The organism is Pseudomonas sp. USTB-Z (assembly GCF_019691255.1).
Classification (GTDB): Bacteria; Pseudomonadota; Gammaproteobacteria; order Pseudomonadales; family Pseudomonadaceae; genus Aquipseudomonas; species Aquipseudomonas alloputida.
The window spans coordinates 227,348-338,523 of record NZ_JAECZP010000003.1; the positions used below are offsets into that span (position 1 = coordinate 227,348).

Annotated in this window: 119 protein-coding genes and 1 tRNA gene (1 of these 120 cut by a window edge); 42 read left to right on the plus strand and 78 right to left on the minus strand. The window is 61.8% G+C overall.

Features of this window, described 5'->3' with window-relative positions; genetic code table 11:
• On the plus strand, positions 1-98 hold the final stretch of the coding sequence (locus tag I8746_RS05035; RefSeq protein WP_003250422.1) for a hypothetical protein. The gene continues 130 nt to the left of window position 1, outside the view; only the last 98 of its 228 coding nucleotides appear in the window; its start codon lies beyond the left edge, outside the window; the stop codon is at positions 96-98.
• 47 nt (positions 99-145) lie between these two features.
• Here the strand turns inward: I8746_RS05035 and I8746_RS05040 are convergent, their stop codons facing one another.
• The 5 genes from I8746_RS05040 to I8746_RS05060 all read right to left on the minus strand — a co-directional run bounded on the left by I8746_RS05040 (position 146) and on the right by I8746_RS05060 (position 5,604).
• Complete coding sequence (locus I8746_RS05040; RefSeq protein ID WP_004573777.1) at positions 146-628, minus strand: copper chaperone PCu(A)C; 483 nt, start codon at positions 626-628, stop codon at positions 146-148.
• Complete coding sequence (locus I8746_RS05045; RefSeq protein WP_003250418.1) at positions 629-1,237, minus strand: SCO family protein; 609 nt, start codon at positions 1,235-1,237, stop codon at positions 629-631.
• Positions 1,238-1,433: 196 nt separating this feature from the next.
• Positions 1,434-2,018, minus strand: coding sequence for a Fe-S biogenesis protein NfuA (gene nfuA / locus I8746_RS05050; protein ID WP_003250416.1), 585 nt, complete (start codon positions 2,016-2,018; stop codon positions 1,434-1,436).
• 58 nt (positions 2,019-2,076) lie between these two features.
• Positions 2,077-3,111, minus strand: a complete 1,035-nt coding sequence (locus I8746_RS05055) for an acyltransferase (protein WP_003250411.1) — start codon at positions 3,109-3,111, stop codon at positions 2,077-2,079.
• A gap of 192 nt (positions 3,112-3,303) precedes the next feature.
• Entirely contained in the window at positions 3,304-5,604 is a 2,301-nt protein-coding gene (locus I8746_RS05060; protein WP_004573786.1) for a fatty acid cis/trans isomerase, read from the minus strand.
• A gap of 183 nt (positions 5,605-5,787) precedes the next feature.
• Here I8746_RS05060 and metH point away from each other — a divergent pair, with 183 nt between their 5' ends.
• Positions 5,788-9,495, plus strand: coding sequence for a methionine synthase (gene metH, locus I8746_RS05065; RefSeq protein WP_004573789.1), 3,708 nt, complete (start codon positions 5,788-5,790; stop codon positions 9,493-9,495).
• Between the two features lie 169 nt (positions 9,496-9,664).
• Positions 9,665-9,880: a DUF2970 domain-containing protein gene (locus I8746_RS05070; RefSeq protein WP_004573790.1), complete on the plus strand. Its 216-nt coding sequence runs from the start codon at positions 9,665-9,667 to the stop codon at positions 9,878-9,880.
• Positions 9,881-10,239: 359 nt separating this feature from the next.
• Here the strand turns inward: I8746_RS05070 and I8746_RS05075 are convergent, their stop codons facing one another.
• A complete protein-coding gene (locus tag I8746_RS05075) occupies positions 10,240-11,316 on the minus strand; it encodes an ABC transporter substrate-binding protein (RefSeq protein ID WP_012052948.1) in 1,077 nt (358 codons plus the stop codon).
• Positions 11,317-11,529: 213 nt separating this feature from the next.
• Between I8746_RS05075 and I8746_RS05080 the strand changes: the two genes are divergently transcribed.
• Entirely contained in the window at positions 11,530-13,182 is a 1,653-nt protein-coding gene (locus I8746_RS05080; RefSeq protein ID WP_012052949.1) for a nitrite/sulfite reductase, read from the plus strand.
• Entirely contained in the window at positions 13,166-13,660 is a 495-nt protein-coding gene (locus tag I8746_RS05085) for a DUF934 domain-containing protein (protein ID WP_003250391.1), read from the plus strand. Before I8746_RS05080 ends, I8746_RS05085 begins: the two co-directional genes overlap by 17 nt.
• 46 nt (positions 13,661-13,706) lie before the next feature.
• On the opposite strand, the gene I8746_RS05090 is transcribed toward I8746_RS05085, so the two are convergent.
• Positions 13,707-17,894: an NEL-type E3 ubiquitin ligase domain-containing protein gene (locus I8746_RS05090; RefSeq protein WP_221100232.1), complete on the minus strand. Its 4,188-nt coding sequence runs from the start codon at positions 17,892-17,894 to the stop codon at positions 13,707-13,709.
• 204 nt (positions 17,895-18,098) lie between these two features.
• Between I8746_RS05090 and dkgB the strand changes: the two genes are divergently transcribed.
• From dkgB to I8746_RS05115, 5 genes are all read left to right on the plus strand, one after another.
• Positions 18,099-18,902 (plus strand): 2,5-didehydrogluconate reductase DkgB, encoded by an 804-nt coding sequence (dkgB, locus tag I8746_RS05095; RefSeq protein WP_221100233.1) that lies wholly within the window; start codon positions 18,099-18,101, stop codon positions 18,900-18,902.
• A 20-nt stretch (positions 18,903-18,922) separates the two neighbouring features.
• Positions 18,923-20,095: an MFS transporter gene (locus tag I8746_RS05100; protein WP_409077994.1), complete on the plus strand. Its 1,173-nt coding sequence runs from the start codon at positions 18,923-18,925 to the stop codon at positions 20,093-20,095.
• Positions 20,096-20,257: 162 nt separating this feature from the next.
• Complete coding sequence (locus I8746_RS05105; RefSeq protein ID WP_012052953.1) at positions 20,258-21,490, plus strand: MFS transporter; 1,233 nt, start codon at positions 20,258-20,260, stop codon at positions 21,488-21,490.
• Between the two features lie 36 nt (positions 21,491-21,526).
• Entirely contained in the window at positions 21,527-22,300 is a 774-nt protein-coding gene (locus tag I8746_RS05110) for a helix-turn-helix domain-containing protein (RefSeq protein ID WP_012052954.1), read from the plus strand.
• A 141-nt stretch (positions 22,301-22,441) separates the two neighbouring features.
• A complete protein-coding gene (locus I8746_RS05115; RefSeq protein WP_221100235.1) occupies positions 22,442-23,590 on the plus strand; it encodes a M14-type cytosolic carboxypeptidase in 1,149 nt (382 codons plus the stop codon).
• Between the two features lie 76 nt (positions 23,591-23,666).
• On the opposite strand, the gene I8746_RS05120 is transcribed toward I8746_RS05115, so the two are convergent.
• The 7 genes from I8746_RS05120 to I8746_RS05150 form a co-directional block, all read right to left on the minus strand.
• Complete coding sequence (locus tag I8746_RS05120; protein ID WP_221100236.1) at positions 23,667-24,638, minus strand: spore coat U domain-containing protein; 972 nt, start codon at positions 24,636-24,638, stop codon at positions 23,667-23,669.
• Complete coding sequence (locus tag I8746_RS05125) at positions 24,635-26,932, minus strand: fimbria/pilus outer membrane usher protein (protein ID WP_014753811.1); 2,298 nt, start codon at positions 26,930-26,932, stop codon at positions 24,635-24,637. Before I8746_RS05125 ends, I8746_RS05120 begins: the two co-directional genes overlap by 4 nt.
• 108 nt (positions 26,933-27,040) lie before the next feature.
• Positions 27,041-27,817 (minus strand): molecular chaperone, encoded by a 777-nt coding sequence (locus I8746_RS05130; protein ID WP_017147731.1) that lies wholly within the window; start codon positions 27,815-27,817, stop codon positions 27,041-27,043.
• A gap of 40 nt (positions 27,818-27,857) precedes the next feature.
• Positions 27,858-28,361 (minus strand): spore coat U domain-containing protein, encoded by a 504-nt coding sequence (locus I8746_RS05135; RefSeq protein WP_012052959.1) that lies wholly within the window; start codon positions 28,359-28,361, stop codon positions 27,858-27,860.
• A 3-nt stretch (positions 28,362-28,364) separates the two neighbouring features.
• Positions 28,365-28,898, minus strand: a complete 534-nt coding sequence (locus I8746_RS05140; protein WP_003250368.1) for a spore coat U domain-containing protein — start codon at positions 28,896-28,898, stop codon at positions 28,365-28,367.
• Between the two features lie 18 nt (positions 28,899-28,916).
• Positions 28,917-29,453, minus strand: a complete 537-nt coding sequence (locus tag I8746_RS05145; protein ID WP_003250366.1) for a spore coat U domain-containing protein — start codon at positions 29,451-29,453, stop codon at positions 28,917-28,919.
• Between the two features lie 30 nt (positions 29,454-29,483).
• The gene (locus tag I8746_RS05150) at positions 29,484-30,011 is read right to left on the minus strand and encodes a spore coat U domain-containing protein (RefSeq protein ID WP_221100237.1); all 528 of its coding nucleotides are present in this window, start codon (positions 30,009-30,011) and stop codon (positions 29,484-29,486) included.
• Between the two features lie 268 nt (positions 30,012-30,279).
• Between I8746_RS05150 and I8746_RS05155 the strand changes: the two genes are divergently transcribed.
• The 3 genes from I8746_RS05155 to I8746_RS05165 are packed head-to-tail and all read left to right on the plus strand — an operon-like array spanning position 30,280 to position 35,404.
• Positions 30,280-32,526, plus strand: a complete 2,247-nt coding sequence (locus I8746_RS05155) for an ATP-binding protein (protein ID WP_221100238.1) — start codon at positions 30,280-30,282, stop codon at positions 32,524-32,526.
• Between the two features lie 15 nt (positions 32,527-32,541).
• Entirely contained in the window at positions 32,542-33,003 is a 462-nt protein-coding gene (locus I8746_RS05160) for a response regulator (protein WP_003250360.1), read from the plus strand.
• 13 nt (positions 33,004-33,016) lie between these two features.
• On the plus strand, positions 33,017-35,404 hold the full coding sequence (locus I8746_RS05165; protein WP_014753816.1) for a response regulator: 2,388 nt from the start codon (positions 33,017-33,019) through the stop codon (positions 35,402-35,404).
• A 116-nt stretch (positions 35,405-35,520) separates the two neighbouring features.
• Here I8746_RS05165 and I8746_RS05170 read toward each other — a convergent pair.
• Positions 35,521-35,595, minus strand: a tRNA-Gln gene (locus tag I8746_RS05170).
• 259 nt (positions 35,596-35,854) lie between these two features.
• Here I8746_RS05170 and I8746_RS05175 point away from each other — a divergent pair.
• Complete coding sequence (locus I8746_RS05175) at positions 35,855-36,097, plus strand: hypothetical protein (protein ID WP_012052965.1); 243 nt, start codon at positions 35,855-35,857, stop codon at positions 36,095-36,097.
• Between the two features lie 132 nt (positions 36,098-36,229).
• The gene (gene zapE, locus I8746_RS05180; RefSeq protein WP_014753817.1) at positions 36,230-37,300 is read left to right on the plus strand and encodes a cell division protein ZapE; all 1,071 of its coding nucleotides are present in this window, start codon (positions 36,230-36,232) and stop codon (positions 37,298-37,300) included.
• Between the two features lie 71 nt (positions 37,301-37,371).
• Here zapE and I8746_RS05185 read toward each other — a convergent pair whose 3' ends face one another.
• Positions 37,372-39,261, minus strand: a complete 1,890-nt coding sequence (locus I8746_RS05185) for a propionyl-CoA synthetase (protein ID WP_221100239.1) — start codon at positions 39,259-39,261, stop codon at positions 37,372-37,374.
• A gap of 180 nt (positions 39,262-39,441) precedes the next feature.
• Here I8746_RS05185 and I8746_RS05190 point away from each other — a divergent pair, with 180 nt between their 5' ends.
• Entirely contained in the window at positions 39,442-40,308 is an 867-nt protein-coding gene (locus I8746_RS05190) for a LysR family transcriptional regulator (RefSeq protein ID WP_004573884.1), read from the plus strand.
• Here the strand turns inward: I8746_RS05190 and I8746_RS05195 are convergent.
• From I8746_RS05195 to I8746_RS05215, 5 genes are all read right to left on the minus strand, one after another.
• Entirely contained in the window at positions 40,282-41,436 is a 1,155-nt protein-coding gene (locus I8746_RS05195) for an HPP family protein (protein ID WP_221100240.1), read from the minus strand. The two genes, I8746_RS05190 and I8746_RS05195, sit on opposite strands and share 27 nt — an antisense overlap.
• Positions 41,437-41,755: 319 nt before the next feature.
• Positions 41,756-43,075: a sensor histidine kinase gene (locus I8746_RS05200; protein WP_221100241.1), complete on the minus strand. Its 1,320-nt coding sequence runs from the start codon at positions 43,073-43,075 to the stop codon at positions 41,756-41,758.
• On the minus strand, positions 43,072-43,740 hold the full coding sequence (locus tag I8746_RS05205) for a response regulator transcription factor (RefSeq protein ID WP_019752039.1): 669 nt from the start codon (positions 43,738-43,740) through the stop codon (positions 43,072-43,074). The genes I8746_RS05200 and I8746_RS05205 overlap by 4 nt, the downstream gene beginning before the upstream one ends.
• Complete coding sequence (locus tag I8746_RS05210) at positions 43,741-44,055, minus strand: PepSY domain-containing protein (RefSeq protein ID WP_014753821.1); 315 nt, start codon at positions 44,053-44,055, stop codon at positions 43,741-43,743. It lies immediately after the preceding gene.
• Positions 44,055-44,363: a PepSY domain-containing protein gene (locus I8746_RS05215; protein WP_014753822.1), complete on the minus strand. Its 309-nt coding sequence runs from the start codon at positions 44,361-44,363 to the stop codon at positions 44,055-44,057. Before I8746_RS05215 ends, I8746_RS05210 begins: the two co-directional genes overlap by 1 nt.
• 219 nt (positions 44,364-44,582) lie before the next feature.
• On the opposite strand from I8746_RS05215, the gene I8746_RS05220 reads away from it, so the two are divergent.
• The 3 genes from I8746_RS05220 (at position 44,583) to I8746_RS05230 (ending at position 47,656) form a co-directional block, all read left to right on the plus strand.
• Entirely contained in the window at positions 44,583-45,662 is a 1,080-nt protein-coding gene (locus I8746_RS05220; protein ID WP_221100242.1) for a patatin-like phospholipase family protein, read from the plus strand.
• 235 nt (positions 45,663-45,897) lie between these two features.
• Entirely contained in the window at positions 45,898-47,088 is a 1,191-nt protein-coding gene (locus I8746_RS05225; protein WP_221100243.1) for a tyrosine-type recombinase/integrase, read from the plus strand.
• Between the two features lie 40 nt (positions 47,089-47,128).
• Positions 47,129-47,656: a hypothetical protein gene (locus I8746_RS05230; protein ID WP_221100244.1), complete on the plus strand. Its 528-nt coding sequence runs from the start codon at positions 47,129-47,131 to the stop codon at positions 47,654-47,656.
• Between the two features lie 11 nt (positions 47,657-47,667).
• On the opposite strand, the gene I8746_RS05235 is transcribed toward I8746_RS05230, so the two are convergent.
• From I8746_RS05235 to I8746_RS05415, 38 genes are all read right to left on the minus strand, one after another.
• The gene (locus I8746_RS05235; RefSeq protein WP_221100245.1) at positions 47,668-47,874 is read right to left on the minus strand and encodes a hypothetical protein; all 207 of its coding nucleotides are present in this window, start codon (positions 47,872-47,874) and stop codon (positions 47,668-47,670) included.
• A complete protein-coding gene (locus I8746_RS05240; RefSeq protein ID WP_221100246.1) occupies positions 47,871-48,164 on the minus strand; it encodes a hypothetical protein in 294 nt (97 codons plus the stop codon). Before I8746_RS05240 ends, I8746_RS05235 begins: the two co-directional genes overlap by 4 nt.
• Positions 48,165-48,237: 73 nt before the next feature.
• Positions 48,238-48,462, minus strand: a complete 225-nt coding sequence (locus I8746_RS05245) for a hypothetical protein (protein WP_221100247.1) — start codon at positions 48,460-48,462, stop codon at positions 48,238-48,240.
• Between the two features lie 13 nt (positions 48,463-48,475).
• Entirely contained in the window at positions 48,476-48,970 is a 495-nt protein-coding gene (locus tag I8746_RS05250; RefSeq protein WP_221100248.1) for a DUF2514 domain-containing protein, read from the minus strand.
• Complete coding sequence (locus tag I8746_RS05255; RefSeq protein ID WP_221100249.1) at positions 48,967-49,398, minus strand: lysozyme; 432 nt, start codon at positions 49,396-49,398, stop codon at positions 48,967-48,969. The genes I8746_RS05250 and I8746_RS05255 overlap by 4 nt, the downstream gene beginning before the upstream one ends.
• Before the next feature lie 98 nt (positions 49,399-49,496).
• On the minus strand, positions 49,497-50,306 hold the full coding sequence (locus I8746_RS05260) for a hypothetical protein (protein ID WP_221100250.1): 810 nt from the start codon (positions 50,304-50,306) through the stop codon (positions 49,497-49,499).
• A 26-nt stretch (positions 50,307-50,332) separates the two neighbouring features.
• A complete protein-coding gene (locus I8746_RS05265; RefSeq protein WP_221100251.1) occupies positions 50,333-52,270 on the minus strand; it encodes a hypothetical protein in 1,938 nt (645 codons plus the stop codon).
• Positions 52,271-52,313: 43 nt separating this feature from the next.
• Positions 52,314-52,796, minus strand: a complete 483-nt coding sequence (locus I8746_RS05270) for a hypothetical protein (protein ID WP_012053480.1) — start codon at positions 52,794-52,796, stop codon at positions 52,314-52,316.
• A gap of 11 nt (positions 52,797-52,807) precedes the next feature.
• A complete protein-coding gene (locus tag I8746_RS05275) occupies positions 52,808-55,906 on the minus strand; it encodes a host specificity factor TipJ family phage tail protein (RefSeq protein WP_221100252.1) in 3,099 nt (1,032 codons plus the stop codon).
• Positions 55,878-56,297, minus strand: coding sequence for a hypothetical protein (locus I8746_RS05280; RefSeq protein WP_012053482.1), 420 nt, complete (start codon positions 56,295-56,297; stop codon positions 55,878-55,880). Before I8746_RS05280 ends, I8746_RS05275 begins: the two co-directional genes overlap by 29 nt.
• 2 nt (positions 56,298-56,299) lie before the next feature.
• Complete coding sequence (locus I8746_RS05285) at positions 56,300-56,782, minus strand: DUF1833 family protein (RefSeq protein WP_221100253.1); 483 nt, start codon at positions 56,780-56,782, stop codon at positions 56,300-56,302.
• Positions 56,779-59,187, minus strand: coding sequence for a phage tail tape measure protein (locus I8746_RS05290; protein WP_221100254.1), 2,409 nt, complete (start codon positions 59,185-59,187; stop codon positions 56,779-56,781). Before I8746_RS05290 ends, I8746_RS05285 begins: the two co-directional genes overlap by 4 nt.
• A 43-nt stretch (positions 59,188-59,230) precedes the next feature.
• Positions 59,231-60,034: a DUF6694 family lipoprotein gene (locus tag I8746_RS05295; protein ID WP_221100255.1), complete on the minus strand. Its 804-nt coding sequence runs from the start codon at positions 60,032-60,034 to the stop codon at positions 59,231-59,233.
• A 281-nt stretch (positions 60,035-60,315) separates the two neighbouring features.
• On the minus strand, positions 60,316-60,792 hold the full coding sequence (locus I8746_RS05300) for a phage tail assembly chaperone family protein, TAC (protein WP_221100256.1): 477 nt from the start codon (positions 60,790-60,792) through the stop codon (positions 60,316-60,318).
• Between the two features lie 8 nt (positions 60,793-60,800).
• On the minus strand, positions 60,801-61,316 hold the full coding sequence (locus I8746_RS05305) for a phage tail tube protein (RefSeq protein WP_144180214.1): 516 nt from the start codon (positions 61,314-61,316) through the stop codon (positions 60,801-60,803).
• Between the two features lie 52 nt (positions 61,317-61,368).
• Positions 61,369-61,737: a DUF3168 domain-containing protein gene (locus I8746_RS05310; protein ID WP_144180211.1), complete on the minus strand. Its 369-nt coding sequence runs from the start codon at positions 61,735-61,737 to the stop codon at positions 61,369-61,371.
• Positions 61,734-62,219 (minus strand): HK97-gp10 family putative phage morphogenesis protein, encoded by a 486-nt coding sequence (locus I8746_RS05315; RefSeq protein ID WP_221100257.1) that lies wholly within the window; start codon positions 62,217-62,219, stop codon positions 61,734-61,736. Before I8746_RS05315 ends, I8746_RS05310 begins: the two co-directional genes overlap by 4 nt.
• Complete coding sequence (locus I8746_RS05320) at positions 62,212-62,553, minus strand: phage head closure protein (protein WP_221100293.1); 342 nt, start codon at positions 62,551-62,553, stop codon at positions 62,212-62,214. Before I8746_RS05320 ends, I8746_RS05315 begins: the two co-directional genes overlap by 8 nt.
• Complete coding sequence (locus I8746_RS05325) at positions 62,553-63,029, minus strand: head-tail connector protein (RefSeq protein ID WP_221100258.1); 477 nt, start codon at positions 63,027-63,029, stop codon at positions 62,553-62,555. The genes I8746_RS05320 and I8746_RS05325 overlap by 1 nt, the downstream gene beginning before the upstream one ends.
• A gap of 3 nt (positions 63,030-63,032) precedes the next feature.
• A complete protein-coding gene (locus I8746_RS05330; protein ID WP_221100259.1) occupies positions 63,033-63,257 on the minus strand; it encodes a hypothetical protein in 225 nt (74 codons plus the stop codon).
• A gap of 41 nt (positions 63,258-63,298) precedes the next feature.
• Positions 63,299-64,555 (minus strand): phage major capsid protein, encoded by a 1,257-nt coding sequence (locus I8746_RS05335; RefSeq protein ID WP_221100260.1) that lies wholly within the window; start codon positions 64,553-64,555, stop codon positions 63,299-63,301.
• A gap of 9 nt (positions 64,556-64,564) precedes the next feature.
• Positions 64,565-65,266: an HK97 family phage prohead protease gene (locus I8746_RS05340; RefSeq protein ID WP_221100261.1), complete on the minus strand. Its 702-nt coding sequence runs from the start codon at positions 65,264-65,266 to the stop codon at positions 64,565-64,567.
• Positions 65,263-66,597 (minus strand): phage portal protein, encoded by a 1,335-nt coding sequence (locus I8746_RS05345; protein WP_221100262.1) that lies wholly within the window; start codon positions 66,595-66,597, stop codon positions 65,263-65,265. Before I8746_RS05345 ends, I8746_RS05340 begins: the two co-directional genes overlap by 4 nt.
• A complete protein-coding gene (locus I8746_RS05350) occupies positions 66,590-66,754 on the minus strand; it encodes a hypothetical protein (protein WP_010952648.1) in 165 nt (54 codons plus the stop codon). The genes I8746_RS05345 and I8746_RS05350 overlap by 8 nt, the downstream gene beginning before the upstream one ends.
• Before the next feature lie 11 nt (positions 66,755-66,765).
• A complete protein-coding gene (locus I8746_RS05355; RefSeq protein ID WP_129932381.1) occupies positions 66,766-68,493 on the minus strand; it encodes a terminase large subunit in 1,728 nt (575 codons plus the stop codon).
• Positions 68,493-68,972 carry a phage terminase small subunit P27 family gene (locus tag I8746_RS05360; RefSeq protein WP_108078152.1) on the minus strand — a complete coding sequence of 160 codons (480 nt, stop codon included), beginning with the start codon at positions 68,970-68,972 and terminating at the stop codon, positions 68,493-68,495. Before I8746_RS05360 ends, I8746_RS05355 begins: the two co-directional genes overlap by 1 nt.
• A gap of 135 nt (positions 68,973-69,107) precedes the next feature.
• Positions 69,108-69,476, minus strand: a complete 369-nt coding sequence (locus I8746_RS05365; RefSeq protein ID WP_221100263.1) for an HNH endonuclease — start codon at positions 69,474-69,476, stop codon at positions 69,108-69,110.
• Complete coding sequence (locus tag I8746_RS05370) at positions 69,467-69,646, minus strand: hypothetical protein (protein WP_221100264.1); 180 nt, start codon at positions 69,644-69,646, stop codon at positions 69,467-69,469. The genes I8746_RS05365 and I8746_RS05370 overlap by 10 nt, the downstream gene beginning before the upstream one ends.
• Positions 69,647-69,706: 60 nt before the next feature.
• A complete protein-coding gene (locus tag I8746_RS05375) occupies positions 69,707-70,030 on the minus strand; it encodes a phage holin, lambda family (protein ID WP_221100265.1) in 324 nt (107 codons plus the stop codon).
• 102 nt (positions 70,031-70,132) lie between these two features.
• Positions 70,133-70,396, minus strand: coding sequence for a hypothetical protein (locus I8746_RS05380; protein WP_221100266.1), 264 nt, complete (start codon positions 70,394-70,396; stop codon positions 70,133-70,135).
• A 159-nt stretch (positions 70,397-70,555) separates the two neighbouring features.
• On the minus strand, positions 70,556-71,242 hold the full coding sequence (locus tag I8746_RS05385; protein WP_221100267.1) for a hypothetical protein: 687 nt from the start codon (positions 71,240-71,242) through the stop codon (positions 70,556-70,558).
• 11 nt (positions 71,243-71,253) lie between these two features.
• A complete protein-coding gene (locus I8746_RS27075) occupies positions 71,254-71,574 on the minus strand; it encodes a hypothetical protein (RefSeq protein ID WP_311044809.1) in 321 nt (106 codons plus the stop codon).
• The gene (locus I8746_RS05390; RefSeq protein ID WP_221100268.1) at positions 71,571-72,869 is read right to left on the minus strand and encodes a site-specific integrase; all 1,299 of its coding nucleotides are present in this window, start codon (positions 72,867-72,869) and stop codon (positions 71,571-71,573) included. Before I8746_RS05390 ends, I8746_RS27075 begins: the two co-directional genes overlap by 4 nt.
• Entirely contained in the window at positions 72,866-73,294 is a 429-nt protein-coding gene (locus I8746_RS05395) for a VRR-NUC domain-containing protein (protein WP_221100269.1), read from the minus strand. Before I8746_RS05395 ends, I8746_RS05390 begins: the two co-directional genes overlap by 4 nt.
• Complete coding sequence (locus I8746_RS05400) at positions 73,291-73,587, minus strand: DUF1364 domain-containing protein (RefSeq protein WP_070096471.1); 297 nt, start codon at positions 73,585-73,587, stop codon at positions 73,291-73,293. Before I8746_RS05400 ends, I8746_RS05395 begins: the two co-directional genes overlap by 4 nt.
• Positions 73,587-74,381, minus strand: a complete 795-nt coding sequence (locus I8746_RS05405; RefSeq protein ID WP_088512202.1) for an ATP-binding protein — start codon at positions 74,379-74,381, stop codon at positions 73,587-73,589. Before I8746_RS05405 ends, I8746_RS05400 begins: the two co-directional genes overlap by 1 nt.
• Positions 74,371-75,228 carry a replication protein gene (locus tag I8746_RS05410; protein ID WP_221100270.1) on the minus strand — a complete coding sequence of 286 codons (858 nt, stop codon included), beginning with the start codon at positions 75,226-75,228 and terminating at the stop codon, positions 74,371-74,373. Before I8746_RS05410 ends, I8746_RS05405 begins: the two co-directional genes overlap by 11 nt.
• Before the next feature lie 139 nt (positions 75,229-75,367).
• Positions 75,368-75,577, minus strand: a complete 210-nt coding sequence (locus tag I8746_RS05415) for a hypothetical protein (RefSeq protein ID WP_108191422.1) — start codon at positions 75,575-75,577, stop codon at positions 75,368-75,370.
• Between the two features lie 89 nt (positions 75,578-75,666).
• Between I8746_RS05415 and I8746_RS05420 the strand changes: the two genes are divergently transcribed.
• Positions 75,667-76,488, plus strand: a complete 822-nt coding sequence (locus I8746_RS05420) for a S24 family peptidase (RefSeq protein ID WP_108191421.1) — start codon at positions 75,667-75,669, stop codon at positions 76,486-76,488.
• A gap of 45 nt (positions 76,489-76,533) precedes the next feature.
• On the opposite strand, the gene I8746_RS05425 is transcribed toward I8746_RS05420, so the two are convergent.
• Together I8746_RS05425 and I8746_RS05430 are read right to left on the minus strand one after the other, a co-directional pair.
• Positions 76,534-76,848, minus strand: a complete 315-nt coding sequence (locus I8746_RS05425) for a DUF1654 domain-containing protein (RefSeq protein ID WP_108191469.1) — start codon at positions 76,846-76,848, stop codon at positions 76,534-76,536.
• Positions 76,849-77,430: 582 nt separating this feature from the next.
• Positions 77,431-77,661: a hypothetical protein gene (locus tag I8746_RS05430; RefSeq protein ID WP_221100271.1), complete on the minus strand. Its 231-nt coding sequence runs from the start codon at positions 77,659-77,661 to the stop codon at positions 77,431-77,433.
• A 339-nt stretch (positions 77,662-78,000) separates the two neighbouring features.
• Here I8746_RS05430 and I8746_RS05435 point away from each other — a divergent pair, with 339 nt between their 5' ends.
• The 6 genes from I8746_RS05435 (at position 78,001) to I8746_RS05460 (ending at position 81,064) form a co-directional block, all read left to right on the plus strand.
• Entirely contained in the window at positions 78,001-78,384 is a 384-nt protein-coding gene (locus I8746_RS05435; RefSeq protein ID WP_088512209.1) for a helix-turn-helix transcriptional regulator, read from the plus strand.
• Positions 78,385-78,403: 19 nt separating this feature from the next.
• Positions 78,404-78,673, plus strand: coding sequence for a hypothetical protein (locus tag I8746_RS05440; RefSeq protein WP_221100272.1), 270 nt, complete (start codon positions 78,404-78,406; stop codon positions 78,671-78,673).
• A 230-nt stretch (positions 78,674-78,903) separates the two neighbouring features.
• Positions 78,904-79,215 (plus strand): hypothetical protein, encoded by a 312-nt coding sequence (locus I8746_RS05445; protein ID WP_221100273.1) that lies wholly within the window; start codon positions 78,904-78,906, stop codon positions 79,213-79,215.
• An 81-nt stretch (positions 79,216-79,296) separates the two neighbouring features.
• Complete coding sequence (locus I8746_RS05450; protein ID WP_008099698.1) at positions 79,297-79,545, plus strand: hypothetical protein; 249 nt, start codon at positions 79,297-79,299, stop codon at positions 79,543-79,545.
• 77 nt (positions 79,546-79,622) lie between these two features.
• Positions 79,623-80,633, plus strand: a complete 1,011-nt coding sequence (gene yejK / locus I8746_RS05455; RefSeq protein ID WP_221100274.1) for a nucleoid-associated protein YejK — start codon at positions 79,623-79,625, stop codon at positions 80,631-80,633.
• A 14-nt stretch (positions 80,634-80,647) separates the two neighbouring features.
• Positions 80,648-81,064 (plus strand): hypothetical protein, encoded by a 417-nt coding sequence (locus I8746_RS05460; RefSeq protein WP_221100275.1) that lies wholly within the window; start codon positions 80,648-80,650, stop codon positions 81,062-81,064.
• Positions 81,065-81,087: 23 nt separating this feature from the next.
• Here the strand turns inward: I8746_RS05460 and I8746_RS05465 are convergent, their stop codons facing one another.
• Positions 81,088-81,423 (minus strand): hypothetical protein, encoded by a 336-nt coding sequence (locus tag I8746_RS05465; RefSeq protein WP_259674067.1) that lies wholly within the window; start codon positions 81,421-81,423, stop codon positions 81,088-81,090.
• Between I8746_RS05465 and I8746_RS05470 the strand changes: the two genes are divergently transcribed.
• Together I8746_RS05470 and I8746_RS27080 are read left to right on the plus strand one after the other, a co-directional pair.
• Positions 81,422-83,206 carry a DNA cytosine methyltransferase gene (locus tag I8746_RS05470; protein WP_221100276.1) on the plus strand — a complete coding sequence of 595 codons (1,785 nt, stop codon included), beginning with the start codon at positions 81,422-81,424 and terminating at the stop codon, positions 83,204-83,206. The genes I8746_RS05465 and I8746_RS05470 overlap by 2 nt on opposite strands.
• A 256-nt stretch (positions 83,207-83,462) precedes the next feature.
• Positions 83,463-84,038, plus strand: a complete 576-nt coding sequence (locus tag I8746_RS27080) for a hypothetical protein (protein WP_259674068.1) — start codon at positions 83,463-83,465, stop codon at positions 84,036-84,038.
• Here I8746_RS27080 and I8746_RS05480 read toward each other — a convergent pair.
• From I8746_RS05480 to I8746_RS05485, 3 genes are all read right to left on the minus strand, one after another.
• Entirely contained in the window at positions 84,035-84,259 is a 225-nt protein-coding gene (locus tag I8746_RS05480) for a hypothetical protein (protein WP_053867818.1), read from the minus strand. The genes I8746_RS27080 and I8746_RS05480 overlap by 4 nt on opposite strands.
• A gap of 106 nt (positions 84,260-84,365) precedes the next feature.
• On the minus strand, positions 84,366-84,668 hold the full coding sequence (locus I8746_RS27085) for a hypothetical protein (protein WP_129932758.1): 303 nt from the start codon (positions 84,666-84,668) through the stop codon (positions 84,366-84,368).
• A gap of 158 nt (positions 84,669-84,826) precedes the next feature.
• Positions 84,827-85,018: a hypothetical protein gene (locus I8746_RS05485; RefSeq protein ID WP_114942608.1), complete on the minus strand. Its 192-nt coding sequence runs from the start codon at positions 85,016-85,018 to the stop codon at positions 84,827-84,829.
• A gap of 202 nt (positions 85,019-85,220) precedes the next feature.
• Between I8746_RS05485 and I8746_RS05490 the strand changes: the two genes are divergently transcribed.
• From I8746_RS05490 to I8746_RS05505, 4 genes are all read left to right on the plus strand, one after another.
• Complete coding sequence (locus I8746_RS05490; protein WP_221100277.1) at positions 85,221-85,487, plus strand: hypothetical protein; 267 nt, start codon at positions 85,221-85,223, stop codon at positions 85,485-85,487.
• Entirely contained in the window at positions 85,484-85,732 is a 249-nt protein-coding gene (locus I8746_RS05495) for a hypothetical protein (protein WP_221100278.1), read from the plus strand. Before I8746_RS05490 ends, I8746_RS05495 begins: the two co-directional genes overlap by 4 nt.
• A complete protein-coding gene (locus tag I8746_RS05500) occupies positions 85,729-86,121 on the plus strand; it encodes a phage protein NinX family protein (RefSeq protein WP_221100279.1) in 393 nt (130 codons plus the stop codon). Before I8746_RS05495 ends, I8746_RS05500 begins: the two co-directional genes overlap by 4 nt.
• Before the next feature lie 162 nt (positions 86,122-86,283).
• A complete protein-coding gene (locus tag I8746_RS05505) occupies positions 86,284-86,517 on the plus strand; it encodes a hypothetical protein (RefSeq protein ID WP_108191408.1) in 234 nt (77 codons plus the stop codon).
• A 16-nt stretch (positions 86,518-86,533) separates the two neighbouring features.
• Here the strand turns inward: I8746_RS05505 and I8746_RS05510 are convergent, their stop codons facing one another.
• On the minus strand, positions 86,534-86,704 hold the full coding sequence (locus I8746_RS05510) for a hypothetical protein (protein WP_178095682.1): 171 nt from the start codon (positions 86,702-86,704) through the stop codon (positions 86,534-86,536).
• A gap of 69 nt (positions 86,705-86,773) precedes the next feature.
• On the opposite strand from I8746_RS05510, the gene I8746_RS05515 reads away from it, so the two are divergent.
• The 3 genes from I8746_RS05515 to queD all read left to right on the plus strand — a co-directional run bounded on the left by I8746_RS05515 (position 86,774) and on the right by queD (position 88,008).
• Positions 86,774-87,271, plus strand: coding sequence for a hypothetical protein (locus I8746_RS05515; RefSeq protein ID WP_054830921.1), 498 nt, complete (start codon positions 86,774-86,776; stop codon positions 87,269-87,271).
• Between the two features lie 104 nt (positions 87,272-87,375).
• The gene (locus I8746_RS05520; protein ID WP_012053046.1) at positions 87,376-87,588 is read left to right on the plus strand and encodes an AlpA family transcriptional regulator; all 213 of its coding nucleotides are present in this window, start codon (positions 87,376-87,378) and stop codon (positions 87,586-87,588) included.
• A gap of 63 nt (positions 87,589-87,651) precedes the next feature.
• Positions 87,652-88,008 carry a 6-carboxytetrahydropterin synthase QueD gene (gene queD, locus I8746_RS05525; protein WP_012053047.1) on the plus strand — a complete coding sequence of 119 codons (357 nt, stop codon included), beginning with the start codon at positions 87,652-87,654 and terminating at the stop codon, positions 88,006-88,008.
• A 26-nt stretch (positions 88,009-88,034) separates the two neighbouring features.
• On the opposite strand, the gene I8746_RS05530 is transcribed toward queD, so the two are convergent.
• Positions 88,035-88,796: a hypothetical protein gene (locus I8746_RS05530; RefSeq protein WP_014753823.1), complete on the minus strand. Its 762-nt coding sequence runs from the start codon at positions 88,794-88,796 to the stop codon at positions 88,035-88,037.
• 67 nt (positions 88,797-88,863) lie between these two features.
• Positions 88,864-89,331, minus strand: coding sequence for a DUF1289 domain-containing protein (locus I8746_RS05535; protein ID WP_161773445.1), 468 nt, complete (start codon positions 89,329-89,331; stop codon positions 88,864-88,866).
• Positions 89,332-89,736: 405 nt separating this feature from the next.
• Here I8746_RS05535 and acnB point away from each other — a divergent pair, with 405 nt between their 5' ends.
• The gene (gene acnB, locus I8746_RS05540; protein WP_221100294.1) at positions 89,737-92,346 is read left to right on the plus strand and encodes a bifunctional aconitate hydratase 2/2-methylisocitrate dehydratase; all 2,610 of its coding nucleotides are present in this window, start codon (positions 89,737-89,739) and stop codon (positions 92,344-92,346) included.
• A 74-nt stretch (positions 92,347-92,420) separates the two neighbouring features.
• Here acnB and prpD read toward each other — a convergent pair whose 3' ends face one another.
• The 6 genes from prpD to I8746_RS05570 form a co-directional block, all read right to left on the minus strand.
• On the minus strand, positions 92,421-93,905 hold the full coding sequence (prpD, locus tag I8746_RS05545; RefSeq protein ID WP_014753825.1) for a 2-methylcitrate dehydratase: 1,485 nt from the start codon (positions 93,903-93,905) through the stop codon (positions 92,421-92,423).
• A gap of 171 nt (positions 93,906-94,076) precedes the next feature.
• Positions 94,077-95,267, minus strand: coding sequence for a 2-methylaconitate cis-trans isomerase PrpF (gene prpF / locus I8746_RS05550; RefSeq protein ID WP_017147771.1), 1,191 nt, complete (start codon positions 95,265-95,267; stop codon positions 94,077-94,079).
• Positions 95,268-95,418: 151 nt separating this feature from the next.
• The gene (acnD, locus tag I8746_RS05555) at positions 95,419-98,007 is read right to left on the minus strand and encodes a Fe/S-dependent 2-methylisocitrate dehydratase AcnD (RefSeq protein WP_017147772.1); all 2,589 of its coding nucleotides are present in this window, start codon (positions 98,005-98,007) and stop codon (positions 95,419-95,421) included.
• A gap of 161 nt (positions 98,008-98,168) precedes the next feature.
• Positions 98,169-99,296 (minus strand): 2-methylcitrate synthase, encoded by a 1,128-nt coding sequence (gene prpC, locus I8746_RS05560; protein ID WP_003250313.1) that lies wholly within the window; start codon positions 99,294-99,296, stop codon positions 98,169-98,171.
• Between the two features lie 60 nt (positions 99,297-99,356).
• On the minus strand, positions 99,357-100,247 hold the full coding sequence (gene prpB / locus I8746_RS05565) for a methylisocitrate lyase (protein ID WP_012053054.1): 891 nt from the start codon (positions 100,245-100,247) through the stop codon (positions 99,357-99,359).
• Complete coding sequence (locus I8746_RS05570) at positions 100,244-100,960, minus strand: GntR family transcriptional regulator (RefSeq protein WP_003250308.1); 717 nt, start codon at positions 100,958-100,960, stop codon at positions 100,244-100,246. The genes prpB and I8746_RS05570 overlap by 4 nt, the downstream gene beginning before the upstream one ends.
• 306 nt (positions 100,961-101,266) lie before the next feature.
• Here I8746_RS05570 and I8746_RS05575 point away from each other — a divergent pair, with 306 nt between their 5' ends.
• From I8746_RS05575 to I8746_RS05595, 5 genes are all read left to right on the plus strand, one after another.
• The gene (locus I8746_RS05575) at positions 101,267-101,803 is read left to right on the plus strand and encodes an ATP-dependent zinc protease (protein ID WP_010953297.1); all 537 of its coding nucleotides are present in this window, start codon (positions 101,267-101,269) and stop codon (positions 101,801-101,803) included.
• A 5-nt stretch (positions 101,804-101,808) separates the two neighbouring features.
• Positions 101,809-103,344: an inactive transglutaminase family protein gene (locus I8746_RS05580; RefSeq protein ID WP_012053057.1), complete on the plus strand. Its 1,536-nt coding sequence runs from the start codon at positions 101,809-101,811 to the stop codon at positions 103,342-103,344.
• Positions 103,344-104,324, plus strand: coding sequence for an alpha-L-glutamate ligase-like protein (locus tag I8746_RS05585; protein ID WP_003250303.1), 981 nt, complete (start codon positions 103,344-103,346; stop codon positions 104,322-104,324). Before I8746_RS05580 ends, I8746_RS05585 begins: the two co-directional genes overlap by 1 nt.
• Before the next feature lie 208 nt (positions 104,325-104,532).
• Entirely contained in the window at positions 104,533-105,873 is a 1,341-nt protein-coding gene (gene pabB, locus I8746_RS05590) for an aminodeoxychorismate synthase component I (RefSeq protein WP_012053058.1), read from the plus strand.
• An 80-nt stretch (positions 105,874-105,953) separates the two neighbouring features.
• Entirely contained in the window at positions 105,954-106,688 is a 735-nt protein-coding gene (locus I8746_RS05595) for a phosphoadenylyl-sulfate reductase (RefSeq protein ID WP_221100280.1), read from the plus strand.
• 125 nt (positions 106,689-106,813) lie between these two features.
• Here the strand turns inward: I8746_RS05595 and cysB are convergent, their stop codons facing one another.
• The 3 genes from cysB to I8746_RS05610 form a co-directional block, all read right to left on the minus strand.
• The gene (cysB, locus tag I8746_RS05600; protein WP_003250297.1) at positions 106,814-107,788 is read right to left on the minus strand and encodes an HTH-type transcriptional regulator CysB; all 975 of its coding nucleotides are present in this window, start codon (positions 107,786-107,788) and stop codon (positions 106,814-106,816) included.
• A gap of 128 nt (positions 107,789-107,916) precedes the next feature.
• Positions 107,917-108,414 (minus strand): universal stress protein, encoded by a 498-nt coding sequence (locus I8746_RS05605; protein ID WP_003250295.1) that lies wholly within the window; start codon positions 108,412-108,414, stop codon positions 107,917-107,919.
• A 124-nt stretch (positions 108,415-108,538) separates the two neighbouring features.
• On the minus strand, positions 108,539-109,486 hold the full coding sequence (locus tag I8746_RS05610) for a putative 2-dehydropantoate 2-reductase (protein WP_221100281.1): 948 nt from the start codon (positions 109,484-109,486) through the stop codon (positions 108,539-108,541).
• Between the two features lie 232 nt (positions 109,487-109,718).
• Here I8746_RS05610 and I8746_RS05615 point away from each other — a divergent pair, with 232 nt between their 5' ends.
• Positions 109,719-110,795 (plus strand): 3-deoxy-7-phosphoheptulonate synthase, encoded by a 1,077-nt coding sequence (locus tag I8746_RS05615; protein WP_003250292.1) that lies wholly within the window; start codon positions 109,719-109,721, stop codon positions 110,793-110,795.
• A 70-nt stretch (positions 110,796-110,865) separates the two neighbouring features.
• On the opposite strand, the gene I8746_RS05620 is transcribed toward I8746_RS05615, so the two are convergent.
• Complete coding sequence (locus I8746_RS05620; protein WP_003250290.1) at positions 110,866-111,147, minus strand: GNAT family N-acetyltransferase; 282 nt, start codon at positions 111,145-111,147, stop codon at positions 110,866-110,868.
• Between the last annotated feature and the right edge of the window lie 29 nt (positions 111,148-111,176).

The window sequence follows — 111,176 nt, forward strand, 5'->3', positions numbered from 1 at the left end:
GCGCTAGCCTGAAGGCACTGGAGGCCGATGAGGCCCAGGTTCGAAAGACCCTGACGTCGCTGACCCTCGACAGACCGCTGCCGCGCTTTCGTAGCTGAAAGGCGCAGTTGAAAAAAAGGGCCGCTGAACGCGGCCCTTTGATCTGTCAGTGGTTCATGTGCATGTGATCATGCCCACCACCCGCGTCGGCGTTGAGTGCACGCACTTGTGCCTGAACGTCCAGGGTTTCCTTGGCGCCCTTGGCATCCTCGATGGTCAGGGTCAGTGGCACTTTGTCACCCTCCTTCACCTGATTGTTCAGGCCCATCAGCATGACATGAAGGCCATTCGGGTCCAGGGTCACTGCCTTGCCGGCTGGCAATTCGACAGCCTTGACCTCACGCATGCCCATCACGTCACCGTTCATGGTCATCTCGTGCACCTGCACGGTCTTGGCCACGGGCGAAGCCACACCCACCAGCTTGCTGTCGCTGCTGGCAGTCAGGACCATGAACGCACCGGTGGACTGCTGATGCGGCACACTGGCACGCACCCAGGCATCACTCACGGTGGTCTGGGCCAGGGCCGGCAGGGCCAGCCCCATCAGTACCAGGGCAGCCAAACCGCGTTTGATCGGTTGCATCGACATTCAGCAGATCTCCATCAGGGTGACCAGATCTTCGGCGCATTCCTTGGCGTTCAGGGAATGGCCCAGGCTCAGGCGCAGGGTGCCACGTGTATCGTAGACGTAGCTGGTGGACGAGTGAGAAATGGTGTAGGTGTCTCCGGCCGGAACCTTCTCGTAGAACACCTTGAATTCCTTGGCCACAGCGGCAATTTCCTCGGGGGTGCCGGTCAGCGCGGTGAACGTCGGGTCGAAGGCCTTGACGTAGGCATCGAGCACCTCGGGCGTGTCGCGCTCCGGGTCCAGGGTGATGAACACCACCTGGAACAGGTCGCGGTCGCGGCCCCTCAGCAGCTTGCGAATCTGCGCCGCGCGCGCCAGCGTGGTCGGGCAGACGGCCGGGCACTGGGTGAAGCCGAAGAAGACCATCGGCATGCTGCCGTAGAAGCTCGACAGGGTGCGCACGTTACCTTGCGGGTCTTTGAGGCTGAACTTGCGCCCGAGGATTTCGTTGCTCATGTTCTTGCCGTACTTGAACTCGAGCCCCCGGGCCGGGCTGCAGCCTGCCAGCAGGCCAAGCCCGAGAACGCCCATGCCGGCGACAACCGCACGCCGGGTCAAAAGATCATTCATGAAACCATCCTTTACAGGGAAGGTGCCGGCCCTCGGGACGGGCCGGTCGAAAAACCGGGGCATTCTGGCATGACACCCAGAGGGGTTCTACCCGACCATGGCGGGGATGGCCTGCAGCCCTTTGAATACGGGCTGCGGCCTGTTGTCGCAGGAGTTGAAACCGTAACACTTTGTTGCTAAGGGAGCCGCCTTCAACTCAGTAGTAGGCGTTTTCTTTCTGGCTGTGGTCAGTCACGTCGCGCACGCCCTTCAGCTCCGGAATACGCTCGAGCAGGGTGCGCTCGATGCCTTCCTTCAGGGTGACATCGGCCTGGCCGCAACCCTGGCAGCCACCACCGAACTGCAGCACGGCAATGCCGTCATCGACCACGTCCACCAGGCTCACCTGGCCGCCATGGCTGGCCAGGCCGGGGTTGATCTCGGTCTGCAGGTAGTAGTTGATACGCTCGTTGATCGGGCTGTCTTCGTTGACCATCGGCACCTTGGCGTTTGGCGCCTTGATGGTCAGCTGGCCGCCCATGCGGTCGGTGGCGTAGTCGACCAGTGCGTCTTCCAGGAACGGTACGCTGACGGCGTCCAGGTAAGCAGTGAAGCTTTTCAGACCCACGGCGGTGTCGTCAGGCTTCTCTTCGCCCGGCTTGCAGTAGGCGATGCACGTCTCGGCGTACTGGGTGCCTGGCTGGGTGATGAAAATGCGAATGCCGATGCCGGGCGTATTCTGCTTGGAGAGCAGATCGGCCAGGTAGTCATGGGCGGCGTCGGTAATGGTTATAGCGCTCATGTAGGTTCCTCACAGACTTGCGGCCAAGTGTACGCCAACCCAGCCTTCGAACAAAGTCCTAGCAATTGACTCGGGAAAGCGCATATTCAGGGGCCGGCCCCCGTTGCGCCGCCAGCCAGGCCTGCATTCGCCGGTATAGGCCGCGCTCCAGCCACTGGTAGCTGAACCACGACATTAGTCCAATGGACGGCACGCACAGGGCAAATGTCAGGAACGGGTTCAGATGCAGGCGCTGACTGGCGAACCAACCGGCATACAGCACCAGCACATGTATCAGGTAAACCGAGTACGAACAGTCGCCAAGGGCCTTGAGCAGCCGATTGCCCTGGAACAGCGGCTCCATGGCCACAAAGGCCAGGACGACCATCGCACTCGGTAACCCCCAGTGCAGCAAGCGCTGGGAAGCGTCCAGATAGTAGATCGCCATGCCCGCCACACCCAGCAACGCCAGCGGCAACCACCGCCCCTGACGGATCAGCCCGCGGCGGTACAGTACGCCGACACCAATGCCCAGCAGAAACTCGTAGATGATGCCGTTGTTGTAGAAGCGGCTGACCACGCCCATGCGCCCCAGTACCTCACTGACCAGCAACAGAGCGGCAGTCACCAGCAGCAGGTGATGCCGTTGGCGTACCAGGAAGGCCAGGCCGAACAGCAGGTAGAAGAACATCTCGAAGTTCAGCGTCCAGCCCACGTTCAGGGTCGGGTACAGGCCATAGCCACCTGGGTTTTCCGCCGGGATGAACAGCAGCGACAGGAACAGGTGCCGCCAGTCAAACGCCTGATGGGGCATCCATTGGCTGAATGCCAGCAGCAACATGGCCATCAGGGCTGTGTAGAACCAGTAGGCAGGGACGATGCGCAGCGCCCGATTGAGCAGGAACTGGCGCGGTTCGATGGTTTTGTCGCGGGTCGACAGGTAGATGACCAGCCCACTGATGACGAAGAAGATGTCGACGCCTACGGCGCCACGGTCGGTGAGCAGTTGGCCGATGGGGCCGGTGGCGTGGAAGTCGAAGAAGATCTGCATGAAATGGTGGCAGACCACCACCCAGGCGGCGAACGCCCGCAGTGCCTGAAGCGAATACAGCATGGAATACCCTGCGCTTGGCGGTGCATTGAGGCCCGTATCGAGTGCAGAGGCCAGCGCCAGCCTTGAGAGCCGCGCCGTACCTGTCGTAGGAGCGGGTTCACCCGCGAAGGGCTGCAAAGCAGCCCCCAGCAATCGATCCAGACCACCTACCGTGTCCGACCGCAGGCAAATCGGAAAGGTCAGCCAACCCGATCAGAGGTTCTCGTACCGGTTCATGTCCAGCACGCCCGCCTCGACCGGTTCGGTTTCCTTGATATAGCTGTTCAGGTCATGGAAATAGCGCCAGAACGCCGGGTGACTGCGGCGCACACCCCAGCGCATGACAATGCGCTCGAACTTCGCCGCGTCATCTTTGGCGTACTCCATGTCCTCGACGAACTCCGGCACATCCTTGGTCGGGATGTTGAAGATGAAGTTCGGGTAGCTGGAGAGCACACCCGGGTACAGGGTCAGGGTATCCAGCCCCGGCTGGTAGCGGTACGCCTCACCCAGCAGGAACGCCACGTTGCTGTGCGCGCGGTTGCGCAGCAGGCTGTACACCTGACGTTGGCCGTCCTGCCCTTCGATACGCAGCATGGTCGCCTCGGGCAACTGGTTGATCACCTTCAGCCCGGCCGCCGGGCGCGACACCAGACGGCTGAGCGACTGCTCGGCATTGCGGAATTCTTCGCTCATCTGCGGCCGTGAGCAGAACGCGCCCTGGCAGCGGTTGATCGGGTCCGGTGCGGCATTCAGGCTGCCGGTGCGCTGCAGCAGCTTCAGGCCAAAGTCGCGTTTGGGGTTGCGCGGGTCGAGCTTGATGCCACTCGGGGTGTCGGTGTCGATGTCTTCATAATCCATCCACATCTTCACCTTGCCACTGTTCTGGTACCAGTCGCCAAGGATCGCCTTGCGCTGGTCGGCCGGCATCAGGCGCAGGAAGTTGACCTCGGCGCCGTTGCGGATCAGGTCGAAGTACAGGCGCGTCTGCAACTGGTGCGAAACGTTGCCATACACATCGAAGTTGACCGCCAGCTGGTAATACGTGCGCTCGAACAACGGGTAGTCGAACAGCCACACGGTCAGCGGCACATCCCCCACCAGGCCCTTGGTCACCGATGCGCTGTCGAAGTGGCGGAAGATGCTCAGCAGCGCATTGTCGTTACCGGCCCACAGCGTCGACCATCTCGGTGCCGGCATTTCGGCATAGGCTTCACGGCGCAGTTTCTCGTAGTCGTTGCGCTTGTCACGATAGGCGTGCCACAGGCTCAGCACACTGCCCACGTCATCGATCTGACCAGGCATGGCCAGCAGCGGGGTAGCCTCGCCGCGGTACTTGGCATCGGTGATGTAGCGATCGAAGGCCGGCTCCTGGAACAGCGCCCAGAAGTTGTCGCGGATCACGTCAGTGGCAATCTGCCCGCGGCACACCGGGCCACGGATGAAGGTGCGCACGAAGTACTCGGCGTTATCCAGCATGAACTGGTAGCGCGCCACCGCCGGGATCGCCTCGAAGGTTTCAAACGGATTGGCCCGGTGGCGCGGGCCGTAGCCCGGAAGCGCGGCAGCATGCCAGTCACCGGCATAGAACAGCTGCTTCACGCGCTTGAGCTTCTGCGGCCCCATCGGGTAGGTGATGTGCGTCTTGTGCACGATCACGCCCTGCACCGGGATCAACCGGTAGTAGAAGTCCGTGCCCGGTGGGTCGTTGGGGCGGCGGGTGGCAATGATATCGACCGGCTTGCCACTTGGCGTGCGCGAGCGCACCCACTGGAAGAAGTGGCCCTGCTCGCCGCCCGCGAAATAGATGTGCGCCAAAAACAGGTGCTCGTACAGCCAGCGGCCCACCAGCGCCTCGGTGGAACCCGGGCGGTTGAGCAGTTCTTCCCACTCTGCGATCTGCCTGGCTTCGGCCGCGCTAGGCTGGATCGGCTGGTACTCCACCGGCGCACCGGCCGCCAGCCAGCGGCGCAGGGTGGCGTATTCGTCGTCGGTCAGCCCGGTCACCGCCAGCGGCATGCCCTCCTTGGGGTGTGCGCCGGCATAGGCGTCGAATTCATGGGGCAACGGGCACATGTTGTTGCGGCTCAGGCCCAGGACGATCTCTTCGGGCAGCTTGGCGTTGGGCGTAAGCGGGGTCTTGTGGCCCAATTCCAGCATGCGCGCCATCAGCGCGGCCTGACCGCCCTGGTTGTCGAGCACCGAGTAGAAGCCCTTCTTGCGCCATTGCTCTTCGCTGTGGGCGTCGTAGAACAGCCGCGTGGTGGGCACCGCCTTGCTCCGCTCGCCCTGGTACACCGGGACCTTGCTGGCCCCGCGTACCGCGCCTTCAGGGCTTTCCAGCTTGAGCTGGCAGGCGGCGTCGTTGCAGGCGTGGCAGGCCACGCACTTCTCGGTGAAGATCGGTTGAATGTCCCGGGTGTAGGAAATAGCCGGGCTCGACTGGGGGGCCTGCCCGAATACCGCGCCGCTGATGAGCAAGGCGAAGGCGCCGGCAAGGATACGATGCACCATGTGCGGAAAGTCCTGGTTCTTGAAAGCCATCACGATTTGTTGCCTGGTCGTCCTGGGTGCCTTGCGCTGCCTCCACCCGCCCAACATGAGCAGTTTTCATGCAAATGGGCGACATGCCTAAAAACCGCGCAGCTTTGTTATGATTCGGCACCTTCTGATATTCCGCCCGACCAGGTAGTTCCTATGTCCGACCGCAGCGCTCGTCTCCAAGCACTCCAGAACGCACTCAAAGAGCGCATCCTGATCCTCGACGGCGGCATGGGTACTATGATCCAAAGCTACCGTCTGGAGGAACACGACTATCGTGGCACGCGTTTTGCCGATTGGCCAAGCGATGTGAAGGGTAACAACGACTTGTTGCTGCTCAGCCGCCCGGACGTGATCGCCGCCATCGAGAAGGCCTATCTGGATGCCGGTGCCGATATTCTCGAAACCAACACCTTCAACGCCACGCAGATTTCCCAGGCCGACTACGGCATGGAGTCGCTGGTTTACGAGCTGAACGTCGAAGGCGCGCGCATCGCTCGCCAGGTTGCCGATGCCAAGACCCTGGAAACGCCGGACAAGCCGCGCTTCGTTGCCGGCGTGCTCGGCCCTACCAGCCGAACCTGTTCGATTTCCCCGGACGTCAACGACCCTGGGTTCCGCAACGTCACCTTCGACGAGTTGGTAGAAAACTACATCGAGGCCACCCGCGGCCTGATCGAAGGCGGCGCCGACCTGATCCTGATCGAAACCATCTTCGACACCCTCAACGCCAAGGCGGCGATCTTCGCCGTGCAGCAAGTGTTCGAGGACGACAACGTCGAACTGCCGATCATGATCTCCGGCACCATCACCGACGCCTCCGGCCGTACCCTGTCGGGGCAGACCACCGAAGCGTTCTGGAACTCGGTGCGCCACGCCAAGCCGATTTCCGTGGGCCTGAACTGCGCCCTCGGCGCCAAGGACCTGCGCCCGTATCTGGAAGAGCTGGCCACCAAGGCCGACACCCACGTGTCCGCCCACCCCAACGCAGGCCTGCCGAACGCCTTCGGTGAGTACGACGAAACCCCGGCCGAGATGGCCGCGGTGGTCGAAGAATTCGCCGCCAGCGGTTTCCTCAACATCATCGGCGGTTGCTGCGGCACCACCCCAGGCCATATCCAGGCCATTGCCGAAGCCGTGGCCAAGTACAAGCCGCGCGAGATCCCGGAAATCGCCAAGGCCTGCCGCCTGTCGGGCCTGGAGCCGTTCACCATCGACCGCCAGTCGCTGTTCGTCAACGTCGGTGAGCGCACCAATATCACCGGTTCCGCCAAATTCGCCCGGCTGATCCGCGAAGAGAACTATACCGAAGCCTTGGAAGTCGCCCTGCAGCAAGTCGAGGCCGGCGCTCAGGTAATCGACATCAACATGGACGAAGGGATGCTCGACTCCCAGGCGGCCATGGTCCGGTTCCTCAACCTGATCGCGGGTGAGCCGGACATCTCGCGTGTACCGATCATGATCGACTCGTCCAAGTGGGAAGTGATCGAAGCCGGCCTCAAGTGCATCCAGGGCAAGGGCATCGTCAACTCCATTTCCATGAAGGAAGGCGTCGAGCAGTTCAAGCACCACGCCCGCCTGTGCAAGCGCTATGGCGCTGCCGTGGTGGTCATGGCTTTCGACGAAGTCGGCCAGGCCGACACTGCCGCGCGCAAGAAGGAAATCTGCCAGCGCAGCTATGACATCCTGGTCAACGAAGTGGGCTTCCCGCCAGAAGACATCATCTTCGACCCGAACATCTTCGCCGTCGCCACCGGTATCGAAGAGCACAACAACTACGCCGTCGACTTCATCGAGGCCTGTGCCTATATCCGCGACCACCTGCCCCACGCCCTGAGCTCGGGTGGCGTGTCCAACGTGTCGTTCTCGTTCCGAGGCAACAACCCGGTGCGTGAGGCGATCCACTCGGTGTTCCTGTATCACGCCATCCAGAACGGCCTGACCATGGGTATCGTCAACGCCGGCCAGCTGGAGATCTACGACGAGATCCCGGCCCAGCTGCGTGAGAAGGTCGAGGACGTGGTGCTCAACCGCACCCCGCATGGCACCGATGCACTGCTGGCCATCGCCGACGACTACAAGGGTGGCGGCGCAACCAAGGAAGTGGAAAACGAAGAGTGGCGCTCGCTGCCGGTGGAAAAACGCCTGGAGCACGCGCTGGTCAAGGGCATCACCGCGTTCATCGTCGAAGACACCGAAGAATGCCGCCAGCAGTGCGCGCGCCCCATCGAAGTGATCGAAGGCCCGCTGATGAACGGCATGAACGTGGTCGGCGACCTGTTCGGCGCGGGCAAGATGTTCCTGCCGCAGGTGGTCAAGTCGGCCCGCGTCATGAAACAGGCCGTTGCTCACCTGATCCCCTTCATCGAAGCCGAAAAAGGCGACAAGCCGGAAGCCAAGGGCAAGATCCTGATGGCCACGGTGAAAGGCGACGTGCACGACATCGGCAAGAACATTGTCGGCGTGGTGCTGGGCTGTAACGGATACGACATCGTCGACCTTGGCGTAATGGTGCCGGCGGAGAAGATCCTGCAGACAGCCCGCGAGCAGAAGTGCGACATCATCGGCCTGTCCGGCCTGATTACCCCGTCGCTGGACGAAATGGTCCACGTTGCCCGCGAAATGCAGCGCCAGGGCTTCGAACTGCCGCTGATGATCGGTGGCGCCACCACCTCCAAGGCGCACACGGCGGTCAAGATCGAGCCCAAGTACAGCAACGACGCAGTCATCTACGTCACCGACGCCTCGCGCGCGGTCGGCGTGGCCACCCAGTTGCTGTCCAAGGAACTCAAGCCGGGCTTCGTCGAGAAGACCCGCCTGGAATACGTGGACGTGCGCGAGCGCACCGCCAACCGCAGCGCCCGCACCGAGCGCCTCAGCTACGCCCAGGCGATCGCTGCCAAGCCGCAGTACGACTGGGCCAGCTACCAGCCAGCGGTGCCCTCCTTCACCGGCGTCAAGGTGCTGGAAGACATCGATTTGCGGACCCTGGCCGAGTACATCGACTGGACTCCGTTCTTCATCTCCTGGGACCTGGCCGGCAAGTTCCCGCGCATCCTCACCGACGAGGTGGTTGGCGAGGCTGCTACGGCGCTGTACAAGGATGCCCGCGAGATGCTCGACAAGCTGATCGACGAGAAGCTGATCAGCGCCCGCGCGGTATTCGGCTTCTGGCCGGCCAACCAGGTGGCCGATGACGACATCGAAGTCTACGGCGAAGACGGCCAGGCACTGGCCACCCTGCACCACCTGCGCCAGCAGACCATCAAGCCGGACGGCAAGCCCAACTGGTCGCTGGCCGACTTCGTCGCACCGAAAGACAGCGGCGTGACCGACTACGTAGGTGGTTTTATCACCACCGCCGGCATCGGTGCCGAGGAAGTGGCCAAGGCTTACCAGGACAAGGGCGACGACTACAGCTCGATCATGGTCAAGGCCCTGGCCGACCGCCTGGCCGAAGCCTGTGCCGAATGGCTGCACGAGCAGGTGCGTAAAGAGCACTGGGGCTATGCCCGCGACGAACACCTGGACAACGAGGCGCTGATCAAGGAGCAGTACAGCGGCATCCGCCCTGCGCCGGGCTACCCGGCCTGCCCCGACCACACCGAAAAGGAAACCCTGTTCCGCCTGCTCGATGGCACCGCCATCGGTGAGACCGGGCCAAGCGGGGTGTACCTCACCGAGCACTTCGCGATGTTCCCGGCGGCGGCGGTCAGCGGCTGGTACTTCGCCCACCCGCAGGCGAAGTATTTTGCCGTAGGCAAGGTCGACAAGGACCAGATCGAACGTTACAGCGCACGCAAAGGCCAGGATATCAGCGTAAGCGAGCGCTGGCTGGCGCCTAACCTGGGGTATGACAGCTAAACGACTGCGCTGGCTTCTTCGCGGGCTCGCCCACACAGGTATGAAACAGGCCTCAAGGGCCGTGATTTACCTGTAGGAGCGGGTTTACCCGCGAAGAGGCCGGCACAGGCAACCTCACAACCATTGCCTACACTGTCCTTGATTGCCTCTGATTTCCCCAGGAGCCACCATGGACGATTCCAGCCAGGGCAAACCCCCGACCTTCTGGCAGATGCTGCACAGCATCCTCGCTGCCGCCTTCGGCGTGCAAAGCGGCAAAAACCGCGCACGCGACTTCACCCACGGCAAGGCCAGCCACTTCATTGCGTTGGGGGCGCTGTTCACCCTGGTGTTCATTGCGGTATTGATCGGCCTGGTGCAATTGGCGCTGCACCTGACCCGCTAGCCTGTGCCGGCTTCTTCGCGGGTAAACCCGCGCCTACGACGGTACTGCGCCATTCTCAAGGCAGATGTTCACCGCAAAGAGACGGGCACAGGCAATACTAAAGCGCCTGCGAGATTCCCTCCCACAGGCGCCCTGCTACATCACGGTCTTGAGTTTCAAGTCACTGGTGGCTGACCCAATACACGGCAGTGACCACCACCAGAACGATCAGGCAGAGGATCGCCCAGGCATCGACGCTGCTGTCAGCTTTGCGGACCTTGGTTGAGTTTCCCATTGCATTGCCTCTTGTAGTGGTTATGGGAATGCACTTCACCACCAGCAGTTAAGACGAGCAATGCCCTTCCCTCAAGCAGGGTCATTCAATATTCGACCGGTGAGGCCAGAAACGGGTAACGGTAACCGGGCGGGCGCCCTTCAGCACTGTAACGCCGAAAATCGACGCCGTAGTCATCCCTTTCCAACAGCTTCAGCCAACGCCTGGCCTTGGCCTGATCGATTTCCTGCAATACCGGAACACGGCGCTCGCGCAGGCCGTCGCGGTTCAACGCCAGCCCGTGGGCGTCATCGTGCAGCATCACCATGGCCCAACCGCCAAGGGTGAAATGCCCACCCATCAGCACGCTCAAGCGCCCATCGATACGTGCGCGCAACGCTTCGGGCGAGCTGTTGACGGCAGCGAACAGCACGTCACGACCCGCCGTGTACCCGGCCTCCTCGAACGCCTGCATGGCACCAAAAGCCATCTGGTCATTGGCCGACCACACCAGCCGGGTGGCCGGGTAACGCTCAAGCAACTGCTTCGCTTGCTCGTAGGCGCGCTGGCGGTTCCAGCCGCCGTATACCACTTGCCGCAAGCGCACCTGAGGGAAATCGGCCAAGGCGCGGCGCATGCCCTCAACGCGCAACTGCGAGGCGGGGGTGGTCTTGACCCCGGCAAAAGCCACCAGATCCACCGGCCCTGCGTCGCGAGGCAGCTGCGCGAGCATCAGGTGCAACATCTGGAAGCCTGCCTGCTCGTCGTTGCTCATCAAGGTACCCAGTGGCTCGGCATACTTGTCGGGCTGGGCCTCGATGCTGAGGCGCTGGCTGGCGGTCAGGCCATTGTTGACGAGCAGCAGCTTCACCCCGGTGCCACGCGACAGCCGCAGGATTTCCGGTGCCACATACTGCTCGTTGACCAGCACCAGGTAATCCGGCCGCTGCGGCGCGCTCAGGATCGCCCGGGCCTGGGTCAGTGCCAGGTCGGCTCTGCGCTCGCTGTATTGCACCTGCAGGGTCATGCCCAGCTCGTCCGCAGCGGCCTGCATGAAGCGGGTATAGCTGGTCCAGAATGTCTCGGTGGACAGCCCCGGGTTGAGGAACACCACCGAAGCCGGTTGCGCATTTGCCACCAGTGGCAAGGCAAGGCACAAGCTTTGGCACAGGGCCTTGAGCATGGGGTCACATCTCTGCGAAGCAAACGCCGGATTATAAACGCCTGGCGATGCTCCGCGCACAAATGGCAGTCAATCTCACATAGTCCATTTGGTTCTTTTCATATGCAAAAACATCACTTTAGCGCATAACCGCAACCTGCTATCGTTCCCCGGCTCCGTACCGGAGTGCGCGGCCGTGCGCGCGAATAGCTGCATGCCTGAGACAGGACTTTTATGTACGTATACGACGAGTACGATCAGCGGATCATCGAGGACCGCGTCAAGCAGTTCCGTGATCAGACCCGCCGCTACCTGGCCGGTGAGCTGAGCGAAGAAGAATTCCGCCCTCTGCGCCTGCAGAACGGCCTATACATCCAACGTTTCGCGCCGATGCTGCGTGTCGCGGTGCCGTACGGCCAGCTGAACGCCAACCAGGTCCGCACCCTGGCCAAGATCGCTCGCGACTATGACAAGGGCTATGCCCACATTTCCACCCGCCAGAACGTGCAGTTCAACTGGCCGGCGCTGGAAGACATCCCCGACATCCTCGCCGAGCTGGCCACCGTGCAGATGCACGCGATCCAGACCAGCGGCAACTGCCTGCGCAACACCACCACCGACCAGTTCGCCGGTGTGGCCGCAGACGAGATCGTCGACCCGCGCCCGTGGTGTGAAATCGTCCGTCAGTGGACCACCTTCCACCCGGAATTCGCCTACCTGCCACGCAAATTCAAGATCGCCATCAACGGTTCGCAGGAAGACCGCGCCGCCATCGAAGTGCACGACATTGGCCTTGAGCCCGTGCGCAACGCTGCCGGCGAACTGGGCTTCCGAGTGCTGGTCGGTGGCGGCCTGGGCCGTACCCCGGTGGTGGGCTCGTTCATCAACGAGTTCCTGCCGTGGCAGGACCTGATCAGCTACCTCGATGCCATCCTGCGCGTGTACAACCGTTACGGTCGCCGTGACAACAAGTACAAGGCGCGGATCAAGATTCTGGTCAAGGCCCTTACCCCGGAAGTGTTCGCCGAAAAGGTCGAGGCCGAAATGGTCCACCTGCGTGGCGGCACCACCACCCTGACCGAAGCCGAAGTGCAACGCGTATCGCGCCACTTCGTCGACCCCGAGTACCTCGCACTCGACAACGTCGACTACACCGCCCTGGATGCCGAGCACCCAGGGTTCGCCCGCTGGCGCTCGCGCAACACCCGCGCCCACAAGCGCCCGGGCTACGTGGCTGTTACCCTGTCACTCAAGCCTACCGGTGTTGCCCCGGGCGACGTGACCGACAAGCAGCTGGACGCCGTGGCCGACCTGGCCGAACGCTACAGCTTCGGCTTCCTGCGCACCTCGCACGAGCAGAACATCATCCTCGCCGACGTCGAGCAGCGCCAGCTGCACGCGCTGTGGCTTGAACTGCGCGAAGGCGGCTTCGCTACCCCGAACATCGGCCTGCTGACCGACATCATCTGCTGCCCGGGTGGCGACTACTGCTCGCTGGCAAACGCCAAGTCGATCCCGATTGCCGAGTCCATCCAGCGCCGCTTCGACGACCTGGACTACCTGTTCGACATCGGCGAAATCGACCTGAACATCTCCGGCTGCATGAACGCCTGCGGCCACCACCACGTGGGCCACATCGGCATCCTCGGCGTGGACAAGAAGGGTGAGGAGTTCTACCAGGTGTCGCTGGGCGGCAACGCCGCACGCGGCGCAAGCCTGGGCAAGATCCTTGGCCCGTCCTTCGCGCAGGATGACATGGCCGATGTGATCGAGAAGCTGATCGCCGTGTACGTCGAGCAACGTACCGAGGAAGAGCGTTTCATCGACACCTACCAGCGTATCGGCATCGACCCCTTCAAGGAACGCGTCTATGCAGCGAATCATTAAGAACAACCAGATCGTCGACGAAACCTGGCACCTGCTGCCCAAGGAAACCTCGTTCGACGAGCTGACCAACTGCGACGACTACATCGTGCCGCTGCAAATGTGGCGCGACCATGCCCATGTGCTCAAGGCTCGCGATGGCGGCCTGGGTGTATGGCTGGACAGCGACCAGGAAGCAGAGGAAATCGGTGAAGACGTGCACCACTTCCAGGTCATCGCCCTGAACTTCCCGGCATTCACCGACGGCCGCAGCTACTCCAATGCGCGCCTGCTGCGTGACCGCTACAAGTTCAAAGGCGAACTGCGCGCCATCGGCGATGTGCTGCGCGACCAGCTGTTCTTCATGGCCCGCTGCGGCTTCGACGCCTTCGCCATCCGTGCCGACAAGGACCCGGAAGACGCGCTGCAAAGCCTGAAGGACTTCTCGGTGACCTACCAGGCCGCCACCGACGAACCGCTGCCGCTGTTCCGCCGCCGCTGATCGTCCCGCCCCAGCGAACAGCCCGCCTCTCGGCGGGCTGTTTCGTTCATAGGCCGTGGCGTTGAATTGCCTCTCGGCTCAATTCAAGCAAAAGCTGCCGTTTCGCGACCTCACGCGCTGCGCAGATATGCTCGACCTGGGCAAAATAGTCGCCATCGCTCAGCGTTTTCGATTGTTCCAGCAACACATCCAGGCGCTGCTGAAAAGGCTCGTCCAGGCGGCTGAAGCGCGCCGCCTGCTGCTCGTGCAGGTAGTCCTGCCAGAAGGATCGATCTGCCAGCGCCTGCGCCAACGCTTGTGGCGTTTCCTGCCGCAGCACCTCGCTGCGCGCGGCGTCCAGGTCTTCGCGGCCAACCCCGCTGAAACTCTCATACGAAAGATGGCTGGGCTGCACGGGAAGGTCGAGGCTATCCGCCAGCCTGACGCGATAGGTCAGGTAAACCTCTACGGGATCGTTCGAAAAGTAATCCGCAATATGCCGCGCGGCAATTGCGTTGACTTTGTCCAGGCGGAACAACGAACGCCCCAGCCTGACCAGCGCCCGCTCTTTCTGCAACCCGGTACCGGCTGTTCCGGCCTTGGCGACCAGCGCGCCAACCTCCAGCTCGCTGAGCGTCAGCAGCAACTCGTCGCTGCAACTGCGCGGCCGGGCAACTTGCTCGAACAGGCTCGCGCGTACTTCAGCGTGCTGTTCGCAGGCTTCGAGGATATGCCACACCCGCGCCTGAAGGTCGCGCGGTTGTGCGTCGTATTCACGCAGGGCCCGTAAATCAGAGAAAAAGCGAAACAGATCCTGCGCCCCGGCTTCCTGGCTCAAGCGGTTCCAGCTCGCCAATCGCACCTCGCGCTGGGCTGGCGTGAACCCTGAAAACCAAGGGGCTGCAGCGTTCGGGATCGAAGTGGCATGAGCTGCACGTCGACGCTCAGCAGCCCCGGCCGACGCCCTGGCCAACTGCAAGCGCTGCAGGGTTTCGTCCGAGAGTGGATTGTCGTGCAGCTCCAGGCCCCGCCACAGGCGAAGCGGCACTAAAGACAACGCTTCAGGCAGCGTCTGGATCTGGTTGTCACGCATGTCCAGCAACTCCAGATTACCGTGCCTGGCCAGATCAGCGGGCAGTTCGCCCAGCCCGGTGTTGCGCAAGGACAGCCGGCGCAGCAGGGGGAAAGACGCCAAGGGTGGCAGCAAACCGACCGGGTTGCCGTTGAGCTCCAGGCGGCGCAGTTCCACAAGCTGGCTCAAACGCAGGTTATCCTCGCTGGAAAGCACGATCTGGTTGCCGCCAAGGCGCAGGTTTTTCAATTCGGTCAGTTGCTCGATACCTGCAGGAAGGCGTGTCAGCCGGTTGTTCCGCAAGTCCAGGTTGCGCACCTTGCTGAAGCGACCAAAAAAGCCCGCATCAAGGCTCGTCAGCTGCATATCGCGCAGGGTCAGGTGCGTGATGTGGTCAAAACTCACATTTTCAGGCAAAGCCGGCAGGTCACCCACCCGCTCACCCACGAGGGTCAGGTGGTAGTCACCCGCCACCTCCCCAGGGGTAAAGCGCTGCCAGCTTGCCGTAATGCGCCTGGCAACCTTGATACGACGCAGGCGGCGAACAATGTTCAGCCCTGCGTCATTTCGCCAGGCTTGCAATGCCTGCTTGAGGCTGACCTTGGCCTGTAACAGTTGGCTGACATGGTTCCACGGGTCCACCCCCCGCTGTGCCAGGTCTTGCAGGTAGACCTCCAGCTGCTCACTGCTCATCACCGGGAACACGTGGTTCAACGTGCGCCGCAGTGCCTGGCGGGTGCCTGTCAGGTGGCCACTGAGCGGGTAGCCCAAACGCCCATCGAACAACCGCACAGGAGGGCGAATCCCCTGCCCCACACGGGCCAGCCCAATCATTCGGGCCGCCGCTTCACGGTCAGCGAGTGCCTCACGCCCAAGCCGCTCACCCAGTGCGTCATCCCTCATCTGGCTAATACCAAGCAATTGTCGCTGCCGGCTGTCCAGTTGCCGTCTCAACGTCTGCAGCAACCCACCCCTGCCCGCGGCAGGCAGCTCAACGTTGACCCCAGCCGACCAGGGGGCGATGGCATCGAGCAGGCCCAGCGCGAGCTTACCGGTATCGTCATTTTCTGCCGCGGCCTGGCGCAACCCTGCGCAGGCACGGTCTAGCCGACTGTCGCGTATTGCCCAGCGTGCACGTTCCGCCAAGGCCAAGGGCACCCGGCCTGCGCCAGTCAGGCTCTCCATCTCGACACTGCTGGCCCCCTCGACGATTTCCCGTGCGCAGCGGGGGGAAAGGCCTGGGAAGTCCCGCATCACGACCCGGTCTGCTGCTTGCGGGCTGATCTGTCGCTCGTTGAAGACCTCCTCGAAAGCCTCACCTCGCAACGCCGGGAAATCACGGTGCAATTGCTGGCGCTCGATGGCGTCGAGCAAGCGTGCCGGCGGGGGCGCATTTTCCAATAACAAACGGCGCAGGCAATCAGCATCCAGACCGGTGGTCTGCAACGCCACAGATATCACCTCATCCGGCACCTGCGCCGTGCGACTGGCAAGGCGGCGCACCATGTAGGCGGCGTCATGCCAGCGCTGCGGTTGTTCGAACTCATGCACCCATCCCCCGGCACCATTGTGCTCAAGTACCGGTACGTAGGCCTGTGGCCTCGATGGGTGATGAATACGCCATGCGCCATCGTCCCCTTCGCTCACTTCATACACAGCATCGTGCAGGCGCCTCAGCGAACGGCCAGTTTCATTCACGGCCTGCCCTACCATCAGATCGACGCCCTCACGCTGATAGCCCGACAAGGACGGATCACACAGCCGCAACTGGCCATCGCCCAGGCTTACCGGCACCAAGGCATCCACCTGCGCCACTCGCTGGGCCAGCTTGCCAAGTGCCGTCGCTCCGGCCGTCGTCACCGCCGTCATCACAACCGTGTCGGCCACGTTGAACAAGTGGCCCAATGCGGCGTCACGATCACCCAACTGCCAATCCTGGTAGCCTTCGTACACCTCACCTGCCAGTTGCATCACCGTAAGCCCCAGCAGGGCCTGCCCCAACACAGGCACAAACAGCGCTGCCAGGCCTGCCACGCTCAACCCCAAATCCAGATAGCCCTGCAAACGTGCGCGACGGTCGGCGACATCTTCATCCTCTGTCGAAACGGCCAATACCCGTGCGTCATCCAGCATTTTGTCGATCCGGGCCTGGCGCAGCGCGACAAACACGTCGCCCTCGATCGCAAAACAGCGGCCATCCAGCTCAAGCGGGAGAACAGTATTACCGTGGCTGAGCAGCGCGTTCAGCGCCGCGCAGAAGGCGATGCGATCACGCTCTGCGACGAAGCGCTGGAAGTAGCGCCGATACGCTTCATTACGCAAACGTATGCCAAGGGTCATGTACAGCAGCTCCCAGCTGGTGTGCCAACTCACCGGGGCATACGGGTCCTCAGGGAACCACGCGATAACGCCAAGCAGGCGGGCGTTCTGACGCACTTCGATCACCAGTGCGCCAATGACCTCCTTGCCCAACAGCCGCAGGGTGTGACACTTCAACACGGCGTTGTCGGCTGGCTGGAAAGGCGCTGTGCCCACCACCTGGTTGATCCACTGACAGGTCTGCTCATCGATTTCACCCTTGATTCTTGCGGCGATTGCAGCAAGCGCCAGGTTGGCCCTCAACGCCTCCTCCAGGGTGCTCTCGACGGCCACCCCCTCGCCTTCAAGCTTCGATTGCAAATGGCTTTGATAACGCCTGCCAATATCAATGTCTCTGCAAAGGCGGACAAAGGCTTGCGCACTTAGCGGCAGCAGGTGCCCGCTGGCAGTGACCAACTGCGACCCGGCCGCGAACCAGCCAGGCTGCATTTCCTTTTCGTGGAAGTTATGCAGTGCCGCCGAGAGAAGCGTCTGGGTGCTGACGATGCGTGTTGACGTGCTTGGTAAAGCAGGTGATATCGACGGTTTTGGCTGCAGGGTCACCAGCCTGAGCTGAGCCTGGCGCAAATCTACCTGCTTGATCGAATGGGCCTCGGGTGCACGTTTGAGCAACGACTCGGCGAACTCATCCAAGGGGGTTACAGCCCCTAACCAGGCGTCGACGTGGTCCTGCGCCCGCTGTTGGCGCAAAGCAGCGGCGCGCAGGCCTGTCAGCTCTTGGGCAGATGCGCGCTTGAGCCAGCCTGGCAGCTGACGGGCAATCAGCGCATCGATGGAGTCGGCGGGTATTACTGAAGGGGTCATGGGCAGCCTCAACGCTTGATAAAAAAGCGCTAGCTGAACAAGGTTCCAGTCCCCTCGGGCCCTATTTATGTAGTGAATGCACAGCTTGAAAATGTATTTGTGACTACAGGTCAAAGGACTTTGGCGCCATGGCGGCTTATTCGCTGCCGTTCAAACCTGCACACTGGCCATCACATGATCCTCACCCTATTCAGGAGCAACCCCATGAGCGTTCCTTCCTTCGGCCTCGGCACCTTCCGCCTCTCCGGCCAAACCGTCATCGACTCGGTCAAGTCTGCCCTGGCAGTCGGCTACCGCGTCATCGATACCGCACAGATCTACAAGAACGAAGCCGAAGTGGGCCAGGCCATCGCCGAAAGCGGCGTGCCGCGCAGCGAGCTGTTCATCACCACCAAGATCTGGGTCGACAACTACGCCGCCGACAAGCTGATCCCCAGCCTGCGTGACAGCTTGCAGAAGCTGCGCACCGACTACGTCGACCTGCTGCTGATCCACTGGCCAGCGCCGGGCAATGGCGTAGAACTGCCCGAGTACATGAAGGCCCTGGCCGACGCCAAGCAGCAAGGCCTGGCTCGCCAGATCGGCATTTCCAACTTCAACATCGAGCTGACCAGGCAAGCCATTGCCGTGGTCGGCAAAGGGGAAATCGCCACCAACCAGATCGAGCTCAGCCCCTACCTGCAGAACAGCACGCTGACCGCGTTCCTCAAGGAACAAGGGATCACCGTGACCTCGTACATGACCCTGGCCTACGGCAAAGTGCTGAAAGACCCGGTGCTGGCCCAGATCGCCGCCAAGCACAAGGCTACCGTCGCCCAGGTTGCCCTGGCCTGGGCCTTGCAATTGGGCTATGCCGTGATCCCGTCGTCGACCAAGCGTGAAAACCTGGCCAGCAACCTGCTTGCCCGTGGCCTGACGCTGGACAGCGACGACATGGCACGCATCGCTAAGCTGGAGCGCAATGGCCGCGAGGTCAGCCCTGACGGCCTGGCGCCAACCTGGGACTGACACTGATGACTGCTCAAACAATGAGACCCGGCCGCGTGCTCTTCGCGTTGGCCATTGGCGCCTTTGGCATCGGCACTACCGAGTTCACCCCGATGGGGCTACTGCCAGTCATCGCCCAGGGCGTGGAGGTGAGCATCCCCAGCGCCGGCATGCTGATCACCGCCTATGCCATTGGCGTGATGGTCGGCGCGCCGATCATGACCTTGCTGTTCAGCCGCTTTGGGAAGCGCGCTGCGCTGATGGCGCTGATGGCCATCTTCACCCTTGGCAACCTGCTGTCGTCACTGTCGCCGGACTACTACACCCTGCTCGCTTCGCGACTGGTCACCAGCCTCAACCATGGTGCGTTCTTCGGCCTGGGAGCCGTGGTGGCAGCCAGCGTGGTGCCCAAGGAGAAACAGGCCAGCGCCGTGGCCACCATGTTCATGGGCCTGACCATCGCCAACATCGGCGGCGTGCCGGCCGCCACCTGGATTGGCCAGCAGATCGGCTGGCGCATGGCATTTGCCGGTACCGCCGTACTTGGCCTGCTGGCCATGGCCGCACTCTGGTACGCCCTGCCCAAGGGTGAACGCGGCAGCGTGCCGCACGTGCGCAAGGAACTGGCGGTCATTGCCCGCCCCAGCGTGCTGCTGGCAATGGCCACCACCGTGCTCGGTGCCGGTGCCATGTTCACCTTGTACACCTACGTGGCGCCGGTGCTGGCCGAACTGACCGGTGCCTCGGACGGCTTCGTAACCTTGGGACTGGTACTGATCGGGGTTGGCTTCACCCTTGGCAACAGCCTGGGTGGCCGCCTGGCCGACTGGTCACTGGATGGCGCGGCGAAAATCTTCCTCGCCGTGCTGGCGCTGATCATGCTGGCGATGCCCCTGGTACTGGGTAGCCACCTTGGCGCAGCCATCGCCCTGCTGGTCTGGGGCATGTTCACCTTCGCCGTGGTACCACCGCTGCAAATGCGTGTAATGACTGCCGCCATCGAGGCACCAGGCCTGGCGTCGTCGATCAACGTGGGTGCGTTCAACCTGGGTAACGCCGTGGGCGCGGCGCTGGGTGGTGCGGTTATCAGCCTGAACCTGGGCTACGCCGCCGTGCCGATGGCCGGAGGTGTGCTGGCAGCTGCGGGGCTGTTGCTGGTATGGCTGGGCGGGCGCCACAAGGTCGCCGGCAAGACCGCAGCCGATATGGCCTGAAGGCAATCATCTGCAGGAGCGCCTCCGTTCTCCTGTCAGGCTGTGGGCACGGATGCCCGAAACGCGACATTGGCTGCCTGTTCGGCGTGAGACAGGCAACCTCGGCACTGGATAACCTGCTGCGGCGACGCCTTGCTCCCTTGCCATAGAAGAACCTTGCCCATGACAACCTCCGCCGCCTCCGTAGCCGCCGCCACGCCTGCCGACCAGCCTCAGGGCTTTGTCGTGCGCATCGTCGGTGCTGCTGCATTCGCCCACCTGCTCAACGACCTGATTCAAGCCGTACTGCCGTCGATCTACCCCATGCTGAAAAGCGATTTCGCGCTGAGCTTTGCCCAGATCGGCTGGATCGCCTTGGTGTATCAGGTGACCGCTTCCCTGCTGCAACCTTGGGTCGGCATGTTCACCGACAAGCACCCACAACCCTACCTGCTGCCTGCCGGCATGGTGGTGACGCTGGTGGGCATCGCCCTGCTCGCCTTTGCCGGCAGCTATGAAATGCTGCTGGTGGCCGCCGCCGTGGTCGGCGTGGGTTCGGCCACCTTTCACCCAGAGGCCTCGCGGGTCGCCAGGATGGCTTCCGGCGGGCGCTTCGGGACCGCGCAATCAACCTTCCAGGTCGGCGGTAATACCGGCTCGGCCCTCGGCCCACTGCTCACCGCCGCCATCATCATTCCGCACGGCCAACCGGCCATTGCCTGGTTCATGCTGGCCGCTGCGCTGGCCGTTCTGGTGCTGCTGCGGGTGACGGGCTGGAGCGTGCGCCACGGCCAGGCCCGGCTCAAGCGCTTCGCGGGCCAACAGGCCCCCGGCCTGTCGCGGGGTGCCATGTGGCGCGCTGTGGTGGTGATCGCCGTGCTGATGTTCGCCAAGTTCGTCTACATCGCTTCGTTCACCAACTTCTTCACCTTCTACCTGATCGAGCATTTCGGCCTGAGTGTGCAGCACAGCCAGCTGTACCTGTTCGTGTTCCTCGCAGCCGTTGCGCTGGGCACCTTTGCCGGTGGCCCGGTGGGTGATCGCATCGGGCGCAAGGCCGTGATCTGGGTCTCGTTCCTCGGCGTGGCGCCCTTCGCCCTGGCCCTGCCCCATGCCAACCTCGCCTGGACAGCCGTACTGGCGGTAGCCATCGGCCTGGTGATGTCCTCGGCATTCGCTGCCCTGGTGGTGTATGCCCAGGAGGCGGTGCCGGGCCGGGTCGGCATGGTTTCGGGGGTGATGTTCGGGCTGATGTTCGGCATCAGCGGCGTGGGTGCAGCCGGCCTGGGCACACTGGCCGACCGGCATGGCATCGAATGGGTGTACCAAGCCATCGCGTTCCTGCCGCTGCTCGGGTTGGCCACCGCCTTGCTACCGGCCACCCGCTCGCGGGCCCGCCCTGGCCGTTGCTGCTAAAGTGGCGCTGCCAGGCTGCTTCGATACGAGGTCACGATGGTAAAGCCGCAGCGTGAATTGCTGGTGGAGGTCGATGAATGGACCTGGGAAGTGGGTAGCCGTGCGACAGACTACCCAAGCGACTGGTTCATCGAGCCCCATAGCCATACCAAGCATCAACTGATCTATGCCATCAAAGGCCTGATGATCGTCGAGTCCGGGAACGAATGCTGGACGGTGCCACCCAGCCGCGGTGTGTGGATGCCTTGCGGCCAGGTGCACGCCATTCGCTGTGTCGGCGACGTGAAGATGCGCAGTGTGTTCGTGCGCATCGACGCGGCAACCGGCCTGCCCCTGCAGAGCAAGGCCATCAGCATCTCGCCCTTGCTCAGCGAACTGATCAAGGCCTCGGTGGGGTTCACCGCACCGTTTGCCGAGGACTCGCGCGAAGCCCGAGTCATGCGCCTGATCCTCGACGAAATCTGCGTACTGCCGACCTTGCCGCTGAAGCTGTCGCAACCCAGAGACCAGCGCCTGCGGGTGATCTGCACGGCATTGCATGAACGGCCCGACGATAACGCCACCGTTGCCGACTGGGGCGTGCGACTGGGGGTGGACGAAAAGACCATCCAGCGGTTGTTCCGCAAGGAAACCGGCATGACCTTTGGCCAGTGGCGCCAGCAGGCGCGGCTGATGCAGGCACTGGAGCGAATTGCCCTGGGCGAGCGAATCATCGATGTGGCGGGGGCCTTGGGCTATGACAGCCCAAGTGCCTTCGCCAGCATGTTCAAACGCCAGTTCGGTACCACGCCCAGTCAGTTCTTCAGATAACCTGAAGTCCACGCATTTGCCGGCACTGGCCCGCCGCATACGGGCTGTCCGCTGACGGCTCGCCCTGCCTGTTCTTGCACAGCATCCCCGCCAAGCCGTATACAGTACCCCTACAACAATGCCCGCAAAGGAGCCCGGCACATGACCGTGACGCTGTCCCCCCTGCAGATCGACTGCGATTTCGACTCCGGCAACATACAGGTACTGGATGCCAGCAACCCGGCCCAGGTACACCTGGCCATTCGCCCGGACACCCACAGCGGCCACTACCAGTGGTTCCACTTCAAGGTCAGCGGGCTCACACCGGGGCAGGTCCATCGCTTCAGCCTGGACAACGCTTCTGGCTCCTCGTACAAGAACGCGTGGAGCGGCTACAACGCTGTGGCCAGCTACGACCAGCAGCGCTGGTTCCGCGTGCCCAGCCAGTTCGACGGTACGGCGCTATCGTTCGAGGTCAAGGCTGAACAGGACCAGATCTGGTTCGCCTATTTCGAGCCCTACCCGCGTGCCCGCCACAACCAACTGATCGAACGCGCCCGCCAACTCCCGGGGGTCGAGTTGCTGGCCAGCGGCCGCAGTATCCAGGGCCGCGATATCCCCCTGCTGCGGGCAGGCGACGGTGCCGAAGGCAAGCGCAAGCTGTGGTTGATTGCCCAGCAGCACCCGGGCGAACACATGGCCGAATGGTTCATGGAAGGCGTGATCGACCGCCTGCAGGCCAACGACGCGGTGGTCCAGCAATTGCTGGCCAAGGCCGACCTTTATCTGATCCCCAACATGAACCCCGACGGCGCCTTCCTCGGCCACCTGCGCACCAACTTCAAGGGCAAGGACCTCAACCGCGCCTGGCAGGACGCCAGCGTCGAATTCAGCCCGGAAGTGTTCTTTGCACAGGCGCAGATGAAGCAGTACGGTGTAGATGCCTTCATCGACGTGCACGGTGACGAAGAAATCCCCCACGTGTTCACGGCTGCATGCGAGGGCAACCCGGGTTACACCCCTCGGCTGGCCAAACTCGAAGAGCAGTTCCGTAGCACCTTGTGCAGCCTGACCCGCGACTTCCAGACGGTGCATGGCTATACCCGTGACGAACCCGGACAGGCGAACACGACGCTGGCCTGCAATGCGGTGGGCATGGCCCATGACTGCCTGTCACTGACGCTGGAGATGCCGTTCAAGGACCATGACGACGCGCCCGATGCAGTCACCGGGTGGTCGGGGGCGCGCTCGAAGGCACTGGCCGGGGCGGTGCTGGAGACCTTGGCCAGCATGGTTGGCGATTTGCGCTGAACCTCGCCTTGCGCAGCCCCTGCAGGAGCAGCCCGTCGCGATAGGCGGCGGCTCCTTCGGGGGTATTGACCGCCGTTCAGAACTGCACATCCAGTATCACACTGTCGGTATAGGTCGCAGCCGGCGGTGTCGCCTGATCGGTATAGACCTTGGCGTTGTAGTTAAACACCTGGCTACCCGTGCCGGTACCTGCGCCGGGGTTGATGTCGGCATCCGTACTGGAACGCCTGGCAGCCCCTGACGCCCCCCAGCGCACGGTGCCGGCACTTTTGAAAATGTCATAGGCCAGGTAGTTGTTGGCCGAAGACTTCATCCGCCGCCGCCCACCGGACACGTTCTGCCCGTCACCCAGCCCTACCGTGTAGCTGCTGCCCTTGGTGCATGACACGTTTATGCCCTGGCTCACCGTGCCGAACCCCGCCACCACCGGCGCACTGGCGAAGCTGATGTCGGGGGTGGTGATCTGGCAATCGTTGGTCACCGTCAGGCTCACGTTCAAGACCTGGCTACCCGAGCCGATGTCACGCCCAAGGCATATCCCCAACGCGCCAATACCCGAGCAATAATCCCAGCTCCAGGCCACGGTCAGGGCCTCTTGATACAACCCGGCCGCGACATTGCTGCCAATCTGGGTGCGCATGTAGATCGGCACCGCCTTGGGCGTGGAACCGCCGAGCAACCCCAGCAAGTCGAGGATGCCGTTGCGGGCGAAGTCGTAGGCCACACCCCGGGTAATCGGGTAGCGGGTGGTGTTATCGGCATACAGCGTGTAGGGAATGACATCGCCTGTCGGGCCGACCAGCCCACCGGAGGCGGGCGTGATCGTGGCGTAGAAATGATCACCACTGCTGAGCAAGGTCAGCAGCGAACCGGTGCACTGCAACCCGGAGTTGAGGCTGGAAGCCGTCTGTACCGTGTTGCGAACCTGCGTCGAATTAAGGCTGCCAAACGCTGCCGGCAAGGTGGCCACCGACGAACAAAGCGCCCAGGCCGTACTGCTCGGCAACAGCAGCACGCTCGCCACCAGGCCCCGCCGCCAGGCATTCATCGGCACACCAACGGACCAATCAAAGGGACCGAGCCTTGCGCGTCAGGCAGGTCGAACGCCACTTCGCAATGCCCACCCCCTTCAAGCGCCACCTGAAGGCGGTTATGCAACGACAGGTTCTCCAGGTACACCAACCCGTCCCACCCCACCACCGCCTGGGTGCCACTCTCTGCGTGGGTGACACGGCTACCCAGTTTGAGCACCTGCTGGTTGCCATCCACCAATTCGACACTGGCCGCCATGACGCGCTTGAGGGGGAACTCCAGCAAGTAACCGCTGCCCCGTCGTACCGCCACACGCTGCTCAACGTCCGGCGCGAGGACATCCGGTGGTAGGTTCATGGGATCGATCTCGTACTTACCCCGGTAGTAACCGCTGCTGTAAGGCACCAGCAAGTGCCCCTTGGCATCGGTACGGCCGATTTCCTGGTTTTCATAACGCACCGGCACATCCGCGTAACCTGCGGTACTGACCACCACGAAGGCATCATCGATACGGTTGGCGGCGAACACGCCGGCATCCATCCACACCAGAGAACCACTGGCGTCGGCCCAGCGGGTCATCTCGCCGCTGCTGCCATACACACCGGCCTGCAATTGCACCGATTGCAGGCGCCAGGTAACGTCGGCCTGGCGATAGGCATCACGGTCGCTGCCTGCGGCATACCCAAGGTTGTAACCGACGCCGACACCCGCTGGCACCGCACGGCTGTAGTTGACCCGTTGCAGGGTCTCGCCTTCATTGCTGCGTTCCATGCTCAGCGCCAGGGTGCCGTGCAGGTCGAACGGGATCACCAGCTGCGCCTGCACCGCCCACTGGCTGTCCCCCACTTCACGGTTGGCCGACAGGTACACACTGCTGCTGCCCCACAGCGGCTTGCTGTAGCTCAGGTTGATCAACCGGGTACGCGTACCGTCACCGGCGCGCACGTCGAAGTAACCAGCGCCAATGCTGCCGTACGCGTTCAGGTTGACACTGAGGGTAACCTGTTCGCTGCTTTTGCTCAGTTGCATGTCCGGGGAGTCCACCCGGCTCAGGTCGGCATAGTCGCCGTGGCGTTGCAGGCGCTGGTAACCGAAGCCGATGCGCTGGCTGTTGTATTGGTAGCCAAGGGCGACCTGGTGGCCCTTGTCGCCATCGAACCGGCTTTGCGCCAAGGCAGCGTTGATCACGCCGAAGTTGCCCACGCGCATGTTGCCGCCCAGCCCACCCAGCATCAGCGACTCAGCCGTTTCGGCGTGGGTTTCCAGGGTGAAGATGTCACTGAGCCCATAGCGCAGGCTGCCCGAGACGATACCCGGCCCATAGCTGAAATCGCGTACACCGTAATCACGGCGCAGGCTGCCGGCGGCTACCGAGTAGTCCGACAGGCCCTTCTGCAGCAGGCTGCTGGTGACATAGAACGGCAAGGTGGTCGACACCTGACGGCCAAGGGCATCCGTGGTGACCACCACCGCCTCCCCGGCACCGTTGATGAACGGCACGTTGGTCAGGGTGTATGGGCCTGGCTGCAGTTCGGTGGTACTGGACTTGAAACCGTTGATGAACAGGTCAAGCGACGTCGGCACCGCCGCTTCACCGGCGAACGCAGGCAACGGGTAAGTGACAAGATCAGGACGCGCCGCGAAGTCGCGTGACAGCTGCACCCCACCCACGCGCACCGAACTGCTCCAGGGCAACGCACCCGTCACGAAGTCACCGGCTTCGTAGGTCAGCAGGCGCTGCTCGTCGGTAAAGCGCCAGGTGGTGTCGTAACGCATGAAACCTCGGCGCGTATCGTCCGCCTGTGCGCCATTGAAAGACTGACGCCACTGCCCGGTGCTGGAAAAGGTACCCCAGCTGTCGAACAGCCGCAGCTCGTTCCAGGCAGCCAGGTAGGTGCCGCCTTCATCGGTGTCGTTGAGATACAGGTCGTAGTTGAACAAGGCACCAAAACTGCTGCGCGCATCACTGGCCGGGTAAAGGTTGCGATCACCCACTTGCTGGTCAGGCAACCAAGCCGGCGGCACCTGCAGCAGCAGGCGCTGGTTCTGACTGTCGTAATCGGTATGCAGCCCCGCAATGCTGTCCAGGGCCACCTCCCCCTGGGGGTTGCCCGGCAGCGAAACGCCGGCTGCACGCAATAGTTCGCTGTCCAGGTACAACCGCCCGGCCCGCTGCTGCACCGGTATCAGTTCAACCCTGGGCATCTGGTTCACCACCAGGTCGAGGTAAAGGGTGGCCTCGGCGATGGCGGACATCTCCGTGGGCGGTGGGGGCAAGTCGTCGGCCAGCACCAGCGCGGGGCTGACCATGGCCAGCCCCAGGCACCAGCGGCACGTCGTCGCCGGGAGCCACTTCACACACGGTTTCCAACCATTGCCGGGTCCTCCTTGGCCCCTGCACTTCATTCAGCCGTTGGCTCATTGGCCTTGGCGGATGGCGTCCGCCGAGCGCTGACCATTGACCCTGCCCGTGAGCACGCTGCCGTTGCCGGATGCGATGGGAGCCGGCCAGCGCATGCTTGCCCCCGGCAGCACATAGCCCAGCAGGCCTTCAGCCAGTGGCTTGCTCTGGCTGCCTTGCTGCACGACCACATCGGTCAACCGCGCATGGACCGGGCCCGTGTTACGCAGTTCAATGTAGGGCTTGCCCTGCACCGTCACCGGGCGCCAACTGAGCTGCGGCTTGCCCACGCCCTCGGCATTGCGTCTGCCGTCAGGGTCGGCCTTGCCCCACAGCCCTTCGCCGTAGACGAACAGCGGCACCGAATAGCGCATCTGCAAACGAATGGCCGCCGTCGCGCCGGGCTCGGCCTTGTCGACCGGGATGGCGGGCGGAATCTCGTCAATGATGATGCGGTAGGCCTGCTCCTGGCCGGCGGGTGAAGGGCCGGTACGGGTCAGGCGGATCAGCTGCTTCTGCCCGGGTGCAATGTTGGCGACCGGCGGGCTGCCGATAATCTCGCGCTGCGCCTGGAACTGCTCCTGGTAATCACCCTGGCGCCAGGCGAATACCCGCACCTGCAGGTTTGCCGGCGCAGTGCCACGGTTTTCCAGCCACAACGCACCTGCCTTCTGGTCGGCCTCCAGCACCGGGTCGATCGGCCAGATCAGCACCGAAGTGGCCGCCCAGGCCGGCAGGCTTGCCAGCGACAATAATCCAGTCAATCCACGCGTCCACTTCGCGCCTGCCCGCATGCAGCTCTCCTTAGACACTTGTCAGGGGTGGCGCTGGCCGTTACCAGGTCACCGTCACTTGCACCACATCGGTATAGGTCCCTGCCGGCAGCGTGCCGGTCAGCTGGACCCTCCCGTACACCGGAAGCTTGATCGCCGTCGGGTCGGAATAGCTCACCGCCACGCTCTGGCCGATTCCCAAGGCCTGGCTATAGGCGGCGTCCCGGTACAACTGGTAGGCCAGCACTTGCGTGCCACTGGTGCGCTTCAGGTTGCGTGTGCCACTGGCACTGTTTTGCCCGCCGTCCAGGCTCATGCTCATGGCCACGCCCGGCGTGCACTGGAACGTCACGGTAGAACCACCCAGCGATGTGCTGAGCAGCCCCGTGGACAGCGCCGACTGCGAGCCATAATCGAGCGTGCCGTAGCTGGTGACACCCCCCACCACCAGGCACCCGGCGACAACCTGCGCCGTCACCGTGAAGGTACTGGTGGTCACTGCCCCCAGTGGGGCGGCCAACAACATGCTGACGCCAGTCAGGCTACCTGCCAGCCAGCCGCGCATGGGTCAGAACGACAGCTCGACCGAGATCGTGTCGCTGTAGACCCCTGCGGGCAGGCCCGCCTTGCCGACGGCCTTGCCGTAAAGGTTGACGGTCTGGGCGGCGCCGGTACTGGTCGGCAGGGTGATGGTGTCGTCGACCGCCAGCAACGCCGTACGCCCAGCGTCGGTATAGAGGTCGTACGGTACAAAGTTGCCAGAACCATCAGCGAGCGCACGGGTGCCGCCGCTCGACTGGCCGTCATGCAGGCCGGCACGCACTTTGATCACGGGCACCGTACCTGCCGAGCACAGGATGCTCATGGCGCCCCCCCCGCCTCCCAGCACCTGGGCATTGGCGGTGACGAACAAGGCATCCTGGGTACCGAAGTTCAAGGCACCGAAGTTAAGCCCCGACGTGCCCGACGTGCCATTGACCTGGCACGCCGCAGTCAGCGTCAGGGTCGAGCTGATACTGCCCGTCACCGTGGCCGCCTGGGCCTGGGAAGCCAACGCCAGGCCCAGGCCTGCGAGGACGCAATATGAAAGGTTCGTTCGCATCGGAGTCTCCTTGCGTGGTTACCAGTCCAGGGTCACTCTGAGGGTGTCGCGGTAAAGCCCGGCCGGCAGCGCACGCGGTTGCGCCACTACCACACCGTAGATGGGGATCGGTACTTGCTGGCTGCTGCGAATGGTGAAGGCCCGCGCCTGGCCGACGCCGTAGCGGCTGTTACCGCCTGGGTCGACCGCCAGCTGATAAGGAATCAGTTCACGGCCGTTGCTCAGGCGGCGAATGCCATCGTCGCCATTGAGGCCGCCATTGATACGCACGTTGAAGGCCCGAACTTCAGGCGTGCAACTGATTTGCAGGCTACCCTGGCCGCCCACTTCGTCCACCTGGCTGCGCAACGGCTGGTCCCAGTTCGGACCGCGCTCGCCAAAGTCCAGTACGCCTGGGTCACCCAGCACGGCCGGTTGCGTCTCGTTGCTGCTGATCTGGCAAGACGCGCTGATCACCAGCCGCGCCTGGATGAAACCGGTGGTGCTGCCATGCACCGCACCGCCGGGGACCAGCAGCGGGCCGAGGGTGAGCAACAGGATCGAAGTGCGGTTCATGGCATGGCGTCCTTGTGCATGGCGGCGTCCCTACCAGGTGACGGTGACTTTCAGCAGGTCGGCATAAACCCCTGCATCCGGCACCCAGGCCAATTTGTCGATACGTGCGTACAACGGCAATTCAACCGAACCGCTGCCCGGCACACGCGCCGACTGGGCTACCCCCACCGCCAGAGGCTCACGCCAGGCAGCGTCACGGTACAAGCGGTAAGGAATGGGCCGCGCCTGGCGATCGTCGCTGGCCAGGTAGCGCAGTTCGCCGACGCCACCATGCTGGCCACCATCGACGCGCACCTGATAGGGCGTATCCGGGTTGCACTCCAGGCGCGGCGGGCGCTGGCTTAGCAGCACACCGCTCAAGGGCGCGCCAGGGCCATCCAGGCGCGCCGTCACCCCCAGGTCGATACGTCCCAGGGCCTGAGCTCCCGCATCGCGGGTCTGGTTCACCAGCATGCAGCCACGCTGCACCAGTACCCGCACTTCCACGAGAAAATCCGCCGCCACGGTACTGCCGCTGAACAACAGGCCGAACAGCGCGGCCAGCATGCGCTCCGTCACCTTGTTATCCTTATCGAAACGTCCTGAACTGAGCGTAGCAGTGAGGCGGCGCAACCGATGTGGCATAAAGCCATTTTTTTTGTATTAGCGACAAAGCGATACCGTGGCATCAAAAAAAGCCTGTACCTCACAGAACCCGTGGCCACCCCGTGCCTCCAATGGCCAGGAGCCGGTAAATTCGCCGGGATTCTGTTAGGGTGAATCGTATTCGTCCCGCGCCAGACACCTGTGCCGTACACGGACGGACATGACAGGAGCTTTTTCAATCATGACTGCAGACAACTCACTGGCAGACGCCATGGAGCGCTGTGCCCAAGAACCGATCCAGGTTCCGGGCAGCATCCAGCCACACGGCTTTCTGCTGGTGCTGGATGCCACCGACCTGTGCGTGCTGCAGGCCAGTGAAAATGTCGAGCACTGGTTGGGCTTGCCAGCCCGTGAACTGATCGGTTGCCGCTTCGCCGACCTGGTTCACGAGGGCTTTGACCTGCACGCGCACCTCACACGGCTTCCCGAAGACGAAGTCTTCCCCTTCCACATTGGCGACGTGCGCTTGCGCCAGGGCGCACCCATCAGTGCCCAGCTGCACATGCTGGTCCATTGCCACGATCAGGTACTGATTGCTGAATTCGAACCGCCCCGCCTGCCAGCAGACCTGGTCGGGCAAGGCGACTATTACCCGTTGGTGCGCAGCTTTGTCGCCAGTCTGCAAGTGGCCAGCAGTATTGAAGACCTGCTGCAGCAAACGGTGTTGCAGTTCAAGCGCATCACCGGCTTTGGGCGGGTCAAGGCCTACCGTTTCGATGCCGAAGGCAACGGCCAGGTGCTGGCCGAAGTGGCCGACCCAGGCTACCCCAGCTACGCGGGCCTGTGCTTCCCGGCTGCAGACATCCCGCGCCAAGCGCGCGAGCTGTACCGGGTCAACCGTATCCGCGTGATCGAGGATGCCAACTATCAGCCCTCGCCACTGCTGCCCGCAACCAACCCGCGCACTGGCAAGGCACTGGACATGAGTTTCGCTGTGCTGCGCAGCGTGTCACCCGTGCACCTGCAGTACATGCGCAACATGGGCACGCTGGCCTCGATGTCGCTGTCGATCGTGGTCGACGGCGAGCTGTGGGGGCTGATTTCCTGCCACCATCAGCAGCCACGCCCGGTGGACCTGCGCACCCGCACGGCCTGCGAGCTGTTGGCCAGCGTGCTGTCGTTGCAGATAGAGTCCCGCGAGTCCCATGCCAGCACGCGCAAGCTGCTGGCGCTGCGCCAACACATCGTACGCATGATCTCGTCCATGGCCGACCACGACAGCGTCAGTGACGGCTTGCGCGACCTGCCTCACGTGCTGCTGGCCTTCGCCGACGCCCAGGGCGCAGCAGTGATCTCGGCCGAGCGCTGTGACCTGATCGGCCAGACCCCGCCTGAGGCCCAGGTGACGGCGCTGGTGCACTGGCTAGGCCAACGTGACGAAGACAGCGTGTTTCATAGCGACAACCTGCGCCGCGACATCACTGAGCTACCCGAGCTGGCAAACCATGCTGGCGGGGTGCTGGCAGTGGCCATCTCGCAGATCCACTCGCACTACCTGCTGTGGTTCCGCCCCGAGCAGATACGCACGGTCAACTGGGCCGGCCAGCCGACCAAGCAGGTCGGGCCACAGGGCAACCTCGACCCGCGGCACAGTTTTGAACGCTGGCAGGAAGAACTGCGCGGCTATTGTCAGGCGTGGGACCCACTGGTGATCGAGGGCGTGATGGAGCTGCGCACCGCGGTACTGGGCATTGTCCTGCGCAAGGCCGAAGAGCTGGCACAACTGGCTGGCGAATTGCGCCGCTCCAACAAGGAGCTCGAAGCGTTTTCCTACAGTGTTTCCCACGACCTGCGCGCCCCGCTGCGGCACATCGCCGGCTATACCGAACTGCTTGGCGAAATCGAAGGCCAGGGCCTGAGCGAACGCGGCAAGCGCTTCCTGCAGCATATCGGTGAAGCGGCGCACTTTGCCGGGAGCCTGGTCGACAACCTGCTCAACTTCTCGCAGATGGGCCGCTCGGCCTTGCGCCTGTCCGACGTCGACCTCAACGCCCTGGTCGAGGCGATTCGCAGCGAGCTGGCCCCCGATTACGAAGGCCGCGCAATCGTTTGGGACATCGCCCCGCTGCCCAAGGTGATCGGCGACCCGGCATTCATCAACATGGCCTTGCACAACCTGATAGCCAATGCCATCAAGTACACTCGCAGCCGTACGCCTGCTCGCATCGAAATCAGTGCCGTACAGCACCCTGACGAAACCGAGGTCTGCATCCGCGACAATGGCGTGGGCTTCGACATGGCCTACGCCAACAAGCTGTTCGGCGTCTTCCAGCGCTTGCACCGCATGGAAGATTTCGAAGGCACCGGCATTGGCCTGGCGAGCGTACGCCGCATCATTGAGCGCCATGACGGTCGAGTCTGGGCCACTGGCCAGATCGACCAGGGCGCCAGCTTTCACTTCACCCTACCCCGAAACACTGCTACCTGAGGCACCGCTACCATCATGCTCAAGCCCATTCTGCTGGTCGAAGACAATCCCCGAGACCTGGAGCTGACCCTGCTGGCCCTGGAGCGCAGCCAGTTGGCCAACGAGGTCATCGTGCTGCGTGACGGCGCCGATGCGCTCGACTATTTGCTGCGCCGCAACGCCTATGCCGAGCGCGATGACGGCAACCCTGCCGTGCTGTTACTCGACCTGAAACTGCCTAAGGTCGACGGCCTGGAAGTGCTCAAGGAAGTGCGCGCCACTGCCGAACTGCGCAGCATCCCCACCGTGATGCTGACCTCTTCGCGCGAAGAGCCCGACCTGCTGCGCGCCTACGAGCTGGGGGTAAACGCTTATGTGGTCAAACCCGTGGAGTTCAAGGAATTCGTCACCGCCATCTCCGACCTCGGGGTATTCTGGGCAGTGCTAAACGAACCGCCACCCGGCTCACTGCGACTGAACCGTCGCGGTAGCAACTGAGGCCGCCGCGACGATGCAGCAAACGCCGTTGAAAATACTGATGGTCGAAGACAGCTCGATGGACGCCGAGCTGACCCTGATGCGCCTGGAGCGCAGCGGGCTGCATGTTCAGTCACAGCTGGTGTTCGACCATGCAGGTGTCGAACATGCCCTGCGCCAGGCCCGCTACGACCTGATCTTGTGTGACTGCGTGCTACCAGGCTCATCCGGCACCGAAGTGCTGGCCATCGCCCAACGCCTGGCACCCGACATCCCGTTCATATTCCTGTCCGGCATTTATGGCGAAGAGCACGCGGTGGAAATGATCCGCCTGGGCGCGACCGACTATGTGCTGAAGAAGAACCTGCCACTGCTGCCCAAAGCCGTGCGCCGAGCCCTGAGCGAAGTGCAGGAACGCCAACGCCGTCGCCGCGCCGAAGAGGCCCTGGCGGACGTCGAAGCACGTGCTCGCATTGCCATCGACGCCGCCGGCATGGGCACCTGGGACCTGCGCCCGCAAGAGGGCCTGTTGCTGTGGGATGACCGCTGCAAGACCTTGTTCGGCGTGCCCACCAGCACCGAAATGAGCCTTGAAGTGTTCTACGCCGGCATCTACCCCGATGACCTGCCACTGGTGCGCGAGGCAGTGGAACATGCCATGCGCCCGGAAAGCGGCGGTCATTACCGCGTGGAGTTTCGGATCGCGCAACCCAATGGCCTGGAGCCTCGCTGGTTGCTGAGCAGCGGCCAGAGCCAGTTCGTCGATGATCAGTGCGTTCGCTTCTCAGGCGTACTGCAGGACATCCACACGCAACGCCAGGCCACCCAGGCGCTGCGTCAGCTGAACGAGATGCTCGGCGAGCGGGTTGAGCGCCGTACCCGCGAACGCGATCGTGCCTGGGAGCTGTCGCAAGATTTGCTGGCCGTGCTGAACAAAGACCTGACCCCGGTCGCACTGAACCCCGCCTGGGAAGCCAGCCTGGGCTTCTCACGCGAACGCCTGAGCCAGTCCTCCTTGCTGCACCTGCTGCCTGAGCACGACCAGGAACAGTTACTCACCGAACTGGCCGCCCTCTCCCACGGCCGCACCAGCGCACGCTTTGTCGGCCGCATCCTGCATGCCGGCGGCCAACAGCGCTGGCTGTCGTGGGTGGTGGTGCCGGAGGACACCCTGCTGTACGTGGTGGCACGCGACATCACCAGCGAGCGCGAAGCCGCCCTGGGCCTGGCAGATGCCAACGCCCGGCTGCGCGAACAGATCAACGAGCGCGAGCGCATCGAGGCCGCTCTGCAGCAGATGCAGCGGCTGGAGGCGGTTGGGCAACTGACGGCTGGCGTGGCGCATGACTTCAATAACCTGCTGACGGTGATACTCACCGGTGCCAGCTTTCTGGAGCGCGACCTGGCCAAGGCCGACCTGGACAAGGCCCGCACTCGCCTCACCCATATCCGCGAAGCGGGCGAGCGTGGTGCCAAGCTGACCTCGCAGTTGCTGGCCTTCTCCCGCCGCCAGCGTCTGGAGCCGGTGCCGCTGAACCTCAACCGTACCCTGGCCGGCCTGGAAGAGCTGCTGCGCCGCACGCTGGGTGGCAACGTTTCGGTGCGTCTGGACCTGGACCTGGCCCTGTGGCAGGCACTGACCGACCCCACCCAGACCGAGATGATCATCCTCAACCTGGCGATCAATGCCCGCGATGCCATGCCCGACGGCGGTCAGCTGACCCTGACAACGCGCAACACCCACATCGACCAGCGCCCGCAACGTCCGGAAGACCCAGACCCGGGCGAGTACGTGATGCTGAGCATCCGCGATACCGGTTGCGGCATGAGCGAAGACGTGCTGGCCAAGGTATTCGAGCCTTTCTTTACCACCAAGGACATTGGCAAAGGTTCGGGCCTGGGCCTGGCCCAGGTGTTCGGCTTTGCCAAGCAGTCCGGTGGCGGCGTGCGCATCGACACCACACTCGGTCGCGGTACCGAGGTGGCGGTATACCTGCCGGCGGTAAAAGAGGAGATGGTGAACGAACCCGTAGCAGCAGTGCTCAGTCAGTCAATCAGCGAAAGCGGCCATAACCGCACGGTGCTGCTGGTGGACGACGACCACCTGGTGCGCGACATGCTTGGCGATGTGTTACGCCAATACGGCTACCAGGTGCGCCAGGCGCACAGCGGCGAGCAGGCATTGGCATTGCTGGATGACGATATTGACCTGCTGCTGACTGATTTCGCCATGCCCGAGTTCAATGGTGCACAACTGGCGCTGGCTGCCCGCGAACGGTACCCCCGCGTGCCGGTGGTGTTTCTTACCGGTTATGCGGAGTTGCAGGGGCTGGAACTGCCGGGCAGCCTGGTGATCCAGAAACCGGTGCAGGCTGATGAACTGGCCAGGGCGCTGAACGAAATGCTGGGGATTTCCGGGTAACCCGGTACGGCACGACCCGCGCTCAGGAGGCGCGGAGGCGCGCAAAATCAAAAAACGCGAAAACCCAGTGCTCATCTTTCCTGGCACCGGGTTAAATACGTTTGAATCTTGAAAAATGGCAGGGGCGGCTGGATTCGAACCAACGCATGGCAGGATCAAAACCTGCTGCCTTACCGCTTGGCGACGCCCCTGTATCGGATGCAGCGTTTGCTGCTCTGACAATTCCAACTGAGTGACAACTGGGTTGTTGTCTTGGAATGCGCGGCACTTTAACAACAAACTTTCGGTCTGTGAACCCCCCTGATAAAAAAAATTGCCAAAAAACAGCGAGTTAGTCATTTCGGCGCTGGCGCAGCGACCGTCCGTCGGTTTCCGCCCGCCTCGCTTCAACACAATCGCATTCCGCACTTCCAATCAGGTAAGCCCATCGCATTGACCAAGGAGGACCCCATGCCCGTCTCTCACGACCTCTACCAGGACCTGCACTACCCGCGCGAAATCGTCCAGCAGCGCCGCCAGCAGGACAAGGCGCTGGACCGCTTGCTGGACGAATACATGGACATCGACAACCAGGTGCTGGCTGCCGAATCGATATCGGCCGGTAACTTCGTCGACGAAGACCTGCGCCACCTCAAGGAGCGTCGCCTGGCGGTGAAGTACCTGATCGAGCGCCAGCTGGAACGAAAGGCATAGCCCGTGAGGGCAAACAGACGGCCAGACCTATCGCAAGAAGTGATGATTGCCCGGCACTTTCTCTATTAGTCAAAATGGCCGCTCTCGGGCAATCTGCAGGCTGCCCCCGCCATCGCCCAAGGAGCGTCGCTTTTGTCTGCCTGGATCCCTACCCCGCTGCGCCAGCTTGGCCAACGCTTGCGCGGCGCCACCCATCAACAGAGCGAGCTGCTCGGCTGGTTCGAGGACAAGGCGCACAGCCGCGGTTATCAGCTGAGTGACGGCCAGCGGCGGGTAATCCACTGCATGGCCGAACAACTGACGCAGCTTGAACAAGGTCAACCGCGCAGTCTGTACCTGTACGGCTCGGTCGGCCGTGGTAAAAGCTGGCTGCTCGATGGCTTTTTCCAGGCCGTGCCGATAGCCGACAAGCTGCGCCTGCATTTTCATGATTTCTTTGCACGCCTGCACCAGGGCATGCACCGCCACCGGGCGCTGGACGACGCGCTGGGCGCAACGCTGGACGAGCTGGTGGGTGGTTGCCGGGTGCTGTGCTTCGACGAATTCCACGTGCATGACATAGGCGATGCCATGCTGCTCACCCGGCTGTTCAACGCCTTGTTCGCCCGTGGCGTGTACCTGCTGGTGACCTCTAACTACGCGCCCGAAGGGCTACTGCCCAACCCGCTGTATCACGAACGTTTTCTGCCGGTCATTCGCCTGATCAACAGCTCGATGCACGTGCTCGAAGTCGGTGGCGACACTGATTTTCGCAGCTTGCCGGCCAACCGCGAGCATCAGCGTTTTACCCAGGGTCATTATGTCTGGCCGGGTAATGCGGCGCAGCGCCAGGCACTGAACGTGCCGAGCGAACAACCGGTGATACTGGACGTGAACAAGCGCCCGCTGCGAGCGCTGGCCATCGATGGCCGGCGGGTGGTGCTTGGCTTTGACGATCTGTGCGAGAAGGCCACTGCGGTCATCGACTACCTGGTACTGGCCAGGGAGTATGACGAGTGGGTGATCGATGGGCTGGATGACCTCTCGGCGTGTTCGCTGGCGGCTCAGCAGCGCTTCGTCAACCTGGTGGATGTGCTGTATGACCAGGATCGGCGGGTGATTGTCATAGGTAAACGTCCGCTGGAAGAGAGCCTGGGCGGCCCGCTGGCCGACCTGATGCGTACCCGCAGCCGGTTGGGGCAACTGCACCAGATTGCCCCCTGAGACTGCAGTGCCTGAGACGGCCCTTTCGCGGGTGAACCCGCGCCTACGAAGGGGCCATCGAGGTCAAACCATCAACCCGCCCTGGGCAAATCCGCCAGCACCGCTTCGATCTCTCCCAGCACTGCCGGGTCATCCAGGGTCGAAGGCGGCACATAATCCTGCCCATCGGCAATCTTGCGCAGCACCGCCCGCAGTATCTTGCCAGAACGGGTCTTGGGCAGGCGCTTCACCAGCCGTACCCGATTGAAACAGGCCAGCGGGCCAATTTCCTCGCGCACGCTACCCACCAGCTCCACCAGCAACTGCGCCTCGGCAATGCCCTCGCCATCCTTGAGTACGACCAGCGCCAACGGTACCTGGCCCTTGATCTCGTCATGCACGCCGATCACAGCACACTCCGCTACCGCCGGGTGCCGGGCGACCAGGTCTTCCATTTCACCGGTGGACAAACGATGCCCAGAAACGTTGATCACATCATCGGTGCGCCCCATGATGTAGACGAAGCCATCATCGTCCAGATAGCCGCCATCGCCCGTGTGGTAATACCCCGGGTACGTGCGCAGGTAGGCCTGCAGGTAGCGCTCGTGATCCCCCCACAGCGTCTGGCTGCAGCCGGGGGGCAGTGGCAGTGCAATCACGATCGAACCCTGATGGTTGGCCCCGAGCAAGTGGCCTTCGTCATCCAGTACGCGAACGTTGTAACCCGGCACTGCGCGGTTGCTCGACCCTGGCTTCGCCGCGCTGCCCTCCAGCCCGACGCAAGGCGCGGTGACCGGCCAGCCGGTCTCGGTCTGCCACCAATGGTCGTGCACCGGCTTGCCACTCACCCGCTCCAACCATTCATGGGTGCTGGAATCCAGCTTTTCCCCCGCCAGGAACAGTTGACGCAGCGAGCTGAGGTCATGCTTGCGAATCAGGTCGCCCTCCGGGTCTTCCTTGCGGATGGCGCGCATGGCCGTAGGTGCACAGAACAGCGCGTTGACCTGGTACTGCTCCACCACCCGCCAATAGGCCGAAGCATCCGGGGTGCGGATCGGCTTGCCTTCGTAGAACACCGTGGTACAGCCGCTCATCAACGGCCCGTAGACGATCAGTGAATGGCCGACCACCCAACCGACGTCGGAAATGCCCCACCACACATCGCCGGCCTGCATGCCATAGATATGGCGCATGGCGTAACACAGCGCCACGGCATTGCCGCCGTTTTCCCGGACGATACCCTTGGGTTTCCCGGTGGTGCCCGACGTGTACATGATGTACAGCGGGTCGCCGGCATCCAGCTCGACGGGCGCCACCGGCTCGGCGCCGGCCAAGGCCGCCTGCCAGTCCAGGTCGCGGCCTGGCAGCAGTTCAGCGTGCGCCTGTGGCCGCTGCAGCACCAGCACATTGCGCGGCTGGTGACGGGCCAGTTGCAGGGCACGGTCAACCAGTGGTTTGTATGCAATGACCCGGTCGAACTCCAGCCCGCACGATGCCGTCAGCAACAAGGTGGGCCGGGCGTCATCGATGCGCAGGGCCAACTCGTTGGCGGCAAAGCCACCGAACACGACCGAATGCACCGCGCCGATCCGCGCGCAGGCCAGCATCGCCATGGCCGCTTGCGGCACCATGGGCATGTAGATGATCACGCCATCGCCCTTGTTCACCCCCAGCTGGCGCAGCAAACCGGCCAGGCGTGCTACCTCGTCGCGCAACTGGTTGTAGGTGTAGGTCTGCTGCACGCCGGTTACGGGCGAATCATAGATCAGCGCCAACTGCTCGCCCCGGCCCTGCTCGATCTGGTGATCGAGGGCCAGGTAACAGCTGTTGAGGCGGCCGTCAGCGAACCAGCGGTGGGTACCGTCGGCATTGTCTTGCAGGGTCAAGGCAGGCTTGCGGTGCCAGGCCAGGTGTGCGGCCTGTTCCGCCCAGAACGCGGCAGGGTCGGAAATGGAATGGGCGTAGCTGTGCTGGTAGCTCATGTCGTTAGAAACCCGGTACTTGTTGTTATTGAAGGGCGAAACTTGAGTATGGACCGCTATACCCGCGCCGCCATGGGACTAAAGTCACAACCGACCTGCAAATTTGCAGACAACGCAATAGCGCCCCATAACGGTGCAAAGCCTCTAGAATAGGCAACCCCTTCAAACACCGAGCAGCCCATGGACATCGATCAGGCCCGTACCTTCCTGGAAATAGTGCGTTGCGGCAGCCTGGTCGCCGCGGCCGAACGCCTGTTCGTGTCACAAACCGCGATCACCGCGCGCGTGCAGCGCCTGGAACAGCAACTGGGTTGCCAGCTGTTCGTGCGTAGCCGCAGCGGCGCCAGCCTGACCAGCGATGGCGAAGCGTTCGTCAGTTATGCCAACCAGTTGGTGCAAACCTGGGAAGCCGCGCGCCGCGACCTGCCGTTGCCTGAAGGTTGCCAGCAGGTGCTGCATGTGGGCGGTGAGGTGAGCCTGGGCAACCCGATGATGCTCGACTGGGTAAGTGCCCTGCACCGTGAACTGCCCAGCCATGCCATCCGCAGCGAGGTCAGCGATGGAGAGTCGCTGCTGCGCAAGGTCGAGATGGGCTTGCTGGACGCCGCGCTGGTCTACCAGCCGACCTACGGTCCAGGCCTGCAGGTGGAGCAGTTGATGGAAGAGAAGCTGATTCGCGTGCGCCGGGTCGAGCGGCCCGAGCCGTACATCTACATCGACTGGGGCGAGGCCTTCCGCCGCCAGCATGATGCGGCCCTGCCCGACTGCGCACGCCCGGCGCTAAGTTTCAACCTTGGCCCGCTGGCCCTGCAGTTCATACTCGACCAAGGTGGCAGTGGCTACTTCCGCACGCGGGTGGTGCAGGCCTATCTGGACAGCGGCGTGTTCGAGCGGGTACCGCAGGCACCGGAGTTCACCTACCCGACCTTTCTGGTGTACCCGCGAAAACGTGACAGCGAAGCCCTGCAACAGGCCTTCGCGATCCTGCGCCGGCTGGTCGCTGCCGGCGCCAGCGACTGGTCACAGCGCTGGGACCCGGTTATCTGAAGCCTCGGTCTTGCTGAGCAACTGACGCTTGAGGCCGGCAATCAGGTCGGTCTGGGTGATCACCCCCACCAGCTTGTCGCCATCAAGCACCGGCAAGCAGTGCAGGCCTTGTTCGCACAACAAGGGCAGCAGGCGTTCCAACGGGTGCTGGCTGCTGACACTGACAACCCGCCTGCTCATCACTTGCGCCATGCGCACTGCCTGGCGGCCGAACAGACCGCGCCAGCTGAAACGCCCACTCTGCATCGCCGGGCCAACCAGGTCGCTGAGGCTGACGATGCCTACAAGCTCGCCGTGCTGCAGGACAGGCAGGGTTTTCAGGTGATGGCTGGCGAGCATTTTCCAGGCCTGCTCCAGCGTGGTATCAGGTGTGGCGAACTGCACATCGCGGGACATCACCGAGGCCGCGGTGATACCGCCAAGGCTGCGCTGCAGGGCGTGCTGCTCGGTGGCGAGGATGATGCGCTCCAGCTCGTCACGGGTGACATCGACGAACTCGCCCAGCTCTTCCAGGGCCTGGTCCAGGTCTTCACTGCGGATGCCGACCCGCTCGCCGGGCAGCGGGTCATGGGTGTGATGCAGGTCTTTGCGTGGCACCGCGCCTTTCGGGTAGCGCACACCCGTCAAACGGTTGTAGGCGATTGCCACTGTCACCAGGATCAGCGCATTGAGCAGCACCGGCTCCAGCAGATGATCGCCCATGGCGGTCAACCCCGGGTCGGCCAGCACCGCGCTCACTGCTACACCGCCACCCGGGGGGTGCAGGCAGCGCAACAGGCACATGACCAGGATCGAGATGCCGAGCGCCGCAGCGGCCACCCACAGCTCGGCGCCGAAGCCTTCACGCATGGCCAGCCCCACTGCACCCGCCAGGGCGTAGCTGCCCAACACCGGCCAAGGTTGGGCCAAGGGGCCGGAATGCACCGCAAACACCAGTACCGCCGAGGCAGCCAGCGGGCCGAGCAAGTGCAGGGCGATGCTGGGGCCATAGGCCATGCTGGTCAGCCAGCCCGCGAGGAAAAGGCCAAGCAGCGCACCGATACCGGCACGCAACCATTCTTTTGGGGGGATGTTGAGAGGGGCCGGCAACAGCCGCTGCAGACGACTTTCGGAACGCGAGGCAGACATTTGGGCAATCGGGATCTTTGGTTTTTCTGTTTAAAAAGAAAGCCCAGCCGAGTTGGCCTGGGCCTCGTATTGCGCATGCAATACCACAAGGGGCTCCGTCCGTGGAGAGATGGAAACCGCAGGGTTTCGTGGGGGGATTTTGCCGGGTGGGGGGAATTTGGGCTAATTCAAAAAACTGCGGCTGTACTGCAATTTTTTTGCAGTACTGATAGGGCCAAAGGACGCTGCGCGCCCTTTCGCGACACACGGCCCCACAGGGGATTGCGTACCCCTGTGGGAGCGGCCTTGTGTCGCGATGGGCCGCACAGCGGCCCCGGCATTAACGAGCCTTGCGCGGCAGGTCGATGCTCACCCGCAACCCGCCCAGCGGGCTCTCCAGCAAGGCCAGGCGCCCGCCCCATGCGTCAACGATATCGCGCACGATGCCCAACCCCAGCCCATGCCCAGCCACCTGTTCGTCCAGCCGCGAACCACGCTCCAGCACCTGCTGCCGCTGGTCTTGCGGTATACCCGGGCCATCGTCATCAACCCACAGCCGGTAGCCCTCGGCGTTCGGCGCGATACCCAGGCGCACTTCGCTGTCTGCCCACTTGCAGGCGTTGTCCAGCAGATTACCCAACAGTTCCAGAACGTCCTCGCGGTCCCATGGCAACAACACCCCGGGCGACACATCACTTGCCAGCAGCAGGCCCTCGCCATGAATCATGCCCAAGGTGCCGAGCAACCCCGGCAGTTCGGCATCACAATCGAACTGCGCGCCAGGCAGCGCATCCCCTGCCAGGCGCGCACGGTTCAGCTCGCGCGCCAGGCGTTCCTGAATCTGCTGCAACTGCTCACGCATTTGCGCCCGTACCTCCGGCAGACCCTGCAAGCGTTCACTGGAGGCCAGGCTCAGCAGCACCGCCAGCGGCGTCTTCAGCGCATGGCCGAGGTTACCGAGGGCATTGCGTGAACGGCGCAGGCTGTCTTCGGTATGGCTAAGCAAATGGTTGATCTGCCCCACCAGCGGTACCAACTCGCTGGGCACCTCGGCATCCAGCTGCGAGCGCTGCCCCTGCTGCAGCTGGGCGATCTGCTGGCGTGCCCGCTCCAGCGGCCGCAGCGAGCGGGTAACCGTGATGCGCTGCAGCACCAGAATCAGGATCAGCGCCACCAGGCCCATGCCCAGGCCGATCTGCTGCAAGCGCCGAAAACCTTCGCGCACCGGCGAATAGTCCTGAGCCACACTGATCGAAATGTCCTGGCCCAGGCGCCGGTAGTCGGCACGCAAGGCCAGCAGTTGCTGGCCTTCCGGGCCGAGTTCATGGCTATCGGAAAGCCCGGGCGCTGCGGGCTTGGGCATGTCCAGGTCCCACAGCGAACGAGACCTCCAGGTACCCTGGTCGAAATCGATGCGGAAGTAGTAACCGGAAAACGGCCGCTGATAGGCAGCCGAGATGCGCCGCTCATCCAGCTGCAGGCCGGAAGGCCCGCGCACCAATGCCACCAGAAGGTTCTCGCTTTCGTTGCGCAGGCCGTTTTCCAGATAACGTTGCAGGCCGGCCTCGAACAGCCACAAGGTCAGTTGCACCAGCACCACGCCGACCACCACCAATACCGCCACCAGGCCCAGGCTCAGGCGCGCCTGGATCGACTTCACTCGCCGCTCCCGGCATAGATGTAGCCTTGCCCGCGACGGGTTTCGATCACACTGCGGCCCAGCTTGCGGCGCAAATGGTTGACGTGGACCTCCAGCACGTTCGAGTCGCGCTCGGTTTCACCGTCGTAGAGGTGCTCGGCCAGGTGGCTTTTGGACAGGATCTGCTGCGGGTGCAGCATGAAGTAGCGCAGCAGGCGGAACTCGGCGGCAGTCAGTTGCACGTCCACACCCTCGCGGCTCACGCACTGACGGCTTTCGTCAAGGTGCAGACCGGCCGCTTCCAGCTTCGGCTGATTGGCCAGGCCACGGGCACGGCGCAGCAACGCCTGGATGCGCAGTTGCAGCTCTTCGGGGTGGAAGGGCTTGCTCAGGTAATCGTCAGCCCCGGCCTTCAGCCCTTCGATGCGCTCGGCCCAGGAGCCGCGGGCGGTGAGGATCAATACCGGCGTGGCCAAGCCAGCGGCGCGCCACTGGGCCAGCACGTCCAGGCCAGGCAAGCCAGGCAGGCCGAGGTCCAGGATGATCAGGTCGTAAGGCTCGCTTTGCCCCTGGTAAACCGCGTCACGGCCATCAGCCAGCCAGTCCACGGCATAACCCTGGCGCTGCAGGCCGGTGGTCAGTTCATCGGCCAACGGTACGTTGTCCTCGACAAGCAACAGGCGCATTCAGTCATCTTCCTCGTCTTTGAGCAGGGCGCCGGTGCTGGCATCGAGCTTGATCTCGCGCACCACACCTTCAGTCGTCAGCAACTCGACTTCATATTCGTAGCGATCATCGTCTTCTTCCAGCTCGGCTTCCAGCAGACGCGCCCCGGGGTGACGCCCCAGGGCGGTCTCGAGCAGCTGTTCGAGCGGCAGGATGATGCCCTTCTGACGGAGCTGCAGGGCTTCATCCTGGTCCAGGTCGCGGGCAACAGCCAGGGAGCAGACGGCAAGCAGCGAGAGCGCCAGGTAACGTGCCGTCCGGGATACATGGATCATCAGCTGTCTCGTTCGTCCTTGAGCACCTCACCGGTCTTGGCATCCATGTCGACGTCCCATTCGACGTTCTGTGGATCACGCAGCTCGACCTTGTAGATGTAGCGGCCGTACTCGTCTTCAAGTTCCGAGTCAGTGACGGTGGCGCCTGGGTGCTTGGCCACGGCAGCGGCCTTGAGCTCGTCCAGCGACTTGATGGTCTTGGCGTTGACCAGTTTGACCACTTCGTCAGGCTGAACGTCCTTGGCGAAGGCGGCATTGGCGCCCAGGGCGAGGGCAGCGGCGGTGATCAGGGCAGTCATGGTTTTCATCGTTCTTCTCTCCTGAGAACTGTGCAAGTTGTCTACGGGGTTAAGATTAACCAGCGGTCCTTAATTCAACCTGAAAACAGCTGGCGGCATGATAGCGCAGTTACGCCGCCAACCCGACTCGGCCCCGTGCAAGGTGCGGCCTTGTGCTGCGAAAGGGCCAATACAGGCACCTACAGGTGTGTTATCTGTAACGGCTGCTTTTCGCCCAAGAGACCCGCCATGAGCACCATCCACATCAAATACCCCGCCCTCACCTTCAAGGCCGGCCAGCGTGCCTTGCGACACATCCGCGAGCGCGGCCTGCAGGCGGCCGATGTCGGGGTATTGCCGGGCGCGGCGGGTGGGCCGAAGCCGCTGGGCATCCAGGGCCTTGACCTGGCGCTGTTCGGCGAGTGGCTACCCTCGGCACCCCGTCAGCGTGCCCTGATCGGTGCTTCGATCGGTGCCTGGCGCTTTGCCAGCGCCTGCCTCGACGACCCGGTCGCCGGCATCCGTCGCCTGGGCGAGCTATACACCGAGCAGGATTTCGCCAAGGGCGTCACCCCGGCCGAAATCAGCCGCAGCTGCCAACGCATGCTCGATGACCTGCTGGAGGGCCGCGACGGCCAGCTGCTGGCCAACCCACACTACCGCCTGAACATTCTGGTGGTGAAAAGCCATGGCCAGCTCGCGCACGACCATCGCGGCCGCCTGGGCCTGGGGCTGGGCTCGGTGGTTGCCAGTAACCTCCTGGGCCGTTCGCGCCTGGCCCGCCACTTCGAGCGCATCATTCTGCACGATGGGCGCGCCGCGCCGCCGCTCGACACGCTGACCGACTTCCCCTCACGCTACCTGCCGCTGGACTTGACCAACCTGCGCCACGCCCTGCTTGCTTCCGGGTCGATACCGATGGTCATGCAGGGCGTGAAAGACATCCCCGGTGCCGGCGCCGGCACCTACCGCGACGGCGGCCTGCTCGACTATCACCTCGACCTGCCCTACCGCGGCGACGACCTGGTGCTGTACCCGCACTTCACCGACAAGGTCGTACCCGGCTGGTTCGACAAGGCCCTGCCCTGGCGCAAGGGCGATGCCACCCGCCTGCAAAACGTGCTGCTGATGACGCCTTCGCCGCAATACCTGGCCGCCCTGCCCTACGGCAAGTTGCCCGACCGCAACGACTTCAAGCGCTTCATGGGCGATGCGCCAGGGCGCAAGCGCTATTGGTACAAGGCCATTGCCGAAAGCCAGCGCCTGGGTGATGAACTGCTGGAACTGACCGCCACCGGGCGGCTGCATGAACGCCTGCAAGCCTTGTAGCGGCCATGCTGGTAGACTGCGCGCATTATTGATTCACACAGAGTTATGACAGCGTGGAAATTTTCAAGGATTCCACAGTGGATTCCCGCCTAAAACCGGACAATCCCGAAAGAACGAAAGGCGCCCGTATATGGGCGCTTTTCTGTCCTTAATCGTCCCGGCATGACTATCCACATCCTCAGATAATTAGTACATCATCCAGTACATCGACCAACCAACCAGAGGCAATGTACTAGTGGCGCTCACGGACACTGCGGCCAGGCAGGCCAAGGCCCGGGAAAAGGGCTACACCTTGGCGGACTCGCTGGGGCTCACTCTCTACGTGGCTGAGACCGGCGTGAAGAGCTGGCACTTCAGGTTCACCTGGCTTGGCAAACAGGCCAGAATTTCGCTTGGGACTTACCCAGAGATCGGATTAAAGGAAGCGCGTGCGCGTCGAGATGAGGCGCGCGAAGACGTTGCGCAGGGCAAAGACCCGCGCGAATCAAGGAGGGAAAAGAAGGTAGAGCGCCTGGGCGCCCAAGAGAGGACTTTCCGCCGCGTCTATGAGGAGTGGCTGGAATTCAGGAAGGGAGGCCTGACTGAGTCAACGGTCAAGGTGATTTCTAACGCGATGGAGCTGGATGTACTACCTGCTTTCGGCCTGCGCCAGATAGACAGCATCAAGCGCGCGGACGTGATCACACTGATCCGCAGGATTGAGCGGCGCGGCTCAATTACCACAGCAGTTAAAACAAGGCAGTGGATCGGCCAGGTGTTCCGCTATGCCGTCGCGATCGGGATGATTGAGATCAACCCCACGGCGGAAATGCACGCTGTGACTGAGAAAATGGCTCCGCACAAGAACCGGCCCTTCCTCGCATTCACCGAGATGTCGGCCATCATCAAGGCCATTGAGGAAAGTGAGTCTGGCCTACAGCTGCAGTGCGCCACCAAGCTGCTCATCCTAACCGCCTGCCGGCCAGCAGAGGTGCGCAAGGCTGAATGGTCGGAGATTGACCTGGATACAGCGACCTGGTCCATCCCCGCCAGCAAGATGAAGATGCGGCGCGACCATGTGGTACCGCTGTCGCGCCAGGCTGTCGAGTTACTGCGATCGATGCTGCCGATCTCAGGCGGTTTGAAATACGTGTTTCCGAACCGAACCGATGCCGTGCGCCCGATCGGCATCAATTACGCAGTAAACCTGCTGGACCGTTGCGGGTATACCGGACGGCAGTCGCCCCACGGTTTCCGTCACCTGTTTTCCACGGAGATGAACAGCCGTGGCTACAACAAGGACTGGATTGAGCGGCAGCTGGCCCACGCCGACAGCAGCGCCATCCGTGATGTATATAACCATGCAACATACATCGAACAAAGACGAAGAATGATGCAAGACTGGGCTGACATGGTCATTCCCGCAGAGCAAATAGAAAACATATAAGAAAACAAATACCCTCGACCGGCGCCACTGGAGTAAACCTGTGACATCAGAAATTCAGTACATATTTATCAATACAGCCTCAGAATCAAGCTGGACAGATGATGTACCAGCTATCGCTTCTGGAGTTATTGCTCTGCTGGCTTTATTCGCAACCGTATATCAATCTCATCTATCCAGAAAGCATAATCGTCTATCTATCAGGCCACACCTAGCAATCCATGGAGAAGAGGGCGACAACTGTACTTTTACAGTAATTATTCGAAACGATGGCCTAGGCCCGGCAACCATCGAAGATCTTCAGATCTACCGAGACGGGAAAAAACTGGATTCGAGCGGCGAACGCCTTATTACTAAAGCTTTCGAAGGACTAGAGAAGTGCGAACTAAAATCGCTTGAAGCGATAAGCCCTCCCTTTATTCTTCCAGCAAACCATTCTATAAGGCTGGCAACAATAGAATATGACGAAAGCGTTGACTCAATAGACGAGCATTTAGAAAACATCCTCAGGCTTGAGATCCCCTATACGTCTTCTTATGGAGAAAAATTCAAACTGGATACTGACGATTAAAAAGTCGCATATCACCCTTCGACATCCGTCAGCGCCCACAGCCTGGCCGCCTCGGCAAGCTCGAGCATGTCGACCAGAGTGTCATCGTCGATGTCCCGGCGCCTGCGCGCAGCATAGGCCATTTCACTGAGCACATCCGCTCGCCCATCAGGGTCAGTTACCAGGGCAGTCTGGTCATCCAGTTCCGCCACCCAGGCCTGTGGTAATCCAGCCATCATTCTGCTCTGCACCACCAGGACTGCGCGTACAGAACGCCGTCGATTTCCTCGACACCGTTGATGTTGATCCCGAGCTGGGCCATGCCGTTGACCTTCGCGTCATGCAGTCGGGGGATGATGTCCGGACCAGGCGCAGGGTTGAACACCCAGGCCTGGGTCGATACCCGCCCCAGCGGCTCGCTGTGGTGATCGCCGATGTGGATGTCGGCACGCAGAGGCGTGATCTTCCCAAGCTGATTTGAAGGGATAGCCACGCCATTGACGCGACGGCGCACAAGGAGGAAGTACATAGGGCACCAATACTGTATGGATAAACAGTATCGTATAGGCGGGATCGGTCGCGGGCAATTGCCGATCAGCGGATCAGTGAAGAGGTGGCAAATCCTTACCTCTGGCCTTGGCGATGACGCGGAGCTGGTAATCGGATACCAGCTGGAAAAGCGACTCGGCCAGTAGGCGCAATCGCTCGATCTCCTCCGCCGACGCGCCGCGATGCTGGGCCTGGTGATACTCCCGCATGGCGTCGATAGCCTGCTGAATCAGCGGCTCGCCGGCCTCAACCATCCCTATAAAGGTGCGCTTGTCCACTTCCCTGCCCCGATCACTTGATCAGGGCATTATAGGACGCCTCGCATAGATCACCTGCTATTCGGGCTTGGTCATAAGCTTTCGCCAGCTCTCCCGCTCGAGCATCAGCCCGTGTGAGCAGGTCGGAGAGCACCATGGCGGCGCGGGTGGCTGCCTCGCCTCTGGCGACAGCGGAGGTATCCGTGCCGGGGCAACTGACGGAGGCGGCAAGCTTTCCGGCTTCGTCGCGCAGCCGCTGGCCAGCAGCATCGGCGTTAACAGCGCCAGCATCAGCAATCGTTCTTTCTTCATGCCCTTTTACCCTCACCTCTTGCTGCGCATCTGCGCGCCGGTGTTCTTCCTGACGCGCCGCGCGCTCGCCAATTACTTCTGCCAGTCGATCGCCGCTGTCCCGCTTCGCTGATTTCTGGCCAGCCTGGGCAAGTTCCACCGATCGACCGTGTTCGTACGCCGCCCAATGGGATACCAGCAACAGCGCCACCACTCCGGACAGCACCCAGCCGTTCACGCCGCCCCCAGGAACAGATCTCGCTCAGCGGCCCGCCGGCGGGCCAAGCCAGCCAGCACCTGCCCGCCAGCCTTGTTCCAGCGGGGGAACTGGTCGGCAGCGGCTGCGTAGTTGCCAGCGTTGAGCAGTCGGCGGAGCGTGGACGATTCAAGATTGGCCGCGCCCAGGTTGTAGGTGAAGCTCATCAGGGCGTCCCACTGGCTCTGGTTTAGCGGCACCGATACCAGGCGCTCGACCTCCGGCTCGAACCGCTGCACGTCGTTCAGCAGCATGCGTTCGGCCTGCTCCTTGCTGATCTTCATCCCGGCCTTAACGCCCCGGGTGGCGCCGTAGCCGATGGTCCAGACGCCCACTGAATCCTGATAGGCCTGCAAGCGCAGGCCTTCGAACGACTTGATCAGGCTCAAGCCGCGTTGCGATGTCCTCATAGGGTTACTCCAGGTACAAGAGAGCCCGCGCTTGGCGGGCCGCATGAATTTCAGGCACAAAAAAACCGCTCAAGGCGGCCGTTTAGTGTCGGTCGGGATCAGGCAATGCTGTAGTAGGTCTTCATCGAAGCCACGAGCTCCGCCAGCTGGGACTTGCCCAGATCAGTCTTCAGCAGCGAGTCGCTGAAGGTATACAGGTCGCCCATTTTCGAGCTTCGGAGGCTGTTGCTATCCAGATGGTAGCCAACCTCAAGGTACGAACCTGATGGCGGCAAAAACGTGCCAGGCATGGCGAGGGTGTCAAAGGTCGCCACCTGGTTGACCGCCACTGAAGCAATCCTGGTGGATCCGTCGTAATCAACCACGAATATCGCCCAGCCGGCCGCTGGGAGAGTAGCTACGGCAAAGTTCCCCCCAGCCAACGGGCTGCTGCAAAGCTTCCCTTTGTTAGCGCCGGTGTTGGTAACCCCATAAGTGCGCTGCAGGACGCTGATGTAGCCGTCAGCAGCGTCAAAGCCGGACAGGAAGTTGACAATCAGCCCGCCGGCGACATCTGCAGATGCCAGATTGACCGCCGCCACGAGCGTGTAGGAGCTCGTAAGGCTTCCTGCGGGAAGAGCCAAACCAGCTGCCACTGTTCCGCTGACGCCTAGACCAAGGCGACCCGCGATCTCTGTCACGACCAAACTAGCTGCGGAACTCCCTTTCGGAATCAGCTGTTTACCTGTCGCACGGCAGCGGCCAACAACCCCGCCACCAGGCGCAGCTGTCAGTCCCCGCGCGCCGAAAGCATGTTTCAAAGTGGAAATCTTCGCCGCGATGATATCGGGAGCGTTCACGTTAATTCTTGGGGCGCCAGGTGCGGCGGCGGCAGTAACGCCCTCAAGCACAACCATTTGTCCAGCCATGTTGAAATTCCTTGTGCAGTCGTTAATCAAGCAGCCAAGACGCTGACGCGCTGGTGGCAAGCCCAGTTATAGAGAGGTTGGCCATAGGCATCGAGGTCGGGGCTGCTGTCACGCAAGCATGCGCGGGGGCCAGTCACCGGGCCACCTGCGGCGCCCACAGTGCCTATATCGGCGATTCCGATAAAGGCGTTTGTCCCGGTCGGGACCGCACTCAGGATGACCTCGACGGTGTTGTTCCCCAGAAGTCGCACGCCCTGAATGGTGGCAACGCCGGAGTCATCCACATAGCGGATGCCAAGATTGCCTGGGTCCGTAACGTTGACGGTGTCGATCGCAAGCGGGCCAGATGGAGTATGGAAGCGCAGTGTCACCACGGTACCTGACCGGGTGGCCGAGACCACATGGGTAGGCTTCCAAGACGCTCCGGAGATAATCGCCTGTGCGGCGCGGGCATGCATGGCCCCCAGGCGCATCGAATTATCGGCGCCAAGGTGAATGCCATCCGGGCTTGTCTGTAGCCAATACTTAGGCCCAGCACAGTAGAAGCGCGTCGGGTAGGTCAGCGCCGCCTGCAGTTGCTCCAACGGAACGAAACTGGTTGGTGTGCTGTACATCGTCCAGTTGCTAATTTGGTCGAGCAGAAGCGGCACAGTCTGTGCCTGACCGCTGATCCCGCGAATGTCGATATCGTAGTCGGTCTGAAGCTGAAGCAATGCCGCTAGATAGACACCTGCAGCCCGGTTCGCGTCGTTCTCGCCCTGTATCCAATCAACGAACGGCACCCGATAGCCGTAGCCCAGGCGGGTGGCCTCGGCCTTGGCATTGGTAACCGCCGTGATCGAGTTGGCATAAGGCAAGGTTCCCTTGCTCAGCGAGGCGATTGCAAACCCTCCTCGCCCATGGCAACTGGTCAACAGGCCTGCGTTGCTCGGGATCCCGCGAATTCGGTTTAGCTGCGCGGACAATTGGACAGCTGGCAGCTCGGTACTCTTCGTCACCAGGGGCTTGAATGGAGCCACCATGGCCGCTGTTAGCGTGTCATCTTGGTTAGACAAGCGAGCGCCGTCCTGCAGGGTAAGCAGACGATTTGCCGTTGGCGGCTGGAGCGTGGTCGCAGTTGCCGTTGCCCCCATAGAAAGCGACTGCCCCGAACTGAGGATATGCAGCAGCGCAGTGACAAACCCTGCCACGCTGCCTGGGGTTGGAAGGTCAACCTTAACCATCGACAGCGGGCCGTTGCGACGCATATAGGTGACGCTGCCGCTAGCGACCCGAGGCGAAAAATTGTCACCGCTCGAGGTGAGCTGATATGGAACACCGTCGATCAGAACCCACACATCCTGCCCACCGACGGGGCCGGCCACAAACGAAGTAGCAGGCCCAGTATCGTGGCCATAGATGATGACCTCTCCATCCCACTTGAACCCCAGCAGAACAACACCGTTATCCTCAGGCAGGGCCCACCGGTAGTCACCGAGCATCGTTAGCCCAGGCATGCTGTCCAAAATCGCATGCGCTGTACCATTGCGTTTCGCGCCCAAGATCGGCTGGTAGTTCTGATCAGTCACCGCCCAAGGCATGTCTGGATCAAGGGACCGAGGGCTGGACAACCCATAAGCAGTTTCAGCCAGCGAACTGGCGCGCCGAGTAGCTTTCGCGTTCGGGTAGCTATCGATGAAAACAGCCAGGCCGCCGGAGTTACGGTAAACGTTGACGTACTCATCCTCAGCGCTGGACAGCACGCTGAAATTGGTGCCGTCTACGGTTCCCACAAGCCCAAGCGCGACCGAGGGGTAAGGCATTGCCCCACCCAGCAAAGTCGCTAGGTTCGCCATAACCATGGCATTGGTAGGACGCCATACACCGGGGGATACCTCCACCAGCTTTATGTCCGGCGACAGTAGCAGCTCGTCGGTCTTGTCGATCGTTTGTGTCAAGCGCGCGAGATCTTCTGCTCCGCTCATGTTTACTCCAGGCGAAAAAAAGCCCACCGAAGTGGGCAGAGAATTAGGTAGCCGTGGCGCCTGGCCAAGACTTGGTGTACCAGCGCTCCAGCAAGGCTCGGAGCTGGGCGGTCATTACCGTGATCGGCATGCCGGCAAGCAGAGAGGTGAATTCCGCCTCATCAACGATGGGCAGCTCGAACAGTTCGAGCTCCGCGGTGTAGCGCCAAAGATCTACGCCGACCAACTCCGGCACCACCGGCGTATCCGTGAACCGGGCCCGGGTCGGCTGGAGTCCCAGCGGGGTTTTGAGCGGACAGAGAAACCAATCCGCCCACTTGATTCCCCACTTGCGCCAACCGTCGAACAGCTTTGCCTCGGTGGCCGTGAACATCCAAGAGACGTTCACCAGGGTGGGAACCGTCCGGTAGCGCCGCCGCTGCATTGCCCTGCCAGTAACCAGCGGCGTTCGCTCGATGGGGCTCACCGGTGCGAACCCATACCCTTCGCGCAACGGCAGCGGAAGGTCGTCAGGTATCGAAAGCATCAGGCCATTCCTCAGGTCGGAGCGAAGTTATCGTCGTCGGCATACACCCGCACGTCGTAGTTCACGGCCTCAACATCGGCTGTGAAGTCTTTGTACTTAATGGAATCGATCAGGATCGGGTAACTCCAGCGGGTGGTCGTGCCGAACTGCAGGTGCGGCGGCTCGATGTCCCAAGACAGATCCGGAACGAAGTCGAGCTGAGGAACCGTCAGCCTGGTCTCGTCGACCCGGGTTGCCGGCCATGGGCCACTTAGCGTGCCATCTGGGCGGCGAAGGCCAACAACGTGGTTGGCCCCCTCTTCCCAAGGCAGCGGCTCCGAACTCTCCAACAAGGTCAGGTCATTGCCCTCCTGAAGGTCGATCAGCAATGAGCTTTGTCCGTATCCAGGTATGTCGTCGGAGGCGGCGCAGTAGCTCTTGTACCGGCTGTTCATCGCGGCGAGTTCTGTGGAGAACGTATAGCCGTGACGTTGGTACTTGTACCGCCGCCGCTGCCGCATCCCGATCCGCCACGCCCGATCCCGGTTAATCACCCCTCTCAGCGTGATCTTCTCTGTCTTCAGGCCTTGGTCACCAGGCAGACGGCACTTCACTGTTTCCTTCTGCCAGGTGTCCTCGTCCGTGTACTCGACATCTACCCCGTCGTAATCGTCTGGCCGCACCGTGGTGAACTTACGGACCAGTCTCGCCACCATGCTCTGCGGCGTGTACAGGTGCTCGTACACCGACCGAGGTTCGTCACGCACTGGGCGTATCAGCCCGCGGTCTATGGTCAGCTCAGCAAAGCCGGCCATCAGGGCAGTGTTTAGCGCCTCAAGCACCGTTTCCTGGCCATTCACCTCAAGGTCGAATTTGTCACCACGCGCCCGCCAGATAGCATCCAGCCGATCCAGTTCCGCCAGGTCAAGGTCGTCGTCGGTATAACCAATGCTGCGAGCGACGTGAGCGAGCCACGGCACGATGTCCCTGGTGGGCGTTTCGACAGCCCAAGCGCCTCCGCTGCGCACCGGCAGCACCCGGGTTGGCCGGACCGAGACCATCGTCTGGGATTGAGCCGAAAGCCGGTTGCTGCCCTTGATGTACACCACCATGACCGTGACGCCCTCATAGCGCCGCGGCGCGCGCTCGATCCGGGCGCGCAGGCCAAACCACTGCACGCGGTCCTGCTTGTTGGAGCTGGTCGACTCCTCGCCGATCCGACGCACGCGCACTTCCGGGCGCATGAAGGTTGGCAGCGAGATTTTGCGGGTGTAGCCCATCTGGTCCGGTGATGTGGCTGTGTAGGTCGTAGTCACGGATGTCCAATCGCCCGCTGTCGCGATGTCGCGGTACTGGATCTCGACCTTGACGCTGACCTGGCGTGGGTTGCCGTTCTTGTCCGTGTAACGGATCAGCCCCTGCGGGAAGAAGAAGTCCACCTCAAGCCGGCGGGTGACCTCCCCAGGGGGCAGCGCAGCGATCGGGCCTGACCAGTCACCTTCGGTGGTAGAGCCATCGAGGACAATGTTCACGTCATTGGTTTCAATAGGGTCGAAACCGCCCCAACTACCGTCCTCGGCGCCGGTGTCAGTCAAGCGTGCGACGGTGATGGCGGACGGCCCGTGCGCTTCGTTTTCCGGAGTGTCTTCATCATCATCCTCAGAGTCGTCTGAAACGGCAGTGATGCGATACCGAAGGTCGCGGTAGCCGATGGTCGATAGCAACTCCCCGACCTGCAGGCCGATAACCGGCGCACCGCCGTCGTATGCCAGGGTCATCTTCGCGAACTGGCCATCAGTCGCAGCTTCCGACTTGGTGCCGGTTACGAACACCGGACTGGCCCCGAAAATGTCCGAAGTCGTTCCAGTGAGGCCCAGCCCAATGCCGCTGAATGGCGCGGTCTGCTCGGCAATACGCAGCAGACCAGCAGAAGCACTAGCCACCAGCGGCGTACCAGCCAATGCGCTGTTCACCGCCGACACCAAGCCGGCCAGGTTGGTGGTGGCCGTGTTCAGCGTCACGGGAAACGTGCTCGCGCCGCGAGTCACGGTGAAGCTCAGCGGCACAACATCGAAGTTGAAGCGGTTCGGCGCTGCGCTGCCGGTCACCATGGAAGCACTACCGGGCACTTCCGGAGTGCCTGGCACCTCTGGGTCGTAGGTGGCCACGACATACTCGCCGGCGTTGGCACCGGTGATCTCGATCTTCATGCCAACAAAGGGCAGCAGCATAGGCAGGTGCTTGCCGCTGATCACCGTGGCGCTACCATCGGCGGGCGCGGTGAAGGTGTACGAGTAAGGCACCTCAATGCGAGCAATCATGCCGGCCGCCCAGCCGGCCGGGAACCACCCTGCCCCCTCAGGAACGGTGATCACAAAGTCACTCGCCTGAACGGCACTGCCAGAGAACTGCTGCTGCACTGCAACCGTGGTAGTCAGCGTGAGCCCGGCATTGCCGGTGTTGGTCGCCCCAACCTCGGTTGCGCTATGCCACCACTGGGCGGCTGTCTCGCTGGCCAAGTCTTCGCCGGGGCCGTAAATCGCGTAGCTGGCGGTACCGCCAAGGGAAGCGATCGGCGTGTCCCCGACCAGGATATCGCTGGGCAACACCTGATATTTGCCCCTGCCGATGCACAACAGCAATTCCGCCCATTGCTCGGTGGGATCACCGAAGTATCTATGAACCGGCGCCAGCAGGTCCGGGAACCGTTTCGGCGAACCGGCCAGTTCTGGGATCACATCATTCAGTGCGGGCAGGTTACCCTTCACCGTCGACAGGTTCAGCTCCTTCGAGCTCCGGTTCTGCATGTTGGGCGTGGCCGGCTTAACCGGGTCGAAAGGGTTGCCCAGGCCAAACAGCTTGGCCAGCGGGCCAGGCTTGAAGATGGTCTTGAGAGAGCTGCCCTTTGGCTCGATGTAGATTGCCACCTCGTCATCCGGCCCAACCTCGGTTTCACACCAGGCGGACGGCTCAACGAGTTCGCCGTTCACCAGGATGCTGATCGGCGGTACCGGCCTTGGCTCGTAACCCTTGACCTTGGCCTTCAGCCACGCCTCGAGGGTCGTGGCCTGATCCAACGGATAGCGCTCAAGCGGCCCGCCTTCAAGCTTGCTCGGGAAGATCTCGATCACGATGGTATTTGACCTTTGGGTAGGATCGCTCGAAGTCGATCAGGCGCATGTTGGTCACCCCTGCAACGGGATTGGTCTCGAACACCCGCAGCTCGCCGTCAATCAGAACGACGACACCGACGTGTGTGCACAGCCCACCATGAATCACGGCGGCAATTGCCCCCGGAACTGGTGGCCCAACTGGCATCAGGTTGGAGTACTTGGCATAGGCCTTGGCGGATGAGCGAAGGTCCCGGCGGTCGATTGGCCCGAAAGAAGGCAGAGGCGGTAGGCCGAGGACCTCCTCGCGGATAGCCAGGACCAGGCCCCAGCAGTCGAGCAGATATCGGCCGCCCACGACCTCACCCCGCGCCCCGTCTTCATACGTCGCGGTGAAATATTTGTCGTACATGGCTACTGGTAGGTCAGTGCTGGAGCGAAATCGGTGGTGTAGCGGAACCTGTTCCACATCATGTTGATCAGGTCGTAATAGCCGGCCTCGATCTGGATCGTAGGTCCATCCATGGTCCCGCCGAACGATGTCATCCGGTATGGCCTGTCAGCGGGCTCGCCGGGAATGCTGTACAGGTACTCGCGGTAAACGATGGTGACCCTGGCCTCGGCTTCGAGTGATGCATCGATCAGTTGCTGCGCTTCACCCGTTACGTTGTCGATAACGAAGGTCAGCGTCTGTGCACCGCTGTTGTCCTTGGCTGGCAACGCCACGTCGATGGCCGAGGCCAGGAACGTGACTGTTTTGCCAGCTTCGGTCGTGGCCCGGAAGTCTTCGAAGTCCTGCACTAGGTAAAGCGTCTTGGCCCAGGCAGGGCAGGAAATCTCCAGCGTTGGAACTATGTCATCCCCACCCGAGGCGTAAACAACTTCAAGCGCCGTCATTTCGGGTCCCTCCTCAAGCCGTAGGCCGCCCCGGCGGCGCGACTGACCTTGCCTGTACCGCGGGCGAACCCTCTGGCGATCCTGTCCTCAGCTGCATCAAGGATCACTGCCAGTTCGCCCTCGGACATTTCGCGACGCGCCCGCACCGGCGGGCCATTGTTGATGATCTTCAGAGCCCCAGGCTGATTCGAGTTTTTCGCCACGCTATCCAATGTGCGGTCAAGCTTCGCGCTGGTTTCGGCGGTGGTAACCCGTTCGCCCTTCTTCAGGTTCCAGGTGCCATCAGCCGGCACGTAATCGATGCCGTCGTGCGCCTGGCCATCCAGCGAGGCGCCAACAGCGGACATGAGCACACCAGCGGCGCCGGCGGCGGCGATTGCAGCACCAGGTGCAATCGCTGGACCCACGAAGGGAACGCCGATCATGGAAACAAAGGCGTTCAGGGCAGCCATGGCTACCTGCGCGGCGGCGAAGGATAGAAGCGCGTTGCCCATGGATTGAATGAACGTTGAGGCAAAGCCCTCGACATCGAGCTTTCCAGTCTCGGCCCACTCAGTGACAGCATCCGTCAGGTTGGCCAAGGTATCGGCGCCGACCTGCTGCATGCTGCCATAAAGGTCCATCGCCGCTTCGGCCTGGGTGGCAAAGCCGCTGAGGAAGCCGGCCGTACCGTTGAGCTGAAGTTTGTCGATGTCCTCGTAGTACTTCTCCTGCATGGCCCGGCGTTTTTCCAAGGCTTTTTCGAGGATGTCGTTCTCGCGTTCGTACGCCGAATCCGACACATCGCCGGCTTCATGCCGCTGACGAAGATCCTCAAGCTGGTCCTGGTAGTCCTGCTCGATCGCCAGCATGTCCAGGGCGCGCTGCTTCATCTCGTCGCTGCTGTAGGCATTCAGCAGCGGCGCATCCAGTGCGCGCTGGTCAATGTCCAGCTGCCTCTTCACGCTGGCATCAAACCCGGCGACCGCCTTGTCATCCTCCTTGGCCTGCTTCAACTTTTTCAGCTGGTCCAGCTCAGCGGCCAGGCCCTTCAGGCGCTCCTGCTGCTTGGCGCTCAGCCCGGCGAGGTTTCCAGACTCCAGTTCAAACTGTAGCTTGGCAACCTCGGTGGCCTCCTTGCGCTTGTCGGTCTCGGTGTTGATTAGGGCGATCTGTCGCTTGTAGCCCTCTTCCGCAGTATCGAATTGACCCTGCAGCTTCTTGGCGGCCTGCTCTGCCGCCTTTGCCGCAGCCAGAGCTTCGGCAGTCGGTGCCTTGAACGTGCCCTTGGCGCCTTCCTTGTTCACCAGGGCAAGCGCCCCAGCAATTTCCTTGATCTTTCCACTCGCTTGCCCGGATGAGCCAGCCTGGTCAACACGTACCCAAAGCTTGTTGTAACGCTCGTCCAGCTTGTCCAAGTCCTTGCCGACATCGCCAGCAAGCCTTGACGAGTTCTCCTTGATCTTGTCGATGGCCTCGAGCGGTTTCGACAGGTCGACGCCCTCTAACGAACCACCGACGATGTCCACTAACCCGGAGATGGATTTGCCGGTGAGCTCAACGGCATATGCCAGGGCCAGGGCAGTCTTCGCGCCGAAGTCCATCACCACGCGCAGGCCGTCCGACAGCGCCGTCATCGTCTCCGTATCCTGGCTCAGGTCGAATAGGATGTCCGAATAGCCACTCAGCGTAGGCATCAATGCCGAGGCGAGCTGGTTTTTGATGCCGGCCATGGATTGCTGAGCCAGCCAACCAGCAGCTGCAAGGTTCTGCGTCGCAGCGATGGTCTTCTGATCCATGATCGCGCCGGCTTTCTCGGCCGCATCGCCCAGGACGTTGAATCCTGCTCCGTTGTCGCGGAGTAACGGCAGGAGCAACGTGGCGTCGTTCGCCAGCGATTCCATCTGCTGGGTCATTTCGGCCTGACTAAGGCCGGCCTTCTCGAGACTGGTTGCAAAGAGCTGCAGAGCCTGCGGCCCGGAGAGGTTGCGGAACTGTTCGGCGGTGACACCAACCTTCGGCGCGATAGTCTTGAAGAAGTCTTGCAGCTCCCCCCCACCGTTCAGCAGGAAATCGCCAACCTTGTCGTTCACATCCTTGAGGATGTCGGCGAACTTGTCCGACTCAATGCCTACTGCCTTCGCGCCAGCCGCATATCGCTGAAACTCGTCGGTATTGCTTCCCGCGACTGCCGATAGGCGGCTGATCTCACTGGCCGCTGATACCGTTGAAACCGTGAAAGCAGCAAGCGCCGTTACACCAGCAGCGACTGCAGCACCGATTGCCGTGCCAACTGCTTTAGCGTTTTTCTCTACATCCTTCCGCCAGTTTGATGAGCTTCTGCCAGCCTTATCAAGGCCCTCTACAAAACCACCAACTTTGGCAATAACATCGAGAGTCAGGGTGCCCAGTGATCTAGATGCCATCTTTTTCTCCGGGCATAAAAAAACCCGCCGAAGCGGGTTTAACTTAGTTTGGGTACTGTTTTTTTAGAGACTCCAATCTTGCGGCGTCTCGCTCGTCAAACTGGCCTGATCCGAATAAAGGTTCGTTATCAGCTCCGTCTAGGCGAACAACCTCAACCGTGAACATTGCGTCTTTCGGAGGATCAACGTCGCCCCACTTACTAAATTGATTGGGTGCGAGAGACCAGCTCTGCGCTTCCCCTGGTTCAACACCACCCGAGATTTCGTAATTGAAGCTCTCGACAAGCCAAGGAACAGATCGTCCCGGAGAAGCGATCGTACCTTTGAAGTAAGCTCTGGATACAGCTTGTCCTGTCCCGTTCTTGATGGAAACCTCAATGATGGGCTTCTCACGATAGCTATACTCTTCTGTCCGCTTGTAGAATCTGGACTTAAGCACTTCAAACTTTTTCAACTGTTCTGCAGCTTTATCAGAATCTGCCTTTTTCTTTTCGAGTTCTAGAATTTCCGAGAGAGCCTGTTGACGCTCACGCTCAGCTCTTTCCGCTCGAACGCGATCGGCCTCAGCAGAAACCTCCTTCGCGCCCTTACCACCAAGAGATGTACGCATTTCAGTGGCAATATCTTCAGCGTTTGTCCGACCACTCATAACGTCTTTGAAGTCCACGCCCTGCATAGCGAGATACATTATGTCAGAGGTAAACTTACTTCTTTCTGCTACAGGAAGGCTCTGGGAGATCTTGTCAATGGACTTTTTGAAAGCCTCCTCAGAGCTACCATCGATCTTGGGCTCGCCGCACCCCGACAAAGCTCCACACAATACTGCTAAAGCAAGCACACGGCGCATCTGTATTCCCTCACATTGAAAACGCCGGAGCATATCAAAGTGCCGCCACCGTGTAGAACCCGATCAGCCCCAGGAGCTCATCGCCTCTACGAGTGTGATTTCCCGGTCGTCGTGGTCATGCGGAGCAAAGTCCGCAACTGTGTAGGGCGACGGGCGCTTCTGTGGGTCTCGATGAAGATTGGCCGTCAACGCCGCGAGCACAGCCACGGATCGCTCGATGCGCATACCAAGGTGCAAGGAGCCGCGGCGCCGGCGAAACCTCACCCAGGACCGGAACTCGCTCAGGCTGAGGGATTCTTTGGCTTGCGCGATCGTCGGCCCACCGACGCCGGAGAGGACGAGCTCGTGCCAGATTTCGTCGAGTTCGGTGAGCTCGTCGTCTTTCCCAGGTCATTGACCTCCTGGATAGCGAAGAGCAGCGCTACCGAAAGCGCACCATCAAGTGAGCCCATACGCTTGGTGCTTTTCGGATCTTTCGCGAGCTCGACCGGATCAAGCGGGCCATGGGTAATGTCCATGGGGCTGCTGAACACCGGATTGCCCTCTTCGTCGCAGATCGAGGCCGCGATCTTGCCGGCAATACTGTCCTGCTTTCCGTTGAACGAGAGCACATCGCTCACGGCAGTCTGGTAGCCGAGTGGACGAACGAATACGGTTGCATCAAAGTCGGTGCCGTTCTGGCGCCACTTGATCTTCTTTTCCACTGGGCGACCAGTGAAGGAGCCAGCGCTTTTCAGCGCGTCGAGTGTCAACTTCATGGGTTACCTCAGCTTGTCGACTTTGGAATCCAGACGCCACGGCCAGAGCGCTGGATAGTGGCGGCCGTGCTCACGACAGAGTTCGCGGCAAAGTCGAACGGGAAGTCCGACACGTAGCCTTCGAAGATGTACCAGGTGCGGTTAGTCGGCAGTTCGAAGTCATCACCAGCGGTGTTGACCGTTGGCAGCGAGGTCGGCTCACCATCTGCATCAACCGGCCCATCGGACCAACCAATGGCCCACTTCTGCTTGGTGTCAGCGTCCGACTCGGACAGCTGGTGCAGTCGCACATGGCTGGCGTTGGCCGGGTCAGCATTCACGGTCAAGGCGGCCTGGCCCGGGGTACGCAATCCCTTTTTGTAGGTTCGATCCTTGTCCTTGAGGCAGGTGTCCTCGATGGAGTCCGCCGGGTTTCCGCCAGGGTTGAAGGCCGTGGCGCACTCAACCTCGAGCACTGCCATCGGTCCCGTAGGGGTGGGCTTATCCAGCACGAACACCTGCGTGCCTTGGGTCAAAATCGACATGGTTGTCTCCTGTCGGACAAAGAAAAGCCCGCACTCGGCGGGCCGGGTTTGCTCAGCGGCGGACTATCCAGTCCACGTCGAAGCTGGTTCGATAATTCTTTGTGGTGGGGTCGCGCGCCTCGCCACCCCAGCGTGTGACATTGGCGCGCAGCTCAATGGCATCGCGAATCGCATCGCGAACTTTGCGAACCGAGGTGCCGGTGGTGCCATACACATCGATCTGCAACGAGAACCCGTCTACATCTGGGCGGCCAGCCAGGTAGTTCTCCGGGCTGCCGTTCACCAGCTGCCAGACCGCATATGGCTTAGCCACACCCTCTGGAGCCTCTCCAAAGGAATACAGCCGCAGCGCAGCGCCGACACCGAGCAATGCAGTCACACCTGCAGCCCGGGAGCACACTTCAAAAATGGGGGCAGTCATTTGGATACGGCCTTCTTCGCAGCGCGCCGGATGGCGCGGTCTATCGCCTTCTCGTACTCGGTGACGAAGGTGCTGGTGGCCTCGCTGATGCTGTCGGCAAGCGCAGGCCGCATGAACGGCACAGCGGCCATGTTCTCAGTCCCGAATTCGATCAGACGCCAGTGCGGCGTGGGCGAGTTCGGACTGAGGTCGCCGCCGTCTTTGAGCACGGCGCCGTGCAGCACACCGATCCGGAAGCCGAGGTCTCCGGTCTGCTTAAACAACTTGCCGTTCCAGCGCAGGGCGATGTTGTCAGAGATCGAGCGGCCGGTTGCCTTGTCGTCGATCCGCTCGGCGCCTTCCTTGGCCTTCTGCATCACCACCTGCGCGGCCTTGCGCAATGCGGCACGACCACCCTTGCGGCGAACGTCGTAGCTGACCGAGTCCATCTTCCCCAGCAGGCTATCCAAGCCGGTGATGCTGAACTCGACGTTGTCAGCCATCTTTCACCCCTTTCGACACGAGGATGGTGAGGTATTCCTGACCTGACTTATCGTCTTCTAGGGGCGGGCCTTCGATGCTGTACACCTCGCCGCGGTAGATGATGCGCATAGAGGGCAGCACGCCTTGGCGATACCGGATCACCATACGCGCCGTGGCTTCGGACTGGGCCGCCTTCGCCGCTACCAGATCGCGAGCTGATAACGGCTCAACCCGGGCCGGGCACCTTGGCCACTTCGACACCCAGTCAGGCTCACCGAACTCACCGCTTTCTTCGTCGCGGACGGCGATGAACTCCTCGATGTCGATCCGGTGCCGTAGCTTGCCGGCCTGCATCACACACCCATCCGGATGCGGTAGGGCATCAGCAGATGCTGAGAAGCCAGCGGCAACTCGGTCGCAATGGTGCCGGTGACGACCTCCTCGCGATTGGCGAACAGGTGGCCAAGCTTGAGCAGGCAAGCCGCCTGGATGGCGGGGTTAAGCACCATGCCGTAGGCGATGGAATCCGCCACGTCGTAGGCATCCGCCAGGGCCTTGCGCGCGTGCTCGAACAGCCGGCAGCGCATGGCGTGGTCCTGTTCCGCCTCAGCGGCATCGAGCGCGGCTGCGTTCGCCTCCTTGGCTAGTTGCAGGGCAGCAGAGACGCCGGCGCGGGCTTCGTCGAGCGCCACCTGGTCGAGGTAGAAGCGGCGGTTGAGGAACTGCATGGCCGCCTCCTCCGCCGCATCGAGCTGCGCCTGGACCAGCACCTGGTCTTCAGGTTCAGCCAGCAGGTGATGCATGGCCAGGTCGATGGCGATCACAGACATGGATCACTCCTTGGCTTTGGTGGCCGTACCCTTGCCGCCCTTGTTGGCCGGCTCCGGCGCCTTCTTGTTCTCGGGCTCCGCGGATTTCTTCACGTCGTACTCCTCGATAAGGCCATTGCGCAGCAAGTCGCGAGCACGCAGCTCGTCGACGGTAATTTCTTGGTTGCGCTTAACGTAAGCACCACCGTTGTTGAAGCCCTTGATGGTTTTGACTTTGATGTCTGGCATGCGCGGTCACGCCCGGTTTCCCGGGCGCACTCCTGAGCTGATTACGGGGTGGGTTCGAATTCGCCGTGCACGAACGACTCAGGGCGATACACCGCCAAAGCCAAGCGCTCCTCGGCACGGATGGTGACCATGTTGGTGCGGAAGTTGTCACCGTCCTCGGTGGAGACCTCGACAGCCGCCTCCTCGCGGTCGAACACCTGGGCCGCGATGTTCATCGCGCCAACCAAGAACTCGCCTTCTGGCACCGCGTTGCTGTCCACCACCGGCAGCTTCCACAGGCGCTGCACGCCCCCTTCTTGGACGTTCACCCAGATGTAGGAGCCATTGGCATCCTTGGTCAGCTCGATGTCGGCCCAGTCCACCGGGTTCAACGCGATGGCCGAAGCGCGGTACTCGGCAACGCGCACCTGCAAGATCGCGCGGCGCAGGGTGTCGATCTTGGTGTCACCGGCCTTGCGCAGCGCCTCGTTGAACGCGGTAGCCTGCGGGATCAGGCCCAGGAGGTTCTGCCCGGTGCCGTCGCCGGCCAGCAGCTGCTCCTCTTCCTTGTACTTCAGGCCGTAGATCGCACGGCCGTTGATATAGCTCTGCAGCAGCGGGATGTCCGACAGCACCTGCTTGGAAGCGCGGAACCAGTGGGCAATGGTGATGACGTTGGTAGTCTTCAGGCCAAAGGACAGATCGGACTGGGCCTTCGCGGCGCCCTCACCCGCCTGCGGCGCGGCCATGTTCTGGAAGCCGGTTTCCTGCACGAACTCGACCGCGTTCGAGCCGGTGCGGCCTGGCATGATCAAGTCGCGAATGGTGAATTCACGCTCTGGGCCCACCACGATGCCGGGTACCCGGGTCGGCTGGATCGCCACGCCGACGCCACCGGTCCCGGTGGTAGCGCTGGTGATGTTGGTCACGGCCTTGCGACCTACGCGAACGATGCCGCGACCGCGAGTTTGCAGCGACTTGAAGTCGTCGCACTCGGTCAGCTCCTCGCCAGCCGACTTGAAATCGACTGGATCATTGGCGGAGAAGCGGCGGGCCATCTTCTGCTCGATCTCTTGCAGGCGGTCCTGCAGGCCCAAGCCGTCCTTCACCAGGCCATCGAGGATGGTCTTGGTGTCGGCCAGGATGGTGCCGTGCGACTTGATTTCTTCGGTGGCCTTGGCGGCGAACGCCTTGATCTCTTTGTCGCGCTCATCGAGCAGGTCGTTGACCGCTTTCAGTTGCAGCTTGTCTTCGGCGTGCTCCTTGCGCTGGAACTGGCGGTGTTCGGAGCGAGCCTGGTTGCTCATGGCGTTATGCATGATGAATCCTCAAAACGATGGGAGAGAAAGTGCTGGGCGCGATTTCAACGCCTCAACGATTTCGATTGCTGCCAGGTCGCCCTCGGACTCGCTCCGGAGCAGGTGCTGCAGCCCGCGGTTGGCAATCACCGTGGACTGAGATTTCGAGAAGCCTGCCTCGCGCAGGAGCAACTCAAATTCGGGCATCGAAGGCAGGCCGCCATGGGCCAATTTCGACTTGATGGTGTCGGTGCGCGCCTCGTCGTTGGCGGGCACGGTGACGATGGAGATCTCGATCAGGTCTAGCTTGGTCAGCGTTCGGATCCGAGTCTTCTCGTCAAAGCTCGATTCGCGGACGTAATAGCCAATCGAAAGGCCGGTGATCGAACGGGTCTGCATGCCACGGTAGGCGATACGCGCATACGGGGCGTCCTGCAACCAGAGCTCCCCGGCGCCGAACAGACCCCGGTCGTCTTCCTTCATGCTGCTGATTTCCCAGCTACCGATTGGCTCGCCGGTGCGGTGCTGCCAGAGCACCGGGAAGGTTCGCGACTTGGCCTTGGCGTCCTCGATCGACTCCAGGAAGGCGCCAGGCGCGACTACCTCGTTGTAGCTATCGACGACGCCGAACACCGAGCCGTAGCCAGAAAAAAGGCCGTCGTCACCGACAGCCTTCACGTCATAGTCGAAAGAGCGGTACTTGACCGCCGCCAGTCGATCCTTGTGCCTCATGGGGTATTACCTCTTGGCTGGTCATTGAGCCAGTCGAGCAGCGCCGACTTGGCCTGGTTGGCACCGTCGGGGTCTTCACCCAGCTTGTCGATCGGCAGCATGTTGGATTGCACGGTGAGCTTCGCGGCGTTACCGCCCTGCGGTGGCAGGTTTTCTTTGATCCGGCAGTCGTCTCGCGAGTAGATACCGTTCTGCGTCATGGAGCTGTAGAAGGCCGCCCGCGCCGCGCTGTCCATGCGCAGCAGCCCTTCCGGGTTGAACTTCACGTAGAAGCGGCGACGTTCGTCAGGGCGCAGCAGACGCCGGTTGGCGCACATCTCGATGCGTTTGATCCACGGCAGCAGGGTGAAGGATAGGAAGCCGATCATCTGCTGCTCCATGCCGGTGCCCCAGCTGGTGGAGTTCTGTGTGTGCCCGACCATCCACGGCGGCACGCGGAACCAGCGGCAAATCTCCTCGACGTTGAACGCCCTGGTCTGCAGCATCTGGGCATCCTCAGGCGTCATGGATACCTGCTGGTACTTCATGCCCGCTTCGAGAACCATCGTCTTGCCGTGGTTCGTCGCGCCTGAGAACTGCTTGATCATGTCCTCGCGGATATCCTTCCGCTGTTCCGGCTTGAGGATCTGGTCCGTGGACAGGACGCCGCCCAGCTTCATGCCGTTGGCAAACATCTTGGCCGCCGACTCATCAGCCGCCATGGCCGAGCCCAGCACCTGTCGCCCGTAGGCCAGAGGCGACAGGCCGCAAAGCGGGTCAACGCCGAAGGCTCGCACGTGCACCATCTGATCCTCGGTCAACGTGTGAGGCTTGCCAAAGTTGTCGGTGTAGCGGTACTCGATCGAGCCATCGGCCAAGCGCCGCGGTGGCGACATGTTCTGCGGTAATAGAAATTCCAGGCTGGTCAGCGTGCGGCCCCTCTGGTGAGGCTCGCAGAAGGCGTTCCCCTGCAGCAACAAGCTGGCCAGGACGTTCTCCCAGAATTCCACTGGGGTTTGATCGGCGTTCGGCTGCTGGCTGATGACGAAGTTGACCGGGTGGGAGCTGGCCACCACCGGCGCGCCGTTCTTGTCCTCATACAGAGCGATCGGCAGCGTTGCAATGGTCTCGGCGATCAAGCGCACGCAAGCCCACACCGTCGAGAGCTGCAGCGCCGTCTGCTGACTGACCACCTTTCCCGACGCTGAATCGGTGCCGTAGTACGTGTTCCAGAACGCGGAGTCGGTGAGGCCAATCTTGCGGCCAGCCCATCCAGCCAGGCTCGAAGCCACTCCCGGCTCGGCCGACTTCACCAAGGCCTGGCCGAGGATCTGCGTGAGTGATTTAGCCACCGATCAACCCCTTGCGAATGAAGCCCGCGGCTACCAGTAGCGAACCGGCAGCGGCCAGCAGCGCGTAACCCAGGCCGGCCAGCACATATACGCCAGCAACGCCCAGCAGCAAGCCGCCGGCGGCAAGCACCAGAAAGATGATCAGGCCAGTTTTCATAGGTTGTCCCATTAGCCAACCACGATAGGGTTGGCGAAGAAGTTGTCGAAGCCGCCAGAGCCTTCGGCAGCCAGGCGCAGAACCGATCCAACAGCCATGATCAGTGCCACGGCGCCGTCGATCTTGTTGTCTTCGCCCTGCTTGATTGGTCGCACCACGTCATCGTTACCCGGCAGGTTCTTGCCAATCACGTTGCCGATACACCAGGTCATGATCGGATTGCCGTCGTGGTGGAAGCGGCCCGCCTCAATTGCTGCCTCCAGCTCCTTCATGCCGTCGGACATGTTGGTGTAGTTCTGGGTGATGGTGATCGGGTTGAAGCCCTCGTCGTCCAGGTCATGGCTCAGACCAGTGGCTCCGTGCGGGTCGATCGGGCTCTCCCTGATCGGGGCCAGCTTGTTGGCGTCCTTGGTGTCCTCGAGGATTTCGCGGTAATCGACCTCGGCACCGGGCGTGGCGATCAGATGGCCAGTGTTGACCCAGGCTTGGAAGCGCTCTGACATTCGCTTGTTGTCTACGTCATTGGCCGTGTCTTCCGGCACCCAGAACGCAGGCCCAACACTGTAATAGTGGATTTTCCCATCGACCTCACGCCAGAACAGCCTGGCCCTGGAGTTCATGTCCAGCTTCCGCGCTAGGTCGAAGCCGGCAACCCATTCCTGGCCCTCAAACTGTTCAAGCGTGAGCGTCTTGTCCTCGCAGGCTTTCCAGCTCTCCATGTTGAAGAAGCCGGACTTGGCGCTCACCCACAGGTTCAAGTGCTTGGTCTTGAACGTGTTGGTGAAGCGCGCCGAGCGGATCGCCCTGGCCAGCTGGCTCTCCAGGTACTCCTGGAACACGGACACTCCCATGCAGGGGTTGGCCTTGGCCAGGTTCTTCGGGTCGGTCCAGTCGTCGCCGTCGTCGAGCGTCCAGATGTAGCCGAACAGCTCGTCGTCGGGGACGGTGCCGTTGAGCATCTCGATGACCTGGCGCCGCTTGTCGTAGCACGGACCCTCAATATTCGCGCCGGCTGTGGTGATGATGAACATCAACGGCTGGCGGCGTGCGCCCATGCCGGTGAGCATCGTGTCGTACTGGGCCGCGCTATCGTGCTCATGGTATTCGTCGATGATCGCGCAGGACGGCGATGCACCATCACCGGGGTTGCCGATCAACGGCTCGAAGCGGCTGCCGTTGGACGGGATGTTCAGGTTCGAGGCGTTGACCTCGATGCCTGCTGCCTCGATCAGCATCGGGGAGCGACTGACCATCAACCTTGCAGGACGGAACACCTCCCACGCCTGTTTCTCGGTGGTCGCACCGGAGTAGACCTCGGCGCCGAACTCGTTGTCGGCAGTGAACATGCTGATGCCGACGCCGGCCGCAATCACCGATTTGCCGTTCTTGCGCGGCACTTCCCAGTAGCTCTCGCGGAAGCGCCGGTACCCGCCCTTCTTCCGGACCCAGCCGAAGGTGCAGGCCAGGCCGAAGAGCTGCCAAGGCTCCAGGGTGATCAGCTGTCGCTTGAACGCCCATTCGCCCTTGGTGTGAGGCAGCAGCTGCATGAGCCGCAGCTTTTTCTCAGCCTTGGCCGGGTCGAACTTGTACGGGTAATCCTTCGATCGGCTAGCCGCTACGTCATCGAAGTGCCGCTCGATCGCCTGGTGGATGAATCGGCAAGCGGGAAACTTTCCTTTGAGGACGGACTTTGCCCACGCCATCGCCTTGTCGACGTTGGTGTACTTGGCTCTGGCCATCAGGAACTCAGTAGGGCTGCGAACTCGTTGGTGGATTTCTGCTTGTTGCCGCCGATGATCCGCGTGCGGCTGGCCGGGTCCAGACCCAGCATGGAACCGAAGGTGACCATCTGGCGCATCGCTTCGTTAGCTGCAGTGAGCGCCGGGTTTTTCACCGGCCCGCCGGTGGCTCCAGCCACCACGATGCCGTGGGCGATAACCGATTCCTGTGCTCTTCGCCAGTTACCGTAGGCAGAACAGAACGCCTCGACGTTGTGCATGTCGGTCAAGGCAAGAACCTTTGCCCGGAGCAATTCCGGAACCAGCATTTCCCATACCCGGGTGGCGTGTTCACACAGCCATTCGGGCGCGTCAACGTTGGTCACGAGGGCAAAATCTGGTTCGTCCTTGTTCAGCTTGCGCTTGCCGGGATTGCCGGCCAACGCCTTCTGGGCCGTGGGTTTTGGGCGACGGCCGGAGCGCCCGGCAACCCCTGGCATCGGCGCCTCCACTAAACTTTATATTTCGCGGGTGTAAAAAAACGATTGAGGGCGCGGTGTCCGGGCGAAAGGGCCTGAACTTTTGACCCTCCCCCTTCCCTCCAACGAGATTTCGTCTCATTTGCCTCGTTTCGATCATTTTTTGATCGTTTTCGACTCCCGCTGCGTCTTCGCCTTGTGGCAGTCGCGGTTGATCGCCCGAAGGTTGTCGTCATCGTCCTTGCCACCGTGGGCCAGGGCCACGATGTGGTCCACCTCATGCGCCTCTCGGATGCGTCCAAGCTGGGTGCAGTCGTCACACCGACATAGGTACTGATCTCGCTTGAGGATGCGTTCACGCTTGCGACGCCATGGGCGACCACCACGACCAGATCCTTTGCGGGTCGCCCAAGCCTTGGCCTGCTCTGCAGCCAGGTCGGCATGGCCATCGCAGTAGCCATTTCCGTTGCGGTGCAGTGCTCTGCAGCCTGACGCCCGGCACGGACGCTGAGGTCTCATCGGCATGGCGCACCACTCAGGTAAGTCTGAGGAGGAGTATCAGGATCGACATCGCCCTCATCCGCCAGTGCTCCGATCAGTGCCAGGTTCTGGGTCGCGATCTGTTCGAGAAGGATTGTCTGCTTCTGCTGCTGGTCCAGGATCTGCTGGAGCAAAAAGATTGCTTGCTCGTTCACGGGCCACCTTCATCCACTTGTTGATCCATTCGCGCCGGGCGGCGCATCCGCTGCAACTCATCAGCCTTGGGCCTTGCGGGACAGGAACATATCGGAGTAGCCGCGAAGCTTCTCCACACCCATGAACCCGACCATTCCGCCGGCGAAGGTGGCCATACCCTGTGGCAGGCCCATCCATTCGAGCAGCGGCACCAGGGCCAGGGTGATGAGACCGCACAGGGCACCCTCCAAGAACATCTGGCGGCGGGTGCCGCCCCCATACACGACCCGGAGGACGGCGATCGCAACGGACAGGCCGGCGGCGCCAAGCTGGGGCTGATGGGCAATCACCCAGGTGAGCACAGCGGCCCACAGGCCAGGATCCTTCTCGGGCATGTTTGGCATCTCGATTCCTCCCTTTTTCGGGGAGCAAAAAATAGAAAGCCCCGGCAGATGCCGGGGCTCACGGGTGATAGCTTTGCAATAATCAAAGCACTGGAAGGAGGCTTAAAAATTTGTTTTCCGATTGCGGTCAAGCCACTCATGGCCGTTCCAAGTGAGCTGGAATCCGTGGCTGCCATGACTGATGAATCCAGCCTCCATTGTTCGAGCAATCAAATAAGAAAACTCGGGGGTATCGAGAGGCGGCACCGCACTCTTACCAGACTCCTTCCACAATTCTGTCAAGGCCTGGCGGGACATACCTTTTTCATCTGCACGCTTCTCAAGTAGCTCCAACAGATGCCTAACTTTATTCAAATCTCGACGCATCACTACATCCGTGATCAACACATGGAGGCAGTTCAATATCACGCGCTCAAAAAAAAACCCAGCTCTGTGGCTGGGCTTTTACACATCACTCCTCAACACGCGCAGGAATGACAGGATAGGTATAATTTCTCTCACTCTCTCACAGATGTCAATAGGCAATTATGCGGCGTCTTTGATCAGCAGGCCTTCCGCTTCAAGAATCGCCCGAACCTCCCTCAGAGAGTCGTTGATCATGCCGTCAAGCTTCTCTTTGATCCCGGAACGCCAGCGGTAGCGCGTAGGCTCGGGCGTAGCGTCCAAATCCCAAGTGTTCATGTCGTAGAAGCTGCCCGGAAGAATGATCAGATCCTCGGCCAAGGCCTCTGCCTTTTTGCGCTCAGCCTGACCAGCGGCCAAGGCAGCGTTGACCAGATTTTCTCGGCGCCATTCAGGCGCATCCAGCGGGATATCCACCACAACCGAGCGAGGCCCCTTGCGGCGCGCTCCCTTGAGCTTTGGGATGGCCCAGGTGGTCACGGCCTTGTAGATGAATAGCTGAGGTGCCGGGCTGGCAATCAGCGGCGCGATAGCCGTGATGCCCTGCAGCCGATTTGCCTTGCTGGTGGCGTACTTCGCATTGAGTGCGCTCCAGTGGCGGGGAATGAGCAGGTGATGGAGGCGCGCAGCCAGCCAGTAATCAATCTGAGCCCGGTCAAAGCCGTCTGAATTGCCGCCTAGCGAAGCCAGGCAACCACCCTCCTCTTCCGCCGACTTGTAGAGTTTCTGCCATGCCTGGCCTTTCGCAGCGCCTTTCTCCCCTGCCGCCAGAGCGGCGACGACTGCACCCGATACGCTGTTGTAGATCATGTCCTTCCCCCTCAATCGCCGGTGTAGTTGGTGCCGCCGGCGCCGCGCCGGTTGCTTCCCTGATATGTAGCCTCAGGCCCGGACGCCTGAGGGCTCTTCAACTGCTCGATCTGCCGGAGCGCTGCCCGAAGCCTCATGCTGAGCTGGGTCACCAGTTCATCCAGGGACAGGGCCTCACCAGTTGCTGCTGCCACAAAGCCTGAGGCGTTACAGTGGTCGCATGGCAGTTCGTGAAACACACCCTGAGTGACCGCTCTCCCACGGCACAAAGGGCACTGAGCCAACCTGATCACAGCCTTCTTGAAGGCAGGGCCATGGCTCTTCCCTGTCACTTTGAATCCTCGCTAATTACAAATGCGGTACGGTCGTTCGGTGCCACGGCTGCTGTGGCCTCGGGCGAATTCTGCGAATTTTCAAATAAGGCCTTGGTAAGGCCGTGGATGGCTGCGAAGCCGATCAGATCAAGCCAGGCATGCCACTTCTCCAGCGCGGCGCGGCGCTGCTGCATGGCCTGGGTGTGGATGTAGGTGCTGGCGATCTTGCCCAGCTTGTGGTTCAGCAGCATCTCGCCGATGTGGCCGTCGATGCCGAGGTCGGTCCAGGTGCTGCGGGAAACCTTGCGCAGGTCGTGACTGGTCCACTCGCCCTGCCCCAGGCGCTTGAACACGTTGCTGGCCTGCGTCTCGCTCAGGCACAGGCCCCGGCGATTCGGGAACAGGTACACACCCTCGTAGCCCTCGGTCTGCTGGATAGCCCGGTACCGAGTCAGCAGCGCCTGCACTTGGGCGGTCAGAGGCAGGCGGTGCTCGGTACGGGTCTTGGCGTTGGCGGCGGGGATGAACCACTCGGCCGCTGCCAGCGAGATCTCATTCCAGCGCGCCATGCGGGTCTCACCGATCCGGGTGCCGTGGGCCAGCATCATCAGGGCCAGCATGGCAGCGCCTGGATCCTGCTCGAATGCCTGGGCCAGCTGCTGCATCAGCTCCGGCAGTTGCACATCACGCAGGCGGGCTGCCTTGGGCAGGATCTTGGCCTTGGTGAAGTCGTTGAAGCGCATCCCGGCCATGGGGTTACGGTCGATCAGGCCAAGTTGCAGTGCCTGGCGGAAGGCGGTCAGCAGCAGCGCGAACATCTGCCGCAGGTAGGACAGCGACACCTCGGCCTGGCACGGCCACATCAAGTGCTTGTCCAACGCATCGGCAGACACGTCAGCCAAGGCCACGTCATCCAGGCGCGGTTTCAAGTGCTGGGCAATGGCAGAGCGGGCGCCGGCCTTGCGCTTGGCCGACAGCGAGCGGTCACGCGCCATCCGATCGCCGTACCAGTCAAGCAGCTGCCCCACGGTGGCCATGCCGGAAACCACCGGCGCCGTGGCCGGATCGCGCAGCAACCGCTGACGCAGCGCGGGCAGCTCGGCAATCACCGCCGCCACGTTCAGGTCAGGCCAACGGGCGACCGGCACCCACTTCTTGCCGCGCACCAGGTGCCAGGTGCCGCGCTCACGGTTGCTCCAGAAACGCAGGTACAGGCCAGGGTGACGCGGGTCGCGCAGGTCGCGCACCGACTTGTCGGCGGCCTGCCGGCGCACTTCGGCCTCGCTCAGTTTCACTTCCCGGGTCGCGCTCATGCAGCCACCGTGGCAGGCAGCAGCAGATAGGCGCGGATGGCCTCGACGGCATCGATGTTGCCCCGGCACACGATGGCTAGGTAGCCCTGATCGGCAAGCGCCTGCAGGTAGGCATCCTGGCTCGGAGATACCGGCGCGTCATAGGGCGGCATGGCCTTGAACTCGATGTATAGGCCGAAATAGCCACCTCGAGCCATGGGCAGCACCAGGTCAGGCACACCGGCTTTCACGCCCTGCCCCTTCAGCTTGGCAGCCACTGCCTTGACCCGGTGCCCGCCGTTCGGGACGTGGTAGATCAGCTTGTAGGCCTGCGGGTAGCGCAGTTGCAGCTCCTGCATCAGCGCGGCCTGCTCCTGCCCTTCCCGATCGACGGGCTTGGCGCGAGTCGGCTTGGCCCTGAACGGGCGAATGGCGGGCGAATTCATGCGATCAGCACCCCCTCATTGAGCAGCAGCGCCTGGGTGCGCATGACGCCCTCGGCGTGGTACCGGCGTGCGGTGTCGCGATCCACTGCCCGGCTGCGTCCGTCGCACGCGTCGTGACAAGCGCTGCAGCACCAGGCGCCTTGCAGGTCGTGCGGCTTCTTGCCGACGCCGCAGGTGCCCGCCAGGCGGTAGTGCGCAAGTACGGTGGTCTCGGGGTTGCCGTTGCATACGCCTGGGATGCGCACCTGGCACTCACGCCCGCGCGCGGCCTTGGTCAGCTTGGACTGGCGCATCAGATCGACTCCCGCCCGCGGTGGGACGCCCAGTCGAACGGCAGGACGATGCCGCCGCCTTCCCGCAGCCGGTCGGCCGATCGCTCGCCCATAGCCGCTGGCAACTCCTTCGCGCCAAGGTTGGAAATCACGATGGTCGGCAGCATCCGCTCGTAGCGACCGTTGATGATCGAGAACAGCCGGCTCAGCTCGAAATCGCTCGGGGCCTCCTTGCTCGCTCCGACTTCATCGAGAACCAGCAGTGACGGGCGAATCAATGCGTCAAGGATGCTCCCCTCGGTCTGGCCGGAACCGCCATCGAACGTGGCGCGGATGGCCTGCAGGATTCCACCAAGGGTCCGATAGGCAGCCGTATGGGTGGAATTGGCCATCACGGCTTGGGCGATAGACACGCCAAGATGCGTTTTGCCGGTGCCCGGGTTACCCACCAGGATCAGGCAGCGCCCGGCGGCCAGGTTGGCATCAAACTCGGCGGCGTAACGTTCGCAGCGCGCTTTGGCCTTTTGCTGGCCGTCGCAGCTCACCGCGTAGCTGTCGAAGGTCTTGTCCTTGAATCGCTTTGGAATCAGCGAGTCACCCAGCTTGTAGGCGAGGTCAACACGCTGACGCTTGACGTCCTCGGCCTGGCTTTTCGCAACCTGCGCCGCCTTGCAGCCTGGGCATGGGGAACGAAAGGTGTGGTTGAGTACCTGGTGGGTCGTTGCCTCATACGGGCCATGCTCTTCGCACATGGCCATGGAGGTGACCTGCGGGCCGGCAATGCTGGACAGGTGAACCACTTTTTCAGAACGCATAGGAGCCATCCCCCCGTGGAATAAGGCCATCGTGATAGTCGCGGTCGTTGAAGCCGTGGTGACGGCTGTTGGGCTTGCCCTGGGCGGGCGATTGGGATGCAAAACGCTTGGTGACCCATTCCACTTCGAAACCTTGCCATCCGCTCTCGATGGCGATCTCCATCGCTTTGCTGGGCTGAACACCGAAGGCCTTGCACCGCTCGAGCTTGGAATTCAGCGCCGACCAGATGCGTGCAGTCAGCGGCGCACGCTTGGCCTTGCGGATAGCTAGGTAATCAGCGATCAGCGCCTCGCTCAGGTCATGCGGGTTGTCGGCCAGCATCGCTACCTTGCCGAAGGGAGCCTTGCGCTCAGCCTTCGCCGGGGACTGCCCCGATTCACTGGGGGGGCATGTAACATCTTCCGAAGGAAGATTTACATAGGGGGTTTCTTTCTTAGAATAAAGAAGGGAGTCGGCGGTTTTGGTCTGTTTCGAGTCTTCGCCGATTCGGACCACTTGAGCCGATTCGGCTGTTTTGGTCTGTTTCGGCTCAGTGACATAGACCCAGTCTTTCGGGTCATTCACACCGATGTCGCCACGGGCACCACCCTCGCGGAACAACACGCCTCGGCGCAGCAGGCTGGAAATCGCCTTCGACACGGTATCTGGGTGAGCGTGGATGGCTTTCGCGATGTCGGTAGCCGGGATGCGCTGGGCGCCCGCACCGAAGTTGATGGTGACCTTGGCCACGTACAGCACAATCTTCATCTCCCGGGCTGGGAGATCGATAGCCAGCAGGCCATCCATGAGCTGGTTGTCCATCCGGGTGAACCCCCTGGACTTGTCAAGTGGGACGATGTTTGTCATGCTTAAACCCGTTCTAAAGCTGTAGAGAAAGCCGCCCTGCCAGGCGGTTTTTTTTCGTCTGCTGTATGGCTACTGGATGCCTGAACAGCTGGACGGCCCCACTACTGGCTCAAGGCCAGATAACTCACAATTCACCTCGTCAATCGGAACCTTTCACCGGGCATGCGACGGGAACATCTTGGCGTTGAGCAACAAGCGCCCCACCTGACTCCTTCTCCAGAACGCACTGCATCGGATAAGAGAAACCGCCAGCAGCACGGCACTGCGAGACCCTGCTGCTGGACACGCCGAGAGCGTTACCGATGGCGCGGCCGGTGCGGAAATGTTTCAGGGCTTCGTCAAAGGTCATTGATGTCTCTCCGAGGTCTTCGGCGAGTTTAGAGTTCTTAACACTACAAGGCAAGTTATCTAAACACTCAAAGGTTTAGAATCCTAAATATGGAATTCAAAGACCGCGTCATCGCGCGCATGAAGGAGCTCAACCTGAGCTCAACCGACCTCAGCAAATTGTCTGGCGTGTCCAAGGCAACCGTGAGTTTCTGGATTAACGGGACGAACGGTGCTAAGGGCAAGAATCTACTCGCCTTGGCCAAAGCACTTGAGTGCTCAGCAGAATGGCTTTCTGACGGCACCGGCCAACCAACCGACGAGAACTCTCCTTCCGGAGCCGCATCCAGCACTGCCGAACTGGTAGCACAGATGCTTGCCTCCAAGGCTGGGAAGAACCTTTCGGAGAAAGCGCGCGAAGTGATGCTTGCCGCTGCTGCCGAAGCCGACAGCCCAGATCGCGGACAAGAATACCTGCCCTCTGCATATTCCAGCCTGAAGCCGACCCAAGAGGAAATTCTGATTCCTCAGTACGACGTGCGAGCGGCAATGGGCCACGGACAAGTGCCTGCCGACTACAGCGAGGCGGTACGTAACCTTGTAGTACGCGAGGAAATTTTGCGGGAGAAGGGAGTTACGTATACCTCACCTTCAGCACTGGCGATGATCACCGGTTGGGGCCAGAGCATGGAGGGGACCATCAATGACAAGGACCTGGTCATTGTTGATCGCGGCATCAGCGAGTTTATCGGTGAAGGGATTTACGTCATCACCTGGCACCAGGAACTGTACATCAAGCGGATGATGCGTTTGGATGAGGACCATTTTCGGCTGATCTCTGACAACCAGCATTACGAAAATCAGACGGCTCGCATCGATGATGTCACAGTCCACGCCAAGGTACTGCTGATCTGGAACGCGAAAAAGGCCTAGCACTCAGCCTCAAGAAGCCCGCGTAATAGCGGGCTTTTCGTACCGTCAAAACGGCGCCGCCTCCTCTAACGCTATAAATTCATCCTGAGTTTCTGCCTGAGGATCATCATCGGAGAAGGCCTCCCAGCGCAGCGTTACAGAAACATCCTCCTCATTGAATTCCATTTCGATCCCATCAGTCTCCTTGAGGATCCCCATCACCTCCTCCCACTCTCTGTCCCCATCAGTATCTAGCCGGTGAATGGTCACCCACCTTTGCTGTCGAGCCGTAGGATGATTGATCATCGATGACACCCGAAGACCCAGGCGCTCCACGCCTGACATAACCGATCTTTCCTGCTGCTTCTGGGGCTTTGCCATCTGATCCTCCGATAACTGTATATCCATACAGGGACTACACAAGACTAGCTGATCTCCTACAAAGCCGGAAGTCTTGACTTTCAATGCTCGCCGGGAGTACCCGTTCGTCCGCACTGTTTAGATTTCTAAAATTCTTCTTGACGCTTTCTGTTTAGTTTTCTAAATTTGCCTCAAGCAGTCGCGCCATGGGCTGCCGGCATACAAGCCACCGCTCTTTAAAAACCAGCAGATGAGCCACCAGGCGCCGAGTTAAGCCGGCCGTTGAGCCCTGGTGGACAGTACGCAACGCAGCAAGCTTCCTCGCTCGACATGTCGGCCCGCAGGTTTGCTGAGCAATACCGATTTCACTGGCTGGCCTTGGCAACAGGGCCAGACGGGAAATCAACTGGAGAAGAACGATGAGAATCGAGCGTCGAGTAGCAGATGCGTCGGTCAATCCACCGACGCTGGAGGGCCGCGTGGAGGCCGCGCTGATGACCCTGGCCTGCCAGGGTGACCCTGGGCTGAGAACGAAACTTGCGCTGATGCATCCCAGCCGGGACATTGATAAAGACAGCTGCCTGAAATACGCCACAATCGTCCTCAGTCGGACAATAGCTGCTTCATTACAAGCTTTGCCTCCTGAGCGTCTTCAGCGGATTTCGACAGAGTTAGCTGAATATCTCGCTCCAAGAGCTTGATCGCTACAACCCCGTACCAAAAGCCATCTTCAAGCTCTACAGCATCTCTAACCTCGATCGGTTGATCGGTTTCAAGGTGCGTAGGGTTCATATCGTCGGCGTCATGCAGGTATTCCAACTTGAGCTTGCGCATATGCAGCTCGCCCTCCTTTGCAGGCTGTGTTGTGTGAGAGCGCTCAGCCTAGCGCAAAGCCCGTCACCTGGGCAGTGGTGAGCTGGCCGCTGGCCGCCATTCAACCAGCACCACGTCAGCCTGACGAGAACTGCCCGGTTCACCTGGTTCCCCATCACCAGGCTGCATCGGCGTGTGATCTGGAAGCGCAGGCATGCGCACATCTGGAAGTGGTCAGCCCGTCTGGCGTATGCCGGGGTAGCACCAGCGGCGGCCAGGTAAAGCTGAGTCGAAAGAATGACCACCGGCGCCGAGCCGGACAGATCACACACCAATGCAGCCCACCCCCCGAGATCAATCATGGACACGATCACCATCGGCGCATGGATAGGCCACCTTGGCCGAGGCCTGGCGCCTCGCGAATTGCAATGCATCCTCGATGTCGCCCAGGGCTTCACCACCAAGGAGATAGCCAGGCACTTCGGCATCAGCGAAAGCGGTGTCGAGAAGCGCATCGGCGACGCCATGTTGAAGCTGGGCGTTGCCCGCCGTGCCGCGGCCGTAGCCGAAGCCATGCGCCGCCAGATCATCAGCCCGCTCTGCATCGCCTTGGCCGCCCTCATCACCATGCACGCGGTGATCGATGACAGCGACCCAATGCGCCGCGATCGCCGCACGCCGGAGCGCCGCACCGCCCAAGTTCGAATCGTTCGCAAGGCCGAGGCCTTCGAATACCACGCCTGACCCACCCGAGGATCACCCCATGCAGACAGCAATGCACCCTGCTTTCGAGCAGAAGCTTGCCGTGCTCGCGGCACTGCTCGAGCGCAGCAAGTCAGTGAGAGCCGAGGCGCACGCCAAGGTCAGCCAGCAAGCGCCGCGCTACCAGGCATCTGGCAACGGCACGACGTGGGATGTGGTGGAGATCGCCACCGGCGCGAAGCAGGGCTTCGCCTACAGCTACCGGACGGCCATGCGGTTTGTGGATGCGATGGAGGCAGGCGCAGCGACAAAGCGGGGTGACCTGCAGTGATCGGCGCAATCCCTGACCAGCGTGAAGCCGTGCTGGCCCAGCTCAATGCGAGCATCGACAGCTTCTTCAGTGCCGGCGGTTCCGCTCAAGTCCTGCCAGCCGCTGGGTATGTACCACGCCGGCCGCGACGTGAGCCGGAGCCAGGACCTGGACCAGTTACTGCGCCGATCGGCAAAAGAGAGGTAGCGCGTCAGCAGCGCCTGGACGCAATCCGAGAACTGGCGAGGACCATGACCTACAAGCAGGCCATGGCCCATACAGGCCTTTCCCAGTCTGCCCTTGTGCGAGCTGCATCGCAGGGCGGTTTCAAGTTCCAGCGCGACCCGAATTACGGAATGACCAACCTGGGCAAGAAGCTCAGCGACCCCGCTGAAGACAGATCGAAAGCCGAAAAGATCATCGCCTATCGCAACGTAGGTATGTCCAGGGCCGATGTTGTTCGAGAGCTGCAGATTTCCTTCAAGCAGCTAGGACGGCTACTGCGGGAGTTCGATATCGATTTCCCGACCATCGCCGAGAAGCGAGCGACAAAGAAAGCATGAAACGCATCACCGCGCGCGTCCGGCACGGCCGGCGCCAGCAGCACATCAACTTGCCGCCCAGCGGCTTGGGAGGTATCAGCAATGGCGAAGACGCCAACCCAGCGCAAGCAAGAACAGCGCGAGCGGGACAAGCTGACGAAGGAAGAGCGCGAAGCCCTTTTGCTGTCACGCCGCATTGTCACGGACCTCTATCACAACACTGACAACGCGCTTAAACGCTCAATGGCCCGTGCCGGGATCGAGGAAGAGCAGGACCTGATTTCGCGCCTCATCCACGGCGCCGATCGCCTCACAGACAAGCAGCTCGAAAGGCTGATTCGCACAACGTGACATGTCGCCGTGACAGGCGATCCAGACTAAACAGACACATTGCCACCATGCCGCACGCCGGCCACGGAGAATCCCCCATGCCCATTCGCCACGCAGTGATGCACTTTATCGACAAGAAGCCGGACGGCAGTCCAGCGGTGCTGCACATGGCAAACGCCAGCCTGCCGGAAAGCGACGCCATCGAAAACTTGGTCCACGATGTCAACGACGGCTACAACGCCAAGACCGGCAAGGCCTGGGGCTTTTTCCACGGCGAATCCGGCGCCTTCCCGCTCAGCGGGTGGCTGGCGAAGGTCGTCAGCGGAGATATGCAGTTCATCGACTTCACGCGTACCGCGGTTGAGCACCTGACGCGTCTCATGGAGGAGTCAAACCTGGCCGTCGGCGGCCATGTTCTGTTCGCGCTGTACCAGCAAGGCATGACCGACTACCTGACCATCGCAATCCTGCGCCAGGCTGAGACGATCTCGGTTGCGGATGACCTCACCGTGTCCGTGTCGCGCCACCTGGACACCAGCGCCCTTCACTTCGCGGCCAGGATCAACCTCAGCGAGTGGAAGCACAACCCAGCCTCGCGCCAGTACATCTCGTTCATCAAGAGCAAGAACGGCCGCAAGGCTTCCGACTATTTCCGCGACTTCATCGGCTGCCAGGAAGGTATCGACAGCCCCGGCGAGACACGCACGCTGCTCAAGGCCTTCGCCGACTTCGTGAAGGCCGAGGATCTGGCAGACGACACCGCCAGCGAGAAGAGCCACAACCTGGTGGCCTACGCACAGGCACAAGGAAAGATCGGCGAGCCTATCAGCCTGGACGAACTATCCGAGTTGATGAACGAGGACAGCCCCAAGACTTTCGCCGACTTTATCAGGGCAGGGGAATACGGGATGTCCGAGAGCTTCGCAGCCGACAAGCGCACCCTCAACCAGTACCGGCGCTACACCGGGCGCGCCGAAGGCATGTCGATCAGCTTCGAAGCTCACCTGCTCGGCAAGCGCGTCGAGTTCGATCAAGACAGCGCCAGCCTCACCATCAAGAACCTGCCGACGCAGCTGATGAATCAGCTGAAACGCGCTGCCGCTGCCTGATCAAGGAGCTATCCATGAGCAACTTCAACTGCGCCTACGTGCGTGATCACTATGGCGTTCCGGCCGAAGTTGGGCGCCGCGTCATCGCCAACGGGGAGCCTGGCGTGATCATGGCCGATCGCGGGCACTACATCGGCATCATCCTCGACAGCGACCCGAAGAAGCGAATCCGAAACTACCACCCCACCTGGGAAATGCAGTACGGCGAGATGGCTGAACAGCTTCCTCTCAAGCAGTGGGAGGTGCTCACCAACGGCATGTACGACTGGGATGACGTGCGTTACATGCTGGGCGATGCCCGCCACTACGTGCGTCGCATTTGGGCAACCACTCGTAGCCAGGCCAAGTACCGGGCCTATCAAGAATTGGCAGAGTGCTTCAACGACGACGCCACCGCCATGCTGACCTTCAAGGTTCGCGCCGCAGCCTGACCCTCCAAGGCTGCCCGCCAGCCTCAGTCGACTGAGCGAGCATCCACACAGGACGTCACGCATTCGACGATCGCCGTGAAGCTGCCAGTGAAGCTGTGCCGCAGCTCTCGCGGCATGTCGTAGGAAAAGTGGATCAGCCAGGATCCGTCGCCCAACAGCACAGCGTCCTGACGATACTTATCGACCTGGTCCTCATCAATACCGAGAACTGCTGCGACTTCCTGATTTGTTGGCTCGCGGTCCATCGGGGATTCAACTCGCTGGTCTGGAATCACAACCAATAGACCAAACGACATCAAATTGCCACTAATAAACGCCTCCCCGGCGAGGGCGGCGCCTGCACGCAAGGACCACAACATGACCTGTATGACCTCCCTCGCCCTGCCCTTCGAAAAGGAGCTGGTCGTCGATCTCTTCGCCGGTGGTGGCGGCGCCAGCAGCGGAATTGCCGAGGCGTACCGCGAACCGGATGTGGCGGTAAACCACAACCCAATCGCCCTAGCTGTGCACCGCGCGAACCACCAGCAGACCGAGCACTACGTTGCAGACGTGTTCGAAGTCGATCCCATCCTGGCAACGAAGGGGCAGCCGGTCGGCATCTTGTGGGCTTCGCCCGACTGCCGGCACCACAGCAAGGCCAAGGGTGGCAAACCGCGCAACCGCAAGATTCGCGGCCTGGCTTGGGTGATCATCCGCTGGGCCTACCAGACCAGCCCGCGCCTGATCTTCCTCGAAAACGTTGAGGAGTTCGCCGACTGGGGACCGCTCGACGATGAAGGTCGTCCGATCAAGGCAGATAAAGGCCGCACGTTCCAGGCCTTCGTGAACGTTCTGGGCAACGGCATTCCAGAGGACCACCCGGACCTGCCGGAGATCCTGGCCGAGATCGGCGACCACGTACCCAAGGAAGCGCTGGTGCGCGGCCTGCGTTACAACTTCGAGCACCAAGTGCGGGTCGCTGCCGATCAGGGCGCCCCAACCATCCGCAAGCGCCTATACGGCATCGCCCGGCGCGATGGAAAACCAATCGTCTGGCCGGCGCCGACGCATCACAAGAATCCTGGCAAGGGCCAGAAAGCCTGGCGGTCCGCCGCCGAATGCATTGACTGGGACCTGCAGGGCCGCACGATCTTCCGCGACGATGCCCTGGTGGAGAACACGATGAACCGCATCGCCAAAGGCCTGTGGCGGCACACCCTCGCCAGCAACGCCCCCTTCATAGTCCCGCTGCGCGGCACTTCGAAGTCGCACACCAGCACGCACAGCGTCGCTGATCCGGTGTCCACCATCAGCGGCGGAGGCACCCACCACGCCCTGGTTCAGCCAACAATGGCCGTGGCCGGCTGCCTCACAGAGCACGCCAACGGATCGACGCAGCGAACCTTCGACGCCGAAGAGCCGCTTCGGACGCAAGTGGCCCAGGTCAAAGGTGGACACTTCGCGCTGATCACCGCCAACTTGGTCACCCTGCGCAGCGGCTGCGTCGGTTCCCCGATGGCCAACCCGGTCGGCTGCATAACCCAGAGCGGCGGGCATCACGCCATAGCGTCAGCCCACCTTGAGCAGGCGAACGGAGGGTTCTACAAGGGCGATGGCCGCAGCGCAGCCGACCCGTTCTCGACGATCTTGGGCAAGGGCTCCAACCAGCGCCTGGTCACGGCATACCTGGTCAAGTACTACGGCGCCGAGAAAGACGGCATCTCAATGCGGGAGCCGATGCACACCATCCCATCGAAGGATCGGATGGCAGTCGTGCAGGTCGTCCAGTTGAACAGCCACACGCTTACTGACGAGCAACTGGCCGGCGCCCGCAAGTGCGCAGCCTTCATGCGCAAGTACCTACCCCAGCACTTCACCGAGCACGCCGACGTTGTGATGGTTGGCGATTACGTGATGGTCGATATCACCCTGCGCATGCTTAAGCCGCACGAACTGAAGCGCGCTCAAGGTTTCCGGGCCGACTACATCATCGACCGCGGGCTATTCCTCGATGAGGAAACCGGCCAGCTGTACTGGAAGCCAATCTCCGGCGCCGACCAGGTGAAGCTACTGGGAAACAGCGTTTGCAAAGACGAAGCCCGAGCACTGGTTGCTGCGAACGCCTCCGACCTCATTGAACTCTACCAACGCCTTGCAGCTTGATCAGGTCAACCAGAACGGTGCGCGCTCCAACGCCTCATCTTTTGATGATGCAACGAACGGCGGTGAGATGTTGTACTCACGCTCAGACAGCTTCCAATTCCGGCGCTCAACCTTGCATTGCTCATTGGTAAATGGGCCGTACACGAGAACGTTGCCTCCATCCTTCAGCCTAGTTGCATACCAGTATCCGCTCATAAAGCCTCCCATGATTAGTCAGAGCGGAGGTTATGCAATCGACGACGAAATAGGTATCCCCATGCCCACAGAAAACCGATCCAGCAACACCGAGATGGTCAGCGAGCCCTTCCAGCGAGAAGAGCGCTATGTCGTCATCAAGGTCAGCAAGATGCATCCTCACCCGGCCTTCCGGGCAAAGCACCTCAGCGCGCTTAAGCGTGAGCATGAAGATGCCTTGGTCGATTGCGTGGTGGTAGAGCGCGACTGGCCAGAATACGAGCCAACCTGGGCGGCCATCGAGGCGCGCGTCACCGGGCAGCCAGCCCCGCAGCCCCACCCCGAGCCTATAGCCTGGATGGTTGGTACTGCCTTCTGGTGGACCAAAGAAGAGGCAGAGCGGGATGCGGCGGAGACTGGGCTGCCGATTGTTGGGCTGGGCCCGATGACCAATGCCGCAGAGGTCGAGCGGCTGCGAGAGGCCCTGAAGTTCTACGCTGACCGGGACCACTTCGCGGAGGACATTGGCAGCGACTGGGACAGCGTGAGCGGAGAACCCGCCAATGTCCTGTGGCACGAGAATGAGGCCTGGTTCGTCGAAGACGGCTCTATCGCTCGCGCCGCCCTGGAGCGCAGGCCTGAAAAAAAGTCGTTTTAACCCGCCTCCTCTGGCTCTCGCTCCAGCAGCCAGAGAGCACTTTCGATCTCCGCAATTGCGCCAGGCACCAGCTCGGCATTTACCCATTGCCAGGACGTGTTGCCTATGAGCCCGCCAATGGCCTGGCGGCGCAGTTCACCGATGTCGATGCCCTGCTGCTCCGCTGCTGCAAAGACCGCCGCCAGCGCTTGCTCCAAATGCATAACCCTTTCTGTGGTCATGGCTGCTCTCCAGTTTGGGAGCTGAGTTTAGGCCTCTACCGATGACCCGTATGTGAAAAACGCACAAGAGCACACTTGTACTCTATTGATGTAGCCCGTCACTCCTCTACTTCGAGCAGGCTGAGAGCTTTTCCGTTACAGCTCCCCCCTCAGTGGCGATCTGACGAGCACGCCCAACGCCCCAGGCCAAAGCTCTGGTCATCGACTCACCTGGTCTTGAGTCAAACGCCTCTTCATGAAGAGCACTTCCAGCCGGCGCGTAGACGCCGATGAACATCTGGGTAGTGCCTGTGCGGGACAATCTGACCTGAACATCAACCATGGTGCCGTCGTCGAGAATTTCGTCATGGGTACGATGGTGAAGCGTTGGGTCGGCCCAGTCCCAATATGCCGGTCCTCGAATTCTCATAATTCCTCCGTTCCAGCTGTTCTGCTTTAGGTCGTGAAAAACAACATAGCGAACCTAACCATAGAGACAACTAAAACGACCGAAACTGAGAACTCGTTCCGACAATTGGCCAAAAACTATACATATTTACGATTTTGTATAATTTTTCGCCGAAGTTCTTACACGTCATCCCGGATAGTCACGGCAAAATCGATCCACTCTTGAAACGCCTTACGCTGAGCTTCGAGATCCTCCTCCCAGCAAATTTTACCCCCGTGGCTGTAGGCCACTCGATTCATCAATGCAGCAGTCGATTTATCGAGCTCCTTCAGCAATTGATAAGCACGATATCTCTGGTCGGCGTTCAGCATCTTGTTTTCTCTCGCGGCGCTCGCAGCCCACTCTCTGTTGAGCAGGGCTTGCTGGCCGTCTGCTATCTAGACCCCTCAGTAACCAATTTTATTCCCAGCACACGCTGAAATCAGCAGCGTAAGGAGAAGTCATGCCTGAAGAAATCAAGCTAATCCAACGTGTGGCCGTCGACCGAGGCAAAGACAGCCAGGCGGCGCAGCCATGACCCGCCTCGCCCTCTGCCTCCTGCTGCTGGCCACCGGCGCCAGCGCAGCGCCTTTACCGTATGGGGTTCGCGTCTTCCATGACGATGAGCGCGGTGCCACCTGCTGGATCTATCAGGCCGGAAGTGGCGCAGGCATAAGCTGCATCCCCGACAGCCAGCTGCAGGCCGGCAACCAGCGCGAGCTCTCCCCGCACGAAACACAACCCGAACCTACACCCGCACTGGCGCCTGGGCGCTGGATTGATGAGAGGTATCAGCTGTGAAAGACGCATCCGCACTAGGCCGCGACATGTGGATCATGCTCCGGCCAACCTTCGACGATGTGGCAGCGGCTAACGGATTCGACGGGCCAATCGAAAAAGGGCAGCTCTGGGCCGGGTTCATGGCGGCGGCGAATGGTGCGATGTATGCACAGTTGGGCGCCGTCAACGCTCGCATCATCAACGATGCAATCCGCGATGCTGTTACGGACGTAGCCAGGAGCAAAATTCAGGTGGTGAAGCCATGACCGACATGATCGAAGTGAAGACGGCCGACCTAGTCGGCGAGCAGCTGGCCTGGGCCGTCGGCAAGGCAGAAGGCCTGGACGTTCGCCTTGCACCACCCATCTACGGAAACCCGTGGCGGGTGTTCGTCCGCTACACCGGCGAGGTCACCATCCGCGATGTGCGGTATGACCCGCACGAGAACTGGTCCTTGGCCGGCGCCTTGATACGCAAGCACAACATCAGCCTCCACGCCCCTCAGCACGGCTCGGACTGTTGGGCAGCGTGGAGAACGATCGATGATAAGGACGTGCTCATGGGCGGGACCACTGAAACCATAGCGGCCTGCGGGGTGGTGGTTGCGTTGAAGCTCGGCGATACCGTCCAGGTGCCGAAGGAGCTTTGCCCGTGAAGACTGAAGACCTGGTGAGACTCTACATCCTTGGCCAGATAGCTGGAGGAGCTACGGCCTTTCTGACCCTGATCGGACTGGTTGCCTGGGCATACTTCGGAGGAAGCAATCGATGATCCTGCCCCTGATGTGCATGGCCTACCTGATCTACAGGGGGCCGCGATGAGCCGGTTCGTTGCCGTCGTGCACGGCTGGCACGTAGAGAGCAAAGGCTTCGATGTCCATGAGCTGGCCGCCAGAACAGCCCAAGGCGCCGATGACGAAGCATGTCTACTCGCAGCACGCCGTGACGCTACGTTTGACCGCACAGCCTATGTGGTGGTCGAGATCGATGACCGCGAGCATCTACCCCGGCGCCTGACCTGGCGAGAACGGCTCACTGGCCGAATCAAGTAACCCCTCCCCCTACAACTCAAGCCCGCCGACGATACCCGGCGATGAACAACGCAAGCCCAGGCACCAGCAAACCGACAGCGGTATAGCCGAAAGCAGCCTGCCCAGATGCACCTACTGCTGCAAATGCAGCACCCACCGCTATCAGCGGCGCCGCGACTAGGTAAAACGGTTTGGCTGTCTTGCCCATATCGAACCTCCTGTTTGATCAACCCTTTTATCACATGGGCCCGCCGACATGCGCGGGCGAGGACTCCCTATGTCTGCAACAGAACGATTCCACCACACCGCGAACGACTGCCTGGAGCGCCTGGCAGCCGATCTCTGGCCGGAAGCCAAGCTGGCTCTGGTCATCTACACCCCTGAAAAACCTGAGCTCGATATCGTGCTCAAGGACAGCGGTCTCAACGTCGACGAAGTGGTTAGCACCTTACGCCGACGCGGTGGCCTGAGCCTGGATGGCGAGAACATCTACAAGCGCCTGCTGTGCGACGCGATCATCGGGGCCATGGCTTTAGGCAAGCAAAACAGCAACCCGCCGCCTGCTGATCACTGGGGTCAGGAGTTTTGGGCTATCGGCCGGGCCGAGGGAGCGCTGCAGGAAGAACTGGTTCAGGCCCTCCGCCTGGCTCGCAAAGAGCTGGACGCCTGCCAGAGGGTGATCCACTACGCCGGCGGCTTCGATCCCGCTTACGTCGATGATGCCCAGGCCGCGATCAAGATCACCGACGCAGTGTTGGCCAAGACCCCAGCCTGACCACCAACCTGCCGCCACCGGCGGCGTGGAGACCATGTCCCCCAACCGAGGCGACGGCACGGGCCGGCGCAGTCGGTTACCAGTTCTAGGCCTGAGGAGGCTATATGGCACAGTTAGATGGAATTGATCGCCTGCTTCGCCTGCCCGATGTACTCCGCATCACGGGCATGGGACGCAACACCGTGTACACACGAATTAAGGAAGGAACGTTTCCAAAACAGGTTAAGATAGGACCCAAATCGGTCGCCTGGCGGCAGTCAGACATCAACCAATGGATGGCTTCACTCAACCCCAGCGACGACCAATCAGTACATTGAGCAGTACACTGAAACGTCAGATTCCGCTCAAGCCCATACCCCATCAGCTTTACAGGTCCACCAGTGGAAATTTTCAAGGAATTCACATTCGAATCGGCCCACCGCCTGCCCCACGTCCCTGAAGGGCACAAATGCGGCCGTTTGCATGGCCACTCGTTCAAGGTCGGCCTGCACCTGACCGGCCCGCTCGACCCGCACACGGGCTGGATCCGCGACTTCGCCGAGGTCAAGGCGATCTTCAAGCCGATCTATGATCAGCTGGACCACAACTACCTGAACGACATCCCCGGCCTGGAAAACCCCACCAGCGAAGTGATCGCCAAGTGGATCTGGGACCAGGTCAAGCCGCTGATGCCGGAGCTGTCGAAGGTGCGTATTCATGAAACCTGCACCAGCGGCTGCGAATACAGCGGCGATTGATTGGCGCTGCGCCAACCGAGCATGGGTCAAGGATTGGCAAAGAGCGGGCGAGGGTGAGGAGGCACGCAAGGGTTCAACACCTGCAGGCTGAACTGGCCACGCTCGCCTCGACGGTTGTTAAGGTATGCAACCCGCTCGACCCTTCGCCTCACTTGCCGACCGTCCGGGCTATAAAGCTTCATGTTCAAGAACAATTGCCCTTCTTGCAACCGCTGCGGATTCAGGCCAGGGATGTGCCACAGTGGCGTTCGTCGCGCGGCGGTCAGCTTGTACAGTACCGTATCCAGATCGATAGGCGGGTCGACGGGTAGCACCACGGATGCCCCGAAGGGGTCGCGCAACGCCAGACTGGCCGAGTCGTCCTTGAGCACACCGGCATCCGAACCCGCAGGGTAAAAGCCCAGGTACCCGTTGCGACTGACGTCGAGCCAGTATTCCAGTGAAGGCCAGCGGTTCACGTTATTGCCCTCATATGCAGGGCGGATCTCGTAAACGAAGCCTGTTGCAAGTCGATAGACACCAAACCAGAAACTGTCACAAAACACACGCTGACGACCCTCGCCCGCCCACAGCGAGTCAATCAGGAAGGATTGCAACATTACTTCGCCGTAGTCCAGGCTGGTCATCAGCCAACCATCGTCACCGTTCCAATCATCGAATTCGACCCAGAACGGCCGGGTGATTTCATCATCGTGAAACTGGGCAGCACGCAACGGTGCATCCAGCAATTGCCAGCGGCATGTCGCGGTAAAACTCAGCAGCCGTTCAAAATACAGATCCGCCATCATCGGTACTCCATACGCTCGATAAAAAAGCACAATGGCGCCTTTTCAAAGCATGGAGCAGAAAGAAGGCTTACCTCAGTTCGGCACGCAGGAAGGCAGGGGCTATGTAGCGCTGGTAATGCGCCTCGGACAACAGGAAGAATTCGCGGTCGATGGCGTCGCGCAACTGCGGCAGATCCCAGTCGCGGAATTCAGGCATCAAGGCCATCCCATAGGCCTCCAGGTCGCGGATCATCCGCGCCCCGCGGGCAATCAGCTGATACGCCCAGCAGTATTCCGATTGCTGCTCGACAAAACGGATCGAACGCTGCTGCAGTTGCTGGCGCAGCAAGCCTTTGTCGAACACTTCCAGCTTGGCCATCATCACCTGCGCCAGAAGCTGCTCCAGACGCAGCCACACGGCGCGTTTCTGCGCCTCGTCATAGCCATTCCAGTGGATCACTTCATGGTGGAAACGCTTGCAGCCACGGCATACCGTGTCTCCATACACCGTGGAGCAAAGGCCGACGCATGGGGTTTTGATGGATTGGTTGGACATGGAAAAACAACAGCTTGGCGATGGAACACAGGCCCATGTTAGCCCTTTGTCTAACCAGGGTCACTCGTTAAAGTCATGAACACCGCCTTACCTTCAGGCTTTTTTTACCGTAGAATCACCCGGCCTTTTCAAAGGCAACAATGTCCGTTGGAAGCTGTTTTCAAAGCGTCACGAGCACAGTTGATCCGGTAGAACGGCGTTGGCCCGGGCCATGCATCCCTCGCATGCCCGCGCCAGCCCTCATCAGTCCCGTTCTGCAGGCGTAAAACTTTGAAAGCAGCTTCTGTAAGGATTCCTTGCGACCCTGGTTGGGCGGCCCACAAAGCCGCAGCAGCGCATGGGTGCACTGAATGCTGGATAAGCGTCCCGGACCCCCTTTAGGGACCACTGATGAGGGAAATAACTGTGCTTGAAGCCTACCGCAAACACATCGAAGAGCGCGCCGCCCTGGGTATCGTTCCCCAGCCGCTGAACGCCGAACAAACTGCAGGCCTGGTCGAGCTGCTGAAAAACCCGCCGGCCGGCGAAGAAGCCTTCCTCGTAGACCTGATCACCAACCGCGTACCGCCAGGGGTCGACGAAGCTGCCTACGTCAAGGCCGCTTTCCTCTCCGCCGTCGCCAAGGGCGAAGCCAAGTCGCCACTGATCGACCGCAAGCACGCCACCGAACTGCTGGGCACCATGCAGGGCGGCTACAACATCGAAACGCTGGTCGCACTGCTGGATGACGCCGAACTGGGCGCCGTCGCGGCCGAACAGCTCAAGCACACCCTGCTGATGTTCGATGCCTTCCACGACGTGGCCGAAAAAGCCAAGGCCGGCAACACGCACGCCAAGGCCGTCCTGGAATCCTGGGCTGCCGGCGAGTGGTTCACCTCGCGCCCGGCCATCGCCGACAAGTACACCCTGACCGTGTTCAAGGTGCCTGGCGAAACCAACACCGACGACCTGTCGCCTGCCCCGGACGCCTGGTCGCGCCCTGACATTCCGCTGCACGCCCTGGCCATGCTGAAAATGCCCCGCGACGGCATCGAGCCGCAGCAGCCTGGTTCGGTCGGCCCGCTGGCCCAGATCGAAGCCGTCAAGGCCAAGGGCTTCCCGGTTGCCTATGTCGGCGACGTGGTCGGTACCGGTTCCTCGCGTAAATCCGCTACCAACTCGGTACTGTGGTTCTTCGGCGACGACATCCCTTACGTGCCGAACAAGCGCGCCGGTGGCTTCTGCTTCGGCACCAAGATCGCCCCGATCTTCTACAACACCATGGAAGACGCCGGCGCCCTGCCGATCGAATTCGACTGCACCAACCTGGGCATGGGCGACGTCATCGACGTTTACCCATACAAAGGTGAAGTACGCCGTCACGACAGCGACGAGCTGGTCACCACCTTCGAGCTGAAAACCGAAGTGCTGCTGGATGAAGTCCGCGCTGGCGGCCGTATCCCGCTGATCGTCGGCCGCGGCCTGACCGAAAAAGCCCGCGCCGAGCTGGGCCTGGGTGCTTCCGACCTGTTCAAGAAACCAGAGCAGCCTGCCGATTCCGGCAAGGGCTTCACCCTGGCGCAGAAAATGGTCGGCCGTGCCTGTGGCCTGCCAGAAGGCCAGGGCGTGCGCCCAGGCGCCTACTGCGAGCCAAAAATGACCACCGTCGGCTCCCAGGACACCACGGGCCCGATGACGCGCGACGAGCTGAAAGACCTGGCATGCCTGGGCTTCTCTGCTGACCTGGTCATGCAGTCGTTCTGCCACACCGCGGCCTATCCGAAGCCGATCGACGTCACCACCCACCACACCCTGCCAGACTTCATCCGCACCCGTGGCGGCGTGTCGCTGCGCCCGGGCGATGGCATCATCCACAGCTGGCTGAACCGCATGCTGATGCCTGACACCGTAGGTACCGGTGGCGACTCGCACACCCGCTTCCCGATCGGCATCTCGTTCCCGGCCGGTTCCGGCCTGGTGGCCTTCGCTGCCGCCACCGGCGTCATGCCACTGGACATGCCAGAATCGATCCTGGTGCGCTTCAAGGGCAAACTGCAGCCAGGCATCACCCTGCGTGACCTGGTTCATGCCATCCCTTACTACGCCATCCAGAAGGGCCTGCTGACCGTCGAGAAGAAAGGCAAGAAAAACGCCTTCTCCGGCCGCATCCTGGAAATCGAAGGCCTGGACGAACTGACCGTCGAGCAAGCCTTCGAGCTGTCCGACGCCTCGGCCGAGCGTTCCGCTGCCGGTTGCACCATCAAGCTGCCGGAAAAGGCCATCGCCGAGTACCTGCAGTCCAACATCACCCTGCTGCGCTGGATGATCGGCGAAGGCTACGGCGATGCCCGCACCCTGGAGCGCCGTGCCCAGGCCATGGAAGCCTGGCTGGCCAAGCCTGAGCTGCTGTCGGCCGACGCCGATGCCGAATACGCCGAAATCATCGAAATCGACCTGGCCGACGTCAAGGAGCCTGTGCTCTGCGCGCCGAACGACCCGGACGATGCCCGCCTGCTGTCCTCGGTACAAGGCGAGAAGATCGACGAAGTGTTCATCGGTTCGTGCATGACCAACATCGGTCACTTCCGCGCTGCCGGCAAGCTGCTGGAGAAGGTCAAGGGTGGCATTCCGACCCGTCTGTGGCTGGCTCCGCCAACCAAGATGGACGCTCACCAGCTGACCGAAGAAGGCTACTACGGCATCTACGGCAAGGCCGGTGCACGCATGGAAATGCCAGGCTGCTCGCTGTGCATGGGCAACCAGGCACGTGTGCAGACCGGTTCGACCGTGGTCTCCACCTCGACCCGTAACTTCCCGAACCGTCTGGGCGACGCAACCAACGTGTACCTGGCATCGGCCGAGCTGGCCGCTGTCGCTTCGATCATTGGCAAACTGCCGACCGTCGAAGAGTACATGCAGTACGCGAAAGACATCGACAGCATGGCTGCCGACGTTTACCGCTACCTGAGCTTCGACCAGATCGCCGAGTTCCGCGAAGCGGCAGCCAACGCCAAGATCCCGGTGGTTCAGGCGTAAGCTGAGTTACACGCTGTAAACAAAGCCCCGGCAGCGATGCCGGGGCTTTGTTGTTTTGACCTGTGCCGGCCGCTTCATATCACAAACAAGTCCACAAACCTGTGCACAGCCGTGCCTTCCAGCTTCTGCTGGTCCTTGCACAGTTCGAAAACCTGCTGACACCGCTGCCGGGCAAAGCGGGTTGCCAGGTTGGCCCTGAACTTGGCCTCCAGCAACGGTATCCCCTCCCCGCGCCGCCGACGATGCCCGATCGGGTACTCCACCACCACTTGCTCGGTGCTGCTGCCATCCTTGAAGAACACCTGCAGCGCGTTGGCGATCGAACGCTTGTCCGGCTCCAGGTACTCGCGACTGAAGCGCGGGTCTTCCACCACCTCCATCTTCTCGCGCAGGCGGTCGATACTGGGGTGGTTGGCATGGAAGGCGTCCTCATAATGCTCGGCCACCAAATGGCCAAAGATCAGCGGCACGGCCACCATGTACTGCAGACAGTGGTCACGGTCGGCGGCATTGGCCAGCGGGCCGCTCTTGGAGATGATGCGGATCGCCGACTCCTGGGTGGTGATGACGATGCGGTCGACTTCATGCAGGCGGTTACGCACAAGTGGATGCAGAATCACTGCTGCCTCACAGGCGGTCTGGGCGTGGAACTCGGCAGGGAAACTGACCTTGAACAGCACATTTTCCATCACATAGCTGCCCAACGCCTGGGGCAGGCGCAGTTCGTACTGCCCGGCGGGCTTGAGCGCCAGGTCTTTGTTGGTATGGCTGAACGAAACATCGTAGAACCCCCACTGCGACGCCGTGAGCACGCCCGGCACGCCCATTTCCCCACGCAAGGCGATGTCGGCCAGGCGCACACCTCGGCTGGAGGCGTCACCCGCAGCCCAGGACTTGCGCGAACCGGCGTTGGGCGCATGGCGATAGGTGCGAAGGGCCTGGCCGTCGACGAAGGCGTGGGACAAGGCCGAGAGCATCTGCTCACGATTGGCCCCCATCAGCCTGGCGCACACGGCGGTCGAGGCGACCTTCACCAGAATCACGTGATCGAGGCCGACACGGTTGAAGGCGTTTTCCAGCGCCAGCACGCCCTGGATCTCATGCGCCATGACCATGGCCTCCAGCACATCACGCATCAGCAGTGGCTCTTCACCCGCGGCAACCCGTTTCTGTGACAGGTGGTCAGCCACTGCAAGGATGCCGCCAAGGTTGTCCGAGGGATGAGCCCATTCGGCGGCCAGCCAGGTGTCGTTGTAGTCCAGCCAGCGCACCGTGCAGCCAATGTCCCAGGCGGCCTTGACCGGGTCGAGGCGATAGGAGGTACCGGGGACGCGAGCACCATTCGGGACCAGCGTGCCTTCCACCTGGGGGCCAAGGAGCTTGGTGCACTCAGGGAAGCGCAAGGCGAGAAGGCCGCAACCGAGGGTGTCCATCAGGCAGTTGCGCGCGGTGTCCAGGGCCTCGCGGGATTCGACCCGGTAGCCGAGGGCGTAATCGGCCAGGGTTTGTAGCACCCGGTCGTAATCCGGGCGGTCGTTGAGGTCTACGTTGGCGCTCATATCCAGCTCCCTTCAGAATTGCCGGGGCTGCTGCGCAGCCCTTCGCGGGCTTGCCCGCTCCCACAGATTGACCACGGCATTCAGAACCTGTGGTTACCCTGTGGGAACGGGCAAGCCCGCGAAGGGCCGCTTGGCGGCCCCAACGAACTAAAGCCGAGCGCCAGTGGTGCGTTAGAAGCTGTCGCCAGGCACGCGAACCCAGCCCTCCATCAGCACGCGAGCACTACGGCTCATGATTGCCTTGGTTACCGTCCACTCACCATTCACCTGGCGTGCCTCGGCCCCGACCCGCAGGGTGCCCGAAGGATGACCGAAACGCACAGCGCTGCGCTCGCCTCCGCCAGCGGCGAGGTTGACCAGCGTGCCCGGAATGGCCGCCGCAGTGCCAATTGCCACCGCAGCCGTACCCATCATGGCATGGTGCAGCTTGCCCATCGACAAGGCCCGCACCAGCAGGTCGATCTCACCGGCCTGCACCGCCTTGCCACTGGAGGCAGTGTAGGTGCTCGGCGGCGCGACGAACGCCACTTTCGGCGTGTGCTGACGCCCGGCAGCCTGGTCGACGTTGTCGATAAGCCCCATGCGCACAGCGCCGTAGGCGCGAATGGTCTCGAAGCGCAGCAGCGCCTGCGGATCGCCGTTGATGGCGTCCTGCAGTTCGGTACCGGTGTAGCCGATATCGGCAGCATTGACAAAAATGGTCGGGATACCGGCATTGATCAAGGTCGCCTTGAACGTACCGACCCCCGGCACTTCCAGGTCATCGACCAGATTGCCAGTGGGGAACATGGCACCGCCACCGCCGTCTTCATCGGCTGCAGGGTCAAGAAACTCCAGCTGCACCTCGGCCGCCGGGAAGGTGACTCCGTCCAGCTCAAAGTCGCCGGTTTCCTGCACTTCACCTTCAGTGATCGGAACGTGGGCGATGATGGTCTTGCCGATATTCGCCTGCCAGATACGCACGGTGGCGATACCGTTGCGCGGAATACGCGCCGGGTCGACCAGGCCACTGCTGATGGCAAACGAACCGACCGCAGCGGACAGGTTGCCGCAGTTGCCGCTCCAGTCGACGAAGGCCTTGTCGATGCTGACCTGGCCGAACAGGTAGTCGACATCGTGCTCGGGCTTGATGCTTTGCGACAGGATGACGGTCTTGCTGGTGCTCGACGTGGCGCCGCCCATGCCGTCGATCTGCTTGCCGTAAGGGTCGGGGCTGCCGATTACCCGCAGCAGCAGTGCGTCGCGAGCGGGGCCTGGAATTTGCGCCTGCTCGGGCAGGTCTTGCAGGCGGAAGAACACGCCTTTGCTGGTGCCGCCGCGGATGTAGGTGGCGGGGATTTTGATCTGGGGTACATGTGCCATTTTCTTGGGCATCCTGATAGTCCGGTGAAATACCCTGGGGCTGCCTTGCAGCCCTTTCGCGACACAAGGCCGCTCCCACAGGTAGTGCGCCGCCCCTTGTGGGAGCGGCCTTGTGTCGCGAAAGGGCCGCAAAGCGGCCCCCGATTCATGCTCAGGCGGTCGCTTCGAGGAAGTCCTGGGCAAAGCGCTGCAGCACCCCGCCCGCTTCGTAGATCGACACTTCCTCGGCGGTGTCCAGACGGCAGGTCACCGGTACTTCCAGGCGCTCACCATTGGCACGGGTAACCACCAGGGTCAGGGTCGCCCGTGGCGTACGCGCCCCCAGCACGTCATAGGTTTCGCTGCCATCCAGGCCCAGGGTCTTGCGGTCGGTGCCCGGCTTGAACTCCAGCGGCAGCACGCCCATGCCTACCAGGTTGGTGCGGTGAATACGCTCGAAGCCTTCGGCGACAATTGCCTCGACACCCGCCAGGCGCACGCCCTTGGCCGCCCAGTCGCGCGACGAGCCCTGGCCGTAGTCGGCACCCGCAACGATGATCAGCGGCTGCTTGCGCTGCATGTAGGTCTCGATCGCCTCCCACATGCGGGTAACCTTGCCTTCCGGCTCGATACGCGCCAGCGAGCCCTGCTTCACGCTGCCATCGTCGTTGCGCACCATTTCGTTGAACAGTTTTGGGTTGGCGAAGGTGGCGCGCTGGGCGGTCAGGTGGTCGCCACGGTGGGTGGCGTAGGAGTTGAAGTCTTCTTCCGGCAGGCCCATTTTCGCCAGGTACTCACCCGCAGCGCTGTCGAGCATGATCGCGTTGGACGGCGACAGGTGGTCGGTGGTGATGTTGTCCGGCAGCACCGCCAGGGGACGCATGCCGCGCAGGGTGCGCTCGCCGGCCAGGGCCCCTTCCCAGTAGGGAGGGCGGCGGATGTAGGTGCTCATCGGGCGCCAATCATACAGCGGCGCAACTTTTGGCCCGCGGTCTTCCTCGATGGCGAACATCGGGATGTAGACCTTGCGGAACTGCTCCGGCTTGACCGCAGCACGCACCACCGCATCGATTTCTTCGTCGCTGGGCCAGATGTCCTTGAGGCGGATTTCCTTGCCGTCGACCACGCCCAGCACATCCTTCTCGATGTCGAAACGAATGGTACCGGCAATGGCATAGGCCACCACCAGCGGTGGCGAGGCTAGGAAGGCCTGCTTGGCGTACGGGTGGATACGCCCGTCGAAGTTGCGGTTACCCGACAACACGGCAGTGGCGTACAGGTCGCGGTCGATGATTTCTTGCTGGATCACCGGGTCCAGGGCGCCGGACATACCGTTGCAGGTGGTGCAGGCGAAGGCGACGATGCCAAAGCCCAGTTGCTCCAGCTCCTTCTCCAGCCCTGCTTCCTCCAGGTACAGCTGCACGGCCTTGGAGCCAGGTGCCAGCGACGACTTGACCCATGGCTTGCGGGTCAGGCCCAGCTTGTTGGCATTGCGCGCAATCAGGCCTGCGGCAATCACGTTGCGCGGGTTGCTGGTGTTGGTGCAACTGGTGATGGCAGCGATGATCACCGCGCCGTCCGGCATCTGCCCCGGCACTTCTTCCCAGCTGCCGGCGATGCCTTTGGCCGCCAGGTCGCTGGTGGCGACGCGAGCATGCGGGTTGGACGGGCCGGCCATGTTGCGTACCACGCTCGACAGGTCGAAGCTCAGGGTACGCTCGTAGACCGCGCCGCCCAGGCTGTCAGCCCACAGGCCGGTGGCCTTGGCGTAGGTTTCCACAAGCTTGACCTGCTGCTCTTCACGGCCGGTCAGGCGCAGGTAGTCGATGGTCTGCTGGTCGATGGCGAACATCGCCGCCGTGGCGCCGTATTCCGGGGCCATGTTGGAAATGGTGGCGCGGTCGCCCAAGGTCAGGGCGCGAGCACCCTCGCCATGGAACTCCAGGTAAGCGCCGACCACTTTCTGCTTGCGCAGGAATTCGGTCAAGGCCAGTACCAGGTCGGTGGCGGTGATGTTCGGGGCCAGTTTGCCAGTCAGCTCGACGCCGACGATTTCCGGCAGGCGCATCCAGGAGGCGCGGCCGAGCATCACGTTTTCGGCTTCCAGGCCGCCTACGCCGATGGCGATCACACCCAGTGCATCGACATGCGGCGTGTGGCTGTCGGTGCCGACGCAGGTGTCCGGGTAGGCGACGCCGTGGTCGCTGTGGACCACCGGCGACATCTTCTCCAGGTTGATCTGGTGCATGATGCCGTTGCCCGGCTGGATCACGTCGACGTTCTTGAACGCCTTCTTGGTCCAGTTGATGAAGTGGAAGCGGTCTTCATTGCGGCGATCTTCGATGGCGCGGTTCTTTTCGAAGGCCTGCGGGTCGAAACCACCGCACTCGACGGCCAGCGAGTGGTCGACGATCAGTTGCACCGGCACCACCGGGTTGACCTGGGCCGGGTCGCCGCCTTTGTCGGCAATGGCGTCACGCAGGCCGGCAAGGTCCACCAGCGCAGTCTGGCCAAGGATGTCATGGCACACCACGCGGGCCGGGAACCACGGGAAGTCGAGGTCGCGCTTGCGCTCGATCAGCTGGCTCAGCGAGGCATCGAGCGTAGCAGGGTCGCAGCGGCGCACCAGGTTCTCGGCGAGCACGCGGGACGTGTATGGCAAGCCGTCGTAGGCGCCGGGCTTGATCGCCTCGACCGCCGCGCGGGCATCGAAGTAGTCCAGGTCGGTGCCTGGCAGGTGCTTGCGGTATGCAGTGTTCATCATGGAATCAGGCTCGGTCACAGGATTCGGAAGGTTTCACCGTACCTGTGGGAGCGGGCGTGCCCGCGAATGCGTCAGCAGGTGCACAGTGGTTGCAAGGCCGGCGCATTCGGGGGCACGCCCGCTCCCACAAGGGGAACGGGTTGCCTCTCTATAGCTATTCAGCGCTGCTCGATCGGCACGAACTGGCGCTGTTCGACGCCGACATACTCGGCGCTCGGGCGGATGATGCGGTTGTTGGCGCGCTGCTCGAAGACGTGCGCCGCCCAGCCGGTCAGCCGCGAGCAGACGAAGATCGGGGTGAACAGCTTGGTCGGAATGCCCATGAAGTGGTACGCCGAGGCATGGTAGAAGTCGGCGTTGGGGAACAGGCGCTTCTGCTCCCACATGGTCTTGTCGATGGCTTCGGACACCGGGTACAGCACCTTGTCACCCACTTCATCAGCCAACTGCTTCGACCAGCCCTTGATCACCTCGTTGCGCGGGTCGGACTCTTTGTAGATGGCATGGCCAAAGCCCATGATCTTGTCTTTGCGCTCGAGCATGCGCAGCAGCTCGGCGGTGGCTTCCTGCGGGCTCTGGAAGCGTTCGATCAGTTCCATCGCAGCCTCGTTGGCACCGCCGTGCAGCGGGCCACGCAGCGAGCCGATGGCTGCGGTAACGCAGGAGTACAAGTCAGACAGGGTCGAGGCGCAGACGCGGGCAGTGAATGTCGAGGCGTTGAATTCGTGTTCAGCGTAGAGAATCAGCGACACGTTCATGACCTTGACGTGCAGCTCGCTCGGCTTCTTGCCGTGCAGCAGGTGCAGGAAGTGGCCACCCAAGGTGTCTTCATCAGTGGTGCAGTCGATGCGTACGCCATGGTGGGTGAAGCGGTACCAGTAGCACATCACGGCCGGGAACAGCGCCAGCAGGCGGTCGGTCTTGTCGCGCTGGGCTTCGAAGGTCAGTTCTGGTTCGAGGGTGCCCAGTACCGAGCAACCAGTGCGCATGACGTCCATCGGGTGGGCATCGCGCGGGATGCGCTCAAGCACTTCCTTCAAGGCTTGCGGCAGGTCACGCAGGCCCTTGAGCTTGCGCTTGTAGTCGGCCAGTTCGGCCTGGGTTGGCAGCTCGCCGTACAGCAGCAGGTAGGCGACTTCTTCGAACTCGGCACCGGCCGCCAGGTCACGCACATCATAACCACGGTAGGTCAGCCCGGCACCGGCCTGGCCCACGGTCGACAGTGCAGTCTGGCCGGCCACCTGGCCACGCAGGCCTGCGCCACTGAGTACTTTTGCTTCGGCCATGGTGTTTCTCCTTTCTTGAATTTGTTATGGATGCTTTCTGGCTAATTCGGGCGCTAGCGCTTAGCCCTTCTTCTGGGCAAACAGTGCATCGAGGCTCTGCTCGAAGGCGTGATAACCAATGGCATCGTAAAGCTCCATGCGAGTCTGCATGGTGTCGATCACGTTCTTTTGCGTGCCGTCACGGCGCAGCGCGGTATACACGTTCTCGGCTGCTTTGTTCATGGCGCGGAACGCCGACAGCGGGTACAGCACCAACGACACGTCGACCGAGGCCAGCTCTTCGGTTGTGTACAGCGGCGTGGCACCGAACTCGGTGATGTTGGCCAGGATCGGTGCCTTCACCCGATCAGCGAAAGTCTTGTACATCTGCAGTTCGGTGATGGCTTCCGGGAAGATCATGTCGGCGCCCGCTTCGACACACGCCTCGGCACGGTCCAGGGCGGCGTTCAGGCCTTCGACGGCCAGCGCATCAGTACGCGCCATGATCACGAAGCTGTCATCGCTGCGGGCGTCGACAGCAGCTTTGATACGGTCGACCATTTCCTGCTGGCTGACAATTTCCTTGTTGGGACGGTGGCCACAACGCTTGGCGCCAACCTGGTCCTCGATATGAATGGCGGCAGCGCCGAACTTGCTCATCGAGCGCACGGTACGGGCAACGTTGAAGGCCGAAGCGCCGAAGCCGGTGTCGACATCCACCAACAGCGGCAGGTCGCACACGTCGGTGATACGACGCACGTCGGTGAGCACGTCGTCCAGACCAGTGATGCCCAGGTCTGGCAGGCCCAGGGAGCCGGCGGCCACACCGCCACCTGACAGGTAGATGGCCTTGAAGCCGGCGCGCTTGGCCAGCAGGGCATGGTTGGCGTTGATGGCACCAACTACCTGCAGCGGATGTTCAGCGGCAACGGCGTCACGGAAACGCTGACCGGGGGTGCTCTTGACTGTCATTTCTCACCTCGTGTGCTGTTGTTGTGGGCGTCCAGGTAGTGACGCTCGATATTGCGCTTGGACGCGCCGATGTGGCGGCGCATCAGGAGTTCGGCCAGTTCGCCGTCACGGTCGGCAATGGCATCAAGAATGCGATGGTGCTCGGCAAAGGCCTGGCGTGGCCGGTTAGGCGTGGCAGAGAACTGGATACGGTACATGCGCACCAGCTGGTACAGCTCGCCGCAGAGCATCTTGACCAGGGTCTGATTGCCGCTACCCTGAATAATCCGGTAATGGAAGTCGTAGTCGCCTTCCTGCTGGTAGTAGCCCAGGCCGGCCTGGAACGCGGCATCGCGCTCATGGGTGTCGAGCACCCGGCGCAGTTCGTCGATGTCGGCCTGGCTCATGCGCTCGGCGGCCAGGCGGCAGGCCATGCCTTCCAGCGACTCGCGAATTTCGTACAGCTCGATCAGCTCGGCGTGGTTGAGCGATACCACCCGCGCGCCCACATGCGGCACGCGCACCAGCAAGCGCTGGCCTTCAAGGCGGTGGATAGCTTCGCGTAGCGGCCCGCGGCTGATGCCATAGGTGCGCGCCAACTCCGGCTCGGAAATCTTGCTGCCGGGGGCGATATCACCCTTGACAATGGCCGCCTGGATGCGCCGGAAGACGTTTTCGGAGAGGGTTTCCGTTTCGTCTGTCAGCACCGGGCCGGGGGTGGAAAGGTCCTGCATATTGTCGACACCTTTTAAATCTCTTCGCCAGAAACTAACGAAACTAGCCCTTCAAGTCAAAGACAAAATGAACATTGTCGACAATCGTCTAATCGCGAACTATCACCACTACAACGCTGTCAGATCGCGCACCGCTGGCGTCAAGACGTCGGCGTGATAGAATGCCGCGCCTCCGATGGGGTATGGATAGCCTGTCTGTCATGCATTCGTGCCTGTTGACAGATAAACGAGGAAGCTTGCGCAGTAATTGCCAGTCACCTTGACCTGAACCTTGCCTAGAACCTTGCAATGCACCGCGCCAGGAATATGAGACTTACACCCGTTTTATTGCTGCTATGCCTCACCCTGCTGCCGGCCCTTGGCCAGGCTGCGGGCAAGACCGTGTATGGTCTCAACGAATACGCACATCTGGGCGACCTGGACCTGGAAGTGGCCGCCAAGCTCGACACCGGTGCCAAGACCGCCTCGCTCAGCGCCCGCGACATCAAGCGGTTCAAGCGCAATGGCGAAAGCTGGGTACGCTTCTACCTCGCCATCGATGCGGCCCATTCGCACCCGATCGAACGCCCACTGGCACGCGTCAGCAAGATCAAGCGCCGGGCCGGCGACTATGATGCCGAATCAGGCAAGGCCTACACGGCCCGCCCGGTCATCGAACTCGAAATCTGCATGGGCCAGACCAGGCGCACCATCGAAGTCAACCTCACCGACCGCAGCGCGTTCCAGTTCCCGCTGCTGATCGGTTCCGAGGCGCTCAAGCACTTCGACGCACTGGTTGACCCAAGCCTTAAATATGCGGCCGGCAAACCTGCCTGTGCCACCGACGCTCCCAAAGCAGAGTAATCCCGATGCGCTCTCTTACCCTCCATCTGAAAGTCCTGATCACCGTGCTGGTGCTATTGGGCGTGGCGGTCACGGCTTATCAGATCTTCGTGCTCGGCATCCCGGTGACCGAGGATGAAACCGACGACCTGTGGAACATTGACGCCAAGGTCGAGTTCGTGGCCAGCAGCAAGGACCCGGTCAAGGTGCAGATGTTCGTGCCACCGCTGAACCGCGACTACGTCAGCCTCAACGAGAGCTTCATCTCCAACAACTACGGGGTCAGCATCAACCGCGCCGACGGCAACCGCAAGGTTACCTGGTCGGCACGTCGCGCCAGTGGCAACCAGACCCTCTACTACCGACTGGTACTGACCAAGCGCTACAGCAACGAGAAGACCAAGATCAAAGGCCCGACCTTCCGTGACAGCCTGGCCGTCGAAGGCCCCGAGAAGATCGCCGCTGAAGCGCTGATGGCGCCTATACGTCAGCACTCGGCCGACGTCGAGACCTTTGTCAGCGAGACCATCAAGCGGGTCAACAACCTCAACGACGACAACGTCAAGCTGCTGCTGGCCGGCGACACTTCGGCAATGAAGAAGGCCCAGGTCATCGACCTGCTGCTGTCGATCGCCCACGTGCCGATGGAAAAGGTGCACACCATCCGCCTGCTGGCCGACACCCCGCAAACCCCGGAGCTGTGGCTGCGCAGCTTCAACGGCGACGACTGGCTGTACTTCAACCCGGACACCGGTGAGCAAGGCCTGCCGAGCGACCGCCTGCTGTGGTGGACCGGTGACGACAACCTGATCACCGTCGATGGCGGCAAGAAGGCCACTGTCACCTTCAGCATGAACAACAGCGAGATGAACGCCATCCGCCTGGCCAAGCTGACCGACGAGAACACCGACGCCGACTTCCTCGAATACTCGCTGTACGGTCTGCCGCTGCAAACCCAGCAAACCTTCATGATCATGGTCATGATCCCGATCGGCGTATTGGTGATCCTGGTGCTGCGCAACCTGATCGGCATCCAGACCCTGGGCACATTCACCCCGGTGCTGATCGCCCTGGCGTTCCGCGAAACCCAGTTGGGCTTCGGTATCATGCTGTTCACGGTGATCACTGCCCTGGGCCTGTCGCTGCGCTCGTACCTGGAACACCTCAAGCTGCAGATGCTGCCACGCCTGTCGGTGGTATTGACCTTCGTCGTGGTGCTGATTGCCGCCATCAGCCTGTTCAGCCACAAGCTGGGACTTGAACGCGGGCTGTCGGTAGCACTGTTCCCGATGGTGATCCTGACCATGACCATCGAACGCCTGTCGATCACCTGGGAGGAGCGTGGTGGCGGCCATGCCATGAAAGTGGCCATCGGCACCCTGTTCGCCGCCTCCCTGGCACACCTGCTGATGATGGTGCCGGAGCTGGTGTACTTCGTGTTCACCTTCCCGGCGGTGCTGCTGATCCTGGTGGGCTTCATGCTGGCGATGGGCCGTTATCGCGGCTACCGCCTGACCGAGCTCGTGCGCTTCAAAGCCTTCCTGAAAAAGGCAGACACCTGATGTTTGGCCTGATCAAGACGTGGAAAGCCCTGGAGGCCCGGGGCATCATGGGGATCAACCGACGTAACGCGGACTATGTGCTGAAGTACAACAAGCGCAGCCTGTACCCGATCGTCGACGACAAGATCATCACCAAGGAGCGCGCACTGGCGGCCGGCATCCATGTGCCGGAAATGTACGGCATCATCGAGACCGAAAAAGAGATCGATAAGCTCGACCAGATCATCGGCGGTCGCAGCGATTTCGTCATCAAGCCGGCGCAAGGCGCCGGCGGTGACGGCATCCTGGTAATCGCCGACCGCTTCGAGGACCGCTACCGCACAGTGTCGGGCAAGATCATCAGCCATGAGGAAATCGAGCACCAGATTTCCAGCATCCTCACCGGGCTGTACTCCCTCGGCGGGCACCGCGACCGCGCGCTGATCGAGTACCGCGTGACCCCGGACCAGATTTTCAAGAGCATCAGTTACGAAGGTGTACCGGACATCCGCATCATCGTCCTGATGGGCTACCCGGTGATGGCCATGCTGCGCCTGCCGACTCGCCAGTCTGGCGGCAAGGCCAACCTGCACCAGGGCGCCATCGGTGTGGGTGTCGACCTGGCCACCGGCGTGACCCTGCGCGGCACCTGGCTGAACAACATCATCAGCAAGCACCCGGACACCACCAACGCGGTGGACGGCGTGCAACTGCCGAACTGGGACGGCTTCATGAAGCTGGCCGCTGGCTGCTATGAACTGTGCGGCCTGGGCTATATCGGCGTGGACATGGTGCTTGACCAGGACAAGGGCCCGCTGATTCTGGAGCTCAACGCCCGCCCGGGGCTGAACATCCAGATTGCCAACGACTGCGGCCTGACTCAGCGCACCCATGCCATTGAGGCGCACATCGAAGCACTGGCCAAGGAGGGTGTGACCGAAGACGCCGAGCAGCGGGTACGGGTAGCACAGGGCCTGTTCGGGCATGTGCCTAACCGCTGAAATACAGGGGCTGCGTTGCAGCCCATTCGCAGCACAAGGTTGCTCCTGCAAGCACTGCAGTTGATTCGAGCGCTTCGCTCAACCTGCAGGAACTGCCTTGTGCTGCGTATCGGCCAAACACAATGTTGAATGTCGTACCCAGCGCTAGGCGCTTTTCCTGCACAGGTCTACAATCGCCCTCCTCGCTTTTACATCGCCGTCCATACTGATGCCGACCTGCACGCTACACCCCCTGCCCTACCAGCCCGACCCTGCCGCCTATTTCGCCCACCTGCGCCAGGCCCCCGGTGCGATCCTGCTCGACAGCGCCCGCCCCGGCGCCGAACGCGGGCGTTTCGACCTGCTCAGCGCCTGGCCGCTGCAACAACTGCAGGCGCAGCCCGATGAAGATGGCCGCGTCTTCCTCCAGCGCCTGCGCGCTGGCCTGGCACAACTGGGCCACGCCGACTTGCCCAACGGTGTAGAACTGCCCTTTGCCGGTGGCCTGATCGGCTACCTGAGCTACGACTTCGGCCGCCGCCTGGAACACTTGCCAAGTCTGGCCGTGGACGACCTCGGCCTGCCAGACGCACAACTGGGCCTGTATGACTGGGCACTGGTCAGTGATCATCTGCTCGGCACCAGCCAGCTGGTGTTCCACCCGAGCCTGGCCGGCGACGAACGCGAACGCCTTATCAGCCTGTTCCAGGACACCAGCGCCACCACCGGCGACTTCCGGCTGCTCGCACCGATGGCCGGTGACCTGGAGCCGGAGCAATACAAAACCGCTTTCGATCAGGTACAACGCTACATCCAGGCCGGTGACTGCTACCAGATCAACCTCACCCAACGCTTTCGCGCGCCCTGCCAAGGCGATCCATGGCGGGCCTACCAGGCCCTGCGCCAGGCCTGCCCGACCCCTTTTTCCGGCTACCAGCAACTGGCCGACGGCAGTACCCTGCTGAGCTTTTCGCCCGAGCGCTTCATCCGCGTCAGCCAGGGCCAGGTGGAAACCCGGCCGATCAAGGGCACCCGCCCACGCGCCAGCGACCCGGCTGAAGACCAGCGTAATGCCCAAGAGCTGCTGCACAGCCCGAAGGATCGCTCGGAAAACCTGATGATCGTCGACCTGCTGCGCAACGACCTGGGACGCACGTGTGAGATCGGCTCAGTGAAGGTACCGGAACTGTTCAGCCTGGAGAGTTACCCCAATGTGCACCATCTGGTCAGCAGCATCACCGGCCAGCTGGCCAGCGACAAGGACGCGCTGGACCTGATCGGCGACAGCTTCCCTGGCGGCTCGATTACCGGCGCCCCGAAAATCCGTGCCATGCAGATCATCGACGAACTGGAACCCGCGCGCCGCGCGCTGTACTGCGGCTCGCTGCTGTATGTGGATGTGCGCGGCGAAATGGACAGTTCGATCGCCATTCGCAGCTTGCTGATCAAAGATGGACAGGTCAGTTGCTGGGGCGGCGGCGCGGTGGTAGCCGACTCGCAGTGGCAGGCCGAGTATGAAGAGTCGATCGCCAAAGTGCGGGTGCTGATGCAGACCCTGCAGGGCTTGTGAGCCCATCTAGACCACGTTTTTTTTGTTACCATCCCCCTACTACGAGCGCACAGCGCCACAGCCAAGATGGAAACCGCCTGATGAGCCAACCCTTCGACGTCGCCGCCCTGGCCGCGACCTATGCCAACAAGTCCCCGCAGGACATCCTCAAGCTTGCCTTCGAGCACTTCGGTGATGACCTGTGGATCTCCTTCAGCGGCGCCGAGGATGTGGTGCTGGTCGACATGGCCTGGAAGCTGAACAAGCAGGTAAAGGTATTCAGCCTCGACACTGGGCGCCTGCACCCGGAGACCTACCGGTTCATCGACCAGGTACGCGAACAGTACAACCTGCCGATCGAAATCCTCAGCCCGGACCGCGCCAAGCTCGACCCGTTCGTCAAGGAAAAGGGCCTGTTCAGCTTCTACAAGGACGGCCATGGCGAGTGCTGCGGCATTCGCAAGATCGAGCCGCTGCGACGCAAGCTGGCCACCGTCAGCGCCTGGGCCACCGGCCAGCGCCGCGACCAAAGCCCGGGCACCCGCAGCCAGGTGGCAGCACTGGAAATCGACAGCGCCTTTTCCACGCCTGAGCGCACGCTGTACAAGTTCAACCCGCTGGCGCAGATGAGCAGTGAAGAGGTATGGGGTTATATCCGCATGCTCGAGCTGCCGTACAACAGCCTGCACGAGCGTGGCTTCATCAGCATTGGCTGCGAGCCATGCACCCGCCCGGTGCTGCCAAACCAGCATGAGCGTGAAGGGCGCTGGTGGTGGGAAGAGTCGACGCAGAAGGAATGCGGGTTGCATGCGGGCAACCTGATCAACAAGGCTTGAGATAGCCCGGGCGGTCTGTAGGAGCGGGTTTACCCGCGAAGCAGGCGACGCGGTGCATGGCACCGTCTTTGCCGGTGATCGCGACCAAAGCCGCCCGCTCCCACAGCGGCCCCATCACTCCCGAATCAGTGAACCGGCAGCTCGACACCTTCGAACAACGCTTCCAGCTCTTGCTTGTTATGGCACTGAATGGCCTTGGCCATCACTTCACGGGTCAGGTGCGGGGCAAACTTCTCAATGAAGTCGCACATGAAGCCGCGCAGGAAGGTACCCCGACGGAAGCCGATCTTGGTGATACTGGCTTCGAACAGCTCACTGGCATCCAGCGCCACCAAGTCACTGTCGAGCTTGGCGTCCACAGCCATGCCAGCAACGATACCCACGCCCAGCCCCAGGCGCACATACGTCTTGATGACGTCGGCGTCAGCCGCGGTGAAGACCACCTTTGGCGTGAGGCCGCGGTGATTGAAAGCTTCATCCAATTTCGAGCGCCCGGTGAAACCGAACACGTAGGTGACGATCGGGTATTCGGCGACGGCTTCCAGGGTCAGTTTCGGCAGCTTGGCCAGCGGGTGCCCCTGTGGCACCACAACGCAACGGTTCCACTTGTAGCACGGCATCATGATCAGATCGCCGAACAGCTCCAGCGCCTCGGTGGCGATGGCGAAATCGACCGTACCGTCCGCAGCCATCTCGGCAATCTGCATGGGCGAACCCTGATGCATGTGCAGGGACACCTCCGGATACTGCTTGATAAAGCTGCTGATAACCGGCGGCAACGCGTAGCGCGCCTGGGTGTGGGTGGTGGCGATGGACAGCGTGCCCTTCTTCTCGTTGGAGAACTCTTGGGCAATCTGCTTGATGCTCTCGACCTTGCGCAGGATTTCGCCTGCGGTATTGATGATGCGCTCACCGGCCGGGGTCACGCGGGTCAGATGCTTGCCGCTGCGGGCAAAGACTTCAACACCCAATTCGTCTTCGAGCAGGCGGATCTGCTTGCTGATACCTGGCTGGGAGGTATACAGGCTCTGCGCCGTCGCGGAGACGTTGAGGTCATGGTGCGCCACTTCCCAGATGTAGCGCAGTTGTTGAAGCTTCATAGGTTTCCCTCGGTTCAGCGGTGAGTCCGCGGCAGCAGGCAGCGACGATATATAACTATATTAGTGGTTCTGGAAATAAATCTAGAACTATTTTGTTACATGCCCACGGAAATGGACTGCACCTATCTTCACGTTTTCCTACGCCCCAGATGCTGCGCCAAGGGCACCATGTACACCGGCACCGGCGACAGCTGCAGCAGCCGCACCGCCGTGCGCCCAAGCGGTACATCCACCCCGGCACCGGCACTGTGGCTACCGAATATCAACAGGTCGACGCTTAGCCGCTGGGCCTGGTCGAGAATCACCTGCGCCGGGTCGCCCTGACGCACACGCACGGCCTTGATCACCGCCAGGTCAGCCTCTTCGCCCAGCTCGTCGCGAAAGTTTTCCAGCACACGCTGCTCTATGTTCGCCATCACTGTGTTCACCCCCTGGCTGTGCAATTGATCGAGCGTCTGCTCATCGAGGTAACTTTGCAGGAGGGATTCGGCGAACTGGCCCATCGGCTCGACCGCGTGGATCACATACAACTCGGCACCGAACGTGCGCGCCAGGGCCAGCGCGTGTTGCATCACGAAAGGGGCGTAGACACCGAGGTCGGTGGCGTACAGCATGGAGCGGATCATTCGACCTCCTCGACTGCCGCAGCGGCAGAGCAAGCTTCAGCTTAGCAGCGCGCCGGACGCTCGCTTTGCCGTCCGGCGCGCTGCCGCCGTGGGCTGGAGGGCCCCGCCGAAGCCTCGGCCACCCTCAGGCCGGCCGGTCGCTGCTGTCGATGAAACTCAGCGCTTGGTACAGCATTTCAGTGCGCGGCATGCTGCAGCCTGCCGCCCGTGCGCGTGCCAGCGGCTCGGCGTAAATGGCCCCCAGCTCCAACGGGCGTTTGTGGACATGGTCGTGATACATGCTCGGCCAGTAGTCGGGCATGCGCTCGGTCACCTGGAACAAGTGCTCGGCATAGCCCGCGGGCAGTACATGGCCACAGGCTGCCGCCCCCTGCACCACCTCGGCCATCAAGGCCTGTATCAGCTCGCGGCTATTGCTGTCGGCCATCAGTGGCGAAGTGCTGGCCCCCAGCAGCACCGACAGCCCGTTGTAAGGCACGTTCCACACCAGCTTCTGCCAGCGCGCCAAGGCCAGGTTCGGCATGGCCTGCGAGTCGATCCCCGCCGCCTGGAACAACCCGGCGCCTTCATTCACCAGCGCAATACCGCAATCGGTGGCCGGCCCGCTGTGATACCCCAGGTTGACCGCCCCCAGCGCCTGGTGGCGGATTACACCTGGCGCCTGGCGGTTGACGCAGATGAAGCACAGGCCGCCGAGCAGGTGCATGTCGCTGCGCAAGGCCGGACGCAACTGCTCCTCGACACCCAGGCCGTTCTGCAACAGCACCACCTTGGCACCGGGCGCAGCAGCCTGGACGATCAACGGTGCCAACTGCTCGTTGCTGGTGGCCTTGGCCCCGATCAGAAGCCAGTCACAGGGCGGCATGTCGGCGGCGCTGACGTGAGCCTGCACACTCATGTGCAGTGCGCCATGCACGGCACTGTCCAGGATCAGTCCGCGTTCACAAACGGCCTGGTACTCGCTGCGCAACAGAAAATGCACATCGAAACCGGCGCGAGCCAGCATCAACCCATAAAAACCGCCGATGGCGCCACTGCCGATGATGCCGATGCGAGGGGGGTGCGAATGCATGCCAATCTCCAAGTAAAGGGTCAGCACTCTTTTTACACAGGTTACGTAGCCCTGGGCAGTCCATTCGCGCGCAACCCCCTCGCTCAGGTAAAAACCCCACAATGACTGGGTTCAGCCCATTGTCGTGCCATCTGTAACGCGCTAAGGTTCGGCTCCCCGCTGCGATTATTCTTGCTGCTGGGCCGCACGGGGATAGTTGGCGGCCGGCACCCGTGACCTGACGAGTAACACGATGGCTGATTTACCGATCGATGACTTGAACGTTGCCTCCAACGAGACCCTGATTACCCCTGATCAGCTCAAGAAGGAAATCCCCCTCAGCGCCAAGGCCCTGCAGACCGTGACTGCCGGCCGTGAAGTGGTGCGCAATATTCTCGACGGCAAGGACCATCGCCTGTTCGTCGTGGTCGGGCCTTGCTCCATCCACGACATCAAGGCCGCCCACGAATACGCCGAGCGCCTGAAAGTGCTGGCCGAAGAAGTGTCCGATACGCTGTACCTGGTCATGCGCGTGTACTTCGAAAAGCCGCGCACCACCGTCGGCTGGAAAGGCCTGATCAACGATCCGTACCTGGATGACTCGTTCAAGATCCAGGACGGCCTGCACATCGGCCGCAAGCTGCTGCTGGACCTGGCCGAAATGGGCCTGCCGACTGCCACCGAAGCGCTCGACCCGATTTCCCCGCAGTACCTGCAAGACCTGATCAGCTGGTCGGCCATCGGTGCCCGCACCACCGAATCGCAAACACACCGCGAGATGGCCTCGGGCCTGTCCTCGGCGGTGGGTTTCAAGAACGGCACCGACGGCGGCCTGACCGTTGCCATCAATGCCCTGCAGTCGGTGTCCAAGCCGCACCGCTTCCTGGGCATCAACCAGGAAGGCGGCGTGTCGATCGTCACCACCAAGGGCAACCCATACGGCCACGTGGTACTGCGCGGCGGCAATGGCAAGCCGAACTACGACTCGGTCAGCGTCGCCCTGTGCGAACAGGACCTGGCCAAGGCCAAGATCAAGGCCAACATCATGGTCGACTGCAGCCATGCCAACTCCAACAAGGACCCGGCCCTGCAACCGCTGGTGATGGAGAACGTCGCCAACCAGATTCTCGAAGGCAACCAGTCGATCATCGGCCTGATGGTCGAAAGCCACCTGAACTGGGGCTGTCAGTCCATTCCGAAAAACCTGGACGAGTTGCAGTATGGCGTGTCGATCACGGACGCCTGCATCGACTGGTCGGCGACCGAGAAAACCCTGCGCAGCATGCATGCCAAGCTCAAGGATGTGCTGCCGCAGCGTAAGCGCGGCTGAACATTGCGGGAATAAAAAACGCCGGGCACTGCCCGGCGTTTTTTTGTTGTGTCGGGTGCCTATGGTCAGCTCAGGCCTTGCTCGAATGCCGCTGCTGGCGCTCCATGTAACGCTCCACATACGAGCAAGACGGGATCACCGTGTAGCCCATCTGCTCGGCGTACTCCAGCGCCCGCTCGGTCAGGGCGGCAGCGATCCCACGGCCGCGCAGGGCGTTGGGCACGAAGGTGCGATAGATGTCCAGCGTCTGCTTGCCCAGATCCATGTACGTCAGGTAGGCACGATGACCGTCCACGTTGGTCTCGAACTGATGACCGGCCTGGTCATGGTGGATGGTCAGCGCTTCGCTCATCACTACTCCTCGCAGGTCTTCTCGGCAGA

Excerpts from the sequence above, each read along its gene's own strand:
- I8746_RS05040 (WP_004573777.1), bottom strand. The coding sequence starts at position 628 with ATGTCGATGCAACCGATCAAACGCGGTTTGGCTGCCCTGGTACTGATG.
- I8746_RS05045 (WP_003250418.1), bottom strand. The coding sequence starts at position 1,237 with ATGAATGATCTTTTGACCCGGCGTGCGGTTGTCGCCGGCATGGGCGTT.
- nfuA (WP_003250416.1), bottom strand. The coding sequence starts at position 2,018 with ATGAGCGCTATAACCATTACCGACGCCGCCCATGACTACCTGGCCGAT.
- I8746_RS05055 (WP_003250411.1), bottom strand. The coding sequence starts at position 3,111 with ATGCTGTATTCGCTTCAGGCACTGCGGGCGTTCGCCGCCTGGGTGGTG.
- I8746_RS05060 (WP_004573786.1), bottom strand. The coding sequence starts at position 5,604 with ATGGTGCATCGTATCCTTGCCGGCGCCTTCGCCTTGCTCATCAGCGGC.
- metH (WP_004573789.1), top strand. The coding sequence starts at position 5,788 with ATGTCCGACCGCAGCGCTCGTCTCCAAGCACTCCAGAACGCACTCAAA.
- I8746_RS05070 (WP_004573790.1), top strand. The coding sequence starts at position 9,665 with ATGGACGATTCCAGCCAGGGCAAACCCCCGACCTTCTGGCAGATGCTG.
- I8746_RS05075 (WP_012052948.1), bottom strand. The coding sequence starts at position 11,316 with ATGCTCAAGGCCCTGTGCCAAAGCTTGTGCCTTGCCTTGCCACTGGTG.
- I8746_RS05080 (WP_012052949.1), top strand. The coding sequence starts at position 11,530 with ATGTACGTATACGACGAGTACGATCAGCGGATCATCGAGGACCGCGTC.
- I8746_RS05085 (WP_003250391.1), top strand. The coding sequence starts at position 13,166 with ATGCAGCGAATCATTAAGAACAACCAGATCGTCGACGAAACCTGGCAC.
- I8746_RS05090 (WP_221100232.1), bottom strand. The coding sequence starts at position 17,894 with ATGACCCCTTCAGTAATACCCGCCGACTCCATCGATGCGCTGATTGCC.
- dkgB (WP_221100233.1), top strand. The coding sequence starts at position 18,099 with ATGAGCGTTCCTTCCTTCGGCCTCGGCACCTTCCGCCTCTCCGGCCAA.
- I8746_RS05100 (WP_409077994.1), top strand. The coding sequence starts at position 18,923 with ATGAGACCCGGCCGCGTGCTCTTCGCGTTGGCCATTGGCGCCTTTGGC.
- I8746_RS05105 (WP_012052953.1), top strand. The coding sequence starts at position 20,258 with ATGACAACCTCCGCCGCCTCCGTAGCCGCCGCCACGCCTGCCGACCAG.
- I8746_RS05110 (WP_012052954.1), top strand. The coding sequence starts at position 21,527 with ATGGTAAAGCCGCAGCGTGAATTGCTGGTGGAGGTCGATGAATGGACC.
- I8746_RS05115 (WP_221100235.1), top strand. The coding sequence starts at position 22,442 with ATGACCGTGACGCTGTCCCCCCTGCAGATCGACTGCGATTTCGACTCC.
- I8746_RS05120 (WP_221100236.1), bottom strand. The coding sequence starts at position 24,638 with ATGAATGCCTGGCGGCGGGGCCTGGTGGCGAGCGTGCTGCTGTTGCCG.
- I8746_RS05125 (WP_014753811.1), bottom strand. The coding sequence starts at position 26,932 with ATGGTCAGCCCCGCGCTGGTGCTGGCCGACGACTTGCCCCCACCGCCC.
- I8746_RS05130 (WP_017147731.1), bottom strand. The coding sequence starts at position 27,817 with ATGCGGGCAGGCGCGAAGTGGACGCGTGGATTGACTGGATTATTGTCG.
- I8746_RS05135 (WP_012052959.1), bottom strand. The coding sequence starts at position 28,361 with ATGCGCGGCTGGCTGGCAGGTAGCCTGACTGGCGTCAGCATGTTGTTG.
- I8746_RS05140 (WP_003250368.1), bottom strand. The coding sequence starts at position 28,898 with ATGCGAACGAACCTTTCATATTGCGTCCTCGCAGGCCTGGGCCTGGCG.
- I8746_RS05145 (WP_003250366.1), bottom strand. The coding sequence starts at position 29,453 with ATGAACCGCACTTCGATCCTGTTGCTCACCCTCGGCCCGCTGCTGGTC.
- I8746_RS05155 (WP_221100238.1), top strand. The coding sequence starts at position 30,280 with ATGACTGCAGACAACTCACTGGCAGACGCCATGGAGCGCTGTGCCCAA.
- I8746_RS05160 (WP_003250360.1), top strand. The coding sequence starts at position 32,542 with ATGCTCAAGCCCATTCTGCTGGTCGAAGACAATCCCCGAGACCTGGAG.
- I8746_RS05165 (WP_014753816.1), top strand. The coding sequence starts at position 33,017 with ATGCAGCAAACGCCGTTGAAAATACTGATGGTCGAAGACAGCTCGATG.
- I8746_RS05175 (WP_012052965.1), top strand. The coding sequence starts at position 35,855 with ATGCCCGTCTCTCACGACCTCTACCAGGACCTGCACTACCCGCGCGAA.
- I8746_RS05185 (WP_221100239.1), bottom strand. The coding sequence starts at position 39,261 with ATGAGCTACCAGCACAGCTACGCCCATTCCATTTCCGACCCTGCCGCG.
- I8746_RS05190 (WP_004573884.1), top strand. The coding sequence starts at position 39,442 with ATGGACATCGATCAGGCCCGTACCTTCCTGGAAATAGTGCGTTGCGGC.
- I8746_RS05195 (WP_221100240.1), bottom strand. The coding sequence starts at position 41,436 with ATGTCTGCCTCGCGTTCCGAAAGTCGTCTGCAGCGGCTGTTGCCGGCC.
- I8746_RS05205 (WP_019752039.1), bottom strand. The coding sequence starts at position 43,740 with ATGCGCCTGTTGCTTGTCGAGGACAACGTACCGTTGGCCGATGAACTG.
- I8746_RS05210 (WP_014753821.1), bottom strand. The coding sequence starts at position 44,055 with ATGATCCATGTATCCCGGACGGCACGTTACCTGGCGCTCTCGCTGCTT.
- I8746_RS05215 (WP_014753822.1), bottom strand. The coding sequence starts at position 44,363 with ATGAAAACCATGACTGCCCTGATCACCGCCGCTGCCCTCGCCCTGGGC.
- I8746_RS05220 (WP_221100242.1), top strand. The coding sequence starts at position 44,583 with ATGAGCACCATCCACATCAAATACCCCGCCCTCACCTTCAAGGCCGGC.
- I8746_RS05235 (WP_221100245.1), bottom strand. The coding sequence starts at position 47,874 with ATGATGGCTGGATTACCACAGGCCTGGGTGGCGGAACTGGATGACCAG.
- I8746_RS05240 (WP_221100246.1), bottom strand. The coding sequence starts at position 48,164 with ATGTACTTCCTCCTTGTGCGCCGTCGCGTCAATGGCGTGGCTATCCCT.
- I8746_RS05255 (WP_221100249.1), bottom strand. The coding sequence starts at position 49,398 with ATGAGGACATCGCAACGCGGCTTGAGCCTGATCAAGTCGTTCGAAGGC.
- I8746_RS05260 (WP_221100250.1), bottom strand. The coding sequence starts at position 50,306 with ATGGCTGGACAAATGGTTGTGCTTGAGGGCGTTACTGCCGCCGCCGCA.
- I8746_RS05265 (WP_221100251.1), bottom strand. The coding sequence starts at position 52,270 with ATGAGCGGAGCAGAAGATCTCGCGCGCTTGACACAAACGATCGACAAG.
- I8746_RS05270 (WP_012053480.1), bottom strand. The coding sequence starts at position 52,796 with ATGCTTTCGATACCTGACGACCTTCCGCTGCCGTTGCGCGAAGGGTAT.
- I8746_RS05280 (WP_012053482.1), bottom strand. The coding sequence starts at position 56,297 with ATGTACGACAAATATTTCACCGCGACGTATGAAGACGGGGCGCGGGGT.
- I8746_RS05285 (WP_221100253.1), bottom strand. The coding sequence starts at position 56,782 with ATGACGGCGCTTGAAGTTGTTTACGCCTCGGGTGGGGATGACATAGTT.
- I8746_RS05290 (WP_221100254.1), bottom strand. The coding sequence starts at position 59,187 with ATGGCATCTAGATCACTGGGCACCCTGACTCTCGATGTTATTGCCAAA.
- I8746_RS05295 (WP_221100255.1), bottom strand. The coding sequence starts at position 60,034 with ATGCGCCGTGTGCTTGCTTTAGCAGTATTGTGTGGAGCTTTGTCGGGG.
- I8746_RS05300 (WP_221100256.1), bottom strand. The coding sequence starts at position 60,792 with ATGAAGTTGACACTCGACGCGCTGAAAAGCGCTGGCTCCTTCACTGGT.
- I8746_RS05305 (WP_144180214.1), bottom strand. The coding sequence starts at position 61,316 with ATGTCGATTTTGACCCAAGGCACGCAGGTGTTCGTGCTGGATAAGCCC.
- I8746_RS05310 (WP_144180211.1), bottom strand. The coding sequence starts at position 61,737 with ATGACTGCCCCCATTTTTGAAGTGTGCTCCCGGGCTGCAGGTGTGACT.
- I8746_RS05315 (WP_221100257.1), bottom strand. The coding sequence starts at position 62,219 with ATGGCTGACAACGTCGAGTTCAGCATCACCGGCTTGGATAGCCTGCTG.
- I8746_RS05320 (WP_221100293.1), bottom strand. The coding sequence starts at position 62,553 with ATGCAGGCCGGCAAGCTACGGCACCGGATCGACATCGAGGAGTTCATC.
- I8746_RS05325 (WP_221100258.1), bottom strand. The coding sequence starts at position 63,029 with ATGTCTGTGATCGCCATCGACCTGGCCATGCATCACCTGCTGGCTGAA.
- I8746_RS05330 (WP_221100259.1), bottom strand. The coding sequence starts at position 63,257 with ATGCCAGACATCAAAGTCAAAACCATCAAGGGCTTCAACAACGGTGGT.
- I8746_RS05335 (WP_221100260.1), bottom strand. The coding sequence starts at position 64,555 with ATGCATAACGCCATGAGCAACCAGGCTCGCTCCGAACACCGCCAGTTC.
- I8746_RS05340 (WP_221100261.1), bottom strand. The coding sequence starts at position 65,266 with ATGAGGCACAAGGATCGACTGGCGGCGGTCAAGTACCGCTCTTTCGAC.
- I8746_RS05350 (WP_010952648.1), bottom strand. The coding sequence starts at position 66,754 with ATGAAAACTGGCCTGATCATCTTTCTGGTGCTTGCCGCCGGCGGCTTG.
- I8746_RS05355 (WP_129932381.1), bottom strand. The coding sequence starts at position 68,493 with ATGGCCAGAGCCAAGTACACCAACGTCGACAAGGCGATGGCGTGGGCA.
- I8746_RS05360 (WP_108078152.1), bottom strand. The coding sequence starts at position 68,972 with ATGCCAGGGGTTGCCGGGCGCTCCGGCCGTCGCCCAAAACCCACGGCC.
- I8746_RS05365 (WP_221100263.1), bottom strand. The coding sequence starts at position 69,476 with ATGCCGATGAGACCTCAGCGTCCGTGCCGGGCGTCAGGCTGCAGAGCA.
- I8746_RS05375 (WP_221100265.1), bottom strand. The coding sequence starts at position 70,030 with ATGCCAAACATGCCCGAGAAGGATCCTGGCCTGTGGGCCGCTGTGCTC.
- I8746_RS05380 (WP_221100266.1), bottom strand. The coding sequence starts at position 70,396 with ATGCGTCGAGATTTGAATAAAGTTAGGCATCTGTTGGAGCTACTTGAG.
- I8746_RS05385 (WP_221100267.1), bottom strand. The coding sequence starts at position 71,242 with ATGATCTACAACAGCGTATCGGGTGCAGTCGTCGCCGCTCTGGCGGCA.
- I8746_RS05390 (WP_221100268.1), bottom strand. The coding sequence starts at position 72,869 with ATGAGCGCGACCCGGGAAGTGAAACTGAGCGAGGCCGAAGTGCGCCGG.
- I8746_RS05395 (WP_221100269.1), bottom strand. The coding sequence starts at position 73,294 with ATGAATTCGCCCGCCATTCGCCCGTTCAGGGCCAAGCCGACTCGCGCC.
- I8746_RS05400 (WP_070096471.1), bottom strand. The coding sequence starts at position 73,587 with ATGCGCCAGTCCAAGCTGACCAAGGCCGCGCGCGGGCGTGAGTGCCAG.
- I8746_RS05405 (WP_088512202.1), bottom strand. The coding sequence starts at position 74,381 with ATGCGTTCTGAAAAAGTGGTTCACCTGTCCAGCATTGCCGGCCCGCAG.
- I8746_RS05410 (WP_221100270.1), bottom strand. The coding sequence starts at position 75,228 with ATGACAAACATCGTCCCACTTGACAAGTCCAGGGGGTTCACCCGGATG.
- I8746_RS05415 (WP_108191422.1), bottom strand. The coding sequence starts at position 75,577 with ATGACCTTTGACGAAGCCCTGAAACATTTCCGCACCGGCCGCGCCATC.
- I8746_RS05420 (WP_108191421.1), top strand. The coding sequence starts at position 75,667 with ATGGAATTCAAAGACCGCGTCATCGCGCGCATGAAGGAGCTCAACCTG.
- I8746_RS05425 (WP_108191469.1), bottom strand. The coding sequence starts at position 76,848 with ATGGCAAAGCCCCAGAAGCAGCAGGAAAGATCGGTTATGTCAGGCGTG.
- I8746_RS05430 (WP_221100271.1), bottom strand. The coding sequence starts at position 77,661 with ATGCGCAAGCTCAAGTTGGAATACCTGCATGACGCCGACGATATGAAC.
- I8746_RS05435 (WP_088512209.1), top strand. The coding sequence starts at position 78,001 with ATGGACACGATCACCATCGGCGCATGGATAGGCCACCTTGGCCGAGGC.
- I8746_RS05440 (WP_221100272.1), top strand. The coding sequence starts at position 78,404 with ATGCAGACAGCAATGCACCCTGCTTTCGAGCAGAAGCTTGCCGTGCTC.
- I8746_RS05445 (WP_221100273.1), top strand. The coding sequence starts at position 78,904 with ATGACCTACAAGCAGGCCATGGCCCATACAGGCCTTTCCCAGTCTGCC.
- I8746_RS05450 (WP_008099698.1), top strand. The coding sequence starts at position 79,297 with ATGGCGAAGACGCCAACCCAGCGCAAGCAAGAACAGCGCGAGCGGGAC.
- yejK (WP_221100274.1), top strand. The coding sequence starts at position 79,623 with ATGCCCATTCGCCACGCAGTGATGCACTTTATCGACAAGAAGCCGGAC.
- I8746_RS05460 (WP_221100275.1), top strand. The coding sequence starts at position 80,648 with ATGAGCAACTTCAACTGCGCCTACGTGCGTGATCACTATGGCGTTCCG.
- I8746_RS05470 (WP_221100276.1), top strand. The coding sequence starts at position 81,422 with ATGACCTGTATGACCTCCCTCGCCCTGCCCTTCGAAAAGGAGCTGGTC.
- I8746_RS05465 (WP_259674067.1), bottom strand. The coding sequence starts at position 81,423 with ATGTTGTGGTCCTTGCGTGCAGGCGCCGCCCTCGCCGGGGAGGCGTTT.
- I8746_RS27080 (WP_259674068.1), top strand. The coding sequence starts at position 83,463 with ATGCCCACAGAAAACCGATCCAGCAACACCGAGATGGTCAGCGAGCCC.
- I8746_RS05480 (WP_053867818.1), bottom strand. The coding sequence starts at position 84,259 with ATGACCACAGAAAGGGTTATGCATTTGGAGCAAGCGCTGGCGGCGGTC.
- I8746_RS27085 (WP_129932758.1), bottom strand. The coding sequence starts at position 84,668 with ATGAGAATTCGAGGACCGGCATATTGGGACTGGGCCGACCCAACGCTT.
- I8746_RS05485 (WP_114942608.1), bottom strand. The coding sequence starts at position 85,018 with ATGCTGAACGCCGACCAGAGATATCGTGCTTATCAATTGCTGAAGGAG.
- I8746_RS05490 (WP_221100277.1), top strand. The coding sequence starts at position 85,221 with ATGACCCGCCTCGCCCTCTGCCTCCTGCTGCTGGCCACCGGCGCCAGC.
- I8746_RS05500 (WP_221100279.1), top strand. The coding sequence starts at position 85,729 with ATGACCGACATGATCGAAGTGAAGACGGCCGACCTAGTCGGCGAGCAG.
- I8746_RS05505 (WP_108191408.1), top strand. The coding sequence starts at position 86,284 with ATGAGCCGGTTCGTTGCCGTCGTGCACGGCTGGCACGTAGAGAGCAAA.
- I8746_RS05510 (WP_178095682.1), bottom strand. The coding sequence starts at position 86,704 with ATGGGCAAGACAGCCAAACCGTTTTACCTAGTCGCGGCGCCGCTGATA.
- I8746_RS05515 (WP_054830921.1), top strand. The coding sequence starts at position 86,774 with ATGTCTGCAACAGAACGATTCCACCACACCGCGAACGACTGCCTGGAG.
- I8746_RS05520 (WP_012053046.1), top strand. The coding sequence starts at position 87,376 with ATGGCACAGTTAGATGGAATTGATCGCCTGCTTCGCCTGCCCGATGTA.
- I8746_RS05530 (WP_014753823.1), bottom strand. The coding sequence starts at position 88,796 with ATGATGGCGGATCTGTATTTTGAACGGCTGCTGAGTTTTACCGCGACA.
- I8746_RS05535 (WP_161773445.1), bottom strand. The coding sequence starts at position 89,331 with ATGTCCAACCAATCCATCAAAACCCCATGCGTCGGCCTTTGCTCCACG.
- prpD (WP_014753825.1), bottom strand. The coding sequence starts at position 93,905 with ATGAGCGCCAACGTAGACCTCAACGACCGCCCGGATTACGACCGGGTG.
- prpF (WP_017147771.1), bottom strand. The coding sequence starts at position 95,267 with ATGGCACATGTACCCCAGATCAAAATCCCCGCCACCTACATCCGCGGC.
- acnD (WP_017147772.1), bottom strand. The coding sequence starts at position 98,007 with ATGAACACTGCATACCGCAAGCACCTGCCAGGCACCGACCTGGACTAC.
- prpC (WP_003250313.1), bottom strand. The coding sequence starts at position 99,296 with ATGGCCGAAGCAAAAGTACTCAGTGGCGCAGGCCTGCGTGGCCAGGTG.
- prpB (WP_012053054.1), bottom strand. The coding sequence starts at position 100,247 with ATGACAGTCAAGAGCACCCCCGGTCAGCGTTTCCGTGACGCCGTTGCC.
- I8746_RS05570 (WP_003250308.1), bottom strand. The coding sequence starts at position 100,960 with ATGCAGGACCTTTCCACCCCCGGCCCGGTGCTGACAGACGAAACGGAA.
- I8746_RS05575 (WP_010953297.1), top strand. The coding sequence starts at position 101,267 with ATGAGACTTACACCCGTTTTATTGCTGCTATGCCTCACCCTGCTGCCG.
- I8746_RS05580 (WP_012053057.1), top strand. The coding sequence starts at position 101,809 with ATGCGCTCTCTTACCCTCCATCTGAAAGTCCTGATCACCGTGCTGGTG.
- I8746_RS05585 (WP_003250303.1), top strand. The coding sequence starts at position 103,344 with ATGTTTGGCCTGATCAAGACGTGGAAAGCCCTGGAGGCCCGGGGCATC.
- pabB (WP_012053058.1), top strand. The coding sequence starts at position 104,533 with ATGCCGACCTGCACGCTACACCCCCTGCCCTACCAGCCCGACCCTGCC.
- I8746_RS05595 (WP_221100280.1), top strand. The coding sequence starts at position 105,954 with ATGAGCCAACCCTTCGACGTCGCCGCCCTGGCCGCGACCTATGCCAAC.
- cysB (WP_003250297.1), bottom strand. The coding sequence starts at position 107,788 with ATGAAGCTTCAACAACTGCGCTACATCTGGGAAGTGGCGCACCATGAC.
- I8746_RS05605 (WP_003250295.1), bottom strand. The coding sequence starts at position 108,414 with ATGATCCGCTCCATGCTGTACGCCACCGACCTCGGTGTCTACGCCCCT.
- I8746_RS05610 (WP_221100281.1), bottom strand. The coding sequence starts at position 109,486 with ATGCATTCGCACCCCCCTCGCATCGGCATCATCGGCAGTGGCGCCATC.
- I8746_RS05615 (WP_003250292.1), top strand. The coding sequence starts at position 109,719 with ATGGCTGATTTACCGATCGATGACTTGAACGTTGCCTCCAACGAGACC.
- I8746_RS05620 (WP_003250290.1), bottom strand. The coding sequence starts at position 111,147 with ATGAGCGAAGCGCTGACCATCCACCATGACCAGGCCGGTCATCAGTTC.